The sequence below is a fragment of the Puia sp. P3 genome (assembly GCF_050632245.1).
Classification (GTDB): Bacteria; Bacteroidota; Bacteroidia; order Chitinophagales; family Chitinophagaceae; genus Puia.
Map to the genome: position 1 here is coordinate 6,294,382 of NZ_CP192583.1, position 110,471 is coordinate 6,404,852.

The following is a 110,471-nucleotide window of genomic DNA, read 5'->3' on the forward strand; positions in this document are numbered from 1 at the left end:
AGACTGCAACCAGCTGGGGAACATTGCAAACAGGGCAAAAGGAAGGCCCAGTGCAAAGCCAAAACCCGCCAGCACCACCGTCAGCTGTATCGGACCTCCGTTGGGGCCGAGAGCGCTCACGACAAAGGTTCCCAGTATTGGTCCCGTGCAGGAGAAGCTGACGATCGCCAGGGTCAGCGCCATGAAAAAGATCCCGCCGACGCTGCTGATATTGGACTTGGTATCTACCGAATTTGAAAACCTACTCGGCAGCGTGATCTCGAAGAGACCAAAAAAGGACAGGGCGAAGGCCAGGGAACACCGCTGCAAAGAACAGATTGAGCCAGACGTTGGTGGCGATATTGTTCAGGATGTTTGCGTTGTTCGCTTTCAGAAAATAGAACGGGACGCTGATCAGGGTATAGATAAGGAAGATGAAGAATCCGTACAGGAAGGCGTTGGCAATACCTTTTGACCGGGTGGCCGAGCGCTTGGTAAAAAAGCTGACGGTCAGCGGGATCATCGGGAAGGTGCAGGGCATGATCAGGCCGACCAGGCCGCCGAGAATACCGAGAATGAAAAGACCGAAGAGGCCTTTGGACGCTGAATTTTCAGCGCCCGTACCGCCGCATTTGTTTACCGGATTATCGAGATCGATGGTGGACTTCTTTAGTTCGTTCGCGGCGCCTGCGGAGGCCTGCAGTTCGGCTGATTTTGCTATGAGTCCGCCGCCCGCCGCACGTGCGTAGCGGAAGGGGACTTCCTGAGGGCCTACTACGGAATCTTTATTGATTGCCATGAATACGACAGCACCTTTCAGATCGCCGGTTGGGGTGGCCGATGTCGGATCCAGGTGTATCAACCACTGTGTCCGACCGGTGTACGAGCCCGTTTTCGCGTTGTTGAACAGCGGCTCCGGCTGTGTTTTCAGCTGACCTTTCTCTTCGATCTTTCCGACCGTGGCGCCGGCGGTGCTGTCCAGCGTAACGCGCGAGTTGGGCAGGCTGTCGGGCATCGTCGTGGAATAGAGCCTCCACCCTTCCTTAATATGTCCGTTCAGGACCAGGACCGGCTTGCCGTCGGCACCCTGCTGAACGCTGAAATCCCAGGTGACGGCGCTATGCGCGGTGTCGGACTGGGCGAGGCCGCGGTGCGCCATGAGCAAAAATAAAAAGGCGAAAGTCAGCAGACGAAGCCGACGGCCTGAGTAGAACGTAGAGTTAGGTAACATGCTGCTGGGTCTTAACTAAAAAACGAGTTCCTGCAAAGAACCCGTTTTTAATGTATTGTTTTCGTCAGATAGACGACGGAACCATTTTTATCCTCCTATATTGACTTTGATGTCCACGTCGGCCGGAGGAAGACACTGCTGGTCGTTGCAAACCATGAATTCGACCTTGCCTGCCAGACTGGTTTTAACATTCGTCTTGAGTTTGACAACCTGGACGAAGTCAACCGTCTTCTCGTAGTATTTTACGTCGTGTCCCCAGGCAGCCTCGTTCTTCTTTACCATCTGACCTTTTTCCTTTACAGGTCCGTCCAGTGTCAGAAGGGGGCTTTTGGTGAACGTGAACGTCGTTGGAATGGGTCCTTCGCCGCCGGCGTCCTGTGCATAGAGATGGTAGTTGCCGCCGATGGTGGCCGTCATGTGCACTTCGTAGGTCTTGTCTGCGATCTTCTTCGCCGAATATGACCAGGAAACTTCCTTGCTCGACTGGGCCATGACTAGACCGCCGGTGAGAAGGGACAAACAAAACAGGAGTGATTTTTTCATATTTTTTTTAGAGGTATAAAGAACCCTAAAGTTCAGTTTCCAAATGTTACAGAAAACTAAAAATTTACCAATCCCGCTTTCTTAGCTGCGGGTTTCTCTTTGGCGTTGATAAATAACGCTTCCAGGATGGTTTTTCCGTCGATATTTCCGAGGGCTTCGGAGCAGGCGCGCTCGGGATGCGGCATCATTCCGAATACGTTGCGCGTCGCGTTACAGATGCCAGCGATATTTCTCAGGGAACCGTTGGGGTTGGCGGCCGCGGTAATATTTCCGTCCTCGTCGGTATACCTATAGATGATCTGTCCGTTGGCCTCCAGCTGGTCCAGGGTCAGGTCGTCTGCATAATAGCGGCCTTCGCCGTGGGCGATGGGCACTTTCAGCGCGCAGCCCTGGTCCCCGACGCCGCGCAGATAGACGTTTTTGGAAATGAACTGCTGGTTGGCATTGCGTAGCAGCGCGCCGGGCAGCAGGTGCGATTCGCAGAGTACCTGAAAGCCGTTGCAGACGCCGAAGACCTTACCGCCTTCGCCTGCGAATTTGGTAACGCTCTGCATAATAGGGCTGAAACGCGCGATGGCGCCGCAGCGGAGGTAGTCCCCATAGGAGAAACCGCCCGGCAGAACGATGCAGTCCTCCGTGGTGAAGGCGCTCAGGTCGGTGTCCTTATGCCAGAGCATAACTACTTCCTGGCCAAGGTCCTGTAGCAGACTGTCATACATATCACGATCACAATTCGACCCGGGAAAAACGACTACGCCAAATTTCATATCCTTAGTAGGTTTGAAGGGCAAAGGTACGGCTTTTTGGGAGTTTGGAGAACCCGAGGTCGTTGGTTCCTGGGTGGGAGGAGGTACAAGGGGGTGGCAACGGTACCTGCCCGCTGGTGAAGGTGGTGGGGGCGGCCGGGTTTCAGATAAAATAGTTCATGGCGACGATATAGGCCACGATCATCCAGTGCAGGATATTGGGGCCGAGGGTTTTGGTAGGATAGTAGTAGGCGGCGGCGTGGAAGGCGGCGAAGGGGACGGCCATGATGACCCAGTTCTCATACGAGTTGACCCGGTTGATGAGGATGACGAGCACGGCGACCAGGAGGAAAAGGAGCAAAAGGCTCCAGCTCTTGCGGATCTGGATCAGGAATTTGGAAAGGTTCTTTTGAACAAAATACCCGCCGACCATAAAGGGAACGATCAGCCAGACAATGCCGAGGGTGACCCAGATGGAAGAGGGGCGGGCGGGAACGGTAAAAACGATCTTCGGTATGATATTCGACCAGCTCCAGTGCCCGGAGAGGTAGAGGTAGATAAAGAGGAAATAATAGGGGAAGGTAAATCCCAGCAGCCCGACGAACCACTCGCGGATCCGAAAGGGCCGCATGGCCAGCAGCCCCATCAGCACCAGCAGCAGAAAGGCCATCGCAGGTATATATAGCAGTGATACGATACCCGTCCAGATGCCGATACCGAAAATGGCGGTGCCGGGCCTGTGGCTGTTATACAGCTCCATCATTCTGTACCAGACCCAGATCATAATGGTATTGATCAGCAGGGGGGCAGAAAAATGCCCCCAGTCGGGAAGCAGGGACGTGATGAGGATATAGGACATCCCCGGCAGGAAATTGGGTTTTGGCAATACTTTATTGTGATTGAAGATACGGTCGAACAGGGTCGCCTGGACGATCAGCAGCACAAAGGCCAGCACGGAATAGAAGACCGGGACGCCGCGAAATATGGTATCGAGGCCGTTCAGAATTATCTTATACAGATAGTTATCTTCCGGATGAAGGACCGGGACGACGGGGTGTAAGAATAGCGGAAATTTTAATACAAACGCATAGAAGACCAGCAACAGGGCATTAGTCGGGGTTTTCTGTCTAAAAATACCGATCATGCGCAAAGCTAATTAAAATCAACTTTGGCAAAGCACAGATAATTTTTGAAAAGACAGGGAATAATGGTCTCCCAGCTGCTGACCTGTTTGCCGTAGCGGGGCATGAAGTCGTAGCCCCTGTCCAGGTTCCGCAACGTAGGATACCGGGTAACCTTACCCTCGGGGGAAACACTCTGGTCGTTGAGCAGCATATTCCGACGTTCGTAGAGATTAAAGAGGAAGTGCAGCTCTCCGCCGGTATTGACCAGCTCGTGGGAGATCAGGTTCTCCGTCTCGTCATCGAACTGGCTTTTGGGTATGATAGCGCTCCACTGCAGATTGCTCTGGGCATCGAAAGAAAGGACCATGATATTCTCGGCGTGAAACCGGGTAGCATAGTTGCCGTAGTTCCTGCTCCAGGGATTGTAATACGGACTATAATAATACGGGGAGTAAAAGCCTCCCGGCCCGAAAGCGGGGTTGTACATATAGTCCCAGCGGTTGAACATATTCCCGCGGGAGGTGGTATACAGGGACTCCGTCACCAGCAGATAGCCGCCGTCCCGCTTCGTGATGATGTGCTTGACAAAGAAATCGTTGAAGGCCATCCGCAGATTGGCGTCGGAGCTCTTGGCCTGGGCTCTCAGCTCGTCGTTGAATACGGTCAGCTTCTCTTCTACCCTGCTGTTGGTCGCCTTGTCCCAGATGACCGAATAGAGTCCTTCGATATTTCCCCGCCGCTGTTTGTAGTAGAAGCCGCAGAGGATATAGCGTTTATTGGTGTTGTCGACCTTCAGCTTGATCTCGTCGAGGATGCGGTCGCCGGCGCCGATGTCCTTTACGGAGAAGCTGTCGGCCGTCGGCCCCTTGGTGACAAGGGCGACCCGTGATACGTAATCGTTGCTGCCGCTGCGCAGGTATTTGCCGAATACCAGCTGTCCGTCGTTGTCGACCTGAAAGTCGGTAAACAGCTCGTTCCGCTCTTCCATCGGGATATATATACGGTGACGGTCGAGCAGCTGCAGGCTGGCGTCAAAAAGAAAGGTGGTGAACAGGAAATTGCGGGGGTTCTTGCTGTTGATCTTAAAGACCATGATCTTTTGTTTGTCCTCGCTGACCACGGTCGTATAGATCTTGTTGCTGGCGGCGAAACCGATCTGGGTCGTGTCGAGGTCGATGGGCTCCCCTATCTTGCGGGCCTGACCGTCGAGCTTGACCGCTGCGCAGTGGACGATGCTTTTTTCTGGTATTCGTAGATGAGGTAGCAGAACTCCGGGTAGGCGACAAAATCGACGTTGATGTATTTGTCCGGCAGAAAGGACAGCGGCACCCTCTGCTGCAGCTTCATATCGCTGTCGTAGATGCTGATGGCGTTTGTGGAATTATTATTCTTGAATACCAGGAAGTTATCGTTGATCTTCCCGATAATCTCGAAATTGGTCCGGCGTCCGTCCTCCCGCTCAGGCTCGGTGTAGGTGATCTGCTGAACCTGGGCTTTTACCTGGACAGCAACCGTTAGGGTGAGTGCGAACAGCAGGAATGACAGAGGTCTGCTCATAGTTACCGCTACATTTTAAGTCCTAAGATAGGTAAAAGTTTAACTATTAGTTGTTACGAGGGATTTAAACTTGGGGTTGCCGGGAGGGCCGGATTGGGGGGTTCCCGAGCGTAGCGTAGGGAGTGAACGAGAAGGAGGGAGGGAAGATCCTCCGGCGAAGTTCGAAGGGGGAGAAGGGGGCCGGCAGCGGTGCGGGGAGGAGGTCATTTAAAAATAGCTTGCCTTTCCATCTTTTTACATATAACTTTGCCTATTTATTAACAGAAGACTCGTTTGTGAGCAATCAGATCAACAAAGTCAGTTTAGCAAATCTAATCATTGCACTGGGCATCATCTACGGCGACATCGGGACCTCCCCCTCTACGTTCTCAACGCCATAATCCACGGAAGAGTAATCAGAGAAGACCTGATCCTGGGTTCCCTTTCCTGTATTATCTGGACCCTGACGCTCCAGACCACAGTGAAATATGTCTGGCTGACCCTTAAAGCCGACAACAATGGGGAAGGCGGGATCTTTTCCCTTTACGCCCTCGTGCGCCGGCAGCGGCGGTGGCTGGTGCTTCCCGGCCATGATCGGCGGCGCTGCGCTGCTCGCAGACGGCATGATCACCCCGCCGATCTCCGTCACTTCGGCGATCGAAGGTCTGCGGCAGATGCCAGCTTTCCGGTATATCGACCAGTCGACGATCGTCTACCTGGTGCTGGGCATTCTGGTCATCCTTTTCTTCCTGCAACAATTCGGCACGGAGTCCATTGGCAAGCTGTTCGGCCCCATCATGTTCATCTGGTTCAGTATGCTGGCCGTGCTGGGAAGCAGCCATCTCCTGGACGATCTGGGGATCTTCAAGGCCCTCAGCCCCCACTATGCCATCCAGCTGCTGACCTATTATCCCAAGGGCTTCTGGATACTGGGGGCGGTATTCCTTTGTACCACGGGTGCGGAGGCCCTCTATTCCGACCTCGGCCACTGCGGCAAGGGCAATATCCGTATCTCGTGGATCTATGTCAAGCTCTGCCTTATCCTCAACTATCTGGGACAGGGCGCACTGGCTACTTGCCCAGTACAGGGGACGCATATTCGACACTTCCGTGGGCAATCCTTTTTACAATATCATGCCGACCTGGTTTGTCATACCGGGTATCATCATCGCCACGGCTGCTGCCATCATCGCGAGCCAGGCGCTGATCACCGGCTCGTTCACCCTGATCAGCGAGAGTATGCGGCTCAATCTCTGGCCCAAGCTGCGGATCAGCTATCCCACCGAAGAAAGGGGACAGTCCTATATACCCGCTATCAACTTCATGCTGTTCATCGGCTGCTGCGGCATCACCCTCTATTTTCAGAGCTCGGCCCATATGGAAGCGGCCTACGGACTGGCTATCACGCTGTGTATGCTGGCGACGTCCATCCTTTTCGCCAACTATCTTATCTCCCGGCGGACCAATTCCGCGCTGATCTATCTGTATCTGTGCGTCTATCTGAGTATCGAAATCAGCTTCCTGTCCGCTAATCTGGAGAAATTTCCGCATGGTGGCTTTGTCACGCTGATCGTAGGCGGGGCACTTTTCGCGGTCATGTACGTCTGGTTTCGCGCGCGCAAGATCAAGAACCGCTATGTGGAGTTCGTCCGTATGGAGCACTATATCCCGCAGATACAGGAGCTCAGCAACGACCGGACGGTTGCCAAATCGGCCACGCATCTGGTCTATATGACCAGCGCCAACAACCCGAAGGAAATCGAGCACAAGATCATCTACTCCATTCTGAATAAGAAGCCGAAACGGGCCGATATCTACTGGTTCGTCCACGTCGACACCCTCGACGATCCCTACACGGCTGAATATTCCGTAGAACATATCATTCCCAACGATATTATCCGGGTCGAGTTCCGCCTTGGTTTCCGGATCGAACCAAAGATCAATCTGATGTTCCGCAAGGTCGTGGAAGACCTTGTCAACAACCGGGAAGTGAATATTACCAGCCGGTACGAATCGCTGGAGCGTAACAATGTCGTGGGAGATTTCCAGTTCATCGTCATGGAAAAATATCTCAGCCAGGACAACGAACTTCCCTTCTTCGAGCGGGTGGTCATGAAATTGTATTTTTGGCTGAAGGAACTGAGCCTCTCTGAAGAAAGGGGGTTTGGTCTGGATCCCTCCAACGTTACGATCGAGAAGTTCCCGCTGATCGTATCGCCGGTGCCCAATTTCAATCTGAAAAGGACGGGGATGGAATAGTTGAAGAAGTAATCAGCGGTTAGTTATGAAGAAATCCTTTACGCGCTGGGCCAAGGTGCTGGTCCTGCTATATTGTGTTGTCGGAATTGCCTGGTTTTATGGACAGGAGCGGCTGATCTTTCATCCCACGACGGTGGATAGGAAGGCGAAGTGGAATATTGCCGGACCATTCAGAGAGTTGAATATCCCGTATGATGCGACGACAAATATTAATGTATTGCAACTTGAAGCGGATAGTCCGGCCAGGGGTGTGGTGTTGTATTTTCACGACAGCAGGGGGAACAACGGGGATTATGTCGGAGTCGCTCCTGAATTTACTGCGAAAGGATACCAGCTATGGCTGATCGACTATCCCGGGTATGGAAAGAGCACCGGGACGCTCAGCGAAAAGAGACTATACGAGCAGGCCCTCATCTTTTACAAGCTCGCGCGCAGCCGGTGGCAGCCGGGACAGATCGTCATCTATGGTCAGGGATTGGGGACGGGTATCGCGGCACAGCTGGCGGCCGTCAGGGACTGCCGGCGACTGATCCTCGAATCGCCTTATTCCAGTATGACATCCGTTATGCGGCGTTATTTCTTTCTATATCCCGTGAAGCAGATGCTGCACTACCATTTGCCTACCAACGAATACCTAAAGGAGGTGACAGCGCCGGTGACTGTTTTGGAGCCGGGGTCAGCGGCGTTCAGGCAGAAGCTGGACTCGGTGATAAGCCTTTGACAGAGGGGGCCGGGTGAAGGGGTAGCGCCGGGGCTATCCTTTGAAGAAGGGACGGAGCCTTTCCTCGCGCTGTGGTGGTACAAAATAATTATTTTGGGAGACGACGGGTCCTTCGGCGTAGACATCAAGGGGCACCAACTTGCCCTGTTCGAGGGCATAGGGTTTATAGCCGAGGGGACTCAGCAGCTCGAAGAATTTGATGCGCTGTTCTCTTTCGAAGAACTCGCCGAGCAGGATGGGATGGTGTTTCTGCAGTGTCTGCAGCATAGTGGCGAAGACCTGGTATTCCAGACCCTCGACGTCGCATTTGATATAGTCCAGACGGGGCAGTTCGCTGAAGAGGCGATCCCCGGACTCATTCTTTACTCTTTCGGACTCGAAGAATTCGAGGTGCGGGTTGGCCTCTTTGACGCGGGCATGGAGCAAATTTCTTCATGGCTCCGATGCGGGGCACGCCCATTTCCACATACTCACCGCTGCCGCCCAGTGCGACCTGGTAGAGGGTGACATTGGCGGCATTCTTCTTTTGAATGAGGCGGCGAAGGGTATTGTGGAAGGCGCTCATCGGCTCGATCGCAAAAACTTTTCCCGAATCGCCGACCAGACGGCTCAGCTCGATGGTGAAATAGCCCAGGTGTGCGCCTATATCGGCGCAGTAGTCACCCGGGCGGATAATATGTTTGAGAAAATAGACGTCGTTATACTCAGCCCCCAGCAGACCGGTACGGTAGAGGCGCTGGAAGGAACCGGCCAGAAAAACTCAGGTATTTTTTTCACCTAAGACATTGAGTAGTATCTTTTTGATCGCCATACGCGTGCAAGCTAATTAATTATATCGGTACCACGTTCTGGTTCTTATTCAATCTTATTTTCTCGGGAATCGACGCCAGGATCTCCTGATGAAGTGCCTGTACCAGCCGCTGCTTGACAAAATCCCGATGGACGACGAGACTGACCTCGCGCATGGGCGCCGGCCTTTTGAAATGCCGGATCAGCTGCTGCTGTTTGCCCGTCAGGTCCATGGCGGCCGAGCTCGGGCAGGATAGTGATCCCGTCGTTGAGTTCCACCATGCGGCGCAGGGTCTCCAGGCTGCCGGCCTCGTAGTCGAAATGACTTCCCTCGCGGCTGGCCTTCCGCAACTCGCAGAGCTTGACTATCTGCGACCGGAAGCAGTGCCCTTCTTCGAGCAGCCAAAGTTTCGACGGGTCGATGTCCTGGGCGAGCATATAGGTCTTCTTATAAGCCGCGTTCCTGCGGGAGACATATACGAGCAGCTCTTCATAGAAGAGGACCTGTTCGCGGATACCGTTCTCCTGCAGAGGCGTCACGAGGACCCCTACGTCGATACGGCCCTCGCGGAGGCGGGTCACTAACACTTCGGTAGTCATTTCGTTGACTACCAGTTTGATTTGCGGATATTTCGTCGTAAAGGACTGTATGAACAGGGGCAGGAGATAGGGCGCGAGTGTCGGGATGATGCCGATGCGGATCTCGCCGGTGAGCACGCCTTTTTTCTCCTGGACGATCTCGCCGATGATATGTTTTTCTCCGAGGATCTTTCTGGCCTGTTCGATGATAGCTCTGCCGGCTTCGGTGGGAATGACGGGCTGTTTGCTGCGGTCGAAGATCTTGAGGCCCAGTTCTTCCTCCAGTTTTTGGACCTGCATGGAAAGCGTGGGCTGTGTGACGAAGCAATGCCCCGCCGCGGTGGCGAAATGACGGTAGGTGTCTACCGCTACGATATATTCCAGCTGAACGAAGGTCATATTGACCCAAAGTTAATAGATTCTACCTATCTGATGATAAAATTAATCGATGACGTCAATCGGAAAAAAGTTATGACCTTTATGTTGGGAAGAAAGCAAGAGCAAGGATTTATCTCAGATAAGACAGGTTGAGTTCGAGTCGATGCCTACATACACATGAGCAAGGGCCGCCTTCGGGCGACCCCTTCTCTATTTTATTCCTTCAGTGTTATTTTTTCGGGAGTTATGTCTAGCGTGTGCTGCACTCCTATCTTCAGTGTATAGTTCTCCCGGTCATGGCTCACCGGAAATCCGAAACAAACCGGATAGTCGTATTCGCTGATCACGTCGCGGATGATCTCTTCGACGGTGGCGCCGAACGGCCGCGTCGTATCCTTCGAGTCGGTGAAGCCGCCGATGACGAGTCCTTCGAGGCGGTCCAGCTTGCCGCTGCGCTTCAGCTGATGGAGCATTCTGTCGATATTGTAGCGGTATTCGCCGACGTCTTCGAGGAAGAGGATCTTTCCTTTGGTACGCATATCGGAGACCGTGCCTGTCAGATGAGCGATCAGTGAGAGGTTGCCGCCCACGAGACGGCCGGTCGCTGTGCCGGTGCGGTTGAAGGGATGGGGCGCGCATTCGTAGGCTGCTTTTTCGCCATTTAGCGCCTTACGCAGCGAACGGACATAGACGTCGTCTGCGCCGCCGTCGTTGAAGGCCCCGGCCATGGGTGAGTGCAGGGTCACTATCTTGTAGTTGGACCAGATATGTGTATGAAGAATGGTAATGTCGCTGAAGCCGGCGATCCATTTCGGGGCCTTCGCGAAGGTCGAGAAATCGATGCGGTCGATGATCCTGGTGAGGCCATAACCGCCGCGTCCGCAGAGGATGGCGGTTATATCAGGATCGTCGAGCATCTGCTGGAATTCTGCCAGGCGTTGGTCGTCGGTACCGGAGAAATAGTTGTCCGAGGGTCCGCCGACTGTATGGCCGACGCGGACCTTGTAACCCCAGGTCTGCAGGGTCTCAATACAGATGGCCGCTCTTTCGGCCGGCATATAGCCCGCTGGACAGACGATGGCGATGGTGTCTCCGGGTTTCAGGCAGGGAGGGATTTTCATGGCAGGGGTGCTAGGTTGACGGATTTTTCGGACAGCCTGGCCTGGCCGTCGCGCGTATCGAGAATATGCGGGATGCCGTACTTGAGTGCGTAGTTCTCTTTCTGGTGGCCCACGGGAAAATCAAAACATACCGGATAGGAATACTGCCTTACCCTTTCGGTGACGATGTCGACGACCGTGCGGACAAACTCCTCGCCGGGATCGTCGGGCTTTACTTTAAATCCTCCGACGACGAGGCCTGCAAGACGATTCAGCCGACCCGTTCGCTCCAGGTGCCAGAACATGCGATCGATGCTGTACAGGTATTCGCCGGTGTCTTCCACGAAGAGGATCTTGCCGGTCGTGTCGATATCGGATGGTGTTCCGGCCAGGGTCTCGATGGTCTTCAGATTGCCGCCTACGAGCATCCCTTCGGCGAGACCCGCGCGGTTTTGCGGATGGGGCGTGGCCGAATATTCCATTCTTTCTCCGGCGAGTGCCTGGCGGATCGAAAGGATGGATTTCGCCTGGGCGGGCTCAGCTTTTGACCAGTCGTCGGGAAAGCTGTTGCACATTTTGGAATGGACCGAAGCCATATTGAAATTGGTATGAATATGGCATAGAAGGACGGTGATATCACTGAAACCTATGATCCATTTGGGGTGCTGGATCAGGCCGACAAAATCCAGCCGGTCGATGATGTGTACGACGCCGTATCCGCCGCGGGCGCAGAGGATCGCTGCGATCCCGGGGTCATTGATCATTTTCTGAAAATCCGCCGCCCTTTCATCGTCAGTTCCGCCAAAGATCGCGTCTTTTTTCCCGACTGTATCGCCGACCCTTATTCTGAAACCCCAGCTTTCGATCAGCTGGGTGGCAGGCTGGATCTCTTTCAGCGTGATATTCCCGGCGGGACAGGTAATGCCGATGGTGTCGCCTGGTTTGAGGTAGGGAGGAGTGATAAGGGGAAAAGGCGCCCTCGTTGTTGCCGGTGCGGTGGGTAGTTGTGCGGCGGCGCCCCGTGGTTGTGCGCCGAGTGCAGGTCCCGCGGCGCCCAGCGTCAGCAACGAAGAGAGAAAGTTTTTCGATTCATCTTAACTTTTGGATTAATATTGTTGCGGCAAAAAATGGTCGAAACTTATTTTTTGCCGCAAATCATTTAATGTCGGGAACTGGACGCTGTCCAGTTCGGGTGGCCACAATCGCGGCCGCTTAAAATTACTACTTTTAGTACATGCGTTCTTTATTGGCATTCTTATTCTTGTTATTGTCATTAGGGATAGGACAGAGGTTGAATGGACAGGATCTCACCGGACAATGGACGGGGACTGCCACCGACAGCAAGTCGGAAAGTCAACAAAAATTAGTCTTATCTATCACGGAGGGTGACTCTTCCATTGGCGGGGTACTCCACTGGTACTCGCCGGAATACCAATATATACGTCATATCGTCATCAGCGGACGCTTCTACGGGAAGGATTCGATCCTTACGATCCGCGAGGACAGTTCCATCACCAGTGCAGTGGAAGGCGGTGATCCTTTCCGGAATTCTGAGGTGAAAGCGGGTCCCTCGCCCGGTTTTTATATTCTGTTTTACCGGCGGTCGGCGGGGAGGAAGGATATTCTCGAGGGTCACTGGGGGTTTACCAACCAGCAGACCGGAAAGTCGGGCAAGATGGAGATCCGTCTCGAGAAAAAAGCTCCTCCCTTTATCCCGATCATGTTGCCGCCCCATCCAAAGAAAGACTCTACCGAGTCCAGGCAACTGCTGGACAGAGAAACCAAAGTAGCAGCGACTATCCCTGCCCGGGGGACGGATACCATCCGGGTCGCGCTGTATGACAACGGGGAGATCGACGGAGACTCGGTCAGCCTGTTTGTCAACGGCCAGCTGCTGGTGCAGCACGTCAAGCTGACGGCGGATGCCAAGGTCCTGCTGATACCCATCGACAAGAGCCTGCCCGTGAACCGGGTGGTGCTGTTCGCGGAGAATCTGGGGAAGCTGCCGCCGAATACCGCGCTGATGGAGGTGACGATACACGGGAAGACGTATAATCTGTTCCTTTCGACGGACTACAGGAAGAACGCGTCGGTGGAGTTTAATTTACAAGAGTAGGGGGACGGGGAGCGTTGGGGACGGGGAGCGTTGGGGACGGGAGCGCCGGGGACGGGGAGCGTTGGGGACGCATGGCTTGTGGAGGCCATCGGAGCGGGGACTACGGGCGACCGGCGAGCCGGACTTCTGCCGTGGCCGCGACGCCGCCGCCGTCTTTGCAGCATCCCGCAAAGGGCGTAACTTTGCACCCACTAAATTTAGCTCCGCCGGTGGCGGAAGGAATTACTCATATGACGAATCAACCTAAAAGATATCTCATCACGGCAGCACTGCCCTACGCCAACGGCCTGAAACACGTCGGTCATCTGGCGGGCGCCTATCTGCCGGCAGACATATATGTACGCTATCTCCGGGCGCAGCATCGCGACGTCGCCTTTATTTGCGGCAGCGACGAACACGGAACGGCCATCCCTATCCAGGCGATGAAAGAAGGTACGACTCCCCGGGCGATCATCGATAAATACCACGAGCTGATCAAGCAAAATTTTGCCGACCTGGGCATTTCCTTCGACATCTATCACCGCACGAGCGAGCCTATCCACCACGAGACCAGCCGCGAATTCTTTACCAATCTCAACGACCGCGGCGAACTGATCGTGAAGGAAACCGAACAATACTACGACGAGGAAGCCAAGACCTTTCTGGCAGACCGGTATATCGTGGGGACCTGTCCGGTATGCGGAAATAAACGCGCCTATGGCGACCAGTGCGAGAACTGCGGCAGTTCACTGAGCCCCGAGCGCTGATCGACCCACACAGCACGCTGAGCGGTACGCCACCGGTGAAGAAAAGTACCAAACACTGGTACCTGCCCCTCGACAAGCACGAAGACTTCCTTCGGGAATGGATACTGAAAGAACACAAGGACGACTGGCGCGCCAGTGTCGTCGGCCAGTGCAAGAGCTGGATCGACGGCGGTCTCCAGCCCCGTGCCGTAACGCGCGACCTGGACTGGGGTGTAAAAGTCCCGCTGCCCGAAGCGGAAGGAAAGGTATTGTATGTCTGGTTCGACGCGCCTATCGGCTATATCAGCGCCACCCGCCAGTGGGCCATCGATAACGGCAAAGACTGGAAACCCTACTGGTACGACAAGGACACCAAACTGGTCCATTTCATCGGAAAGGACAATATCGTTTTCCACTGCATCATCTTCCCGATCATGCTCAGGCTGCACGGGAATATCCTCCCGGACAACGTCCCGGCAAACGAGTTCCTCAATCTGGAAGGAGACAAGATGAGCACCAGCCGCAACTGGAAACTGGAAATGCAGGATTTTATCGACGATTTCATCAATAAAGAAAACGGCGGCCCGCAGATGGCCGACAGTCTTCGCTATTATCTGACGACCATCGCTCCCGAATCCAAAGACAGTGATTTCACCTGGAAGGGCTACCAGGATGCTTACAAGAGCGGACTCGTGGATAACCTCGGCAATTTCGTCAACCGGACTTTCGTGCTGATGCACAAGCTGTGTAAGGGTAAGGTTCCGCCGCTGCACTCCGGCACGTTCGATGATACGGACAGGGCTATGTTCGCTGCAGTCGCGGCGACAAAGACGAAGGTCGGGCAGCTTCATCGAAGAGTACCGTTTTCGCGAGGCGCAGTTCGAAGTGATCATGCTCGCCGACCAGGCCAATAAATACATGCAGAAGAAAGAGCCCTGGATCGTCGCCCGGACGCTGGAAACGACGCCGGAGAACCAGCAGCTCATCGACAACTGCATCCATGTGTGCCTCCAGGTAACTGCCAACCTGGCCATCCTGATCAATCCGTTCCTGCCTTTTACGGCGAAAAAGATGCTGCATATGATGAAGGTGGTGGAAAAAATGCTCGACTGGGAGAATGCAGGAAAGACGAATCTGCTGAGTGTAGGGTATAGCCTGCGGCCGCCGGAGCTGTTGTTCCGGAAGCTGGAGGATGACGAGATCAAGGCGCAGGTGGCCAAGCTGCAGACGGCTTCCGCAGCCAAAGCGGCAGAGACGGCAGCGGCTAAGGCGGCAGAGGCCGGGGGAAGGCTGGTAGCGTACCCGAGGTGACCGCAGGCATGGTAGTGCCGGCCGAACCAAAGGCAACCATTGTCTATGACGATTTTGCCGAAGCTAGACCTGCGGGTGGGCACCATCGTTGCCGCAGAAAAAGTGGAAAAGGCAGACAAGCTGCTGAAGCTCGCGGTAGACACTGGGCACCGGGACGAGGACTATCGTGTCCGGCATCGCCATGCACTTCAGGCCGGAGGAGATCATCGGCAGGCAGGTCGTTGTGGTCGCCAACCTCGCGCCCCGGAAGATGAGGGGAATTGAAAGCAACGGAATGATACTGATGGCCGAGGACAAGGCGGGGAAGCTGCATTTTGTGAATCCGTCCGAGGCAGTGGAACCGGGATCGGGTGTGAGTTGAGGGGACCCTCCGGGGGTAACCGGGTCTTTCCGGTGAGGGGCGAGCGGTGCCTTTCGCGGGTTTTGCGGATCAAATCCTTTGGTCGCATTTTTTCGTATATGAGGTTTGACATGCCGAAACGCCCTAAATACGTTATAAGTATTCTTCTCCTCGCTGTGTTGGTGTCGGGATCGATGATCCGAGGGTCTGGCCTGTCGTTCCCGTTCTGCGGGGTCCGCGATGAGGGGCGATGGATCTTCGGTGAAAGCCGCCGACCTGTCCTCTTCCTTCGATAGCAACGAGGCCTTGTCGGACAGCCGCTACCTCTACAAAATCCTCTCGGTGAGGGGGCGGTGCAAAAGATCGTCCGGCGAGAATCGGGCAACTATGTCATTACCCTGGAAGGCCGGGCGCCGGGCCGGGCGCTGGTCGACTGCCATCTCGACTCCGTTTATAATGGCCGGTACCTATCGCTGCGCAATGGCGATAGCGTCACCCTCCGGGGCACCTGCGCGGGCAGGCTGCTCAATGTAATTCTTATGCAATGCATAATAGAGAAGTAGCAATTGTCGTTAACTAAACGACCGAAAAATAAGTGCTACCCCTTAGTTATCCACCTCCCGATACTTAGAGACACTTATTATCGTTTTATTAAGTGCAGGGCCCCGAAAGGCCCGACAACGTTGACTATCCTTGCTTATTGCCCATTGGTATAGGGACCCTTAATATATCCTATGTGGGCAGTAATGCAAAAAAAACAGCGATTCCCGATTGGTCGGATGTTCTACATTCACTGCGGTTACGCTGTGTATTTTAAAAAATCTAATATCTAAACGACCTGTCGTGCTATGAAACAGACCCTCCAGTACAAGATCCTGCCGTATAACCGATATAGTTCGTTCTACCAGGAGAAGGAAAGTTTTTACAGAAGTTTCATCAACCAGTACTATCTGGACTTTGCACACCACCAGTTGTCCCAGGAGCATTACGACGCCTACCTGAGTAAGACACTTATCGCACCACACGACATACAGTTCGGGTCCAATCCCCGGAAAGTGATCTGGAAGATCGGGATGCCCTCGTTCCAGATAAAAGATATCAACGACTTTAAGGACCACAAGATACTTTTCTACCGGACGAAGCTGCTCCGCCAGAAAGTGCTGATACAGTTTCATTTCATCAACGGGTTCTTCTACTATTCCCAGCTGAGCTTCCTGTCTTTTACGGAAAAGACCAACAGCATTCTATTCAACTCGATCAAAAATAAATATGAATGTCCCAATTCTTTTGAAGACAAGGACAGGCTTTTAATGACGGATATCTGCGGTAATAAGATGATCATCGAAAAAGGTGTATACCTGACGGTGAGCTATATGACCGGAGACAGCTATCCGAGGCAGCTGATGGAAGTGCAGATCAGGGAGCGCTACGAACAGCTGAACAAGGCGGACAATTACGAAATCGACAAACTCTCGAAAATCCTTTAACACGACTCGGTTTATTGATTTAGATTCTGGCCGGTGGCTTGTCCATCGGCCTTTTTTCTTCAGGGGAGGGTGGAGAGGCAGGTCGGGGTACCGAAATTTTTCCTATCTTCGGTATCAATAGTTGTTTAACTAACTAATTTCAACCATATGAACCGGATCATTAAGAAAGTGGCTGTATTGGGCAGCGGCGTCAGTGGGGTCCAGGATCGCCTGTCATTTTGCGGGCATCGGCCTGCAAACCCTGTTACTGGACATGGCGCCTACCGCGCTGACGGAAGCCGAAACGGCCAAAAAGCTCACACTGGAGCACCCCGCAGTCCGCAACCGGATAGTACACGACTCGCTGGCGGCAGCGCTGAAATCCAATCCTTCTCCGGTATATACAAAAGAGGTCGCAAGCAGGATAAAGACGGGAAATTTTACGGATAACCTGAAGGATATCGCTGACTGCGACTGGGTGATCGAGGTGGTGGTTGAACGACTGGACATCAAGCAGCAGTTATTCACGGAAGTAGAAAAATACCGGAAGCCGGGCACGCTGATCACTTCCAATACCTCCGGCATTCCCATCCACCTCATGGCGGAGGGACGGAGCGACGACTTCAAAAAGCATTTCTGCGGCACCCACTTCTTTAACCCGCCCCGCTATCTGCGGCTGCTCGAGATCATCCCCACCCCGCACACCAGTCCGGAGGTAACGGATTTCCTCCTGCACTACGGGGACCTCTATCTAGGCAAGACGACGGTGCTCTGCAAGGACACGCCGGCCTTTATCGCCAACCGCATCGGAGTGTTCAGCATCATGGCCATCTTCCGACTGCAGGAACAGCTGGGTCTGACGATCGACGAAGTGGAATCGCTGGCGGGCCCGCTGATCGGCCGGCCCAAATCGGCTATCTTCCGCACGGCAGACGTAGTGGGTATCGATACGCTGGTCAAAGTGGCAAAAGGCATCGCCGCCAACTGCCCCGACGACGAACAGAAAGACGTCTTTACCATTCCCGGCTGGCTCGACAAGATGGTAGCCAACAACTGGCTGGGTGACAAGACTGGTCAGGGCTTCTTTAAAAAGACAAAAGGGAAGGGCGGAGAGAAAGAGATCCTTACGCTCGACCTGAAGACGATGGAATATGGCCCGCGCCAGCGACCGAAATTCGCCAGCGTGGAAGCTGCGAAGGCAGTGGACGATCTGAAGACGAGACTGAAGATGCTGGCCCAGGGGGCGGACAAAGCGGGAGAATTTTTCCGGCTCTTTCACTGCACGCTGTTCTCCTATGTCTCGCTTCGCATTCCGGAGATCTCCGACGAGCTCTACAGGATAGACGATGCCATGATGGCCGGATTCGGCTGGGAGATCGGCGTATTCGAAAGCTGGGATGTTCTTGGTGTGGAGGCAATGGTCAGGAAAATAAAGGAGGCCGGTTTTAAAGTAGCTCCCTGGGTCGAAGAGATGCTGGCCGCGGGAATAAAGACCTTCTATAAGGTAGACAGCGGCAAGCGCCTGTGTTATGATGTCGCCAGCAAATCGTATAAGCCGCTGCCCGGCGGCGCCGCGTTCCTGGTGATGAAGAATTTCGAGGGACAAACGGTATGGAAGAACAGCGCCTGTCACCTGTATCATCTTGGAGACGAAGTGCTGGGTCTGGAGTGGAATACCAAGATGGGGACCATCGGGGAGAAGTGCTGGAAGGCATCCAGCGATCGATCGGTACAGCGGAAGAAAAATACAAAGGACTGGTCATCGCCAATGACGCGCAAAATTTCAGCGCCGGCGCCAATGTCGGACTGATCTTTATGCTGGCGATCGAACAGGACTATGACGAACTGGATATGGCGATCCGCCAGTTCCAGAATACGATGATGCGCGCGCGCTATTCCGCAGTGCCCGTAGTGGTGGCCCCACACGGTCTGACGCTGGGGGCGCCTGCGAGCTGAGTCTGCACGCAGACCGCGTTGTCCCGGCGGCGGAGTCTTATATCGGACTGGTCGAGCTTGGGGTGGGTCTGATCCCCGGCGGAGGCGGGACGAAGGAGTTCGCGCTCAGGGCGGGGGACGAAATGCATGACGGCGAGCCGGAAACGATAACGCTCAAGAACCGCTTCTTCACCGTTGCCACGGCGAAGGTTTCGACTTCGGCCGCCGAGGCTTTCGATCTGGGCATCCTGAAAAAGGACAGGGATATCGTCAGCATCAACCAGGGCCGGCGTATCGCGGAAGCCAAGAGCTCGGTGATCGAAATATACAATGACGGTTATACGATGCCCGTACCCCGCAAGGACGTAAAAGTGCTGGGGCGGTCCGCCCTTGGGGCGCTCTACTCTGGCATTCACGCGATGTGGCGGGGACAGTATGCTACCGACCATGACGTCGTAGTCGCCAAAAAACTGGCTTTCGTCATGTGCGGCGGCGACCTCAGCGAGCCGGCTCTTGTCAGCGAGCAGTACCTGCTCGACCTGGAAAGGGAGGCGTTCCTCAGCCTCTGCGGGGAAAAGAAAACGCTCGAGCGGATACAGAGCGTCCTGAAAGGCGGGAAACCGGTGAGAAATTGATTAAATTACAGCATGAATTGCTTATCCTTTTTGGCGCGGCTGCGCTGTCGCTGACGCTGGTAAGCGCGACGGCCGGCCGGATCCAACGCCCCGAAACTGATTCCACATACACCCTGACCGGCACGATCGACGGGCTGAAGAATGGGTGGGTCTATCTGCGGCACGGCCAAACCGAGAAGATCGATTCCGTAAAAGCGGCCTCCGGCAAATTCTCCTTCTCGGGAACCATCGGCGATCCGGAATTCTGCAGGCTGGCCATCATCGGTGCTTCCGGCACAAGAGAGTACCGGACCGAATTCTTCCTCGAGAAAGGGAACCTGCAGGTAAAGGCGAATAAAGGATCGATGGAGAAAGCCGTCATCGGCGGAACACCTGTACAGGACGAGTTCCGGCAATACCAGGAAAAGAGAGGGCGGCGGGCCCGTGGCCAAAGCCGCGACAGTTCGCTATCGATTATATAAAAGCGCACCTGTCCTCCTATTCGTCGGTCATCGCGCTGGATACTTATTTTACTTATGACCCCGACGATATGACCCGACTGGATACGCTATTTCACGGTCTCGCGCCTGGCATTCAGAACTGTTGGAACGGCCAAAAGGTGAGGGAGACCCTGGAAGCGCAGATGAAGACGAGCGTCGGCAGGACCGCGCCAGCCTTCGACCAGCCTGACGCCGACGGCCATTCCATAAGTCTCTCTTCTTTCAAAGGTAAATATGTCCTCATCGACTTCTGGGCCAGCTGGTGCGGGCCCTGCCGCGCCGAGAATCCCGCCGTATTAAAAGCTTATAAGAACTATCACGACAAAGGCCTGTTCATCCTCGCCGTTTCGCTGGACGACAAAAAAGAAGACTGGCTGGCGGCGGTAAAAAGACGGACTGCCGTGGACGCAGGTCTCCGATCTTCATGGCTGGAAGAACAGCGTCGCCGTCGATTATGGCATCAGGGGTATTCCGATGAACTTTCTCCTTGACAAGGATGGCAAGATCATCGCCAAAGGACTGCGCGGCGAAGACCTGGAAAAGAAATTATCAGAACTACTCCACTGATCATGGGCGAAGCGGAATTAAATATCTCTTCTCATCAGCTGGTGATCCGGTCGGTGCTCTATTTCTACGGCGGAGCCGCCGATCAGACACTGGCCCTGCAAATCGCGGAGGAAATCGCCATGGCGTGGAACGAGCCGCTGGGCAAGGTGAGGATCAGGGGGAGATATACGATGTACGATTTGAGATCGAAGGTGCCTGGAAACCGGACCTGCAGCCCGCCAATGTCTGGCACAATACGGACCCTCGGCTCAATTTCTTTCGTATAGAAGAGTTTTCCCTGCATGATATTTCTTCGGTTGACGGACTGGGCTGCAATACCGGCTATTTCAAATTGGGAAACCTCCTCAACCATTCCACCACCGCCGCTCACGAATATGGGCATACGCTGGGACTGGACCATCCGAAGGACCTGGACATCAGGGGGAAGGGTCAGCCAGGGATCATGTATCCGCGCGGGACGCTCTGTGACCCGCCGTACCAGTATGACCCCGCGGCAACGCCGGGGGGACCGGGAGGAACGCTGAATCCTGTTACCAGGAAGGTGCTCGCCTCGGACATTGCCGGGTTGAGGCTATCGCGGTTATCATTCGACCGGCGCTCGATGTCTATTCTCGGGGAATTCTCTTCGTTTTATCATCAGAAGCACGAGCGGGTGCTATAGCAGCGCGTCGAGCGCGCTGCCGATCGAGGGATAGAGGAACTGGAAGCCCGCGGTTCGTGTTTTCGCGGCGCTTACGGTGGTACTCTTGAGCACTTCTATGCTCATCTCGCCCAGCAACAATTTCAGGAAAAAAGAAGGAATATAGATCGGTACGAGGTACCGGCCTTTGAGGCGGCGACCGAGCGTGAGCACGAGCTCGCGGTTGCTGACGGGCTGCGGCGCTACGCCGTTGAAGACGCCCGACCATTCTTTTTGTTCGATGGCCGCAAGGTACAGGCGGCAGAGGTCGTCGACGTGGATCCAGCTTGACGACCTGTTTGCCACTACCGAGGATAGCCGCGACGCCGAGCCGAACAGGTTTGCGGAATTCCGCCAGGGCTCCGCCTTTGTCGCTGAGGACGATGCCTGTCCGGATAATGACCAGCCGTTTGCCGGCTTCTGTGACGGGCTGGATCGCGTCCTCCCAGAGGCGGCAGGTCTCGCCGAGGAAGTCGTCGTCGGCAGGGGCGGCTCTTCGAACGGCTGAGGATTTGGAATGACGGGGTCGGGACCATACCAGCCGATGGCCGAGGCGCTAATAACGGCGGCTACTTTATTGGGGATCTCTTTCAGCGCCGTTGCGATGAGGGCGCTGGTTTTTGTGCGGCTTTCGACGATGACTTTTTTCTCGCGGCGCTCCACCGGTGGTCGGCGACTCCCGCGCCCGCGAGGTGGATGATGTAGTCCGCGGACTGGATGGCCGCGGGGTCGATGTACCCGGTGTCGGGATCCCAGCGGGCCTGGGTGGGGATGTTAGTGCGGGCGGGTGATGGAGCGCCCGCGGGCGAGGAGCCATCCTTTTTTCTCGACAGGACGATAACCCGATAGCCGCGTTCTGTCAGCAGGCGGGTCAGCGCCGTGCCGATGAGTCCTGTTCCACCAGTGATAAGGATTGTAGACATAGGAGATGTATTGATACAAAAATAAAGAAAATCCCCCGGAGAACCGGGGGAATAAAACAACTAAAAACAAACTATCTTTTGGGATGACCCCGGTGGGTGGTGTGGACCGCGTCAGTCCGGTCGTTTGCCATCCAAAAATGTATTGATCGTGCTGATCTCCGTGTTGTTGTTTTCGTCCGTCTTGACTTCGTAGTTGCTGTAGAAGTTCTCGACGTTGGAGATCGTGTTGTACAATTCCAAATTACGGCGGATGTAGGCCGGCACAGTTTCAAACTCATTGTTCGGATCGGCGGCATTAACGTTGAAGGACAAGTTGCGTAACTTGTTGATACGTTCTGCTGCGCGGCGTTTGAGATCATCCGCATCGTCCTGCGCTGCAGGCTCCTCTACGGGTGAGTTCGGCACCGACATTGGTTGGGTTTGATGGGCCCCAGAGCTCATCCGCCGTCGAATCCGAAGTCCTGAATACAAGCTGCATATCGGGCGAAGTTTCATCTTCCATCGACGGATTTAAGGCAGTCGTGTTCGGGGTCGGCTCCTTGACAGGATTTTTGTGTTCTGGGCTGGATTGCTTGTCATTCCATGGGTCTTCCGCATAGATATTAGAAGGCCTTGCAAGGTATCCCCCTGACGCTGCAGACGCAGGAGAATTTTTGGGGCGGCAGGCGCCTGATTTTTTTGAATTGGTTTGGGTTCCGGGTCCGGAGACAGCACCCATTCTACGCGTTTTGGCTGTTCGTCGTCATAGCGATTGCCCGGGGTGTCGGAGTGGAAAGGGGTCGCCTGCCGGGGTTCTTCGGCCCGCTGAGTGTCCCTTGTACGCGGGTCGTCGACGAATATGCGCGGCTGCTCGTCGGATACAAACGGTGAATCGGAGAACAGCGTCAGCGGCTCGGGTGGGGCTACGGGCGCGGTGGTGTCAACCAGCTTTGGCTGAAGGGCATCCGGTAATGGAGCAGACGATGGTTCCTGATCCATTACCGGTGATGAACCTTGTGAATTCCGCGATACGGTGCCAAGGGTCGGTTCCTTCTTACTTGGGGCTTCCTTTGCTGCGTCTACAGAGGGTTGAACAGGCCGATTGTCCTTCGGATACTCCTGGTTTAATGGCAATAGTATCTTTTCCTCCTTCTTAGGCGCCGGTGCCGCATCGGCAGTCTTGACGATGAACGGGTCCCTGTGCTCGAATCCGGTAGCGATCAGGGTGATGCCCAGGCTGGCTCCCAATGTATTGTCGTAACCCAGACCGAGGATGACATCGGTGTGTTCACCGGCCTGGCTTAATAAATAGTTCTGGATAATGTCCACTTCGTCCATCGTGAACTCGAACTCGCCCTCGCTGGAGTTGATATTGATCAGGATCCATTTGGCCCCGCTGATATCATTGTCGTTGAGGAGGGGCGAGTTCATCGCTCTTCGATAGCCTTCTGCGCCCTGTTGTCGCCCTTGGCCGTCGCGCTGCCGAGGATGGCCACGCCGCCGTTGCGCATGACCGTGCAGACGTCGGCAAAGTCGACGTTGATCTGACCGGTGCTATTGATGACGTCGGTAATACATTTTGCGGCAGTTGCCAGCACATTGTCGGCCTTGGCGAAAGCCTCTTTCATTTTCAGGTTGCCGAACTGGTGGCGCAGCTTGTCGTTGCTGATGACCAGGAGGGTGTCCACGTACTGTTTCATCACGCGTATGCCCTCTTCGGCCTGGATCTGCCTTTTCTTCCCCTCGTAGGAGAACGGCGTCGTGATGATGCCCACGGTAAGAATGCCAAGGTCCTTACAGATCTTGGAGATGATAGGCGCGCCGCCGGTGCCGGTGCCGCCACCCATGCCGGCCGTGATGAAAGCCATCTTCGTGTTTACCTCGAGGATCTGTTTGATCTCCTCCAGACTCTCTTCACACGCCTGCCTGCCGATGTCGGGATTGGCTCCCGCCCCAAGTCCCTGCGTCAGGTGGGGCCCAAGCTGGATCTTGTTGGGCACACGGCTCTGCGCGATAGCCTGGGCATCGGTATTACAAATGATAAAATTCACTCCTTCTATGTTCTGGCTGAACATATGATTCACTGCGTTGCTTCCTCCACCACCCACACCAATTACTTTGATGATGGATGATTTCTCTTTCGGTAGATCAAAATGGATCATAACAAAAAAAATTTAAAACAAATAAATAGGACTGGCCTTACGGCCGGCCTTTGGCACACGGTTCTCTCATTGGGTATGTATGATCTTAAAATAGGGTATGATCTCTTATAGGACTTTTACAGTTTATGGTCTTCTTCCTCCTTGAACAGGTCGATGATGCCGTCCTTGAATTTCCCCCAGAAATCCTTCATCCCCTTCCTGTTGCGGACTCTTTCCTGCTGGAGCATCTCCTGGCTGAGCGCCTCTTCCTGCTGGGCTTCCATTTTCCTCAGATTCTCGGGCACGTCCACCCTTTTGAATTCTCTTTCGAATTCCTTCCGGTTGTGTTCGTAGTCGCTGTATCCCTTCAGGATAAGTCCGATACAGGTGGAATAGGTAGGCTTGGCGAGCTCTTCGATATGACCTCCTGCCAGGTGTTCCGTCGGAAAGCCGATGCGCGCGTTCAGTCCGGTAATGTATTCCGTCAGCTGTATAAGATGTCTCAGCTGCGAGCCTCCGCCCGTCAGGACGATACCTCCATTGAGCGCCCTGTTGTCCAGGCCTACCTGCTTGAGGTGATAGGATACAAAATCCATGATCTCGCTCATGCGGGCCTGTATGATATTGGCCAGGTTCTTCACGCTGATCTCCTTCGCGGGCATACCCCTCAGACCGGGTATCGTGATATAGGCGTTGGCTTTTGCTTCGTTGGAGAGGGCGGATCCGAACTGCACCTTCATCTGTTCGGCTTGTGTCTTTAGTACGCCCAGCCCCGTCTTGATGTCGTTGGTGATATTCTCGCCGCCGAACGGGATCACGGCCGTATGCTTCAGGATGCCTTCATAGAACACCGCCAGGTCGGTCGTACCACCACCAATGTCCACGATGGCCACGCCTGCCTCCAGGTCTTCCTGCCCCATGACAGCGGCGGCCGAAGCCAGCGGCTGGAGTACGAGGTCCTTGGTGTGAAGGTTGCTCTTCTCCACTGCCCGGTTGATATTGCGAATGGCGTTCTTGTCACCGGTAATGATATGGAAGTTCGCGCCGACCTTCACGCCACCGTAGCCGATCGGGTTGGGGATGTTCTGGAAATTATCCACGGTGAACTCCTGCGGGATGACGTCGATGATCTGGTCGCCGGCGGGTATATAGGTCTTGTACTGATCGGCGATCAGCTGGTCGATCTCCCTGCGCGTGATCTCTTCATCGGTGTTCTGACGGACGATATCTCCGCGGGTCTGGAGGCTTTTGATATGGTGTCCCGCAATACCAACGTAGACTTCGCCGATCTCCAGATTGGGGTTGGAAGAATAGCAGTTGTCCAGGGCCATCTGGATGGCCTTGATCGTCTCGTCGATATTCAGCACCTGACCGTGCTTGACCCCGTTGGAATTGGCACGTCCGAACCCCAATATTTCGAGTTTGCCGTACTCGTTCTTACGACCTGCGATGGCAGCAATCTTTGTCGTTCCGATATCGAGTCCGACGATTATAGGCTGTTCGTGATTCATAGTTTAGTTTATTATATTATAGTTGTTTTTTACGGTTGTCTTCTCATCACTGCCCGGGGTTTGCGGGTTGGGATGACGGGTTTGTGTTGTGTCGCGGGTTTTTCATGGGTAGGGGGTTGTGGTGAATCCGCTGCGGCCGGATGATCGGCGCCCGGTGAATCGGGTACCAGGTCGTAGGTCGTGAGGCTCTGTTCGGTGATGGTGCTGCGTTCGAGCGGCTTCACGTTCTGCTTAAGGGTATCCTGTTGCAACTGCTGTGCCGACTGTATCAGCCGGCGAATATTATTCATGCCCTGGACGGAATCATAACGGCTCTGCTCACTGCCTTTTTTTATGCCGATGACCTGTCCGGCATAGGATACGTCGATGCGGCTGTATTTGTCGAAGCCCGTGCGGCTGAGTACTTCTTTATAAAAGACATAGAGCCGGTGAAACTTCATGGCGATATCGCTGCCGTCGCCAAAGCTTACGCGGTGGCTTCCGACTTCGGGCAGCAGCTCGAAAGTCTTGTCTGCCGTGATATTCACCTGTGCGACCTGGGCCGACCAGAATGAATCCTGCCGGATAAAATCGCTCAGGCTGAGGATCTCCCTGGTCAGTAAGCTGTCCCGTCCCTGCAGACGGACTTTTGCGCCGGGATAGCCCGTGAACACCGGAAGCCGCGCCTGCATTTTCTCCTGCAGCGGAAGCTGAATGCCCGCGCTGTCGATATAGCAGCTGCCGCCGTCGCTGGTGAAGACCCGGGCCGTGGGTTCCCTTTCGACTACGTTCACCCGGAGGATGCCATTGTTATCAAAGAACAGCTGTGCTTTTTCTATCCAGACGTTCTTTTCGAGCGCCGACTCGAGTCGCCTCAGATTGAAAGACGTGATCGGCCGGTTGTCCCCTTTCCCACCCCGTTGCCGGCCAGCAGGTCCGAAATGCTTTTTTATCGACGAACTGATTCGCCGACGGGCTGCTGATCTCGATGTGGAAGCCTTTACAGACGTTGTTGTTTCTGTAACGGACAGCCGCAACCAGCAGCACCAGAACACCGGTGCCTACCACGCCCCAGACGATGGCGCCTGCGACCTTCCTCATATTTATTTTTACGGCCATTGTTTTTTGAGACCCGCCCGATGGTCCAGCGGGCCATCAGACGGGTACAACTAGTGCCCGGGTTTTTGAAATTCCCGTTCACAATATTTTGGTTCACGCAACAGCGGGGATCGGTACATTTTGTCCCCGCCATTGACGGATCGGTTCATTTTGTGTCCAGCAATTGCCGGATAGGTTCGACCAGTGTATCGATGTCTCCTGCGCCGGCTGTGATCACCACTTCCCAGTCGTGACGTCCCTTTATGACCTCCGGCATTTCGGCCTTGTCGCGGACCATTGCCTTGCCTCCGGGGATCTTGCCGGCGATCATTTCGCTGGTCACCCCTTCGATGGGCAGTTCGCGAGCGGGATAGACCGGCAGCAGGTACACCTCATCCGCGAGGTCGAGACTGGCAGCGAAGCCGTCGGCGAAATCGCGGGTCCTGCTGAAGAGGTGCGGCTGAAAGATGACGGTCAGCTTCATCTTTCCGAACAGTTCTTTCGCCCCGCTGATGAGCGCCCTCAGCTCTTCCGGATGGTGGGCGTAGTCGTCGATGAACACCCGGTTCGGTTTCTTGATGACGTACTCAAAGCGACGTTTGACACCCCTGAATGCTGCGACTGCTGCCACTATCTTATCGCCCGCAATCCCGAGGCTGTGAGCGACTGCAATGGCGGCGGTGGCGTTTTCAACGTTGTGGCGTCCGCCCATCGGCAGCGCGATCCTTTCGAGGCTCCAGTCGGCCGTTTTTACGCTGAACAGGTAGTCGCCCTGGTCGATGGTGACGTCCGTCGCGAAAACATCAGGACCGGCGCCGATACCATAGGTCAGGTGTTTGTCGCCCCCGAGCCCGTCCAGTCCCTTCTTACTGAGAAGGAGTCCTCCGGGTTTCAGCCGTCCCGAAAAATCGATGAACGCCTGTCTGACCGCCTCCGCCGTACCATAGATATCGAGATGGTCGGCGTCCATGGCCGTGACGACTGCTACGTCGGGGCTCAGCTTCAGGAAGCTGCGGTCATATTCGTCGGCCTCTATCACACAGACATTCCGCGGATCGCTCCAGAAATTGCTGTTGTAGTTGACCGCGATCCCGCCGAGAAAGGCGTTACAGCCATACCCACTATGCCGCAGGATATGCGCGATCATCGTCGTGATCGTCGTCTTGCCGTGCGTTCCTGCCACACATATATTGAAAGAGCTTGCGGTGATCAGACCCAGCACCTCGCTTCTCTTCATGAGGGTATAGGAATGCTGCTGATACCATACCAGTTCCTTGTGAGCAGCCGGCACCGCCGGCGTATAGACGACCAGATCGACGTCCTTCGGGATCACCGCGACGTCTTCCGAATAGTGGATCTCTATACCTTCTTCCGAAAGCTGCCTCGTCAAGGGCGTCTCCGTCCTGTCGTATCCGCTGACCTCCCGGCCGTGAAACCGGAAGTACCGCGCAAGCGCACTCATGCCTATCCCGCCGATGCCAATAAAATAGAGCCGCTTTATATCTTTTAGTTCGATCATTTCGGTCCAATATCTTTTAAGATCTCTCCGGCTATTCTGTTGGCCGCGTCGACGACGGCCAGCCGGCCGATATTTTCTTTCAGTTGTTGCTGCCGCGCTTTGTCGCCGCAGAGTTCCACGACCAGCCGCACCAGTTGGTCTCTTGCCTCGCTGTCCCTTACCATCAGTCCCGCCCCTTTGCTCACCAAATGTTGGGCATTGGCCGTCTGGTGGTCCTCCGCCGCGAATGGAAACGGTACAAAGACCACCGGCTTGCGCGCCACGCAGAGCTCGGCGATCGACATGGCCCCCGACCTGGATATCACTACGTCCGCGGCGGCAAAAGCATATTCCATCTGCGGAATAAAATCGTTGGTCCACACATTCTCCCGGCCCTTGCTGACCGCGGCCGCTTCCGCGGCGAACGGCTTGCCGGTCTGCCAGACCAGCTGGATGTCCCCGAACTCCGCGATATGCGCGGCGACGGCTTCGTTGATCCCTTTTGCGCCGAGGCTACCCCCGTCGACAGCACGACGGGTCTGGCGGGGTCGAGCCCAAAGTGACGGACGGCCTCGTCGCGGCTCACTGTACTATTCACGATCGCGCTTCTTACAGGATTCCCCGTGACCATTATACGGTCCGCGGGAAAGAACTTCTGCATCCCGTCACTCGCCACAAAGACTTTCACCGCCTTCTTCCCTAATAAAATATTACTCTTACCCGCAAAAGAATTGCTCTCGTGGATAAAGTGGGAATGCCTTTGGCCTGCGCCGCGCGCAGCACCGGGAAGCTGGAGTAGCCGCCCACGCCGATCACCGCGTCCGGCATAAAACTGCTGAAGATGGAACTGACCCGGAAGAAACTCCTGATCAGCTTCATCGGCAGTCCGATATTCTTTATCAAAGAACTTCTGTTGAATCCGGCGATGTCTATCCCTTCGATCCGATAGCCCGCCTCGGGGCACTTTTTCCATCTCCATCTTTCCCTTCGCCCCGACAAAGAGAAATTCGATCGTCGGATCCTGCTGTTTCAGCGCCCCGGCAATGGCGATGGCCGGGAAAATATGGCCTCCCGTGCCGCCGCCCGCTATGATGATTCGTTTATTGCTCATGCGGCCGGCTCCTCCATATCTTTTGTTTCATCGTTTTCATTTTGTTCCGCGTTCCGCGCCACGCTGAGAATGATCCCGATCGCCAGACAGGTGAACAGGAAGGAGCTGCCTCCCATGCTGACCAGCGGCAGGGTCACCCCGGTGACCGGAAACAAATTGACGTTCACCGCCATATTCGCCAGCGCCTGGATGACGAGGGTGAAGCTCAGCCCCAGTGCCAGAAACGCCCCGAATGCAAACGGACAACGCCGGAAGATGCGGATGCTCCGCAGCAGGAACACCAGATAGATCAATACTATAAACAAGCCTCCGACAATCCCGTATTCTTCGATGATGATCGCGAAGATGAAATCGGAATAGGGATGGGGGAGGAAATTTCTTTGCTGGCTGTTGCCGGGTCCGAGCCCGAGTATGCCTCCTTTGGCGATGGCTATCTTGGCCTGGTTGGTCTGGTAGTTCTTGTCGTCGTTGGTCGACTTGTCTCCATAAACAAAGGTCTCGACCCGGCTGATCCAGGTGTCCACCCGGACAGACAGGCGCGATCGTCCTTCCACCCTCGGCTTCTCGGTGACGCCGCCGTTGGACTTGTGGCGGATGACGGCTGCCGATACCAGGATCGCGAGCGGTATCGCTGCGATGAGGACGGTCAGCAGCAGGTGCTTTGCGCTGACGCGGCCTATGAACAGCAGCATCAGGCTGGTGGCTCCTATCAGCAGGGCAGCGGACAGATTGGCCGGGGCTATCAGTATACAAATGATGGCGACGGGAGTGATCACCGGCAGGAAGCCCGTCCGAAAATCTTTTATCGTGTCCTGTTTCTTGCTCAACAGGCGGCTCAGGTACATGAACAGCGCCAGCTTCGCAAGGTCCGAGGTCTGGAAGGTCATGTTGATGATCGGCAGGCGGATCCATCGGCTTCCCTCGTTGAGTTTGACGCCGAAGAACAGCGTATAGAACAGCAGCGGTATGGAAACCAAAAATAAGATCCTCGCCACTTTCGAATACATCGTATAGTTGACCTGGTGGGCAAAATAGATGATCAGCACGCCCACCATGATAAAGGCGAACTGTTTAAAGAGATAGACTTCCGTATTCCCCTTGTACATTTTATAGGCCAGCAGGCCGGTACTGCTGTAAACGACCAGCAGGGATACAACGGCCAAAAGGACCACTGCGGTCCAGATAACCTTGTCACCCTGGTACGCGACCGAAGGCTGCGAAACGGTGATTTTTCTATCGTAGCCGAATTACTCATAGATCACGGACAGCCTCCTTGAACTGCCGTCCTCTGTCTTCATAGTTTTTGAACAGGTCGAAGCTGGCGCAGGCGGGGCTCAGCAGTACCGAGTCTCCTTTGGTAGCGAAATGGAATGCGGCTTTCACGGCTTCTTCTGCGCTAAGGGTGTTCACCATCAGCGGAACGTCGTGCTGGAATGCGTCGTGGATCTTGCGGTTGTCTACTCCCATGCAAACGATGGCCTTCACTTTCTCCTTGACGAGGTCCCGGATAAGGCCGTAGTCGTTGCCCTTGTCTACTCCACCCAATATCAGAATAGTCGGTTTATCCATGCTTTCCAGAGCATACCAGGTGCTGTTGACGTTGGTTGCCTTGGAGTCGTTGATAAACTCCACCCCACGTACCGTGCTGACATATTCCATTCGGTGTTCCAGCGCTTCAAAACTCTGGATGGCTTCCCGGATCTTCTCCTTTCGGATGCCGACGGTTGCGGATGCAATGCCTGCTGCCATGGTGTTATATTGATTGTGAATGCCTTTCAAGGCAAAATCGTAAATGCTCATTTGAAGTTTCTCGCTGCCTGTATTGATATTCATCTGTCCGTTCTTCATAAATGCTCCTTTGCCGGGTTCCTGTTGCATAGTAAATGGTAGGTGGTTAGAGTGAATCGAAAATTGGCTTATATACTTGGTTATCACAGGATCGTCTTCATTATATATAAAGCTGGTCGTCAGCGGTCTGATTCATGGTTATCCGAAACTTGCTGGCGATATAGTTCTCAAATTTGTACTCATAGCGGTCCAGGTGATCCTCCGTGATATTGGTCAGAATAGCCACATCCGACCGAAAATTCAGGATATCGTCCAGCTGGAAGCTGGAAATTTCCACCACATACCATTCCTTCGGGTCTTCGGCGACCTGTCGCGCGAAGGAATAACCGATATTACCGACGAGCGCGCAGTCCAGCTCTCCGTGGCGGCAGATATGATAGGTCAGCGCCGTGGTGGTGCTCTTTCCATTGCTGCCGGTAATACCGATGATCCTGCTGTCGCCCTTGTACCGGTAGGCAAGCTCGATCTCGCTGATGACGGGAATGTTTTTTCCCCTGATCTGTTTGACGAGCTCGTTCTTATCCGGTATGCCCGGGCTTTTCATTACTTCGTCTGCTGAAAGGATACGATCAACCGAATGTCCGCCTTCCTCGAAGGCGATATTATGGGTTTGGAGGTCTTTCCGGTAGTTGTCTTTCAGAGGGCTGCCGTCGGATACGAACACGTCATACCCTCGCTGCGCAGCCAGTATCGCTGCGCCGACGCCGCTTTCACCACCACCGAGTATGACCATTTTCTTAGACATAGTTATTCAGTTCCTCCGGTCCACGGATTATGGGGTTCTTCAAAAGCATAGATATTACTGCACCACAATTTCTTTTCCTCTACGTATGGGTCAACGGTGGCCCCTGCATACTTGCCATACAGGGTTGGTTTTTCATACATGAATTTATAGCGGGCCGCCGTGGAAGCCGGTGGCTATCTTATCTTGAGCGTTGCGATGGCAAAAGCCACGCAAAGAATAGTTACGATCCAGAACCTTGTCACGATCTTGCTCTCATGGTAGCCGAGTTTCTGATAGTGGTGATGCAGAGGGCTCATGAGAAAAACCCTTTTGCCTTCTCCGTATTTCTTCTTCGTATATCTGAAATAGGTCACCTGTATGGTCACGCTCAGCACTTCTACGAGGAACACGCCGCAGAAGATGGGGATCAGCAGTTCTTTGCGGACGATGATGGCCAGCGCCGCAATGATGCCGCCGAGGGTCAGGCTGCCGGTATCTCCCATGAATACCTGCGCCGGATAGGCGTTGTACCAGAGGAAGCCCACGCAGGCCCCGACGAGCGCGCCTATAAAGATGGACAGCTCGCCGAGATTTGGGATATACATGACATTCAGGTACTCCGCAAACCGGATATTGCCGCTGGCATAGGCAAAGATCCCCAGACAGGCCCCGATGACGGCGCTGGTCCCTGTCGCCAGACCGTCAAGTCCGTCCGTGAGATTGGCTCCGTTGGACACCGCCGTAATGATAAAGATCACGATGACGATGTACAGGATCCAGGTCAGTCCCCTCAGCGCCTGCGGCAGGAGCTTCGAATAGTTGAACTCGTGGTTCTTTACAAACGGGATCGTCGTGATCGGTTCTTTCGCGGGTGCAAACAGCTTCTTCTCCTTTCCCAGCGTAATGGTCTTCCAGCCTGTTGTATCGGCGGGAGGCGTCTGACCTACGTATTCCCGGTAGACCATCGTATTGGTATTAAAATAGAGCGTCGAGCCTACCACGAGTCCGAGTACGACCTGGCCCAGTACCTTGAACCAGCCGGCCAGCCCGTCCTTGTCGCCTTTCTTATATGGGACGCCCTGTTCTTTGGCGATCCGCTTGGCGCGCATCTTCAGGTAGTCGTCGATAAAACCGATGAGACCCAGCCAGATGGTGCTGAAGATCATCAGCCGGATATAGGCTTTGTGCAAGTCAGCCAGCAGGAAGGTCGGGATCAGGATGGCGAGGATGATGATAAAGCCGCCCATGGTCGGGGTACCTTTCTTCTGCTGTTCGCCGGCCAGACCGAGGTCGCGTACGGTCTCGCCGATCTGTTTCTTCACCAGGTAGCGGATCAGCCTTTTCCCGAAGATCATGCTGACGATCAGGGAAAACAGGACAGCCAGCAGTACCCGGAAGGTAATGAACTGGAACAGGGCGCTTCCCGGCACCTTGATGCTATTCTGTTTAAACCATTCAAATAAGTAATACAGCATGGTTATTTATCTAACAATTCAAAAAATTCCAATAAGATCTGTCTGTCGTCGAAAGGATATTTCACTCCTTTTATCTCCTGATATTTCTCGTGTCCTTTCCCTGCAATGAGCACGATGTCTTCCGGCCCCGCGAGGTTCAGCGCGGTACGGATCGCTTCTTTGCGGTCGACGATCGAGATATATTTTCTCTTAGAGGCAGTATTGAGGCCCTCTTCCATATCGCGGATGATCTGTTCGGGATCTTGCTCCGCGGATTGTCCGAGGTCAGGATCGCCTTGTCGCTGTATTCCGTGGCCGCCGCGGCCATCAGGGGACGCTTGGTCTTGTCTCTATCGCCGCCGCATCCGACGACGGTGATGATCTTTTCGTGTCCTTTTCTCAGTTTTTGGATCGTGGCGAGTACGTTGATGAGGGCGTCGGGTGTGTGGGCATAGTCCACGATGCCGATGATCTTGTCCTTTGGCGACAGCACGTAGTCGAACCGGCCTTCGGCGCCGCTGAGCGTACTGAGGCAGCGAAGCACCTCGTTCCTGTCCTCTCCCATGCAGATGGCGGCGCCGTATACCGCCAACAGATTGTAGGCGTTGAACTCGCCGATCAGGCGGAAATGCACTTCCTGGTCGTTGATCGTCATGACCAGGCCGGTAAGGTTGTTCTCGAGGATCTTGCCTTTGAAGTCGGCGAGCGTCTTCAGGCTGTAGAAGTATTTTTTTGCGCTTGTATTCTGCAGCATGACGGCTCCGCGCTTGTCGTCGGCGTTGGAGATGGCGAATGCTTCGGAAGGCAGTCCATCGAAAAAGGACTTCTTTACCTTAATATATTCTTCAAAGGTCTTGTGGTAGTCGAGGTGGTCGTGGGTAATATTGCTGAACAGGCCGCCGGCGTATCTCAACCCTGCGATCCGGTGCTGGTGGATGGCGTGGGAACTCGTCTCCATGAAGACATGGGTGCAGTTTTCCCCGACCATTTCGCTGAGGAGGGCGTTGAGGTGCAGGGCGTCGGGCGTGGTATGCGTGGCGGGGACGATGCGCTCGCCGATGTGGTTCTCGACGGTGCTGAGCAGGCCGCATTTATATCCGAGTGCGCTGAAAAGTTTGTACAGGAGGGTGGCAATGGTAGTTTTACCGTTCGTACCGGTGACGCCTACCAGCTGGATATGTTCGGAGGGTTGACCATAGAAGTTGTGGGCGATGATACCCGCTGCCGCGGAAGTATCTTCGACCTGGATATAGGTCACGCCGTCCTGGAGTGTTGCGGGCAGGTCTTCGAGCACGATGGTGGTCGTGCCTGCGTTGATCACAGCGGGGATGAAACGGTGGCCGTCGACGTGGGTCCCCTTCATGGCAATGAACAGTGATCCAGGTCCCGCCTGACGCGAGTCGGTCTGCAGGTTGTCCACCTGTCTGTCGCGGTCGCCGTGTATCGACCGGATGCTGACCTTGTACAATATGTCCTGTAAGTTTGCCATATCCCCTTCGGGTATTTCTAGTTCAGTTGAATCAATATTGTTTCCTTTTTTGTCAGCGCCGATCCGGCTTCCGGATTCTGACTCCTGACCCTCCCGCTGCCGCTGACCGAGACTCTCATGTCCATGCTTTCCAGCAGGTAGAGTGCGTCTTTGAGTCCCATTCCCTTTACGTTGGGCACCACGTGGCGGGCTACGATCTCGCGGCCTAGTGTCGGGAGGCTTTCCGCCGCGGACCGGCTTTCCGCAGCAGACCTGCTCCCCGCCGTGGACGAATAGAGACGTGACCATTCGTTCTTTCCCGCGGAGTCCATATAATTCATATTCAATATGTCCTCGACCTTTTTCAGGTCGCGGGTGAGACCGGCGTAGTAGAATTTTCCGCTGTCTTTGCTGATCTCCGGTGTTGTCGGGGTCCCCGGCTCGAGGCTCATGAGGCGGTCGGCGACTTCTTTAAATACCGGACCTGCAACGGCCGCTCCATAATAGACTTTTGCGAATGGCTTGTTTTTGATCACCACGATGCAGGTATATTTCGGTGCGCCCGCCGGGAAATACCCGACGAAGGAGGACTGATAGATATGGTCTGCGTATCCGCGCGAGCCGTTGGCAACGAGTGCTGTCCCGGTCTTGCCGGCGACCTTGTAAAATGCGTTTTTGAAGAGCCTGGCGCCTGTCGCCCCTTCGTCGGTGCTGTTGCAGACGGCATAGAGACAGTCCTGCAGTTTGTGCAGCGTGCTTTCGCTGCAGATGTTGTCTATCACTACGGTCGGCTGGTTTTCCTTTACGGTAATGCCCGATTCCTGAACGGCGCTGACCAGCCAGGGTTTCATCATCTTGCCGTTGTTGGCTACTGCGTTGTACAGGGTCAGGGTCTGAAGCGGGGTGACGAGGACTTCGTAACCGAAGGCCATCCAGGGAGGCTGGTGTTGCTCCATGTCCGCGACTTCGGCGTCTTGACGATGGGCATGCCCTCGCCGAGCAGGTCGATGCCGGTCGGCTGGTTCAGCCGCAGTCGTTTCAGATGATCGACGAACTGGGTGGGGTTGTTGCTATAGTGAGCCACGGCCAGCTTGGCCATGGCGACGTTCGAGCTGATCTCAAAGGCCTGTTTGACGCTAAACATCTTGTTCTCGTGCGGTTCCGAGTCATAGACCGTACGACCCGATACCTTCCAGGAGCCGCCCTCCAGATTGAGTTCGTCGTTGAGGCTAACCTTCTTGTCTTCGAGGAGGGAGAGCAGCGTAGCCAGTTTGAAGGTCGAGCCGGGTTCGGTAGCACGGATGGCGTAGTTGAGGTCTTCCCAGTAGCTGCCGTCGGACTGGCGGCCGAGATTGGCGATGGCCCTGATCTTTCCGGTGGCTACTTCCATGACGATACAGGTGCCGTGCTCGGCGTCGTTGGCGGTCAGCTCTTTGAGCAATGCGTTCTCGGCGATGTCCTGGATATTGACGTCGAGGGTCGTGATGATATCCTTTCCGTTCTCCGACTCGATCTCGTAGCCTTCGACCGGGATGTAGGTGCCGCCGGCGATATAGCGAACGAGTCTCCGGCCGACCTCGCCCTTGAGTACGGTATCATAGGTACGTTCGAGACCGACGTTCTGTGCGTTGGCTCTTGCCAGGCCAATGGTACGATTGGCCAGCAAGCCGAACGGGTTGAGCCTTTTATTATTTACTTCCGAAATAAAACCGCTCTTGTTGCGTCCCTGACGGACGAGGGGGAAATTGCGGAGCTGCTGGTATTTTTCGAATGAGACGTTTGACTGCAGCAGATAGTAGCGATCGACGCTGCGGTATCCGCTGAGGAGGTCCTTCCTGTAGGCCTGGGCAGACTGGTCTTTGAAGAGGGTTGCCAGTGCAGAGGGAGAGGGAATCGAGGTTTTCGGTAAAGCGTTTGCCATTCTTTTCTCTCAGGCCGTCCGCTCCGAAATCGATATAGATATTGAAGTACGGGATGGAGGTGCTGAGCATGCTGCTGTCTTCGGAGTAGATGGTACCGCGCTCAGCGTCGAGTTCGATGAATTTTTGGTGGAGGCTGTCGCTGAGTCCGCGCCAGTAGGCGCCCTGGGCGTGCTGGATGTAAAACGCCTTCCCGAGCACCACGAGGCTAATCGCCACGATGCCGAGAAAACAGAGGTAGACCCTCCATAGTATGTCGCGTTTTACTTCCAAATTTTAGTTTTTAGTTTTTTCTGTGGTGTCGGGGAGGATATAGGGGGCTGGGTGAGTTGTTTGAGGCCGAAAGGCTCTACAGCTCGTGCCAGCTCGCTCTGTTTGCTCCTGAACATCACTTCGCTCTTCAGCGTTTTGTATTCGTATTGCAATTCCTTTAGTTCTTTTCCGGTCCGGTTGATGTCCCGGGAGACTTTGTCGGCATAGTGGCCGTTATAGATATAGACCACTGCGAGGGATGCGAGGAACAGGAAGAAGCCGATGTTCTTCATGATCCAGCGGTAGCTCGTATTTAATGGTTTTTTTTCATGGGACTTCATTTTTACGCGGTTTGCGCGGTTCACGGTTTTGTGAGGTTTGCGGTTTCGCGGTTCACGGTATCACGGTTCACGATTTTGCGCGGTTCACGGTATCACGGTTCACAGCCGCTCGGCGACGCGCAGTTTGGCGCTACGGCTTCGCGGGTTTTTGCGTAATTCATTTTCGGTGGCTGTCACCGGCTTTTTTGTGATCACTTTTAACAGGGGGGCTGTCGCACGTTGTCCAAAGGGGTCTGGCACTTCTTCGTCTTCGAAAGAGCCTTTCTTGAGGAAGTTCTTAACGAGCCTGTCTTCCAGAGAATGGAAGGTGATGATGGCGATGCGGCCGCCGGGGACCAGAAGGCCGGGTGTCTGCTGCAGCATTTCTTTCAAAGCGCCCAATTCATCGTTCACCTCGATCCGTAACGCCTGGAAAACCTGGGAAAAATATTTGTTGGGGTTTCCTTTCACCAGACCATTCAGGGCTGCTTTAAAATTGGAGATAGTCTTCAGCGACACGGCCCGCCGCAGCTGGACGATGGTACGGGCGAGGGTCTTTGAATTGGTAACCTCTCCGTACTGCTCGAACATTTTGTGCAGCTGCTGTTCGGAATACGTGTTGACGATGTCGAAGGCCGTGGTCGTTTGCCGCTGATCCATGCGCATGTCGAGATCGCCCTCGAAGCGAAAGGAAAATCCTCTTTCGGCTTCGTCGAACTGATGGCTGCTGACGCCGAGGTCAGCGAGAATGCCGTTGACAGCAGCGGCATCGTGAAGGCGGAGGAACCGGCCCAGATGCCGGAAATTGTGCGGCAGGAAGGTGATGCGCTTGTCGTCCGGCAGGTTGCGGCGGGCGTCGCTGTCCTGGTCGAAGACGAACAGCTTGCCTTTCGGCCCGAGTTTGCCAAGGATCCCCCTCGAATGTCCGCCGCCGCCAAAAGTACAGTCGACGTATATGCCATCCGGCTGGATGTTCAATCCGTCGAGCGTCTCTTCAAAAAGCACGGGCAGGTGGTACGCCTCGTGGTCATTGTTGTCGGGGGCCGTCATAACTGCAACCCTCCCGGGTTCATCACCTGCTTAGCCAGGCTGCTGAATGCTTCCGGTGAAAAAGATTCAAAGAACTGTTGGTACTTACTTTTATCCCAGATTTCGATCTTGTCTACTGCCGCGACGAGCACTATGTCTTTTTCGAGACCTGCGTGCTCTTTCAGATTTTGGGGAACGAGAAGCCGACCAGCCGAGTCCAGCTCTGCCATCGTTGCGCCGTTCAGGAAATATCTCCTGAATTGACGAACTTCGGGGTCAAAATCATTCAATTGGCTAATTCGGGCGAAAATCGGTTCCCAGCTTTTCATCGGATAGAGACTAAGGCATTTTTCGAACCCTCGGTTGATGACGAACTGGGCTGCCCCGTCTTCCGGCAGCTGCTTTTTAAAGCCGACCGGCAAGAGGAAGCGACCTTTCGAGTCCAGCGTAGCTTCGTATTCGCCCAGAAAACCAATCATTTATGAGGAGTTGAATCAACCTTAACTAAAACTAACACAAAATAACACATTTTCCCACTCTTACACGGGAAATTGAAAAATTTAATTTTTCCACAGACGTGTATTGCCCAAGGGATTACATATCCGCAGAATTTGGGTTTCTTAGACCGGGGATAGGATGTGAATTGAGGTGGATTACCTGTGGAAAAGCTGGAGGTTATTAAGACTGAAGGTGGGTGGACCGGGGAATGGGGGTGGTTTGAGGGGGCCTATCGGGCCAGCTCGTATACGATCGCCTCGTAGGGTCGCAGGGCACGGCCCGCGGCGGACGGCTCCGGGGAGTTTGACGTGGCTTTTGACCCTGTCCCGGCGCGGTCACTGCCAGTGGCGAAAGAGGGGTAGTTCGAGAGGACGGGCTTTGCGCCGGACAGACTGATATCGGGAGGAAGGAGAAAGGAGCCCGGCGTACTTTTGAAATTGAGGAGGATCAGGAATTTTTTTGCCCGTCTTCGCGGGTATAGGCATAGACCAATGGGTTGTTCCTGTCAATGATCGTATATTTTCCATATACCAGCGTTGGATTGGACTTCCGCAGTTGGACAGCCTTCCTGAAATAGGCAAGGACCGAAGCCGAATCTTTCTCTTCCGCCGCGGCATTTACCGTAACATAGTCTGGATTCACCTTCAGCCAGGGGTGCCCTGCGTAAAGCCGGCATTTCGACTGCCATCCCACTGAAAAGGTGTACGGCCATTGTCCCGCGAGCTCCTTTTCTGTTCCTGGAGAAAGGCGGTCGTATCCCCACCGATCTGTTTCAGGTGCATGAACTTATTGATCGTCGCGATATCCCTGTAGTCGTTGATCCCGTCGAATTTGATATTGCTCATCCCCAGCTCGTCCCCATAGTAGCAATAGGGCGTGCCGCGCATCGTCATCAGAAAGGTGGTGAGCATCATCGCCGAGACATTCCGATATTGAGGATCGTCGTTGCCCCAGTGGGATAGCATCCGGGGCTGGTCGTGATTCCCCAGATAGACAGATACCCAACCCTTATCCTCGAACGCACTGTCCCACTTGGTATAGACCTTCTTAAAATCCAGCAGGTTGTAGTCGGGATCGAAATTGCCCACGTCCATTCCCTCGAAATGGTAGGCCATATTCAGCTCGTTGCGAGCTGGATCGACAAGGGCCATCGCGTCATCAAGGGTCGAGCCGGCGCCCTCGGCGACTGTCATGATATCGTATTTGGTGATCACTTCCCTGTTCATTTCCTGCAGGTAGTCGTGCAGGTGGGGGCCCATGCCGTAGTATTGAATGATATGCTTGTCGTATCCGGGTGGAAGAACTGGCCAGGTAGTGTCCTTGGCCACGAACTGGAAGGCGTCCATCCGGAATCCGTCGATGCCCTTGTCGAGCCAGAACTTCATGACGTCATATACCTCTTTCCGAACCTGCGGGTTCTCCCAGTTGAGGTCGGGTTGCTTGCGCGAAAAATAGTGCAGGTAGTACGCTCTGGTCGCCGAATCATATCTCCATGCGTCGCTGTTGACGTCAAAAACTCCATCGGGGCGTGGGCTTGCCCTCTCTTCGTTCCACCAGTGATAGTAGTTGCGATACGGGTTGTCCCGCGAGCTGCGCGACTGCCGGAACCAGGCGTGCTCGTCGCTGGTATGATTCACCACCAAATCCATTACCAGGCGGATATGGCGTTCGTGCATCCCCTTCAGCAGACTGTCGAAATCGGCCATCGTGCCGAAGTCTTTCATTATGTTGCGGTAGTCGCTAATGTCGTATCCGTTGTCGTCGTTGGGAGAAGAGTAGATCGGATTCAGCCAGACGACGTCGACGCCGAGACTTTTTATATAGTCAAGTCTGGAGATGATTCCCTTCAGGTCTCCTACCCCGTCTCCATCGCTGTCTTTAAAACTCCGGGGATAGATCTGGTAGACGATGGATTCTTTCCACCATTTATGGTCGTCCGTGGATATGTTTTTATTGCTGATGCAGGAAGCGAGCAGCAGGGGTGTAAATAGCAGTAGTCGGGGTAGACGCGCAAGCATTACTCTAATATACTATGTTTTTCTTTGACGGATGGCGGAGGTTTTCGCCGGCGGCGCCTGGAGATCCCATAGCCTGCCAGCCCGGTGGCCGCCGGAAAAGCGAGAATGTACATCCACGGGAAGGGCCCTCCGGACTTCGGCAGCAGCGTCGCCTGGCCGGTGACGACGGACGCCGCCCAGTAATAGGGCAGCCGCTGCTCGCCTGAACCGCTGGTGAAAAACTCCTTCTTCGCCTTCTGCAGGGCAATATCCGCGGGCTCCCCCTGCGACAGGTATTGATAGAACAGCTCCGTCAACTTGTATGTAGCCTTGTTGTCCACCGACCAACAGTTGACGACAGCGGTGGGGATCCCGAGAGCGGCAAACTCCCTGTTAAAACTAAATACGCCTTCCCCCTGATAAAATTCTCCGTTGGCGGTTTCACAGGCCGACAAAACGATGATCCGCGTCAGCGGTTTTTTTTCGGGGATCAGTTCGGAAAGCGCTAGTGCGGAGTCCGAAAAATAGATCAGCGGCTCTTTGCCCGGATTGTTCCCGACCGCGTGGGTATACAGCTGGATAAGCCTGTAGCCGGAATAGTTGGCTAAAAACTGGCTTTGGACGCTTTCGCATCCGTGAACTTGTCGGGACTGCTGAACCATGAAGCGATCTGGTCGAGCGAACCATTGCTGCCGGGAAGATCGGGCAGACGCAGATAAGACGCGTATTGCACGGGGGCCAGCCCCAGGAATTCCTTCCCGGCGGGCGCCGCCGTGTTGTCGATGGTCGTATCGAGAAAATAGCGGGCCGAGTAGGTATAGCAGACGGGATGGTCGTCGAGAAAATAGACCGGATGTCTTATGGTGCCGTCCGTAACGAGCGCCTCGAAAGGAAAATAGCTGCCGTCGGGTGAGACCACCATCCTGCCGCCGGGCGCCTTTCGCCCCTGAAACAGCAGCTGGTACAGCGCTTCAGCGGTGCGCAAAAAACCCGGCATGTCCCGGTTCAGTCGTTCGACATCGGAAATATAGGTCATATAAAGGCGGGCCAGGCTGTCGAACCGGGCCTTACCTATAACTCCTAGGACAGTCGTCCGGCCGCTGACCAGCAGTGAATAGACGGCGCTGTCTCCGGCATAGAGTTCGAAAAAGACTGCCGGCCCTTTTCCAGCCGCGCCCGAAGAACCTGCAGCGTACTGAATGAAAAATTCTTCCCGGAGCTGACCTGTTTGCGAACGGCCTGATCATACCGATCGAGCTGCTGTTTTATAGCAAACAGCTCGGTCTGGCGTTCGGCATAGGCCTCCGCACCGGGCGACATTCCCTCCATATCTTTTTCCAGCCGGAGGATCCTCTTTTTTATTTCCGCTCTTTCGGCAAGTGCCTTGTCGTCCAGATTCGCCTGTTGCTGCAGCTGGTCGTTCAGCAGTATCGCCCGCGACCGCTCGAAGAAATAAAAGGCGTCGTCGGGCGAAGCCGCGGCTACCGAAGCCCTGATGGCGTGCTCATACAGGTCGCGGGCGTTCTTCCGGAATGCCAGCTGAGACCGGATCTCGGACTGATCGCCGATCGCCTTTTTCAGGAACAGGTCGGACAGTTTGTAGATGCGGATCGATTCGTCGAGGCTTTTCCTGTCGTGGGTCAGCAAGTAGTGACTATAATAAGCGTCGGCCTTGTGTACGGTCAGAAGGGACTGGTACTGGATGCGTCTTCTTTCGTATGCCTGGTTCGGACTCTGTTGCAGCAATACGGTCTCGTTCATCCCCGGCTGCAGCTGGTCGAAGGCCAGCTGAAACCAGGCCAGCGCGCTATCGGGGTAACCCTTTGCGGAATAAGCGCTTGCAATATTGTCGTAAATGGCCAGGGCCTCCAGCGATTCGAAAGAGCCCCGCTCCCTTTTCTCCGGCAGCGTCGCCAGCGCCCTGCGGCACCAGATGAGGGCGCTGTTATAGTCGTGAAGACTGTGCAGATAAAGATAGCCGGTATTGTTCAGCGCCTGGACAGATGCCAGCTGGTAGTGCGTACTCACGCTATAGGCGTACGACTTCTGCAAACATTCCAGCGCTCCATTGTAGTCGTGCTTAGTCGTATAGACGAGGGCCAGCAGGTCCATCAGAGGCCCCAGTGTCACTGCGTCCGCGGTCTTCACAGATTCCTCGGATCTTTTGTCTGAGCAGGTCTTCCAACTGGTCGTACCTGCCCATCAGGTAGAGTGAATTCAACCCCACGCTGGAAAAGTTACGGACAAACGCCATGCTGTCAATTCCGGGAGAATACCGCTGGGTAAGCGTCTCCCCCAGCAATCCGGTCTTATAACAACGGTCGTAGTCGCCGACGTCATAGTAGTACTCGGCTTTTTCCCAAAGCGCCCTCAGCGTCCTGTTGTCCACCGCCCCGGTCCGCAGCGAAATGGAAGTGCAGCTATCGATAGCCGCCAGGTATTCATTCCGAAGGTGCAGCGAATCATAAAAGATCAGGAGGTTGAAATAACACCTGACCAGGAACGGAGGCTTGGTGGGAGAAGGAGGGCATTTCTCCTCCAGCATTACGACTGCACGGCGGGTGTAGTTGACGGCCGAAGGAAAGTCGCCCTTTAGGTAGTACAACAACCCCAGCCGCTGCAGCAGAAAGGCAAAGACGGAGTCGGCGGACCGGGGACAGCCCTCGAGCCGGTGAACACTGGGAAGCAGTTCCTTCAACTGAAGGTCCGTGGCGAGGCCGGCGGCCTTCAGCGAGTCGATCTGCTTTAACAGCAAAAGCCTGTCCGGACATTGTCCGGACAGGTTCTTAAAAATAAGCAGACTTATCGCTATGGTCAGTAAGTAATGTATTGCCCGTCCCATGTGACTAACCCAGTTGGGGTCTTTTGCGGTTGAAGCAGTTGCATATAGGCGGTGGTATTGGCGCGGGGTCCGTCCTTCAGGATCTTATACCCCAGCTGCCCGCTGATCACCGGAGTCGCGAAGGACGATCCGTCCAGCACGTAGCTGCTGTTGATAAAAGGAAGGGAGAATCCGCAGCAGCTGTTGCTCTTATTCACCACGCCGATGCTCACATACCGGGAGGAGAAATTCTGGTACCTGCAAGGCAGGATGGGATTGCTAAGCCCGGTGACGCTGATGATACAGTACTGCGGGTCGATGCTCTGGCACGCGGGAAAGAACATATTGCCCGGCCTGAGAAGATTGTGGGCGTCTATCGCCACGCCGCAAACGCTCGGCGTGTGATTCCTTGGATCATTACCCGCGGCGGCCACGACGGGGATGCCGGACTTCGCGCTCTGCTGAAGATAGTGGTCAATTACGGCGTTGCGGGCGTTCCAGTAGCCGAGGCTCGCGTTGATAAGGCTTACTTTGTGGCGGATGGCGTAGCTCAGGGCACAGCTCACGGAGAGGGTGCTTCCCATGCCGTGGTCGTCCAGCGCCCTGATCACCAGCAGTCGCGGCAGCTCCTGCCGCCCGTCGGCCTGGGCCTGGGTATAGAATGCGTTCAGCGCAATAGCGGCAACGGCGCTGCCGTGGCGTACGGGGTCGCCGTCCTGGTAGGCAGCCGCCGAAGCACCCTGCACAAAATTTATTTTTCCGCTGCCGTCCGGTGCGAACAGCTTCTGGAAAATGTTCTTGTCGAAAAGGGTCGAGTCGATACCCGAGTCGATGATGCCAAGCACTACCTTGCCTGAGACTTCCGGACTCCCGTTGAATCCGACGAGGCCGGTCCCGAGTACGGGTGGTACCGCCGAAGGCGAAGATACGCTGCCATTGCTGTCTACTACCGCAACGGACCCACCGGATGCTCCCGGGCTGGGGGGCGGAGGAGGAGCCGGTGTCGACTGTCCCGATCCGCCGATATTGAGGTCCGCGGTCACATTCCATAAAAGTGTATCATGGCAGGAGCAAAAATGGACCTGGGTGTTGTCGAGTGCGTAGCCGTTGCTGGCGCGGATCACACGGCCGAGATAGGTCGACAGATAGCTCGTCAGCGGGTGGATCGCAATTTGTCTTGTGGCGCCGGCTACGCCGCCGTTGGGATTGGCAGAATCTGCGGATTTGGCCGATCGCACGTTGCTGATCGCTCCGGTGATCTGGGCGATGGTCGCCTGTCTTGTCGCCGAATCGGTACCTTCCTTAAATATATAATTCCAGTTCAGCCAGGTACTGGCGTGATGGGTCGGGGGACCGCCGTGGATCTTTGGGTGGCAGGAGGTCTGCGCCAAAGCCGTAAAAACGATAAAAAGCAAAAGCAGGGTCTTTCCCCTGAGTCCAGACAGGAAATTTTTCATAATAGAAGGTATATGGTCAAATAATTTGTTACCAGCTCTTCAACAAGAGCCGTTGTGCGTCTTCTTTCTTGTCCAGGTCGCGATCAACAACCAGCTGCAGTAATTGCCTGGCTTTCTGGCTGTCCCCGGGGTGGTTTCGCTTCATCAGGGTGAGGGATTGGTAGAACAGGGCGGGGTTATTATATAGTGTGGTATCGGCCTGCAGCTGCCGGAAATGGTCGAGCGCCTCGTCGTATTTCTCCAGTCGAAGGCAGACGATACCGGAATATACCCTTGCCTGCGCCCGCGCCGAATCCCGCTGCAGCAATTGTTCAAACCGGGCGAGGGCTTCCGGCAGGCTGTCGGCGTTGTACAGGGCGATCGCTTTTTGCAGGCTGTCCTGAACGCTGCTCATTTTGACCGGTAGGTTTTGCAGCTGCCCTTTTATATATTGGTCAGCCAGTCTGTCGGGGCCGGAACTGGTGCCAAACAGCAGCCAGGCTGCTACTACCAGGACAAGGACGGAAAGCTGCCGCGAGATAGGGCCATAGTTTTCCCGTCGGCCTGAGGGGTTTTAGTTTGGCTGGCTCCTCCCCTGTATCGGCGGGCTCGTTCTGGCTATAGAGCGTTCTGAATCGGGCTTTCTTTTCCTCTTCCAGTTCGTCCTTCAGCAGGGCCTGTGCGTTGAGATAAAATGCCAGCTCTTCCGCAAAGGATGGGTCTGAGAGGATGCGCTGTTCAAATTCTTTTTCTGGTCGGCGGAAAGTAAGCCCTTAAAATAATCATCGATGTATTCCAGGCTATCCATATTAGTGCTTTAGAAGATTATAAGACTGCCGTAGCCTTTCGAGGCATCTGAGCCTGCTCGTCTTAACTACTTCTGCTGTTTTATAGTCCATAGCGACGGCAATTTCCTTATCTGAATATCCATCCGCAAACAGCGCGAGCATTTTCCGGCAGTTGTCTCCAAGATCGTTGAGTCTGGTCCTCAGGACGTCGAAATCCGACCGCTCGGCCATTCGCTGGACGATGGACTTTGCGGAGTCCGAGAGACTGGATAACAGCTGGTCCGCCAGTGCGGCTGTTCTGTGGATCTTGTTCTTATTAGTCGTCAATTGCCGGATACGGTCAACACATTTATTATGAAAAATCCGGAATAAGTAGGTTTTCAGCGAAGACCGGCCTTCAAAGAACCCGGTGGTGATCTTTTCGATGGCTGAGATGATCGTATCTGAGTATACGTCCAGGGCGTCCTCCTCGGCGAGGGAGTATTTTCGGATGCCTTCCTTTACAAAATAGCTGTAGCCGTTGAATAGCTGGTCCTCTGCTTTTCTTCTATCGTTACCATTCCGGGTAAGGTTGTCAATTATGTCGGCGTCGGTAATGGTATTATCAGGCCTCATTGAGCTCCGCTTTGCTGAGAAAATTAGGTTAAAAAAAATAATAACAAAATCCCCGGATACTGTTTCCCTGCGACTTATCAACACGACAAAGGTAATAGAATATTTCCGGGCAACTGATGTATTCCAGACCAATACGGTGAAGAGTAACCGGTTGCCCGACGGAACAATAAACCCCTGCCGTTTCTCTGAAAGGTCTCCCGGGTGAAGCAGTAAACCCCACTGCGACAACGAACGGGCACCCGGGGCCTTTTCTTCTAAAAACTGCAAAACACGTGTGTATGCAACTTATCACCGGCGCGACCCGCAAGCTGGCCGTGGTCACCGCTTCAGCGGAGGCTCCCGCATCGGCAGAGGTCATCAATGCCCCATCAACACTTGCCCAGCTGGTCAGCTGCGGGTCCGCACCCGCTGTTCACCTGCTGTCGCAGGACCTTTTCTATTCCCTCGAGATGATCAACGGGGAGAAATGCTGGTTTAAAGAGATCTCCGAAAAAGAGATCCACCGTAACAGGAGAGGGCGGTTCAGTCTTTCGGTCAACGGCAATATGGCGTCCCAGGCAGAGCTGCCCGATACGGCGGTCTACGCCTCACAGGACTACTGGATGCCCGTTTTCTCTTATCTCGTCGGCCGCGTCAGGCTGACGGAACTGAATCCCGGCGAAGTCCCGGGCATCCTCTTCAATTATCTGCAGACGATGCTGCTGATCCTGCGGGTCCGGCTGGTATTCGTCGACCAGGAGGGTTATTATAGCTCGGCCTCGCTGTTTGACCAGCTGCCCATGATCCTCGACAAGCTGATCCCGGAATACCGGACTCTCTTTACCAAACTGCTGACAAATGAAGATAAGACCCCCAGACCATCGGACCTGCGACAGATAAAGAAGCTCTTTTTTGAACGAGTAGTTGTACCGCCGGCGGGTGCGGACCTGATGCTGCCGGCAGCTCAGAGGGAGGCCGGAGCTCCGGCGTGGGGGAGAATGGTGGTCCGGTCTTGCGGGAGAACGGTGTTGCGGGGTGCAAGGAGAGCAGGCCAGTGACACAGCGGGAGACGATCCCGAAGAACCGGCCAAATGCCGAACCGAAGGACCGGCCGAATGCCGAACCGATGGCGGGGCCGGGCTCGTGGACCAGGTTCTCTTCTCTTACCACGGGATATTCCTCCGCCAATATCCAGAACGGGGATTTTCTCGTCGCGGTTATTCTGGCCGTGGCGCTGACTTTTTCCGCGTGGCTATGGGCGGGGCACTGACCGTCCGGGGTTTCCCCTGGCGGCCCGCGGGGAAGGTCAATGAGACATTAACCCTGTTTTCGTAGCTTTGGGGCAAAACCGGCGGCAGTTGGCCGCCACCCAACAATGGATCCCAAAAATATCTCCATAGCGGACTACAGCTATGACCTACCACAGGAAAATATTGCCTTCTACCCGCTGGAAGAACGCGACGCCAGCAAACTGCTGATCTACCGGGACGGCACGATCACCGAATCGACTTACCGCAATATCGGAGACTGGCTTCCGGAAAACAGCCTTCTTGTATTTAATAATACGAGGGTCGTGGAAGCGCGCATCCTCTTCCAGAAACCGACGGGCGGACAGATCGAGATCTTCTGCCTCGAACCGCCTTCCGACTATGGAAGCGTTGCGATGGCCATGGCGCAGACGGGAAAGGTAAAATGGAGGTGTCTGATCGGCGGAGCCTCGAAATGGAAACCTGGACAGGTGCTGCACAAAGAGCTCGACACGCCCTCCTCCCCACTTACCCTCGAAGCAAGATTCATCAGCAAGGAGGCCGACACCTTCCTCATCGAACTCTCCCGGTCTCCGGCGGGGCTCAACTTCGCGGAGGTCCTGCACCAGACGGGGCTGATCCCGCTGCCGCCCTATATCCGCCGGTCGGCAGAAGCGATGGACAGCCAGCGTTACCAGACCATCTATGCCCGTCATGACGGCTCGGTGGCGGCGCCGACGGCGGGGCTGCATTTCACGGAGACTGTTTTTGCGGGTCTGGCGCAGCGAAATATACGGCGAAGCTGGGTTACCTTGCACGTAGGTGCGGGCACTTTTCTGCCGGTGAAGACGACGACGCTGGGCGACCACCCCATGCACGTCGAGTTCATAACTGTGGAGATAGCAACGATCCGGATGCTGAGGCAGACCCTCGAGGATGAACAACCTATCGTCCCCGTCGGCACTACTTCGGCAAGAACCATCGAAAGCCTGTACTGGCTGGGGATAAAAGCACAGCAGCATCCGCGTCTGGCAGAGCCGGAACTGGTGGTCCGGCAGTGGGACGCCTACGAATTGTCTGGACAAACCGACCCGAAAATTGCGCTGGACGCCCTGCTGGAATGGATGAAAGCCCGGGAGATGACGGAACTGGTCACGACGACGCAGCTGCTGATCACGCCGGGCTACGAATGGAAAATAGGCAGCGGACTGATCACGAATTTCCATCAGCCGGAGTCTACCCTGCTGCTGCTGATCGCGTCGCTGGTGGGAGAGGAATGGAAACGGATCTATGACTACGCGCTGGGACGCGGATTCAGATTTCTCAGCTATGGGGACGGATGTTTGTTGTGGCGGCGGTCCAATCACTGACATGTATCGTTCACGACCGATATTGACATTTTTTCTTGCTGATGCTGGCCGGCTCTGCCGGGGCGGCGGGCATGGGGGACGCGGCCCTGCTGCGGGACACTATTCCACGGCCAATTGGGTACGTCAATGATTTCGAACACCTCTTCACGCCCGTGCAGGTCGACGCGCTCGACAGCATGATCAACGAATACGAACGACGGACGACCATCGAGATCGCCGTCCTGACGGTCGACACTTCTCTGACCCTTCCGGGGAATTTCGATTTCTTTACGCAGCAGACGATGAGCGCATGGGGGATGGGGAAGAAAGGAAGGAACAACGGCGTGCTGATCGGGATATCCCGGTCCTTCCGAAAGATCAGGATCCAGAACGGCGCAGGAATAGAAAAGATTTTGCCCAATGCCGACACCAAAAAGATCATCGACGAAGCCTTTATCCCGTATTTTCGGAAAGGACAATATTATGAAGGAGTGGTCAGCGGCCTGAGGACTTTGATGCAGCGGCTGGAATAGGAACGATCACTCGGACTTCAGCGGCAGTTCGAGTGTGAACGTCGTCCCTTTTCCGACGATGCTGTCTACCTTGATCTTGCCCTGATGGGCCTCCACGATGGTCTTCACGTAGCTGAGGCCGAGCCCAAATCCCTTTACATTATGCAGGTTGCCGGTGTGTGCCCGGTAGAATTTCTCGAAGATGCGGCGCTGTGTTTCCTTACTCATCCCAATCCCGTTGTCCTCGATCCGGATGACGAGGCTCTTCGTGGTGCTGTGGGTGGTGATCCTGATCGCCAGATTATCTTTGGAATACTTTACCGCGTTGTCGATGAGGTTGGTGATGATATTCATGAAGTGGACCTCATCCGCCTCGAGCAGGTCGTTCTTTGCATTTAGCTGAAGCTCGGCGCGGCCACCCTTGCCTTCCAGCTGCAGGTGGAAGTTCTCCATGGCCTCCTGAATGATGGTATGCGCGTGCAGCGGTTTGAGGTTCAGCTGCTGCTCCTGTCTGTCCAGCAGGGATGCCTGGAGGATGGTTTCGACCTGCTTGTTCATCCGCCTGTTCTCTTCCTTTATAATACCTGTAAAGTATTCCGACTTCTCACGATCCTGTACTACCTTTTCGTTTCGCAGCGCGTCGACGGCGAGAGAGATGGTGGCAAGAGGAGTTTTGAATTCGTGGGTCATGTTATTGATGAAGTCGTTCTTGATCTCGCTCAGTTTCTTTTGTCTCAGCAGGGCGGCGACCGTAACGTAAAATGCGGATACGATGATCAGCGTAAAAAGTATCGCTCCGAAGATCATGATTCGCATCTCCCCCAGAACGATATTATTGATATCGGGGACCACGACCACCAGCAGCTCGTCCGGCAACATCCCACCGCCATAGTCTTCGGGCGCCTGCAGCGGATAGAACGCGGCGCGGTTATGCAAAGTATCCTGTATCTCCTGCTGAAAATTCCGCGAATGCAGCTCGGGCGTCCGGAAGCTAAATGAAGAAGAGGATTCCATATTGGACGATACCGAGAATTCGAAATGCAGATTCCTCAGGTTCAGATTGTCAAAGGCCTTCCGCAGCCTGTCATTGATCTCGTCCTGTGTAAATCGCTCGGCGATGGGGAGGGGTCGCATCATCTCCATCCTGAAGGGGTCGGAGGGACGCCATGGAGTGCCGGGCTTCAGCCGGAGGACCTTGGTCGCGCTTCCCCGTTGCTCCACAAGATCACGGCCGACCTGTGCTACCGCATCGATCATCTTGTGATGAAGCTCTTCCCGCTTGTTATCGACCATAGTCAATATCCAGTTGATCTGGATGTAGATGATCCCGATGAGGGATAGTGTGATCAATACAAGGATAACAGGGAAAATTTTTTTCAAACCCATACTTTTTAATTTCTGCGCTTTCGCGCAAACCGGACTCCGTCCGTTTTCGGTCCAAATGCAAATTTATAAAAGGATGACAGGGTGGCCTTTCAAAACCCTTTTGGTAAAAGGTATTTAACGAAGGTTTCACAAAGAAAGGGTTTTTCAGGCTAAAAAGCGCTATATTTAAAGGAAGCCTTCTTCCAAAAAAAGCCATTTTTGGACGGGACATTTTGTTATCCCGCAGGATTACTTAATTTAGATGATATGGAGAGCCCGGCACCTGGCATATTACTGATCGCTGATCCCTTTTTGAAAGATCCTAACTTCATGCGAACCGTCGTCTTCCTTTGCGAGCATCAGGACGAAGGCAGTTTCGGGTTTGTCCTCAATAAAAACTATGAATATTCGCTGGACGAGCTGGTCAGTGGGCTGGAAGACCTGAAGAAAATACCCGTCTACCTGGGCGGACCGGTCCAGATGGATACTATACACTTTCTCCACCAGTATCCCGAAAAGATCACCGGCGGGTACGAGATCATCGACGGCGTCTTCTGGGGCGGCAGCTTCGAGACGGCGATCGAGCTCATCAGGCAGGGCGAGATCGATATGGCCAAGATCAGATTTTATATCGGTTACTCGGGCTGGGGCAGCGGACAGCTGGCGGACGAAATGAAAGAAAAATCTTGGCTGACAGTACCAGCCAGCCGCCGCACTGGTGTTTCATAAAAAACCCTCCGAAATATGGAAGGATGCCCTTCGCCACCTCGGAGGAGAATATGAGATGATGGTAAATTTCCCGATCGATCCCCAGCTGAATTAGATCATCCCACTACCTTATCGGTATACTGACCCCGGCGTGTATACCCCAGTTATCCAGATTGCTTATTCCATCTTTGTTATACGGCGCATAATTATAGCTGCCGCCGATGCGGATCGCGGTCGCTGAATAAGAACTCAGCGGTATCAGCACACCGGCTTCTCCTCTCACCGCAAAATGAGTGCTGGACCGCGGGTTGTCAAACTCCCCAAGATACTGGTCCAGGCTGACGAAGTTGACGCCCGCGCCCGCGCCGACATAGGGCCGGATAACTCCTTTCTTCAACAGCGTATAGTCCACGGTCGCCAGCAGGGGTATTTGCTGCACGGAATTGCTCAGCACAGCAGAGACATCCGTACCCGCCCCCTCGGAATAGACCTGCCGCGGATACTTCTGGTAATAGTCATTATATCCAAGGCTGAGTCCGACGCGCAGCTGGCTGGTGATCGGATAGGCCAGGCCCGCGGTAAATCCCTTGTAGGCCGGCTTGTCGACAAAATCCCTGAAAGGGCCGGATGGGATATTGACATTGTAGTCGATATTGAATTGCAGATCGTTGCGCGACTGTGCCTGTGCGGAAGCGCCCAGGGTCAGCAGTAGAAGGGCGATGACGCCATATCGTTGAATAATAGCTTTCATGATGGTTTACTTTTTAAGGTATGCAGATTGTTCGAAAAGGGAGGTCACCTCGTTGGATACATTGGCGGTGTTAAACACCTGTTCCCCCTCGCCATGCCGGTCCAGATGGCCTTCAGCTTGTTGCCGTTCGCGGCAGCATTTTTCAGATCGAGCAGGTCGATCTCCAGGGCCCCCGACTGAATAGTGTATACTCCCACGGCAAAGGGATCATAGTACCCATAGCCCGGATACCCCCAATAATAGGGGTCCCAGTAGCCGCCGTAGTAGTCCCAATAGTCGCCATAGCTGAATACGCCTGTGGAGGTGTTGTAAATTCGGGAGACGTCGATCGCCAGATGCGGGCTGTCCTTGGTACCCACTTTCTGATAGCCGCGCTGCTGCATCAGCTGGGTAACGGCATTGATAGCGAGACTGTCGAATCCGTTCTTCTGCCGGCCCGCGAATTGGTTGTCCTGTATCACGGCCACGGAATCAGCGATACTAAAAGTGGAGTAAGAAGAGAAGTTCGCGGTCGTGTCATAGTTGGTAATGTAGATCCGCGATTCGTCGTTGGTGAGGTTGTTGAGCGGGTCTTTCTTACAGCCGCCAAGCAGCACGACGCCTAGCAGTGATCCGAACGTCAACCGGATTATTGTTCTGTTCATATAGGAGTGATTTTATTATAATAAAATTATGCAAAAGAGGGGCCGCCGGATTTTAATGAAATGTGTTTTAACGGTGTTGTAACAGAGATGAAAATTAGATTAATGGAGACTTTGATGACCGGGTCTGACGACCCTCCGAACCGGCTAATTATTTTTTTGTGCATTCTGACCTGGGGGTTCGGGAGAGGGCGGAGCGGGTATGCGGCCTGAATGCAAAAGACCCCAGCACGAGGCTGGGGTCGAACTAACATTTTGTTCCGTGGGGAATGGACCGTAAGGTGTTGCTCAGTTAGGCTTTTGTTTCCCACTTGGTACAGCACCTTCTACTAATACAGTAACCTTATTGTGGATCACTTCCACAAAGCCACTCTGGATCGTAAAATATGCCAGATGATTACTTTTGTCCTTCAGCACTTTCAGACGGCCGGCTTTCAGGGCACTGACGAGGGGGGCATGTTTGTCCAATACCTCGAACAGGCCGTCAACGCCGGGCAGTTGGACGCCATATACGTCTGCGCTGAACAATTTCTTCTCGGGAGTTAATATTTCCAGGTTCATAAGTTGCTTGATTAACCACGGGCCTGGGCCAATAATTTCTTGCCTTTCTCAATTGCGTCGTCGATCGTTCCTACCAGGTTGAAAGCGGCTTCAGGATACTCATCCACTTCGCCGTCCATGATCATATTGAAACCACGGATCGTCTCGTCGATGGGAACGAGCACACCTTTCAGACCGGTGAACTGTTCTGCCACGTGGAAGGGCTGGGACAGGAAACGCTGAACCTTACGTGCGCGCGCGCTACGGTCATCTTGTCCTCGTCGCTCAACTCATCCAGACCAAGGATGGCGATGATGTCCTGCAGTTCTTTATAGCGCTGGAGGATCAGTTTCACCCTGTCGGCGGTTTTGTAGTGAGCTTCACCCACGATCGCGGGTGTCAGGATACGGGACGTGGAGTCCAGCGGGTCAACCGCGGGATAGATACCAAGGTCGGCGATCTTACGGCTAAGTACCGTGGTCGCGTCCGGGTGGGCAAATGTCGTTGCGGGAGCCGGATCGGTAAGGTCATCCGCAGGTACGTAAACGGCCTGTACGGAGGTGATCGAACCGTTCTTGGTCGAGGTGATCCTCTCCTGCATCAGCCCCATCTCCGTGGCCAGCGTGGGCTGATATCCCACCGCGGAAGGCATACGACCGAGCAGTGCCGATACTTCGGAACCAGCCTGGGTGAAACGGAAGATATTGTCTACGAAGAACAGGATATCACGACCCTGACCCTGTCCGTCGCCATCGCGATAGTATTCGGCGATGGTCAGACCGCTGAGGGCCACACGCGCACGTGCACCGGGGGGCTCGTTCATCTGTCCGAACACGAAGGTCGCCTTGGAATCGGAGAGTTCTTTCATGTTGACCTTGTTCAGGTCCCACCCGCCGTGTTCCATGCTGTGTTTGAACTCTTCGCCGTATTTCATGATACCGGCTTCGATCATTTCACGCATCAGGTCGTTCCCTTCGCGGGTACGCTCACCTACGCCGGCAAAAACGGACAGACCGGAATAGGCTTTTGCGATATTGTTGATCAGCTCCTGAATCAATACTGTTTTTCCTACACCCGCACCACCGAACAGGCCGATCTTACCACCCTTTGCATAGGGCTCGATCAGGTCGATAACCTTGATACCGGTAAAAAGCACTTCTGTGCTGGTGCTCAGGTTTTCGAAAGCCGGGGGCTTGCTGTGGATGGGACGGCCGTTGGCCTTGCTGACGGCAGGCAGACCATCGATAGGATCGCCGGTTACGTTGAATAGGCGGCCTTTGATGCCTTCGCCCGTAGGCATGGCAATAGCACTTCCGGTATCGGTAACGGGCAGTCCGCGAACCAGACCTTCGGTACCGTCCATGGCGATACAACGAACACTGTCTTCACCGAGGTGCTGCTGAACTTCCAAAACAAGGGTTTCACCACTGGACTTTTTCAGTTCCAATGCATTGTAAATCTCGGGAGTTTACCTTCAAACTGCACATCGATAACGGCGCCGATGATTTGCTTGATTTTTCCGGTGCTTGCCATAATAATATTAAGATGTTTTAAATTCGGCTGCAAAGGTAAGGGGACAAGGGGAAAGCCCAAAATAGTTTGGGGTTTTTGCTACATTTGATGCTCATTTTCCAATATGCAATTGATAGAAGTTACCAATCCCGCCCAGGCCAGGGAGTTTATTCAGGTAAATGTTGATCTCCATCTAAAGGTGCCCGGTTATATCCGGCCCATCGACAGAGAAATTGATGAAGTATTTGATCCTGAACACAATAAGGCATTCCGTCAGGGAGAGGCCGCCCGCTGGATCCTAAAGGACGGAGAGGGCCGGCTGATCGGTCGTATAGCGGCGTTTGTCAATAAAAAGTACAAGAATAAGGGCGACGACGTCCCCGTCGGCGGTATGGGATTTTTTGACTGTATCAATAGTCAGGAGGCGGCCGATATGCTCCTGGACGTCGCCCGGCACTGGCTCGGCCAGCGCGGAATGGAGGCCATGGACGGTCCAATCAATTTTGGCGAACGGGATAAATGGTGGGGACTGCTGGTCGAGGGCTTTTATGAGCCCCTCTGGTCCATGAATTTCAACCCACCTTATTATAAAGACCTGCTCGAAAACTACGGTTTCAGGCCCTTCTTTCACCAGCTGTGTTTTGGCCTCGACCCCGGGAAGCCGCTGAATGACAAGATCTTAGCCCGACACGCGGCCCTTGCCGGCGACCCGGCCTATTCCGCCGCCCATATCGAGAAGAAAAGACTGGAAAAATACGCCGAAGACTTTCTGGCCATCTACAACGGCGCCTTTGCCGGCCATGGCGGCATCAAGTCGATGCGGAAAGAGCAGGTCATGCAGCTGTTCAAAAAAATGAAACCACTGATGGACGAGAACATCGTCTGGTTTGCCTACCACAACGGCAAACCTATCTCGATGTTCATCAATATACCTGAACTGAACCAGTACTACAAACACTTCAACGGGAAATTCGGCCTGCTCCAAAAACTGCAGTTCCTGTGGCTGCGCAGCAGGGGCGCCTGCCGGCATTTCACCGGAATAGTTTTTGCCGTCGTCCCCGAATTCCAGGGCAAAGGCGTCGACGCCTATATTATCACGGAAATAGCGAGAGTTGTTCAGCCCGCGAAATTTTATAAACACTATGAGATGCAGTGGATCGGCGACTTCAACCCGAAAATGGTGAATGTTGCGCGAACGCTGGGGGATACGTATGTAAGCCGCAAGTTGACGACGTACCGGTATTTGTTTGACAGGAGTAAGGAGTTTAAGAGGCATCCAATGATATCGGCATAAGCCGTATAAAAAAGGCCGGACTAGCGTCCGGCTTTTTTATGTTATAACGGGTGCCGCTCCAATTTGAGGTTTCGGATCGCGACCTCTAGATCTACCCCACGACCGGCACTGGTCCGACGGGGTCGGTCCCGGCAACGGGGTCCAATTCGATCTTTGGTGCCAGCAGCTTGTACAATACCGGTGTTACCACCCGGGTCAGGATGGTGGAACTCAGCAGGCCGCCGATGATGACCAGCGCGAGGGGGAATACAGCGGGTTGTTTTCGGCAACCAGCGGGATCAGGCCGCCTATCGCGGTCAGAGTGGTCAGGATGATCGGGACGAAGCGGGTCTCGCCCGCCTCCTGTATCGCCTCGTCGAGTCCCATGCCGCCCCTGCGCAGCTGGTCTGTGTAGTCGACCAGCAGGATCGAATTTTTACCTCGATGCCGATAAGGGCAATTATGCCGATGACCGCGACGAAAGAAAATGTATTGCCCGTGGCCAGGAGCATCAGGACCGCCCCGATGATGCCCAGCGGCACGACGGACAGGACGATCAGCGTCCCGCGGAACGTTTTGAACTCGAGGATCAGAATACCGAGTATGCCAAAAACTGTTACCAGGATTATGGACCCCAGCCCCCAAAACTCTCGTTCTTGCTTTCCACCTCACCGGCCGCCATATAGGTCGCCCCTTTTGGAAAGTGCATCTTGTCCAGCTCCTGCAGAACTCCCTGGGTGACGCGGGTAGTATTGAAGCCGCTCCGGACAAACGCCGTGACAGTGGTATACCGGTCTTTGTCGTAGTGGTGAATGCTCGTGGGAGAGCTTTGAAAACGGATATCTGCAACCTGGTTCAGCGGCACCGACGCCCCTGTATAGGAATTGACATACACTTTATTCAGGGCATCGAGGGACTGCCGCTGTCCGCGTGGAAGGCATACATTGATATTGTAGTCGTCGTCCTTTTCGTTGTCCTTCCGGAATTTACCAATGTCGAGCCCGGCCACGGCCAGCCTGACCGTACGGTCGATGTCATTGACGGGAACCCCGAGCATCCCGGCTTTTTCCTTGTTGACGCTGACCTTAATATCGGTCTTCAGGGTAGTCAGCTCGTTGTTGACGTACATGGTCCCATCCGTCCTTTTCAGGAGGTCCTCCACGCGGAAAGCCAGGCTGCGCAAGGTATCCAGGTCTTCCGAAAATAGCCGGATCGCGATCGGCGCCTCTATCGGCGGCCCCTGTTCGAAATCCTTTACCTCGATCTTTGCGCCCGGGTAGTCCGCAAAACAGCGGCGCAGGGAGTCTATCATAAGTCTCTTCCTGTAGGGTGGCGTCTCATTCAGCTGTACAAAGATCTGCGCATAGTTGCTCTGCTCGTTCTGGGGTATCACGTTGTAGTAGATACGCGGATTGCCGTGCCCTACGTTCGTGGCATAGTTCTTCAGGTCGGGCAGGTGGTCGACACGGCGCTCGACCCAGTGGGCGATGGTATCCGTAGCGGCCAGACTGGTGCCCAGCGGCGTCTGGATATTGATGAGGAACATCGGCTTCTCCGACGCGGGAAAGACGCTGAAGCCTACGCGCGGGATCAGCGCCAGACAGCCCACGAAAATGCCCAGCGCCACGACCAGCGTAAGAGCGGGCCGGCCAATCGCGGCGTGCAGCAGTCTGCGGTAGGAACCATTGATAAAACGTTTTAGTCCGCGCAGGAATAGATTGCCCTCCGGGTGTTCGTGGCCGCTGAGTATGCGGCTGGATAAGAAGGGAACTATTGTAAGCGAAACGAACAGCGAGGCCAGCACTGTAGTGACCACTGCCGCGGGGAGACTGCGGATGAAGTCGCCGGCCGCCTCGGGCAGAAACATCAGCGGCAGAAACGCAAATATCAGCGTAGCGGTACAGCCCAGCACCGCCAGTCCGATCTGTCGTGTAGCGGCGATGGCCGCGTCCACCCGCGAATAGCCCATTCGGAGATAGCGCTCGATGTTCTCGACCACGACGATGCTGTCGTCTACCAGCAGCCCCAGCGCGACGACCATGCCCACGATGCTTAGCTGGTTGATCGTAAAATGAAACAGGTTCAGCAGGACAAGACCTATCAGCAGGGACAGCGGTATGGAGACCATGACGACAATGGACGCGCGCGGGCCCAGTGGCAGCAGCGTGAGCAACACCAGAAAAATGGCGATGGCGAAGTCCCGGGTAAAATGCCCCAGGCGCGTCCGCACGCTCTGTGCGTTGTTGAAGCTCTTTTCAAATTTGATGTTGGGAGGCAGGTCCTTCCGGAATTTGTCCATCACGGGCTCCATTTCCTTTTCAACGGCAAAAATATTGGTCCCTGCCTTGCGGCTCGCGGTAACGAATACTCCTCTCCTGCCGTTGAGGCGACCGATGTAGTTCTGTTCCTCGTAGTTGAAACCCACCTCGGCAATGTCCCTGACATAGATGATCTTTCCGTTCACGCTGCTGACGATGGTATTTTTTATCTCGTCGATATTCTTGTAGTCGCCGCTGGTCTTAATATTGAACTTCCTCGAGCCCATATCGACGCTGCCCCCCGGAATATTTACGTTCTCGCGTTGAATGGCCTGCAGAACGGCGTTCAGGGGAATGTGGTTTTGTGAAAGCTTCTCGAGGTCCAGCGCAACGCGGACCTGCTGCTGGGGAAACGCCCAGTTGTCGACATTTTTTAGCGTCTTGATCTTCTCCAGTCTCTCCTTTAGCTGTTTGCTCCATTCCCTGAGGTCCTTATACGGCGCGGACTCGCTGAGCAGCGCCACCTGCAGGATGTTGACGTCCGATGGCGTAAAGCGCTGGATGTCGATGCTCAGAATGTCCTGGGGAAGCTCGCTCCGTACCGCGTTGAGCTCGCGGATCACGTCCTGATATTTCTTGTCGGGGTCTGTTTCATACTTGAATTCCAGCTGTATGACGGCCAGTCCGTCGTCGATGGTGGAACGGATGCGCTTGACGTCGTCCATCGCGTTGAATCTTTTTTCGATGGGATTGACGACCAGTTCCTCAACGTCTTTGGGACTGGTTCCGGGATAGATGACGATCGCGGAAAAGCTGGGGGCTTCCGTGTCCGGGTCTTCCCCACGGGGCATCGTTACCAGGGCATTTACTCCGATGAGCGCCAGCATCACAAATACAATGAGCGTGAACTGGTAGTTGCGGACCGCAAATTCGGTGAGGCCGCGGCGCTTCCCGGGTGTGCCTGCCGTGCCGTTGTTGTTGTTCGTTTTCATTGTAATTCTATTTGCTGTGAATGCTGGTGTCGGTACTGAGTTTGACGACGGAATTCTCCGTGAGATATCCTACTCCTTCGGTGATCACTTGCTGCACGTTGTCGAGGCCGCTGCTGATCGCGATGAGGTCGCCCTGCAGGTAGGCAATGCGGACGGGTATTTTTTTAACGGACCTCCCGTCGTCATTCAGCGTATATACAAATCCGGTATTTCCGTCGCCTTCGGCGAGCGCCGACGCCGGAACGAATACGAAATTCCTGGCATATGGCGACGGGGGTTGCAGCTGGAGCGTACAGAACAGGCCGGGTGCCAGCCGGTGGCCGCCGGGAGCGACGGTCACTTCGACGGCGTAGGTACCGCCGTTGGGGTCGGAGCCTTCGGCCAGTTTGCTAACGGCGCCTGTGAACGATTCGCCGGGATAGGCGTCCATGGCTATCGTCGCCTTGTCGCCTTTTTTAAGGACGGCCCAGTCCTTGTCCGACACACCAAACCTGACGACCCAGTCGCCCAGGCCTGTACCGTTGAAGACGAGGACGGCGGTGCCGGCAGTGGCGTACTCCCCTTCATTCATTAGTTTTTGCAGGATGGTACCGGAAGAAACGGCGCGGATCTGCGCGTACTGTCTGTTAAATTTTGCTATGCGCAGTGCTTCCGAAGCCACGGTCGACTGCGTGTGCGCATTCTGCAGTTGCTCGAGAGACGCCACCGTATCGCGGTATAGATTTGTCATCCGCGCCTCGTCGCGTTGTGACTTGTCGACGTTTTGCGTTGCCTGCTGCACCTGGGCGTCGATCTCTGTGAGGTCCAGCGTAGCCAGCAGTTGTCCGGCTGCAACGTGGTCGCCTTCCTTTACGTAGATCCGGGAGATGATGCCCCCGATCTTAAAGGAGAGTCTGGCTTCGGAATTGGAAGCGATGAGTCCGGAATACTGCAGGATCCGGGGGTGGCCGCCGATGGTCACCGGCTGCTGTCTTACGGGGATAGGATCGTCCTTTTGAGGGGTGACCGCGGCGACATTCTGACCGCAGCGCACGAGGCTGAAGGCCAGCAGCGCTGCAAGGGGCAGACGAATGGTGTTGATCAATTTCGTATTCATATGCTTGTTATTTGGAATTGAGTGATTGGTGAGTCGAGACTGGTGAATGGTGTTTGGTTGCCCGGGTTTCGTGATTTAGAATTTGTAGGCTGCGTTGACGCGTTCGAGGTCGGCGGCTCTGTTGAGGAGCGAAAGACGGCCCAGCGAATAGCGGATCTCGGAATTGGTCAGCTGTGTGCGGGCGTCGATCAGTTCGATCTGCAGCGCCTGACCTTCGTTGAACCGCCTTTCGGCAAGGCGGTAGGCTTCGCGTGCGCTGTTAACGCCGTCGGACAGCGAGCGCAGGGCTTCCTGCGCGGACCGGTAGTTATTGGTAGCCGTCTCCTGTTCGAGGCTCACCTGCCGGGTGAGCTGTTTGTATTCTTCGTCGAGTGCGGCCTTGTCTATCTCGGCCTGACGGATCTTTAGCCTGTTGTCGCCGGCTTTGAAAAGCGGCCATACCAGCGAGATGCCTGCCAGTTGGTAGAACTGCGAGCCGTCGGGGTGGAAGCCGTAGCCCTGGAAGCCGACGTCGTAAAAGGCGTTGAGTTTGGGGACGAGATAGGCGCGGTCCCATTTGAGATTGGAAGCGGTTATTTTCTGATAGCTGCGGAGGCGGTTGAATTCCTCGCGGCGGGCGAGCAGGTCGGGGCCTGCGGGGAAGGTGTTGGCGGCGGGCGAACTGCCGGAGCCCGCGTCATAGGTGGCGGTGGTCATCAATGAGGAATCGGTCAGTACTTCGGTGTCGGTAGAGCGGTTCAGGAGAAAATTAAAATAGGCCGCGGCGTTTTTGCGTTGATTTTCCGCCTCGATAAGGGAGGCTTCTACTTCGCTGACCTGCGCCTGGGCGCGGAGGACGATCTCGCGGGTAGCCATGTGGTTCTCTACAAATTTTCCGCTGACCCGCCGGTTCTCTTTGACGAGGCCGAGGGCGGTGTTGTAGATCTCGACAGCTTTGCCGGTCTGGAGGTACTGGTAATAAGCCTGACGAATGTTTCGGACAAGGTCGCGCCGGTAAACTTCGAGGTCCGCCTGACGGGCGCCGATGGTCTCGTTGCTGATCTCTTTGTTGTGCTGTAGTTCCGTATTGAGAATCGGAAGGGTGACCTCCATTTTAGTATCGTGGTAGTTGTTGGGGAGGAATTGAACGGACTGGTTGGTTACCTGGGGAATTTCTTTGAATTGGTCAGCTGGTTAAGGGTAGAATAGGCGCCGTTCAGCAGGTCCCCGATGGGGATGTCGATCGTACGGCCGCCGTTGGCGAGTGTGTACTGTGAGCTGAGGCCCGCCTGGGGATAAAAAAGGGACCGGGCGCGTTTGAGGTCGAGGCGGGAGCGCTGGAGGTCGAAATTGCGCTGGTGCAGGGCGAGATTGCTGTCGAGACCGAGGCGGATATATTGGTCGAGGATGGTGCCGCCTGCGGGTGGTTGGGTGAAGACTGCGGGTGGCTGGGCGAGGGACATGGGGGGCTGGGCGGAGGCCGTGGGTGACTGGGCGGAGGCCGTGGATGGCTGGGCGAGGGGCCCCCGAACCCAATAAAAGTATCAGGGGCAGACAGGCTAATTTTGGCATAACGTTCGGTTTATTAATTATATAAATTAAGTTAACAATGTTCATTTTGACGGCGAAAATATGCCCTGTGGATTACCCACAGGGCAGTTCAATTATTTGCCGGCCGGTCTGGTCTCTAAATTATTCACGAACCAGTGGAGTGATTGCTTCATTACGGGCAGGACCATTTCTTTTTCCGGGACGAATTTCTCCATACGCTCACGGATAGCAAGGGAAACGAGGCCGTGTACGAAACTCCAGACGCAAAGGCTTACCAGGTGCGGATCCCCCTTGGCTATATAATCGCTTTCCATGCAATCGGTGACCGTAGCCTTCAGGCGGGAGATCGCGCTGTCGCCCCTTACCCAGTCGCAGCCGAGCTCGGTCAGCTTCTTCATCGGCTCTTCCTGGATGAACATGAGGTTGTAGAATTCCGGGTTCGTCAGGCCAAACTCCGATGTAGTTCTCCCCCATTTTGTGCAAACGCAGCAGGGGATTATTAATCGTGGCCAGGTCCTTGTTCATCTCTTCCATCTTCTGAAAGCCGATCTCGTGGAGGCTATAGAAAATCTCGTCCTTATCTTTGAAATAGAGGTATACGGTTGTGGGGCTGTACTCGATGATCTCCGCGATCCTGCGGATGGTGACGTTGCTAAATCCTTCTTCCACAAAAAGTTTCATGGACGCGTCCAGGATCAGTTTGCGAATCTCCAGTTTTTTGCTTCTCTTTGCGCTCCTGAATACCCATAGAATTTAATTAACGATACAAATTTACTTAACACTGTAAATATTCCAAGTTTTTCAGGATATTTTTCTAAAAATTGTTTGGTAAAGGTACGACGACGGTCTGGACGGAGGGAAGTTAAGGTGAATTTGCCACAGGAGGTTTGGAGGGGGAAGGTCTGGAGGGGGAAGTTAAGGCGGGGGAAGGGTTGGCGGGAGAACGTTTGGCGGGGGAAGGGTTTGGCGGGGAAGGGTTGACGGGGGAAGGGTTGGCGGGGAACGTCAAGGTGGGGGAAGTCAAGGTGGGGGAAGTCAGGCAGGCAGCGTACTCCGTGACGGTCTGAGGGGAGGTGATTAACTCCCTGACGGTTGGGATTGGGGGTGATTTGGGGATGGGTTACCGTCTGACGGTCTGACGGGTAAGAAATTATGGCCCGTTCATTGCCTAATATAGGATTTGCTGTACGTTTGCTACAGGAGTAATCTAATGGATAAATTTATCGTTTCAGCACGAAAGTACCGGCCCCAGGATTTTTCGACGGTTGTAGGACAGTCGCATATCACGACTACCCTGAAAAATGCCATCAGGAATGGACAACTGGCACATGCTTTTTTGTTTTGCGGGCCCCGGGGAGTCGGTAAGACGACCTGCGCGAGAATATTAGCAAAAACGATCAACTGTGAAAATGTCACCCCGGAGGGGGAGGCCTGTAATAAATGTCATTCCTGTGTCTCGTTCAACGAAGGCACTTCCCTGAATATCCACGAACTGGACGCCGCGAGTAATAACTCGGTGGACGATATCCGGACGCTGGTGGAGCAGGTGCGTTTTGCGCCGCAGGCAGGGAAATACAAGGTATACATCATAGATGAGGTGCACATGCTGAGTACCTCGGCCTTCAATGCGTTCTTGAAAACGCTGGAAGAGCCGCCCCCCTATGCCATTTTTATCCTGGCGACCACGGAGAAACACAAGATCCTGCCTACTATCCTATCCCGCTGTCAGATATTTGATTTTAAGCGGATCACGTCGGCCGACACGGTCGAACACCTCGAAGATATCTGCGGTAAGGAAGATATTACCGCGGAAAAGCCGGCCCTGCAGGTCATCGCGCAAAAGAGCGAGGGCTGTATGCGCGACGCCCTCAGCATACTCGACAAGATAGTCAGCTTTACCAACGGAGAACTCAGCTACAGAAATACGCTGGAGCACCTGAATATTCTTGATGCAGACTACTATTTCCGCATTTTAGACGCGATGCAGCAGCAAAATCTGGCAGACGCGCTGCTCATCTACGACGATATCAACCGGAAGGGATTCGAGGGCGATCTAGTGCTGAACGGACTGGCGGAGTTTGTCCGGAACCTCCTTGTCTGCAAGGATGAAAAAGTGGCGTCGCTGCTCGAAGTCGTGGAAAGTTTTAAAGACCGGTATGTAGCGGCGGGAAAAAGTGCGGATACGCTCTACCTCATCAGTATGCTGAACGTGCTCAACGAGGCGGAGATCAACTATAAGGCGGCGCGCAACAAACGCCTGCACGTCGAGCTCGCTTTGATAAAACTCTGTTACCTGGCGCAGGCATTGCAGGTAGCAGGAGGAGAAGCCGGAAAAAAAGTCTGATCAGCTGAGGCCGGTATCTTTCCGGAATATTCCGGCGATGGAGCCGGTGAGGCGGGAAGGCTCAGGGGGAGCGAGACTGATGGTGGAAGAAGGTGTCGCGGCGCCGAAGATGGAGGCGGTAAAGACGGAAGCGGTGAAGGCAGAGGCGGTGAAGGCAGAAGCGGTGAAGACGGAAGCGGTGAAGACGGCGGCGGTTCAGACGAGTGCAGCGCAGACGGCAACGGCGCAGGCGGCGGCTAACGCTGCGGAAACGCGGGCCGGTAATCCGTCAGGACTGGGTTCTTTGTCCAAATTAAGACAGCAGATCGCTCGTAGTCAGGGCGGAAGCGAGGAAACCGCGATCATTCCGCTCGAGCCGGAGCTGCTCCACAGATCGTGGCAGCAATACGCCGACTTCCTCCGGGAGAACCGCAACCCGGCGGTGCAGAGCCTGGAGCTGGCTACCCCTGCGGATCATCGATGCCAATACATTCGAGGCTGTAACCGCCAATCCCCTCGAACAGAAATTCATCGAAAACGAAAAACGTACGCTGTCGGACCATCTCCAGAAAGCGTTTGGGAATAAAGCCGTCACTTTTACGGTGATCGTAGAGGAAAAGGCCCATGCAGAGGAAGAGCCCACCGAAAAACCGATGAACCGGCGGGAGCAGTTCATCCGGATCATCGAACAGTATCCGCTGGTCAAGGAATTGAAAGACAGGCTGAAGCTGGAATTGGATTATTGACCGGCCTTTTCGGGAAACCAGAAAATTGACCGGCTGCGGTGGATCTGGATTATTGAGCGGCTGCGGTGGATCTGGATTATTGAGCGACTGGGGTGGGCCTGGATTACTGACCGGCTGCGGTGGGCCTCGATTACTGACCGGCCGCGGCTGAATTGGATGATCGAAGATGGGCGCCTTCCTTGGGGTCGCCATAAAATCCAGTTAAAACGAACCGGTGATTGTTGACATATCCCTTATTGGCGGGAATTTTGCCAATTTGCATCTATGACAGGTAACTCGACACAGGCTCCTTCTTCAAAACGGCAGATTTTTCAGACCAACTCGCCAGGGCGCTGGCAGAGGTTCAAATGGGGTGGCCGGATCGTATTCCTCATCCTGGTGCTGGGGGTAGTTATCTTTTATGTCGCTATTTCCCGCAACTATACCCCTGCCCTGCCCAGGCTGAATGAGCAGAGTCAGCTGTACAAAAAGGTGCTGGATACCAATAAATCATTTCTGTTCAAAAACACGCTCATTGAGCAATACGGGGGCTTCCGGAAATACATCAACGAAAAGGTACCCTATAAGGCTGGCGCCTTTCCCGGCCAGGCACGGCGGGATTCGCTGGCCGCGCTTCGCGCCAAAAATGTCGATACCAATTTCCGTTCGTTCAACAAATTCCCCGCCGGCATACGCGCGGGGTTCTATGTGGACTGGGACGCCCAGTCCTTTCTCTCGCTGCAGCAGTACATCGACAAGATGAACCTGGTGATCCCCGAATGGATCTTTATCGACCCCAACGCCGATACTGTGTTCACGGATATCGATGCCAGGGCGTGGAACGTGATGAAGAAATCCGGCGTAAAGGTCCTCCCTATCCTCTCCAACAATTTCAAGGAAGTATTCAGGGGTGACGCCGTCCACCGCATCATCAATGACCCCGTAAAGAAACAGCGGCTGATCGACGACGTGACCCGTATTCTGGAAAAGAACAATTTCGTCGGCGTGAACGTCGACTTCGAGGAGCTGGAAGAAAAGAACAACGAAAAGCTGGTTTCTTTCCAGAAAGACCTGTATGAGCACCTGCACCAGCGGCATTTGCTGGTCACCCAGGACGTCATTCCCTTCAACGAGGACTATGACTTCAAGCAGCTGTCGAAATACAACGACTATATCTTTCTGATGGCCTATGACCAGTTCTCGGACGCTTCGGGTCCCGGTCCTATCGCCCACCAGAAATGGATAGAGGGGCGGTCGACGACGCCGTAAAGAATATCCCCCTGCAAAAGCTGATCCTCTGTCTCGCGGGTTATGGCTATGACTGGCGACTGGGTAAGGAGATGTCTTCGCGAACGGTGAGTTATCAGCAGGCCCTGTACACGGCCAAGGACCAGGAGGCGAAGATCGATTTCGACGACGACTCGTACAATCTTCACTACGACTATGACGACGACGACGGCGTCCGCCACCAGGTGCAGTTCACCGACGCCGCAACGACCTTCAATGCGCTGCGTTTCGCCACCGAATACGGACTTGCCGGAACGGCGCTCTGGCGACTGGGTGACGAAGACCCCAGAATGTGGTACTTCTATGACGAGGACATGCAGAAGTCAAAGATGGGTCATTTCAATTTCGCCGAGTTCAGCAAGGTGGACGCCATGACCAATGCCGACTTCGTGGACTACGAGGGCTCGGGCGAGGTGCTCGACGTCATCGCCACGCCCACCAACGGACGGATCACGCCGGAGGTCAATACGGGGGAGATGCTCATCAGCGAAGAGAGCTATGACAGTCTCCCATCCCGATTCGTAGCCCGGAAATATGGTACCGCGGACTCGACTAAGATGATCCTGACCTTTGACGACGGCCCCGACCCCAGCTATACGCCCAAAATACTGGACATTCTCAGCAAGTACCATGTCCCCGCCACCTTCTTCGTGGTCGGCATCAACGCCGAGAATAATATACCCATCGTCAAACGGGAGTTCAAGGAAGGTCACGAGATAGGCAATCATACTTTCACGCATCCCAATATTGCGAAGGTCAGCCAGCGGCGGGCCATCCTCGAGATGGAGTCGACGAGACTGCTGATCGAGTGTATCACCGGCAGGTCGACGATCATGTTCCGTGCGCCCTACAACGCGGACTTCGAGCCGGAGAAATGGGAAGAACTGATACCCGTGGCCATCGCCCGGAAAAAGAACTACCTCGATATCGGGGAATCCATCGACCCGCTGGACTGGGAACCCGGCACACCGGCTGACAGTATCGTCGACCGCGTAATCCGGCGCAAGGACGAGATGACAAAAGCTGGTCTCGGCGGCAATATCATTCTCCTTCACGATGCAGGCGGAGAGGACCGGTCGGCTACCGTAGAAGCCCTGCCCCGGATCATCGAATATTTTCAGAAGCGGGGGTTCCAGTTCACTACTGTAGCAGACTATCTGGGCAAGACAAAGGACGATATCATGCCGCCGGTACCCAAGGGCAGCGGGTACTATCTGCTGCAGATCAACTACTATTTTGCCGAACTCGGCTACTGGAGTGGTCATATTCTGTTCTCGATGTTCGTCGTATTCATGGTGCTGTCTGTGAGCCGGGTGCTGTTTATCGCCGTTATCGCTACCAAAGAGCATTTCCGGGAGAAGAAATATGCGCTGACGCCTTTCTGGCTGCCGGACGGAAGCGACGCGCCGCTGGTGAGCATCATCGTACCGGCCTATAACGAAGAGGTCAACGCCGTCAGCTCGGTGGAGAGTCTGCTGAACGGAGACTATCCCAATTACGAGATCATCTTCATCAATGACGGCAGCGTCGACCAGACCTATGAAAGGGTAAGCAGGGCATTCGCCGGCAATCCCAAGGTAAAGGTGCTGACGAAACCCAATGGCGGCAAGGCCTCTGCCCTGAATTTCGGCATCAGTCATTCGGACGCGGAGTTCGTGATCTGTATCGACGCGGATACGAAACTGAAACCGGACGCCGTCAGCCTGCTGATGGAACATTTCAACGAAAACCGCGCCGACGGAAAGAAAGGACAGCCTGCTGCAAAAGTGGGAGCCGTCGCCGGCAATGTAAAGGTCGGCAACCAGGTGAACCTGATGACCCGCTGGCAGGCCATAGAATATATCAGCAGCCAGAACTTCGACCGCAAGGCTTTTGCCTGGCTGAATGCCATCACTGTGGTGCCCGGGGCTATCGGCGCCTTCCGCAAAAAGGCGATCGGGGAAGCGGGCGGATTTACCACGGATACGCTGGCGGAAGACTGCGATCTCACGATCCGGATACTCCGGTGCGGATATAGCATCGAGAACGACAACCGCGCGATTGCGATGACGGAGGCTCCGGAGACGCTGAAACAGTTCTTCAAACAACGTTTCCGGTGGAGCTACGGTGTGATGCAGACGTTCTGGAAGAACCGGGACGCCCTGATGAACTGGAAATACCGCTGGCTGGGCTGGGCCGCGCTGCCAAACGTCCTGATCTTTCAATATATCATACCTTTTGTCATCCCTCTGGCCGACTTTTTCATGATCGTGGGCCTTCTCACGGGGAATGCGTCGAAGATCGGGGGTTACTATCTCGTTTTCATGCTGGTGGATCTTGCGGTAGGTCTGCTGGCCTTCAGTTTCGAAAAGGAGAAGATGAGCCGGCTGGTCTGGCTGATCCCCCAACGACTGATCTGGCGCTGGCTTACCTGGCTGGTGCTCTTCAGGGCTGTGCGCCGGGCTTTCAAAGGCGAATTGCAACACTGGGGTGTGCTGAAGCGGACCGGCAACGTAAAAACGGTTTAATTCCTCATTTTGTATTAATTTCACGGCTCAATTTCATTTGACCTAAATAAGATAACGCGCTATGGCTGAAATTATAAAAATGCCCCGGTTGAGCGATACGATGACAGAAGGAGTGATCGCCGCATGGCATAAGAAGGTGGGGGATACCGTCAAAAAAGGGGAGTTGCTGGCAGAAGTAGAAACGGATAAGGCTACGATGGACCTCGAAAGTTATAAAGACGGCACCTTATTATATACGGGTACTGAAAAAGGCGGCAAGATCCAGGTGGATGAGCTGCTGGCGATAATCGGCGCACCCGGGGAAGATATTTCTGCTCTGGTCAAGGGCGGCGCACCGGCCGCAGCACCTGCGGCAGCCCCGGCACCCGCAGCAGCAGCTCCGTCACCGGCGGCAGCGTCACCGGCGCCCGCGGCAGCGGCTGCCCCAGCGGCGGGGGGCTTGACCTCTCCAAAATGGAAGAAGTGATCCTCATGCCCCGTCTCAGTGATACCATGACCGAAGGCGTCATTGCCGACTGGCATAAAAAGGTCGGAGACATGGTAAAAAAAGGAGATATCCTGGCTGACATCGAGACCGACAAGGCGACGATGGAGCTGGAAAGCTATAAGGAAGGCAAACTGTTATATGCAGGCGCTCAGAAGGGCGAGAAGATTGCCGTCAACTCTTTGCTGGCGGTGATCGGGGACGAGAAAAAGGTCGACCTTGAAAAGATAAAAGCTGCGGCGAGTCAGGGCGTAGCATTGGGCGGTCCGGCAGCCTCCGCAGCAACGGCCGCGCCTGCAGCAGCCAGCAGGCAGCCTGCCCAGGCGGCAGCGGCCGAGCCCGTTCATTCCGGGCTTTCGGTCAGTGCGGACGGTCGTATCAAGGCTTCCCCGCTGGCAAAAAAGCTGGCGGCTGAAAAAGGCATCGATATCACCCAGGTACCGGGCAGCGGAGACAATGGCCGTATCATAAAGAAAGACGTGGATAGTTATGTTCCCGGCAAGGCGGCGCCAGCGGCTGCGGCCCAGCCGGCGACGGGCGGGAAACCTGCGGCTATACCTGCCAGTATCGGACAGGTCAGCTATGACGAAGTACCGGTCTCGCAGATGCGGAAGGTTATCGCCAAGAGGCTGGCCGAAAGTAAGTTTACGGCCCCTCATTTTTATGTGACGATGGCGATCGATATGGACAAGGCCGTGGAAAGCAGGGCAAGAATGAATGAAGTATCTCCTGTAAAAATATCCTTCAACGATATCGTGCTGAAGGCTGTGGCCATCTCCCTGAAGCAGCATCCTGCTATCAATAGCAGCTGGCTAGGGGACAAGATCCGGATCAACCACCATGTAAACATCGGCGTTGCCGTTGCTATCGAGGATGGTCTGCTGGTGCCGGTGGTGAGGTTTGCGGACCTCAAGAGTCTTTCGCAGATCGCTACGGAGGTAAAAGATCTGGCGCAGAGGGCGAAGGCGAAGAAATTGCAGCCTGCCGACTGGGAAGGAAGCACGTTCACTATTTCCAATATGGGGATGTTCGGTGTGGATGAGTTCACGGCGATCATCAATCCGCCTGACGCCTGTATCCTTGCCGTCAGTGCGATCCAGCAGGTGCCGGTGGTGAAGAATGGCGCTATTGTTCCCGGCAATGTGATGAAGCTGACTCTCAGCTGTGACCACCGTGTTGTAGACGGGGCTTCGGGTTCTGCGTTCCTTCAGACGGTGAAGGGCTATCTGGAAGAGCCTCTCCGTATGATGATCTAAGAATTGATCTCCTGCATAATAGAAGTACGAAGGCCCGGTATGAGTGTTATCTCTTACCGGGCTTAAGTTTTATTGGGCCAGTTATCGGACTGCTGTATTTTTAGCTGTCATCATATTTAGTCACCAAATCACCTGACGGGGCCATCCCCGCGGCTAACTGTTAAGGCTTCTGGCGTAGCGATTAATATACCGTTATGAAGCAGTATCTCAACCTTCTCCTCCGCCTGGACCAGTTGATTCGTTCAAAGGGTACAGGTTCTCCGCCCGAATTTGCCCGAAAACTGGGAATTTCAGAACGAAGCCTCTATGAATACCTGAAGGTGTTGAAGGAATTGGGGGCGCCGATCAGGTTTTCCCGGCAGGACCATTCCTACTATTATGAGGTCGACGGACAGTTCCATATCAGCTTCCAATAGGACAGTTACTCTACAGGCAAAAATAAGCCCCCTCATAGAAATGAGGGGGCCCTTTAAACCTTATCCTTTTAGATCCTCTATAGAAATAGAAGTCCTTCAAGAACTGTGTCCTTGCTGTTCCAACCAAACTTGAAACTAAAAAGACGTATTGGAAAGCCCCGAAGGGCGCCAGATTACAATTAAATAGATCAGGATAAAATCAGTCGGTTGCGGCTACTCGTCCCGGCTGTCGCAGGCTTGAATCACCTGCTGGTCTTTTTCGTACATCATCATCGTTGACAGAACAAATATAAGATGCTTTTTGATTGCGGCCTAATTAAACCGCAAATATTTTTAAAAAATATTTTCTATTGCGCAACTCATTGACTATCAACAATCTTGTCCGCAACTATTATTTAAACAAAATTTTCCTACCTTTGCATCTGTTATATATTCCTTTCTAATCACTTTCGTGACAACCTTCTGTATAACGCCCGAAGGATATTGTTGAGTAGATGGGCCTTTTTCAAATTAAATAGTTATCACTTTGTCATTTCAACATCTCAATCTAATTGAGCCTTTGTTAAAAGCATTGGACAATGAGGGATATACCACCCCTACACCCATACAACAACAGGCTATACCTCTTTTACTCGAAAGAAAAGATCTTCTGGGCTGCGCCCAGACAGGAACAGGGAAGACCGCGGCATTCGCTCTTCCTATTCTTCAGCTGCTGTGCGAAGACGCGGCGGGCATTACGGCGGAGACCAGGCAGGGGGCACACGTCCTATCAGTGCGCTGGTACTTACCCCTACCCGTGAGCTGGCCATTCAGATCGGCGACTCGTCTCGCTGCCTACGGCAGATTCACCGGTATGAAGCATCTGGTCATCTTCGGCGGCGTACCCCAACAGCCACAGGTACACGCTCTTCAGCGCGGCACCGATATACTCGTAGCGACCCTGGCCGGCTGCTCGACCTTATCGACCAAAAATATATCAGCCTTCGCGATATCAAGTACTTCGTACTGGATGAAGCGGACCGGATGCTGGACATGGGTTTTATCCATGACGTCCGCAAGGTCCTGACCAAGCTGCCTCCGAAGAGGCACTCGCTGTTCTTCTCCGCGACCATGCCTCCGGAGATACAAAAACTGGCGGATTCGATCCTGGTCAACCCGTCCAAGGTGGAAGTTACGCCCGTATCCTCCACTGCCGAGACGATACAGCAGTCCATTTATTTCGTCGAAAAGAAGGATAAAAAATCCCTTCTTCTGCATATTCTGAAAACGACGGCCATCCCAACGGCTCTGGTCTTTACGCGCACCAAGCACGGCGCCGACAAGGTCGCCCAGGGGCTGGTAAGGGCCGGGATCCGCGCCGAAGCGATTCATGGCAACAAGTCGCAGAACGCCCGTCAGCGCGCGCTACTCAACTTCAAGAGCAGGCAGACGAGGATCCTCGTTGCAACGGATATCGCCGCGCGCGGCATCGACATCGACGAAGCTGACGCATGTCATCAACTTCGAGCTCCCCAACGTACCGGAGACCTATGTTCATCGTATAGGCCGCACCGGCAGGGCAGGCGCTAACGGCACCGCGCTGTCCTTCTGCGACGAAGAAGAAAGAGAATTTCTCCGCGATATCCAGAAGCTCATCGCGAAGCCGATACCGGTGGTGGAAGACCATCCCCATGCTATGCAGGGTTCCCTGTCCGGCGCACCGGTCATGGCTGCGGGCTCGGGCAATGCGGCGGCCTTCAGCGGTAACGCGGGTGGCTCCGGCGGCAATGGCGGCAGGTCTGGAGACAGAGGACGTCAGAACGACCGGAACAACAACAACAGAGGAAGGAATCAGCAGAACCAGGGCAGGGGCCGCGAACCGCGGAGCAATCAGCAGCAGCAGGGCCAGGGAGCAGGAGTACCACGTAAGAAAGAGGAGAGACAGAACAATGCGGAGAGACAGAATAATACCGTTAACCAGAACGAAGGCGGTGGTCAGGAAGCGAAAAAGCCGATGCCCGAGAGGAAACGCCCGGATCAACCCCAGCGGGTTAGACCGAATCCAGGAATGATGCCCTCTCCCGCACCGAAAAAGATCGAAAAACCCAGCGACGACGGAAGTTTACCGTTCCAGGTCAACCAGAGCGCGGGTGACGAAAAATGGTAAAGTGGACCGGGAAGAAGGGTGAGGCAGACCGGTGAAAAACGGTAAGGCTGCCGGCCGGGGGATCGTCCATGTGGTAGAATTTACCTAGATTAGCAGTAAATCGACGGATGAAAATTTACCTCCTACTGCTTATCGGATGGCTTTCGGCGGGGCGGACCACGGCCCAGACCGAACGGACGGATATATCGGCTCTTCTTTCGAGGGAGTTATATGAACAGTTCTTTCCGCACCATCACCCATTATACAGCTACGACGCATTTATAAAGGCGGCTGCCAGCTTCCCCCTTTTCGCCGGTGAAGGCGATCCGACGACACGCCGGAGGGAGCTGGCGGCTTTTTTGCGCACGCCGCACACGAGACGACCAACGGCGGGGTCGGCGCAAAAGGAGGTCCCTATGCCTGGGGGCTCTATTATACGGATGAGCAGGCCTGTCTCACGGGCCGGTGTACAGTTTACAATACGGGGGGAACCAGCGCCTATAAACCGGCTCCGGGCAAATCCTACCATGGCCGCGGACCGCTGCAGCTGAGCTACGCCTATAATTACGGCCTTGCCGGCGACGAGCTCCACCTACCCCTTCTTGCAAAACCCGAACTGGTAAGCCACGACGGCAGTATCGCCTTCCGCACGGCCATCTGGTTCTGGATGAGGGCGCAAAAGCCAAAGCCTTCGTGTCACGATGTGGTATGCGGCAAGTGGCAGCCCGACGCCGAAGACGCCAGACTGGGCCGGAAGGCCGGCTTTGGAATGACGATCAACGTCATCAACGGAGGCGTCGAATGCAGAAGTCAGAACCCGGAAATAAAAGCGAACCGCGAAGACCGCATCGGCTTCTACAAATATTTTTCCGGACTTCTTCAGGTGCCTGTCGAAAAAGACTGTGACTGCACCGGTATGGCTCCTTATGGCAACTAACAATTATGAACATTTTCACCTCCAAGCCCGGTCAGTCCCGGCGCTCCAAAAACGTTCCGATCGTCCTGATCGCATATATCCTGATCGCCGTAATAGCAACGGCACAGGATATCTTCGGCGGACTAAAAACTTTTCTGCCGGAAGGCCCCGCCTATCTCCGCTACAATAATTTCCGCATCTTCAAACTTTCGTTCTACCATCTCGTTCAGGGAAAGGATATCTATCAACTTTTCCCGGCCGAACACTGGGACCTTTATAAATACAGTCCGGCGTTCGCACTTTGTTTTGGAATCCTTTCCTGGATGCCCGACTCCATCGGCCTGCTGCTGTGGAACCTGATCAACTCCCTTTGTCTTTTCTTCGGCATCCGCCTCCTGCCGAACCTCAGCGACGAAAGGAAAAGCTGGATACTGTTGTTCTCTCTGCTGGAGATGCTGCTCTCCATCCAGAATACCCAGAGCAACGGACTGATGGCCGGACTGATCGTGCTGGCGTTTGCGTTTGCCGAACGATCGAAATATGCCTGGTCAACCCTTTGTATAGTTTTCTCGTTCTATATAAAAATCTACGGCATTCTGGCACTCGTTTTTTATCTTTTTTATCCCGGCAAACTCAGGCTGGCGGCGTGGACGATCTTCTGGATGGTCTTCTTTGCCCTGCTGCCCCTTGCAGCGGTCAGTACGCACCAGCTGGGCTTTCTCTATAACAGCTGGCTCTCCGCTGCTGCTGAACGACCGGTCGGCGTCGATAGGCGTATCGCTGATGGGGATCATGGACACCTGGTTCCACCTGTCTTCCCTGAAGAATGTGGTCACCGTCGCCGGCGTGGTATTGTTCGTGCTGCCGCTGGTGCATATCCGCCAGTACAAAGGACTATACATTCCGCCTCCTGTACCTCGCCTCCGTCCTCATCTGGATGGTAATATTCAACCACAAGGCCGAGTCGCCGACCTTTGTCATCGTCACTGCGGGTATCGGCATCTGGTATTTCTCGCAGCGACGGGACAGGGTCAACCTGATTTTATTGATCGTTTCGTTCTTCCTGATATCGATGTCCGTTTCCGATCTGGTGCCTGCTCCGGTGCGAAATGATTTTGTCCGTCCTTACAGCATCAAGGCCGTGATGGGGATCGTGATCTGGTTCAAGATCCTGTACGAGCAGCTTACGCTGCGGTACCGGCCGTTGGGGGTTGCCGACCCTAGCGGGGCGACCCTTGCAAAAAGCACATCCGCGAGTATATGAAAAGACTGGAAGCCCCGACCATACAGCTGCTGCGAATGCATTTCTCCTTCTTCCTGATGCCTGTATACTGGTTTGCGCTGGGGCAGGTGGTGCATCGCGACTGGAGCCGGGCGCTGCTGATCTTCGTCATTCTGCACGTGTTGGTATATCCGGCGAGTAACGGTTACAACAGCCTGATGGACAGGAGACACGACACCGATCGGCGGGCTCCGGGAGCCGTTGCAGCCAACCCGGCAGCTATTTTGGGTGACGCTTGGAATGGACGTACTGGCGCTGGTGCTGGGTGCGCTGATCGGCGTGTATTTCGTTGCAGGACTCGCCTTATACATTCTCGCCTCCCGGGCTTACAGCTATCGGGGGATCCGTCTCAAAAAATATCCGATCATCGGCTTTATCACCGTCGTCAGCTGTCAGGGTGCACTGGTTTTCTTTATGGTCTATCAGGGTTGCCATGTGGCGGCCGCTATCCAGGAAAGTCTTCAGGCTCCGGCGGAAGCGATGATCGCCTGCTCTTTATTGCTGGGCGGTTTCTACCCGCTGACGCAGATATATCAGCACGAGGCCGACCGAAAGGACGGAGTGAGGACGTTGAGCCTGCTGCTTGGGTATCGGGGTACGTTCGTTTTCACGGGTGTGGTGTATACTATCGCTTTTATGCTGCTGGCCCACTATTTTCTCCTGACGCTGCAGATAAGAGAATTTCAGGTGCTGGCAACCTGCATGCTCCCTGTGGTCGTTTACTTTCTGATATGGGCCGTGAAGGTCTGGAAGGATCCCCGGGAAGCGAGCTATTCCAACACAATGCGTATGAATCTGATCGCGTCGGCCTGCACGAATGCGGGGTTTATCGCTGTGCTGGTGATGGGGGCCGTCTAGTGGGGGATGTGGGTGACGGGCAGGCGGTGGGTTTGTGAGTGCGGCGGAGGCGGTGGGTTGGTGAGTGGCGTGGGGGTTGCCGGAAGCCGCGGGTTGCCGGGAGGCGTGGGGTAGCTGGTCTCATCTTTGCAGCAATCAATTACGTATATAACTCAACCGCTTTATTTTGAGCAAGATCATTTCAATAGGAACGGCTGTTCCCGCCAATGAGCACCGGCAGGAACATATCCTGCCCTTTATGCAGCGGATCTACGCGCCGGATAAGGAAAAGAACAGGATGTTGAAGTTCCTTTACCAGCATAGCGGTATACATACCAGGTATTCCGTCCTACCGGACTATTCCCGTCCCGCCAGTGAATGGGAGTTCTACCCTCCGACGGAGAACACTGGAACCTTTCCCCACCCTCGAAGACCGCATGCAGGTCTACAGGAAGCACGCGGGTCCGCTCTCGCTGGAGGCCGTATATCGCTGTCTGGAAGAGGCCCAGGTCCCGGCCGAATCGGTTACGCACCTGATCACGGTCAGCTGTACGGGAATGAGCGCACCGGGTCTGGACCTCGAGCTGGTGGAACTCCTGGGTCTCCCTCCGACGATATTCCGGACCTCGATAAATTTTATGGGCTGTTACGCGGCGGTACACGCGCTCAAGTTAGCGGATGCCCTTGTCCGTGGGGCTGCAGGCGCCAGAGTCCTGATCGTGTGTACCGAGCTGTGTACGCTGCATTTTCAGCAGCAGGCAACGCTCGACAATATGCTGTCCAGTCTCCTGTTCGCCGACGGATCGGCTGCGGCGCTGGTCGTCGGCGACGACGATGGCGCAGGAGGGCTGCAGCTGCAGCATTTTTATTCGGAGATCATCACGGAGGGAAAGAGGGAGATGACCTGGGACCTGTCCTCGACCGGATTTCAGATGACGCTGACAGGATATGTGGCGGGGCTGATCCAGGCCGATTTTGGGGTCCTGGTGGAAAACGCCCTGCGCAGCAGCGGGATGCAGCGGGAATCGGTCAGCCACTGGTGCATACACCCAGGTGGTAAAAAGATACTGGAGGCCATTTACAAAAGCCTTTCCTTTACCAACGGCCACCTCGACGACAGCTATTCAGTGCTGGATCAGTACGGGAACATGTCCTCCCCTACCATTCTGTTCGTGCTCAAACGCATGATTACCAAGCTGGACTATCGCCGGCCAAATTGTATATTCGGGGCGGCATTCGGTCCGGGACTGACGATGGAAACCTTTCTGGGGAAAACCAACTAACGTAAAGGACTATGGCTGGTAAACCCGATTTTTCTCACCGAAGTTATGAAAAGGAATTGCTGGACCGGGATGATATCCCGTTCGAAGATATCCGTCGGAACATGCTGGAGCTGGACACTATCAATACCCTGCTCGGGGGGCATGCGATAACTGTCAAAGGAATGAGGGAGTTGATAACGGGGATGCAGCGCGGGCCACGACGTATAAGCGTCTGTGAGATAGGGTGCGGAGGAGGGGACAATCTGCGGGTGCTCAGCCGGCGGTGCCGGCGCTGGGGCATAACCGTCGACGCTATCGGTATCGACAGCAACGAGCACTGTGTCAGTGTCGCGCAGCAGCAATGGAAAGAAGGAGAGGCCCGGTGGATACACTCGGACTACCAGGATGTTGAATTCGGGGACGACAGGCCCGATATCATTTTTCGTCCCTGTTCTGCCACCATTTCAGTGACGAACAACTGGCCGGCATGCTCCGGTGGATGGACCGCAACGCTGGGACGGGGTGGTTCATAAACGACCTGCACCGCCATCCGCTGGCCTGGGGTTCTATCCGGCTGTTGACGCGGCTGTTCTCGGGGAGTTATCTGGTCAAAAATGACGCTCCGCTATCTGTATTGCGCGGTTTCAGCCGAAGCGAATGGCAGCGTATATTGCAGGCGGCAGGCATCGGAGGGTACACGCTGCGGTGGAAATGGGCGTTCCGGTGGCTGGTCGTGAGAAAGAAAGGACCGCACAACTGATCAACTATGTACGACGTCACCATAACAGGCGGTGGGCTCGCGGGTCTGGCGCTTTCCATTCAGCTCGCGAAAGCCGGCTATCGCGTAGCGCTGTTTGAGAAAGAGACCTATCCCTGGCATAAGGTCTGCGGAGAGTATATCAGCCTCGAGAGCTGGAACTTTCTGGAGGATCTGGGCCTACCCCTCAGTGACTGGAACCTTCCCATCATCCGCCGGCTGCTGATGTCTTCGCCCAATGGCAAGACGCTGGAGCACGAGCTTCCGCTGGGCGGTTTTGGAATCAGCAGATACAAGGTAGATGCGGCCCTCGCGGATATCGCCCGGTCGTCGGGTGTGGACCTTTTCGAGGGCGTAAAAGTGACGGATATCGTCTTTCAGCAGTCCCAGTTCGAGACCCAGACAAGTGCCGGTACCTTTTATTCGGCCGTCGCCTGCGGAACTTTTGGTAAGCGAAGCAACCTGGACATACGGTGGCAACGTAGTTTCATCCGGAAAAGGTCCGAGCGGCTGAACAATTATGTGGGTGTCAAATATCATGTAAAGGGAGATTTCCCGGCCGACCTCATCGGGTTGCACCATTTCCCCAACGGCTATTGCGGCATTTCGAATATCGAGGATGGAAAATGTTGTCTGTGCTACATGACGACGACGGAGAACCTGCGCATAAGCAACAATTCCATCCCGGAAATGGAAAAGAGGATACTGAGCCAAAATCCACATCTGGAGCAGCTGTTCTCGTCCGTGCAGCCCATTTTTGCGCAGCCGGTGACGATCTCGCAGATCAGTTTTGAAAAAAGGACGCAGGTAGAGGGACATATTTTGCTGATCGGAGATGCAGCCGGAATGATCCCTCCCTTGTCAGGCAATGGAATGAGCATGGCCTTACATGGTAGCAAAATCGCTTTTCACTGCATCGGCGCCTTTCTCCAGGGGCAGCTTCGCCCGGTATGAGCTCGAACAGGAATATACGGATCGGTGGCGTAGACAATTCGGAAGGCGGCTTTGGATGGGAAGGGTATTGCAACAGTGGTTTGTGAGCGAGTCACGTACTAATCTTTTATTATCTTCGTTAAAGTCATACCCGAGGCTGGTTTCTTTTTTGATCAGGCAGACGCACGGCCAACCCTTTTAAACTCCTTTTCCTACCCTGTATCCCACCGGAAAGCCCACCAAAATCCATTGACTGTCAATTGTATTTAATATTTGCCGCTGAATAATGACCCTACGGCAGAAAGAAAAAAATTATCCGGATGCGCAACTGCATGACAGCGGTATTACTGTTTTTTTCGTTGGGGACCCTTGCACAGGACTATCATGCTATTGAAGGATCCCCGTTTGCGGGATCCCCTGGGGGTGGCCAACAATCCGGCTTCGATCCTGAGCACGCCATATCCGTGGGATATAACCGTGTTCTCCACCCAGATAAAGAACAGCACCAATGCGGTCCGATTCACCAACTATTCCTATTTGTCCCACCCCGACACCATCGGATTCGAGTGGACCAGGGGCAACCTGAAGCGCTTTGCGGCGCTCAACTACAATATACATCTGCTGAACGTCCGGCTTTCCCTGAGTCGTACGCAGGCCATATCCTTCGGCGCCAATATCCGCGGGTATTTATCGGCGAGAACTGGCTCCGTCAACTATACCGACTCGCTGCAGAACATGAACCAGTTCTTCCTCATCAACCCGGACGCCACCTATAAAGCCAATATGGTCACGAGCAGCTGGCTCGAACTATACGGTACTTACAGCAGGACCATTCTGGACGACGCCTACGGCGAACTGAATGCCGGTGTTACGCTCAGGGTCATGCGCGGAATTTCCGGCGCCTACCTGCAGCTGACGGGTGGCTCGGTCACCCAGTCGATACGGCAGGATACGCCCGTCTTCAATCTGGCTTCGGCGACTGCGCATTATGGGTATTCGTCGAACTACGATTTCTGGCACGACGACCAGGGCACGGGGACGAATATCAAAAACTTTATCGACCACACGCAGGCCGGGGCGGCCTTCGACTTCGGGGTCGAATACCTGGTGAAATCACAGGCCATACATAACTATGACGACCAGGACGACTATTTTGACTACGATTGGAAGATCGGCGTCAGCCTGCTCGACGTCGGAGCGAACAGATATACCTATGGAACACAAAGCAGGTTTCTCGCCAACCCGAAAATAACCACGACGGATGCCGACCTCAACAACAAATTCGACAGCCCCGGAAGTTTTACCAACTTCAACGATAGCCTGGGCACCATCGCCGGAACATTCAACCGGCTCATGGGAACATTCACGGTATTCAATCCGGCAAGGCTGGTGATCAATATCGACCGGCCTCTTCAGAACAATTTCTCGATCAACGGGGACCTCACCCTCAATCTGGGCGGCTCCAACTATGGAAAGCGGTTGTTTACCAAAGAGATGACGCTGCTGGCGCTGACGCCGCGGTGGGAGACGAAGAGGTGGGGTGCGTATATGCCGCTGACCGTGACGACCGACGGAAAGGTTTGGCTTGGGGCCGCTGCGAAGGCGGGGCCTTTGCTTATTGGGGTGCATAATCTGGGGACGGTTTTCTCCAAGGCCAAATCTTCGAATGGTGGTTTCTATCTTGCTCTGGTGATACGGCCGGGCAAGAAAAAAGATGGTTTCAGGCAGAAGGAGGATAAGATGTATAGTTGTCCGAAATATTAGAAGGATGTCGCGATGGCAAAAATAAACTTTCAATTTTTTCTGAAAATTCAGAAAACCTTTATACCTTTGGATCAGCAACCGGAAAAAAGACATGCAACTAGCAGAAGCAAAGGCTCAATTCATCGCTAACTGGGGACGATTCGGCACCAACTGGGGCATCAACAGGACTATGGCGCAAATACACGCGCTGCTGCTCGTAAGCCCCGATCATCTGAGTGCCGACGAAGTCATGGAGCAACTGAATATCAGCCGCGGCAATGCGAATATGAACCTCCGGGAATTGATAGACTGGGGGCTGGTGCAGAAAGTTATCGTGCCCGGTGAGCGAAAGGAGTTCTTTACGGCGGAAAAGGATATCTGGAAGGTTGCAAGGCAGATCGTAAAAGAAAGGAAGAAGCGCGAGCTGGACCTTATGATCCCTGTTCTGAAGGACCTGAGTGACGTAGAGGGCGACCGGCGCGACAAGGCTGTCAAAACGTTTACGGATACGATACAAAATATCCGGAAGTTCAGCGAGCAGGCCGACAGGACGCTCGATACGATGATCAAGGCCGACGAGCATTGGTTCTGGAGTAGCCTGATGAAGCTATTCGGTGCGAAGCACTAGACTGGGGGACAGCGATCGGGTGGCCAGTGACCGGAGGGTTGGGTGGGACCAGGATTGGGCCGCAGGACAGGGAAGCCGTTAACGCGGCTTTTATTTGATCGCATTGTTTCAGTATTTTCTGAAAGTTCAATAAACAATATACCGCTTCTAAAATTTACAGCTATGACTTACATTCTGGTCTGCTACAGCGCTTATCTTGTGATCATAGTCCTTCTCACCGTCTGGGTCGCGCGCACGCTATTCCGCAACGGCAAGGTCTTCCTTATCGATATCTTCCACGGCAATGAAGAGCTGGCGAGGGCCGTCAACAATCTCCTGCTGGTCGGCTTTTATCTGATCAATAAAGGCATTTATTGATCTTTAAAACCGGATAACATGAAAAACAAAAAGATCATCATCGCCGGCGGCACCGGCTCCATCGGTCAGGCGCTGGCCGCCGCTGGGGAAAGGACAACCAGATCGTCATCCTCAGCCGCCAGTCCACCAACAGCCACAATAACAACTACAGACAAAAGCTGCTCTCTCCGAAGGACGGCTACCATATCACCTACTGGCGCTGGGACGGGCGCTCGGTGGAGAAACACTGGGCGCGGGAACTGGAAGGCGCCGATCTGGTCATCAATCTTGCGGGGCGCAGCGTCAGCTGCCGCTACACTCCCCGTAACCGGTGCGAGATCTTCGAGAGCCGAATGGATGCGACAAAGGCGCTGGGCCGGAGCCATCCGCGAGGCCGTCGTTCCACCACGCGTATGGGTGAATGCAGCCAGCGCCACCATCTACCGCCACGCGCAGGACAGGCCACAGGATGAGGACACTGGGGAATACCATGACGATTTTTCGGTACAGGTGTGCAAGCGCTGGGAAGCAAGTTTTGCGGAGCAACGCACTCCCTTCACCCGGAAGATAGCCTTGCGACTGGCGATCACGCTCGTCGAAGGCGGCGTTATCGTCCCCTATCTTCGCCTTATAAAGCTCGGTCTCGGCGGCCGTCAGGGCAGCGGGCGGCAAATGTACAGCTGGGTGCATATCGACGATGTCCGCCGCGCACTGGAATGGTTTCTTGACCACACCGATCTGGAAGGGACCTATAATCTCTCGTCCCCCGGCCCGGTCACCAACTCCTATTTCATGTCGACCCTGCGTAGACTCGCCGGCGTACGACTCGGTCTGCCTACGCCCGCGTGGTTGCTCAAGCTGGGAGCGGTCCTGGTCGGTACAGAGACCGAGCTCGTGCTGAAAAGCCGGTGGGTGCTGCCCAGCAGGCTGCTGGCGACGGGGTTTGACTTTCAGTATCCGCGCATCGATGGCGCGCTACGTTCGATCATCCGGCTGCAGCGCAGGAATGGACGGAAGATGAAAATAAAAGACGTATTTTAACGGTATACTGTATGATGCGCACAATTCAATCCTGGCTGATCGCGATAACGATCCCTGTCCTTTACGCCGTACTGCTCCGATGGCTCTTCGACAACGACCTCATGGGCGCGTTCCCCATCGCGCTGATGTCCATCAGTTTTCTGGGAGGAGTTCCTTTCGGCGTGGGCTATCTTACCATCTACCTCTCCGACATAGAGAAGGTGCAAAATAAAAAATACTGTGCTATGGCGCCGTGGGTGCCGATGGTAGTTTTTATGATCATCACGCTTGTCTGGCAGGTAGAGGGGCTTGCCTGCTGGCTCATGATCCTTCCGATCTGGTTTGGGGTCTCGACTATTGGAGGCCTTATCGCGGGCGCCCGCAGACGCCGGAAGCACAACGATTCCCAAAAGCTGCTGAGCAGCTGGGTGGTCCTGCTGCCACTTGCTGTGTGCTCCACTGGAAAGGCTGATCCCGCACCACACCGTCCGCTACGAAGCCTATACTTATAAGGATATACAAGCCGCGCCCGCCACGATCTGGAGCAATGTTGTCCGGGTCAGACCGATCGGCGAAGCAGAAGACCGGGGCTGGCTGACGCGAATGCTCGGGTTTCCACGGCCGATACGGGCAGAGCTGGACTATGCGGGTGTCGGCGGCAGCCGTCAGGCTATCTTCAGCAAGGGGCTGGTGTTTATGGAGACGGTCACCGAATATGCAGAACAGCAGAAGATGCATTTCAGCATCAAGGCCGACCCAAGCGCCATCCCACCTACAGCCATGGACAAACACGTTGTCATCGGCGGAGAGTATTTCGACGTGCTCGACGGGACCTATCGTCTCGAGAGGCTGGGAAATGGCGTCTGCCGGTTGCATTTGTACAGCCACTTTGTGCTTAAGACAGATTTTAACTTTTACTCGAGTCTTTGGGCGGGATGGATCATGAAGGATATACAGAACAATATTTTGCGGGTAATTCAAACAAGATGCCAGCGGAATTTGTAATTTAAGGGTACCATGGCCACGACCACAAAAAAGACACTGGTGCTCGGCGCTTCCGACAATCCGACACGATACAGCAACCTGGCAATGAAAAGGTTGCATAGCCATGGTCACCCTGTGATCGCCATCGGTCGGAAGCGGGTAAAAGACGGCGACATTGCTATAGAGACCGAGAAGATCGACTACAGCGATATAGACACGGTGACGCTGTATCTGAATCCAACTCACCAAAAGGAATACTACGACTATATTCTCTCTCTTCATCCGAAACGGATCATCTTCAATCCTGGTGCAGAGAATCCCGAGTTGGAGCAACTCGCGGAGGCCAACGGCATACAGCCGTTGGAAGCGTGCACTCTTGTGTTGTTGAGTACGGGGCAGTTTTGATGTTTGGGTTTTCGTGGGTTGGCACGGCGAATTGCATGGAATGAGTATCCCGGCCTTGGGTAACGACTTTTCAGCGTGTGTTTTTTCATATGTAAAATATAATAATACGACAAATCTCTTATCCCGCGCGGGGTTGACAACGCAGTTGTTCCTCTGTTAATAAAACTATAATCCTCATGCGATTTTGCGAATAAGACGTTTTTCGGTAAATTCGAAAAATCCTTTACAATATGCTATGGCGTAAATTTAATGGCGATCTGATCGATCTACCCATCATTGAAGCCGTTGAGAATGCTATCCGTCGGGAGACGGAGACAGGCTACCGGCTGAAAGTATGCATCGGCACTGATTCCCAGGTGAAAGGTTTGGAAACTGAATTTGCTACGGTAATCGTTTTTTTACGTGAAGGACATGGCGGGTTCATGTTCATTCACAACGAAAAGACAAGGCACCAGTATTCGATCAAGGAACGTATGCTGGTGGAAGTAGCCAAGAGCATCGAAATTGCCTACGAGTTGTGCAATCTCTTTAGTAAGTATAATGTCGACATGGAGGTCCACGCAGACATTAATACGAATCCGCACTTCAAGAGCAATGATGCGCTGAAGGAAGCGATGGGTTACATACTCGGTATGGGCTTCGCTTTCAAGGCCAAGCCCGAAGCGTTTGCCAGCAGCAGCTGCGCGAACAAGGTGGTCAACTGATCCGCTGACCCAACCGTAGCGCCTGCTACTGGTATCAAGGCCGTGTCTGGCACGGTCCAAGGGGTTGTCTCCCCCAAAATTTTCCCGCTCAGGCACCGCCGACTTCGTCCCCGAACTCCTTGTTCATCTCTGAGATCACGCCGAGGATCTTATCCCGTGCCATCCGCTTGACTGCGCTCGAGACAAAATGCTGCGGGAGGAATTGCCAGGTCTTGCGCATCTTTTCCAGAAAGTCCCTGACATTTGCCGCGACGATGCGTTGGTTCTCTTTATCCGCTTTGGTGAATACGAGTGTGAAGGGTACCTGCCATTCCCTCAATTTATTGAGAAACTCCAGGTCGATCTTTTGCGGGGAATGACGGCTGTCGATCAGCACGAATACGTTGACAAGGTTCTCCCGCTTGCGGAGATAGTCCTCGATCATCTTCTCCCATTTCTTCCGCTGCGACTGCGAGACCTTCGCGAAACCATAGCCCGGAAGGTCGACGATATACCATTCGTCGTTGATATTAAAATGATTGATCAGCTGGGTCTTTCCGGGGGTTCCGGAAGTTTTGGCCAGCTTCTCGTTGCCGGTGAGCATGTTGATCAGCGAGGATTTGCCGACGTTGCTGCGGCCGATGAACGCATACTCGGGCCTGTCCGGGCTGGGACATTTGGTATGATCCGGACTGCTGACGACGTAGATGGAGGAATGTATATCCATATTATTAAGGATGTAAGATACATATCCCGCAGGAAACCGGGGCTTTTTACCCGGACTCGCGTACCTTTGCAGCCGCTATGGCCAACTATTCACACGACAGGATCGTCCCATTCAAAGATTCGCAAGCTGGGCAAGAAGCAGCAGGTCGCTGCCATGTTCGACAAAATAGCCTTCCGCTACGACTTCCTGAACAGGTTTCTCTCCGGGGGCATCGACGTCTACTGGCGCAGAAGGGCCATCCGCGAACTGACGGCCGGAAAATCCAAAGGAGGCGGTACAGCCCAGGGCAGTGGCTCCGGCTATGTCCATCCTCGACGTGGCTACGGGCACGGGAGACATGGCCATATGATGACCCGCCATATCCCTTCCAGCCATATCACGGGTATTGATATCTCTACGGGAATGCTGGACATCGGCCGTCAAAAGATAAACCGGCTGGGGCTACAGGAAAGGATCGATCTGCAAACGGGTGATAGCGAAGCCATTCGCTTCCCTGACAACCATTTCGACGCCGTCACCGTCGCCTTTGGCGTACGCAATTTTGAAAATCTGGAACAGGGCTTGCATGAGATGCTGAGGGTTCTGAAACCGGGAGGCAGACTTGTGGTTCTGGAGTTCTCACAGCCAAAAACACCCGGAATACGCCAGATCTATGATCTCTACCTCCGGCTCGTTGCACCTAATATCGGTAAAATGGTGTCCCGCAGCCGCGAGGCCTATCAATATCTCAACGATTCGGTCAAGGCCTTCCCCGAGGGCAATGACTTTAGCCGGATCATGGACGGCTGCGGCTACAAAAACATCCGTCTGCGCCGCCTGAGCCTTTGTATCTGTTCTCTTTACATTGGTGAAAAATGAGGGCGGAAATTTGGCGAAAAATGAGGCTGGGAATGCCAAAATACTGTTATAAAGACCGGACAACTGCAATTATTTTTTCCCATTTGCCGTTATTTTTACACCCCAAGTCAGGCCTATAGAGATTATTTACCCTCAACAAACCCGGACTAAATCCGGTTCCGTTATTATAAAAGTTAGCCAATGCCCATAAGGGATTGAATGCCAGCAACATGACATCTATGAAACTATTTGGGTCAATCAAAAGAAGGGGAGTTATTTTCGCGATCGTATTTTGCGGAATAGTACTGGCAGGGAAGCAGGCATCGGCCCAGCTGAGGGACTACCTCAACCTGCCGGACCACGACAGCAAACGCTATTATCTGGGCATAGGCTTTATGTACCTCAATACACACCTGCAGGTCAGCGCTCACCCAAAATTCCTTCAGGACGACAGCATCCTCTACGTTAACCCAGGCAATTCCGGCGGTTTTGGCGTTTCAGGCATGTTCACTTTCCGCCTGGCGGAACATTTCGAGTTCCGGTTCGCCTTCCCCGAATTCCTGTTCGCCTCCAATACCATTTCTTACCACGTTACCAATCCGCCGCAGGGCGAAGCAGCCCCGGCGACCAAACAGATACAGTCCCTTTTGCTGGGCTTCCCCGCGCAGGTGAAATTCCTTTCCGACCGCATCAACAATTTCAGGGTATATATGCTTGGGGGTATCAACTACCGCTATGATCTCGCGTCGAACTCCTCCGCCCGTAAGGCAGAAAATCTGGTGAAGCTATCGCCTTCCGACCTGAGCATCGAGGCGGGGGTGGGGTTCCAGTTCTATTTCCCAGTGTTTATTCTGTCACCGGAGCTGAAGATCAGCGAGGGGATAAAAAATATTCATAGCCGGGACCCCAATCTCCAGTACTCCAACGTGATCGATAAGATCAAATCGCGGATGGTTGTTTTCTCCCTTATTTTTGAAGGTTAGGCAGTGATGGCCGGCCACTGATTGCCGCGGCGCGCCAGGCCGGCTGCATGGTCCGACAGTTGCATAAATCTATTTTGTCCCTTCAACTAAAAGAGTTGCCGAAAGGTTATGCATTTAGTGGAGACCTACACCCGTCATCAGGAAATGGTCAACGGACTTACGCACGCAGCCGGCGTATTGTTCGGACTTGCGGCGCTGCCGGTTCTCCCCGGGATCGCAACCCTCCATGGCAATAATCAGGGTCTTATCGGTTCGTGTGTCTACGGCTGCAGTTTTCTTCTGGCTTTTGTCTCCAGCACGCTGTATCACCTCGCAAACAGACTACGCGTCAAAAGAAGGCGCTGAAAATATTCGACCATATCAGCATCTACTTTTTTATCGCGGGCACGTATACGCCATTCCTGCTGGTGTATGTCAACAACAGTTGGGGGATGACACTTTTGGCGATCCTCTGGGCGCTGACGGCGGCGGGAGTGATATTCAAAATACTGTTTACGGGCAGGTTCGAAGTGGTCTCGACCATCATCTATCTGGCGATGGGCTGGATCATGATTGCGGGGGACGGAGATTTTTCGATCATCTCCCCAACGAAGTGACGACGCTCGTCTGCATTGGCGCAGGACTTTATTCTGTCGGCGTTTTCTTTTATTTATGGGACAAATACCGCTACACGCATGCGGTGTGGCATGTGTTTGTGCTGGCCGCGGCCATGTGTCATTATGTAGCTGTGCTGCTCGCGATGTGAATCTAATAGTCATACTGCCGTCTGAACATATTGATCCTTACGCCGGCCGTAAACACCGCGGAGTGCGAGCTATGGTAGGTGTCGGTCGGATCGTTCACGGAGTAGTGCCTGTACATCGCCGACAGCTCGAGGAAAAGGTTCTCTTTCCACTGGTAGGATACGAGGCCGTAGAGGTTGACGCAGGTGGCGGGCGTCCCACCGCCAATGCTGAAGTGCAGGTCGCGGGGACGGGTCATGTAGTTCTCGAAAATATTCCCTCCCATATTGACCCCGGCCGAATCGAGCCCCTTCTTGTAGTAGATGGCCCTCCCCTCCACATTCCATTTGTAGGCCGGCTGATAGCGGACTATACCGATAACTTCGTAGAAATTGGAGCCCAGCGGATGAGCCAGGGGCTGGTTGTAGTGACTGTAGTTGGACACGGAGTCGTTATGGGAATACGTGAATGGCCGGACGATATTGGTCTCGAACTGCAGGTCAGAGATTTTTTACCGCGAACGCGTCGACATACTTGACGCCCAGCTGCAAGCCCTGCTTGTTGACCCAGCTGCCACTGGCCGTAGTGCAGGATCTGGTGCAGGACGAATTCATTGAACAGCAGCTGTCCGTAGACCTGCGTCGCGTGGCCAATATTAGCCTTGAAATCGATGCCCGTGGTCGTCTTGTCGGGGCTGCCGTTCTGCTGCTGTGCAGAGACGAGGAAGATGACGGGGTTGAGATAAGAGAAATCGTAGTGATCGGCGCGGCTGAAGACGACGTTCTCGTACACACCCACGTTGAGCCAGGGCGTGGCGTTGATGTTGAGATGATGGACAACGGCGTATTTCTTGGGGTACTGATAGTCGGTAGGCGTGGCGTGCTGACTGATCAGTTCCATATAGATCGTCTGATAGTTGAGTTTCCATACGCGGGTATTGAACTTCAGGAACAGGTAAGGGGCGCTAAAGTCGCTGAGAAAAAGGCTCCTGTAGCCATTGCCGATGAAATTCTTGTCATACCCGAACTGCATATCGAAATACTTCCATACGTTGAAGTAAATGGAAGCCCGGTTGTCGAAATAGTCAAAACCCGGTGGTCTTGAAATGTTTGTAGTATCCGGCTCCGGGAACGGCGTCGAGCTGCGCCACCGGTCCTGGAACCAGGACGGTCCCCGCTCCTGATTATCGGTAAGATAGGCGGAGAAACCCAGTTTGCCGGCGATCATCCCCCTCAGGGGGTAAGGCCTTTGGCATTGAGAAAGGGGCGGGTTTTGAACTTTCCTCCTGTCTCATAGGACTGGGTCTGCTGGATCACCGGGTTGACGGCGAGAAAAAGTCCTTTTCGTTGACCGTATAGAAGTTCGCCGGGTCTTTATAGAAGGTCTCAAGCCAGGGTCTTTTGCTGACAAATGTATCGGGGCGGCCTGTTACCCATTCCACGTTATTCATCAGCAGGGAAGACAGGGTCTGCCGGTCGATAGCGGAAAGATGGTAAAAATCGTCGTAGGGATAGAACTTGTGCAGCGAGTCGGAGATTTCGGCCACGCGTACGGCCAGCTTTCGACTGATGGGTTTGGCCGTACTGATGTTCAGGTCCGGGTTTGTCTGGAGAAGGATCTCCATTCTATCCAGAAAATGGTCAAATTTCGAATCCTGGGGAAGATAGCTGGACTGGGAAAAGCCAGCATTGGGCAGAAATATGGGCGACATCACCACCCCCATTGCAATTCTTAAAATTATCCGGCTGCTTAGAAGGGTTTTAATAAATTGCGTCATAATGTATATCAAATAAGGGACGATCCAATTTTCTTTATGCGTAATTACTTGATCAAGAACATCTCCATTGTCAACGAAGGTAAGATTTGTACAACAGATTTACTAGTCAAAAACGGTCGGATAGAAAAAATCGGAACTGCCATCCGGCCGGACTTCGCTGTCACCGAGATCAACGGAGAAGGAAAACATTTATTGCCGGGTGCTATAGATGACCAGGTACATTTCCGGGAACCCGGACTAACACACAAGGCCAGTATCTATACCGAGGCCAAAGCGGCGGTAGCCGGCGGCGTTACTTCCTTTATGGAAATGCCCAATACGGTGCCGCCGGCATTCACCCGAGGACCTGCTGGAGGAAAAATATGCCATCGGGGCGCGGAGCGCGCTGGCCAACTATTCCTTCTATATGGGGACGTCCAATGACAATGCGGAAGAAGCTCTTCGGACCAACGACAAGAAAAAGGACGTCTGCGGGATCAAGATATTTATGGGTTCCTCCACGGGCAATCTGCTGGTCGATAACTATCTTACCCTGGACCGTCTCTTTAGGGAAAGTGAGGTTCTCATCGCCACGCACTGCGAGGACGAGAAGATCATCAAACAAAATCTCGAACGCCTTCGTGCGGAGGGCCGGCCCCTCGTCGCGTCGGACCATCCTATCATCCGGGACGCCGAAGCCTGCTTCGAGTCGTCGCTGACGGCGATCCAGTTTGCCCAAAAGCACAATAGCCGTCTCCACGTATTTCATCTTACCACAGAAAAAGAAATGCAGCTGTTTGGCAACCTCATTCCCCTCGTGGACAAGCGGATCACGGCCGAGGTCTGTGTCCACCATCTCCATTTCACCAGCGACGACTATGCGACGCTGGGCAACCGTATCAAGTGCAACCCCGCCATCAAAGCGCCCCACAACCGGGAGGCGCTCTGGGCCGCCTTACTCGACGACCGGCTCGACCTGATCGCAACGGACCATGCCCCGCACACGATAGAGGAAAAGAGCGGCGGCTATGAGCAGGCCCACGCCGGCCTGCCGCTGGTGCAACACTCGCTGCTGCTGATGCTGCACTACGTGAAAGAGGGCAGGATCAGCCTCGAAAGGTGGTGGAGAAGATGAGCCATGCCGTCGCCACCTGTTTTAAGGTCGCTGAAAGGGGATTTATCCGGGAGGGGTATTTTGCGGATCTGGTCATCGTGGACCTCAGGAGCCCGTCGGTCGCCACCCGTGAAAGCATTCTCTACAAATGCGGCTGGAGCCCGCTGGAGGGATTCGAATTCCCGGCGACGGTGACCCATACTTTTGTAAACGGGCATCTGGTTTATGGAAATGGGAGCTTTGATGAATCTCAATGGGGTCAGCGCCTGCGTTTTAATCTCTAGCGCCGTTATTGACGGCCCTGGCGTGCAGCGGCCAAAAAATAAATGACCATGGAAATCGACAAAACTACGTATGAGGACCTTTCCCTTTTCAGCCACGAGGAGGAGTATTCCATTTTCCACAAGCTGGACTTTACCCGGACTACCGGCGGAAAGGACCTGCTGCTCGAGTACTTTAACCACCCCTTCAGTAAACTGGAACCCATCCTCGAGACCCAGCGCGTACTCACGCTGATCGGTGAGAAAATGGACTCGTGGCCGACTTCCATCAGCAACGGGACGATAATGGTCATGGAAAGATTTTATGAGACCGGGGTGGACGACATCCCCGAAGCCCATAACCTGCCCGCGGCGCTCAGCTACAAGATCTTTCACGGTCCGGACTATGCCATGGTCCGGTATTCGGTAGGTCATTTCGCAGATTTTGCGAGGGGAATGAACCAGTTGGTTGCCCTGCTGGATCAGCCGGGCTGTCCCCGTCTTCTGAGCGACATGTTGCAGAAAGCGCGTAAACAGCTGGACCATGACATACTCCAGGGGCTGGCTAAGCTGGAGCCCGGAACCAAACTGAACCCGATACAGGTGATCTATTATGGCAATTTCGTGAGGAACCGGTTCAAGGGCTCGATGCAGACGCTGATCGAGATCCACAGCCGGCTGGACGCCTGGTACTCGATGGCTCAGGCAATAAGGCGGTATCGCCTGAGTTTCCCGGTCTTTGTGGAACAGGAAGATCCGTATTTTGAAGCGAGCTCGCTTTATCACCTTTTGCTACCGGCGCCCGTAGCGTATGATATCCGACTTGACCAGACTACAAACTTTCTTTTTTTGACGGGCGCGAATATGGCTGGCAAGAGCACTTTCATCCGGAGTGTGGGAGTCGTCGTGTTTTTGGCCCATCTCGGAATGGGTGTGCCGGCCACGTCCCTTCGTCTGAGTCTTTTCGACGGGATCCTCAGCAATATCAACGTAGTCGATAACCTCGCCAAGGGCGAAAGTTTCTTCTTCAACGAAGTGCAGCGCATCCGCAATACGCTCGAAAAGATCAGGGGCAGCAAGAAATGGCTCGTGCTGATTGACGAGCTGTTCAAGGGCACCAATGTGCAGGACGCGATGAAGTGTTCGCTGACCGTTATTAAGGGCCTGATCCGGATCAGGCGATCGCTGTTCGTCCTGAGTACCCATCTTTATGAGATCGGGGACGAATTGAAGCAGTATCCGAATATTCTATTCAATTATTTCGAGACTTCGGTAAAGAATGACCAGCTGGAGTTCAGCTATCAGTTGAAAGAGGGGGTTAGCAATGACCGGATCGGGTATCTTATTTTGAAGAGGGAGAAGGTGGTGGAGATGCTGGAGGGACTTTGATCGCCGTGGAACGGCGCTCGTGGAACTATACCCGGATTTTTCAAAGCTGCATTTATTTAAATTCTAGCTTCACCGACCAAACCTTAGGGATATGTTGGTGAAAACATTTGGAAGCGCGGTGTATGGAGTGGAGGCGATCACCATCACCGTCGAAGTCAACGTTACGGAGGGCCTTCATACCTTTGTGGTCGGTCTGGCCGACAGCGCCGTCAAAGAGAGCATTCAGCGTATCGAAAGCGCGATCAAGAGCAACGGCTATTACATGCCGCGCACGAAACTGATCGTCAATCTCGCGCCGGCGGGTATCCGAAAATCTGGCGCCGCTTTCGACCTGCCGATCGCGGTAGGCGTGCTTGCGGCAAGCGAACAGATACCGAACCCGGACATCCTCAGGGACTATGTGATCATGGGTGAGCTGGGCCTGGACGGCAATATTCACTCCATCAAGGGTGCGCTGCCCATCGCCATTCAGGCGCGGAAAGAACAGTTCAGGGGACTCATTGTGCCACAGTCCAACGCCACGGAGGCAGCGACGGTCAATCAGCTGCAGGTATTTGGTTTCAGCCACCTGAAAGAGGTCATCGACTTTCTCCGGGATACCAGCCAGGCGCAGCCTGTTGTCGTCAATACCAGGAGTATCTTCAACGCGGCTCAACCGCTGACGGACGTCGATTTCAACGAAGTCAGAGGACAGGAAAGTATAAAAAGGGCTCTGGAGATTGCAGCGGCGGGAGGGCACAATGCCATACTGGTCGGGCCGCCCGGAGCGGGTAAGACGATGCTCGCCAAACGCCTTCCAACGATCCTGCCTCCCCTAAGCCTCCAGGAAGCACTGGAGACGACAAAGATCCATAGCGTGGCGGGCAGGCTGGGCGGCAACACGACGCTGATCTCCCAGCGCCCTTTCCGGAGTCCGCACCACACCATCTCCGGCAATGCGCTGGTTGGAGGAGGCAGTATTCCTCAGCCGGGAGAAATTTCACTCGCTCATAACGGCGTTCTGTTCCTCGACGAACTGCCGGAATTTACCAGGAGTACGCTGGAAGTGATGCGGCAGCCCATGGAAGACCGGCGCGTAACGATCAGCCGGGCAAGGATGTCGGTGGAATTCCCTTCCTCTTTTATCCTGCTGGCGTCCATGAATCCCTGCCCCTGCGGCTATTATAATCACCCGGACAGGGAATGCAGCTGTCCGCCGGGCGCGGTGTCAAAATATCTCAATAAGATCTCCGGTCCTCTGCTGGACCGCATCGACCTGCACGTGGAAGCTGGTGCCGGTGCCCTATGACCAGCTGGGACAGCAGCGACGCGGCGAGAGCTCGCTGCAGATACGGCAGAGGGTGATGGCTGCGCGGGAGATACAACGAATACGGTATGGGAGATCGGGTCATGGCGCCCGCAAGGCGGCGGGCATCTATTGTAACGCGCAGATCAGCAGCCGGCTGGTGAATAGTTGCTGCCGCATCGATCCGGCCGGCGAGCGACTGTTGTATGACGCCATGCGGAAGCTGAAGCTTTCGGCCCGCGCGCAGGACCATATCCTCAAGATCAGCCGGACCATTGCCGACCTGGCGGCGAGCGAGAATATTACCAACGATCATCTTTCGGAGGCTATAAATTTCAGGAGCCTCGACAGGGAGGGGTGGGCTGGGTAGCGCGCTAGCCGGGCGTGAGGGCCGCAGCAGGGGCGTGAGGAAACAAGAGGTAGTGTCAGATCTCCTTTGCGAGGGGGAAGTCGATGGGAATCTTTGTCAGGCGGAAGATGTAGTTGGTAAAGCTCATCACGTTGATAAGAATGAAGAGGTCCATCAGCGCCGCCTCCTTATAACCCAGCCCATAAAACTCCCGGATCAGCGCGTCGCCGACCTCTCCCTTATTGTCGATAGCCGAACGCACAATACCATAGATGACCTGCCATTTCCTGTCGGGGTGGGAGCCGGCGCGGATGGCCAATGTGTCTTCTTCCTTCCAGCCGGCCTTGATCGCGGACTGGGTGTGCGACGCGAGACAGTATTCGCAGCGGTTGATCTGCGAAACGATCAGATAGATCGCCTCCCGCTCGCGCGCGTGAAACGTATTCTTTGCCTGCGCCCGGACATACTGCGTATAAGAGCTGAGCGCATTGCCGGAATACCCAATGGTTGCATAGAGGTTGGGCATCATTCCGATCGACTGTTTGAACTGATCGAAGATGGTTTTCGTCTCATCGGATACCTGCTCATAGGCTGGTACTACAAAAGATGACATATGGGAAAGTTTAAAATTTAGGTTGTGGTGGCGGTGGGGCAATCGAGCCATGGGGTTGTGGTGCGGTGGGGCGATCGAGCCATGGGGTCGTGGTGCCCTGTGGCGGTCATATTCATTTACCAGTCATTTTTTAGTGAAAGATTGGTTCTCTCGGGCGACTTCGCCTCCACTTCCTTCCAGTTGGGGTCATACCATACAAAGAAGTTCAGCCAGATGGTTCTCGACAAGCGCATGAGCAGCGGCTGCATCAGAACCAGCAGAACGCCATTGATACCCATCCACCAGAATATGCGGTTGTCGTGCAGCGACATCCCTATAAGCACTTTCCATGCGACAAAAGTGGCGACGCAGAGCGCAACCGAAAGAGCATAGCTGACAAAACCAGTGCCGTAGAAAAAGCCGACTTCGATCTCGAACTGCTGGCCGCAGACAGGACAGTTGTCGTTCATTTCCATGAAATGCTTCAGCCGGTAAGGATTGCTGTATTTATACAGATTTCCTCTACGGCAGCGGGAACATTTATTGCGCAATATGCTTCCAATAAGACTGGGCTTATGGTCGTGGTCAACTTTTGCAGCACACATATAAAAGATTTTCCACAAAGTTAAAAAGACGGCCCGGTCCCCTATTGTGCTTTTAATGACTTAAATGGTACTTTTCGTTGTTTCCCGTGGGGCCGGGGAGACTCATTTTTTCCGGTTCTTTTTTCTGGAGCTGCCGGCCGACGAATCGTCTTTTTTGCGCCGGTGCCCGATCCGCGTGCCGGAGGTGTTCCCGCGGTGCCACTGGTAGCCGCGCCGCGTGATGGCGGGCCCCCTGCTGACTTGAGTCGCGCGGTCGCCGGGGCGACCTTCGGGGATATTGCGCCTCTGGCCACGGCGGGGGCCACCGCCGCCTTGCCGCCTCCTGTGACCTCCCAGCGGGCCAGCCATCGTGAAAGCCGCAGCAACAGCTCGTTATTGGCCAAATAAAAGACGAACAGCGGCATGATCTTGAAAAGCGAGCGTTTAGTGGTTTCCGTTAGGTTGAACAAGGGAAAAACAAACCCCAGAAGACCCAGCGCAAGATAGGTGACCGCGATCGCGTACAGCCAGAACCGAGCCTCCCGGCTGAAACGACGGACGAAGACCAGTTCAGCGACAAAAAGGGCGCAGGTAATATAGAAGAGATACCCCCACAGGTGAATGGCGAAAGTACCGAGCAGCAGCTGGTTGACGATATCACCGTATCGCTTCAGCAACGGGGACCAGTCGCTCAGGTGGTTGTTGACCAGTCCGCCGACGTCGTAGTGTACCGGCAGGTAATGACCGACATATAGCTGCACCGGAAGGTAATATCCCACCAATGATGGCAGCAAAAAGAAAAGCCCGGCCAGCGCCGTCTTTTTCAGGACAGCCCCGGAGACCCTTATCCCGGCATCCCCCGAAACCTTCGCTCTGCCGCCTGCCGACCGCCGCCACCTGGACCAAAAGATCAGGGGAAGGAAAAGTACCACCAGGATCAGGGTTTCGGAACGGACATAGGTTGCGATCCCCAGCAGCAGCCCCGCGAAGGAGATCGTTGCGGGTGAACCGGACACGCGGCGTGGCAGCCTATCTGTCCCATGTGTACTGCCGACGGATGATCCATCGGGCCCAGGGGGGCAGCGGGATCCGAGGACGCGTTGGATGGAGAACCTGATCCGCCGGCGCTCAGGCCTATCCATAAGAAATAGAGACCGAGACAAAAGAAGACCATATTGCTATAGTCGTAGAGGATCATAAACGTATACGCGAAAATCTCCGGTGTCATCAGGAACAGCAACAGCAGCAGCCCCGCCAGCACGGGATGCAGCCTCTCGCGGAGGAAATGGTATAAAAACACGGTAAATGAAATAAAGACGACGCTCAGCCAGACCTGGCCAAAGGGAAAGCCGGCCAGTTTGTAGATGACCTGAAGGCTGATGAGGAAGGGAGACTTGAACTGATTGTTCGTCGACGAGAGGTCGAGGCCAAAGAATGAATTGATCATCGACTGCTCGCGGATCGCATATTCGGCGATAGTTTCAGGGCCGGAGAGCACGTCGCGCGAGGTGGGGGCAGATAGTAGCAGCGCCAGACGCTGACAAAGATCATGAATCCGATGATAAGCCAGTAGGGCACCTCATAGGGCCGGACCCGGAACCGCACCGGACCGAAGGGCTGCGTGAACACGGAGATGCCCGATCCGCGCATCCTCAGAAAAGAAGGGATGTTCAGCAACAGCGTCACCGCCACCAGCGCGCCGAATACCGTCGGGCCGGTGATAACGATGTATAGCAGCTGCAGCAGAAAGGGCACGATGGAAGCGACGGCGACCCCCAGCAGCAACGTCAGCGTAACCATATAGGCCGGCTTTAGCCGGATCCTGAAAAGCGTAAGTATCCCAAACCCCGAAAGCCAATAACAAACCAGTAAGAACAGATAGATGAGTATCGGCATAGCTTACAGTATTGGTGGGTATTTTTTGAAGCCGTCCAGGATCTGCTGCAACTGTTGCGGCGACTTGATCTCGTCGAGAGTGACGCCCTTGTTCTTCGTTATCCGGACAATAAAATTTGCCTTCTTCACGTCCGGGGAATTTGTCCAGACACCCTCCAGACCGGTATAGTAATAGAATACGGCAGGCTCAGGGGCCCGGATATTGCCATAGATCTTCAGCGAGTCCCGGTAGTAGCTGTTCGGTTCGAACAGGATGACCGCATGTGGCATATTCTTTTTTCGACTACCTCCTTTACCCGCATGGAGATCGTATAGACGATGCCATATCTCGTCTTCTTTATCGCCATCTCATCCCCAGGCTCGTCTTTCTCTTTCAGAAAATCGAACCAGTACTGGCTGGGTTTGGCGTTGAACCATTCCCGGTAATACCCCACGTTGAGTACGATCAGGACCAGGCCGCAGGAGATCAGCGTCAGTATAAAAACTTTCATGGTTATCCTTTTTTAATACGGAAACGGCATGGTCCACCGCACGGGCCGTCATCGCCATATAGGTCAGTGAAGGATTTTGAGTCGAAGTCGAGGTCATGCAGGCTCCATCGGTGATGTATACGTTGTCGCAGCCGTGGAAGCTGGTGCCACCGGTTCAAAAGAGAGGTCCGGGGATCCTTTCCCATGCGGACCCCACCCATCTCGTGTATATCCAGACCCGGTGCCTGCCCCGAGTCGCCTGTCTTTATATTGGTAAACCCGGCGGCCGAATACATTTCGGTCATCTGTGCGAAGAAGTCCTTCAGCATCTTTTCGTCGTTGGCGTCGTAGGCGATATCGATCTTTAGCTGCGGAATGCCCCACTGGTCCTTCAGATTGCCGTCGAGACTCACCTGATTGGTCTCTTTGGGAATGGTCTCGCCCATCATATGCGAGCCCACCCGCCAGGGTCCCGGCTCTGCCAGCGCGAGGCCTCGTTTTAGCTCAGCGCCGAATCCATGAGCCGAATCCTTAACGCCGCGAAAGGCGGAAAAGCCCGCGGCATAGCCCCTGAGAAAATCGGCGTCCCTGTCCTGGCTGACGACATTCCTGAAACGGGGGATATAGGCCCCGGTCGGGCGACGGCCATCCGTCGTGTTCTCCCTGAACCCGTCGTATTCGGCGGAGATATGTCCCCGGTAGTTGTGAAAGGCGACGTATTTCCCGAGCAGCCCGTTGTCGTTGCCGAGGCCGTGCGGGAAGCGGGATGAACGGGAGTTGAGCAAAATAAGATTGGTATTCAGCGCGCCGGCATTAACGAAGATGACCGGAGCGAAATATTCGGACAATTCCTTTGTATTGGCGTCGATCACCCGCACGCCGGATGCCTTACTCTTTTTTCGTCGTACAGGATCGACTCGACGATGGAAAAAGGACGCAGGGTCATATTACCCGTGCGTTCGGCCCAGGGGATGGTGGTGGAATTGGAATTGTAGTAGCCCCCGAACGGACAGCCGCGCTGGCACAGTGTCCTCTTCTGACACTGCCCCCTGCCCTGCTGCAGGTGCAGTGCCGTTGGTTCCGTGAGGTGGCGCAGCGGCCATAGATAACGTGACGATCCTTATATTTTTTTGCGACGGTCTCTTTGAAATAGTTTTCTACGCAGGTGAGGTCGAGTGCGGGAAGAAATTCTCCGTCCGGCAGATTGGGAAGGCCGTCCCTGTTGCCGGATATTCCCACGAATTTTTCGACATAGCTGTACCAGGGCGCGAGGTCTTTGTATCTGATGGGCCAGTCGACGGCAAAGCCGTCCCTTGCCGGCCCTTCAAAATCAAAATCGCTCCAGCGCTGGGTCTGACGGGCCCACATGATCGATTTGCCACCCACCTGATAGCCCCGGATCCAGTCGAAAGGCTTTTCCCTGGACATAGGGGTGCTCGGTGTCTTTGACGAAGAAATGCATGGCGTCTTCCCGGTAGGCATAGCACCGGCTGACGACGGGATTGGCCTGCCGGACGGCGTAGGGTACGTCGCCGCGGTGCTCAAATTCCCAGGGCATCATATTGGTGGTGGGGTAGTCCTTCATATGCCGGACCTCCCGCCCTCTTTCCAGTACGAGGGTTTTGAAGCCCTTCTCTGTAAATTCTTTGGCAGCCCAGCCCCCGCTCATTCCTGAGCCGATGACGATGGCGTCAAACCGTTGGTTTCTGATCGGATCTCCCATATCGAAAAAATAGCCGTTTGAATGTTTAAGCCGCAGCAGGCTGTCCCTTGACCGGTACACAGCCATGAAAACGACCGGGGACCAGTTCATAGATCCGGACCCTTGTAAGATAGAATTGTGAAGAAGTGTAGGCCTGGATGGTCAGCTTTTTTACTGTGGAATAAAAGAAGATGGCCTCCGGAGAAATGGTGGTGGCGCCGGATGCGGATGAACCGCCGGATGCGGACGAACCGCCGGATGCGGATGAACCGCCGGATGCGGATGAATCGCCCGGCGCAGCGACGGCGCCTTCGAATGCCGACAGTAACGACGCCCTTTGCGTGGCGGAGGCGTCGGCAAACCCCTACCTGAAGAAGCCTTCGAGGCCGCTTCGAAGGCGGTCAGTCCCTTCATGAACTTTTCCTGGTCTGCGGTTGACGAGCAGTCGTCGAGCATCTTCAGTACAAATAAATGAGCGGAGATTTCGCGGGCACCGGGGGTGTCATCCGATGGGATCAGGGCAGCCGTCAGTTGTTCCAGCAGCTGTACCTGGCCGGTATCGACTGTCAGGTTCTTCAGTGCTACAGCCGGCCTGGCGGCGTGGTGCAAACAGGAAGGCAGTAAGGCTGCGCCTGCCGATAAGATCGCTAGTCGCCGGATAGCGACCCTTCTGTTAATGGTCATCCGGATAGTGTTGTCGTTCGGCTACAATTTAAGCAATTTTTTTAACAGAGGCCGGAGAGGGGGAAGAAGACTGGTCAAGGACGGTGCCGTCCATGGGAATCGGCTTGTCTTTATTAAAAAGGGAAGTGAGCATGAGGAAACCGGTCTCGATCATGATCCGGATGTCCAGCATCAGGCTGATATTCCTTACGTAGTAGGCGTCCCACTTGATAGCGGCGGAAGATGCTTGCGAACGTAGTTGCGGGACCGCGGCAGCCACGGACCTGAGACATACCGGTGATGCCGGGCCGAACAAGGTTGCGGAACCGGTAGTTGGTAACGACCTCTGAAAAATCGCGCGAGTCCTTGAGCATGTGCGGGCGGGGGCCGACGATGCTCATATGTCCGAGCAGCACGTTGACAAACTGGGGCAGCTCATCGATCCCTGTATTGCGGAGAAACTGTCCGACGCGCGTCACGCGGGGATCGTTGCGGACCGCCTGGCGGGTATCGGCGGTGTCATTGACGTACATGGTCCTGAACTTATAGCACCAGAACGTCCGGCCGAGGAAACCAATCCTTTTTTGTCTGAAGAAGATGGGGCCCTTCGAGTCCAGTCTGATAAGGACCATGATGACGGGGAACAGCCAGGGGAATATTAAAAGAATGACGAGTGAGGCCGTAAATATGTCAAAAACCCTTTTCAGGACGAGATAGCCCTTGCGCTCCTCCAGGTACTGACGAATCGAATACGCCTTTTCATCTTCCCATTTGTGCTGGTGATAAATAGTTGTTTCGAGGCTTGTGGTCTTGCGCATGCTTATAGGATGATTAAATTTCTTCCGGCCGTGCGATAACGAATAAATAAGAATTCTAGTCTATTCGTAAGCAAAGAGCCTTAAAAAACTTGCAAAAAAAGCGATTTATCTTCAATTACTCCATACCACTAAGTGGTAATTTTTGCAGGTTTCATGTCCTGGACTTAGGACATTGTTACTATCGCGATCGTTGCACTACCAAGAAACAAAATTTTTCATAATTTGTTTTAAACCAAATTATTAACTGCTCGTTAACGTTTTAAACGGAGGCTCATGGGGCCGTCGCGCAGCGGGGGGTGAGCAGATCGGGGGCCCTGTGGGGTCAGGAGCCGATGAGGACTCCGGAGCCCCGGGATCGCGGGAGCTAGTGGGGTTTTGGGGAAGCCACCGGGGGTTATGAACCGGACTATGGCCGGCGGGGTTATCGGATGGAGCAGTTTCAGCCGCCCGTTTCAAAATAAATTCGGCCGCATGGCAAAATAATGCAATGTTAAAAACAGGTCAGGCGATGGGATGGCTAGGGTGGGTGTCCATTTTTAATTACCTTTGTAAATCAATAAGCTAAACCTAATCAATGGAAGAAAGGAAGAAACCTGCCTATGATTTCTGCCTCTTAATTCCTTATTATAATAACCTCCCCGGCCTGATCAGCTCGCTAAAGAGCGTGATTTATGACTCATTGGCATATGCCTTGCTTATAGTAGATGATGGAAGTAAACAACCATTACTGAAAGAAGATATCCTTCCTTATCTACCTCAGCCTTTATCCCTAACAATTCTGCGGCTTGGAGAAAACCAGGGAATCACCGGGGCCCTCAACACGGGACTCAGGTGGATCGAAGAACAGCAGTGCTGCCGGTATATAGCCCGGCTCGACTGCGGGGATCTCTGTGCGCCCGAGCGATTCGCGCGGCAGGTGCGGTATCTTGACGCACACCCGAAAGTCGCTCTGCTTGGCAGCTGGTGTGTCTTCAAAAATTTTCGGACGGGCGAGTCCTACAGGTATATAACCCCTACGGAATATGGTGACATCCTGAAAGAAATGCATTTCAGAAATGTCTTTATCCATCCGACCGTGATGTGGCGTGCTGGTATTACACGGGAAGTAGGGGTTTACCCTGAAGACTTCCCTCATGCGGAAGACTATGGTTATTTTTATGAAATAATTTCCAAAGCCGAAGCCACGGTTTTGCCCGCAGAGCTTGTCATATGTGAAATCAACCCGCAGGGAATATCCCTGCATTATCGTAAAGAGCAGCTCAGAAGCCGTATCAGGGTGATCCGGCGGTATGGAAAAAACAGGTTATTTCGTCTTATCGGGGTATTAAAACTTAGGATTTTACTTGCCATTCCATATAAAATGATACTGGAAACAAAAAAGCTGGCATACGGAATTAAACGCAATAGCGTTAGATAGGTCAGATTGCTCTGAAATAACATAAAAGTTACTAAATACGAACGCTTGCCGTAGGAAATCAATGTAAGGGAATCGTATTTAATGACACCTTATCAGAAAAACCGATGAAAATAGTACATGTTGTCGAACCTTTTGCCTCTGGAATTGCCACGTTCGTGAGATCACTGGTAGAGAATCTACAGGACGATCTGCATATTATCGTACACGGCGAACGGGAGAATCTCATCACTTCAGCCGAGGTCAAACAGCGTTTTCCCAAGGGGAACGTACGTTTTATACGTTGGAAATCAGCCCAAAGGGAGATCAATTTCCGGAAAGACACCGCTGCCTTTATGGAATTGTATACCATTCTCAAGAGGCTGAAGAGACAGGTACATATCGACGCGGTACATCTCCATTCTTCAAAAGTGGATTTCTCGGAAGGGTAGCCTGTCGCATGGCCGGCATCGACACCGTTATCTATACCCCCAATGGCGCGCCCTTTTTCGTCGGCAACAATTCATTCAGCAATTTCCTCTATAAACAACTCGAAAGACTCGGTACCATATTCGGCGGACGGGTCGTCTGCTGCAGCCCTTCCGAACTGAAAGCATATAATGCCATAGGAATTAAGGCCTTAAATATCAACAACGGCGTGGATATAGAAGAGCGGCCGCTCGAACCTCTTCCCCGTCTCAGCAATACGGGTATAAAGACCCGTTATCCCGGACTCCGGTCGGGCAAATTCCGCATCGTCACCAGCGGCCGGATCGAAGACCAAAAAAATCCTACGCTTTTCAATACTATTGCCAAATACTTTGAAGAATTTCACGACTTCGAATTTCTATGGATCGGTGAGGGCGCCGACAGAGAGATGCTGACGTCCAAAAATATTGTTATTACCGGCTGGTTATCAACCGAAGATACCAAGGATCTTATCGCCGCAAGCCAGGTCTATCTGTCCACTTCCACCTTCGAAGGCCTGCCTTTTGCTGTACTCGAAGCCCTGGCACTTAAGAAACCGGTGCTGCTTACCGACTGCGTCGGCAACCGCGACATCGTCAACAAACGGCTGAACGGGGACCTTTTTACCTCTGAGGACGAGGCGATTATAAAGATCCTCCAATACCATAACAACCGGGATATGCTGCAGATCATGGGAGAATACTCCCAGCAGCACTGCGAACAGGAGTTCGATGTCTATTCGACATTTACTTCCTACAGAAGCCTGTATAAAAGTTAATCAACCGTTACGGTAACCATTTTATTTGATGTTATTGACCGTTTGATCTGGAAACCCAATAAATTTGCCGGAAATGTATTCTGTGATCGAAAACAATGAAGACAAGGAAACTGAATTGAACGCCATCCAGGAAAGCCTCGGCAAGATCCGGGCCTACATGGAGAAGGAGATTGCGTTCAAACAGGGGCTTATTGAAAGACAGGAAGCACAAATACACCAGTTCAGGACCCGCCTCGAAGAAAAGGAAGTGGTCATTCAGCGCCTCGAAGGCCAGTTGACGGAGTGCCGTCAGACGAATGAAGGTACGAGACAACTAATCAACAAACTTCTCAGCGATATCAGCAACTATCAGAAAGACCTCGAATGGTATAAGAGAACATTTGAGAAGAGAAGCCTGCTTGGGACGATCCGGCAGAAGCTGCTCAAACGCTGATACGCGGCTGCTCAGCCGGAATTAACCGATACCGCCCTGGTATAAGCGATACGCATATAATTGAAAGTTATAGTGCCCGAAGTCAGCGTGGCCGGCTATTTGCCCACCCCTCCCAATTATCTTTTTCCTGGTCTATAACATTTCTTTCTCAAAATTGTATATTGCGGCCAGCTAAGGTTTTTGCCTTAACTTTGCCCACCATTTACCTATATAAAGCCTGACTATGTCTGCATTTCACACGATCAACCCATCTGATTTCCTCACTTCAAAAACTTCCCCAATTCATTTATGAAAGCCGTTTTGCTCGCCGGAGGGCTTGGAACACGTATTTCCGAAGAGACCTCTGTTAAGCCCAAACCTATGATAGAGATCGGACACAAGCCAATCCTATGGCATATTATGAAGATGTATTCCGCGCACGGGATCACGGACTTCATCGTCTGCCTGGGCTATAAAGGATACGTTATCAAAGAATTCTTTTCCAACTATTTCCTTCATACCTCCGACATAACGATCGACCTAAGGAATAACAGTACGCACATTCATCAAAGTAAGACCGAACCCTGGACCATAACGCTGGTAGATACGGGTGAAGAGACGATGATCGGCGGAAGAATTAAAAGGATCATTCCCTATGTTGAAAAAGACGAATACTTTTTCGTCACCTACGGCGACGGAGTCAGCGACATCGACATCAAGGCTACCGTGGCGCTTCACCAAAAAGAAAAAGGCTCGCTACAGTGAGCGCAGTACAGCCTCCCGGCCGTTTTGGCGCGCTGAAATACGAGGGCAACAAGGTCACCGGCTTTATGGAAAAGCCCCAGGGCGACGGCGGTTGGATCAACGGTGGTTTTTTTGTATTGTCTCCTAAAGTAAAAGACTATATTGAAGGGGACAGCACCGTCTGGGAAAGAGAGCCCATGGAAAACCTGGCGAAAGACAATCAGCTGTCCGTCTATTTTCATAACGGCTTCTGGCACCCGATGGACACGCTCCGGGACAAGAGGTACCTCGAGGAGTTGTGGGAAAAGGAAAAGGCGCCCTGGAAGAGCTGGTAGCCATGAAGAGTTGGCGGCTTTGGAAGAGCTGGTAATCAAGTACAAACTAAATTCTAGTCAACAAAATGAAAATACTAATTACGGGAAACCTGGGATATATCGGACCGATAGTCGGCAGGTATCTCAAGCACCGCAACCCGTCCGATTTTGTAGCAGGCCTCGACAGCGGCTTTTTTGCGCACTGCCTGACGGCGGTATCGTATTCTCCGGAAGTTTGCATCGACGCGCAGTTCTTCGGGGACGTACGCACCATCGAAGAGTCTTTTCTGAAAGGCTATGACGGCATCGTACATCTGGCAGCCGTTTCCAATGACCCAATGGGCAATAAATTCGAAGCGGTGACCGACGAGATCAATCACAAAGCAAGTGTAGAACTGGCCCGAAAGGCGGCGGCCGCCGGAGTAAAGAGCTTTGTCTTTGCTTCCAGCTGCAGCATTTATGGGTTCGCCGATGGTGGTCCCCGGAAAGAGACCGACACGCTGAATCCTCTGACAGCCTATGCAAGATCGAAGGTGGCGACCGAACAGGGGCTTGAGCAGTTGTCGGCCTCCACGAATATGACCATCACGTCCCTGCGGTTTTCCACGGCGTGCGGCATGTCAGACCGGATACGCCTCGACCTGGTGTTGAACGATTTTGTAGCGGGCGCCATTACCACCGGTAAGATCACGGTGCTCAGCGACGGCAGCCCCTGGCGTCCCCTCATCGACGTCAAGGACATGGCCCGCGCCATAGACTGGGCGCTCACCCGCCCCGCCGGCAACGGCGGCAAATACCTGGCCGTCAATATTGGAAGGAACGACTTCAACTACCAGGTAAAAGACATTGCACAGGTAGTCGCGGACGTATTGCCGGGCACGGAGATCAGCATTAACGTCAATGCGCAGCCGGATAAACGCAGTTACAAGGTAGATTTTCTCTTTTCAGCCAGCTGGCGCCGCAGCCATCAACCCGTGGTCAACCTTTACCAGTCCGCAACGGAGATCAGGGAAGGGCTGACCCGCATGCAGTTCACGGATAAGAACTTCCGCGAATCCGACCTTATCCGGCTGAAGGTCCTCGAAAAGCATATGGCTGGCAACAGGATCAACAGCAACCTTGAATGGATCAATAAAACAACTACTCTCTGATCGTATATGAAATTCACTCAGACACCATTAGCCGGATCCTATCTTATCGACCTGGAAAAAAGGGGCGATAACAGGGGGTTCTTTGCCCGATTTTTTGCGAAAACGAATTTGGCGCCCAGGGGCTGGTCACGCGTTTTCTACAGATCAATAACTCGCTAACCGGAAAGAAGGGAACGCTCCGGGGAATGCACTACCAGCTGCAGCCATCCGCGGAAGTAAAGGTCGTTCGCTGCATCCGGGGATCCCTGTATGATGTTATCCTAGATCTCCGGCCTGACTCTCCTACCTTCGGCAAGTCCTTCGGCGCCGAACTCAGCGCAGAAAATCGGACGATGATGTATGTACCCCAGGGCTTCGCCCATGGGTTCGTCACGCTCCAGGACGATACCGAAGCCCTTTACCTTGTGAGCTCACTCTATGCTCCGGCCCTCGAAAGAGGCATCCGGTACAATGACCCTACGTTCAACATACAGTGGCCGGTCGCTCCCACAGAGGTCTCCGAAAAAGACGCCGGCTGGCCGGACTTCGACCGGGAATTTCATGGAGTAGATCTTTTAAAGGGACTGATATGAAAATAGTTTTCACAGGAGGCAGTTCCTTCACCGGCTACTGGTTCATAAAGGAGCTGGCGGCACAGGGCCATGCCGTCACTGCCGTAGTAAGGGGCAATAGCGACCAGTATACAGGACTGCGAAAAAGAGCGACTCGACGGTATCGCCAAATGGGCGACCATCGTCTGGAACTGCAGCTTTGGCGACCCGACCTTCCTCGGTCTGCTGGATCAGGGTTTTGATGTGGTCTGCCACCACGGAGCCCAGGTCGAGAATTATAAGAGCCCGGATTTCGACATCGCAGCCGCGGTCGAGGGCAATACGCTGAATTGCCGGCTGGTCATGGAGAAGCTGAAAGACAAGGGCAGGCTCGTGGTAACGGGCAGCGTCTTCGAGGCGAATGAAGGTATCGGCAACGAGCCATTGGTTGCGTTCTCACCCTATGGCCTCTCAAAAACCGCCTCCTGGGAAGTATTCCGCCACTGGGGCTGGAAATTATCCGTCCCACTGACCAAATTCGTGATACCCAATCCATTCGGCCCGTACGAAGACCCCTGATTCTGTAACTACCTGGTCCAGACCTGGAAGAAGGGTGAGATTCCGGCGATCAACACGCCGGATTATATCCGCGACAATATCCACGTGGACCTGCTTGCTAAACATTATGCGGCTGCCCTCGGGGGCCCGTAAAAGAAAAAATCAGACCTTCGGGTTATATCGAATCCCAGGGTTCCTTCGGAATAAGGTTTGCCCGCGAAATGGCCGCGCGCCTTCCGCTGCGATGCGAGGTCCGTCTCGGGAAGCAAACATCCTTTGACGAGCCCCTGATCCGTACCAACGACCAGCCGGCCGGTGGCCCGGCCATCCACCCTTCCATCGCAGCATGGGACGAAAAAAGGCATGGGACGAGCTCGCAGCATATTATTCGAAATAGAAAATACCTAAACTAGTCACCCTCTTATGAAATTCACGGGCGAATTCTTTGTACCATCGGATGCAGAAGACAGCCACACCAGCAACCCCGAACTGGAGGTAGAACACAAACAGCGTTACCAGAGCATTTTGTCACTGGCACAAGGAAAAAACGTCCTGGATATCGCCAGCGGAGAAGGGTACGGCACATTCATGCTGTCATCCGTCGCCGGTCAGGTCTGGGGAGTCGACATCAATCCGGAGCTCGTCGCATACGCCAGTCAGAAATACGGCAGGGAAAATAACCGGTTCCTCCACGGCTCGGCCACTTCCATCCCACTGGAAGCAGGCCTGGTCGACCTTGTCGTCAGCTTTGAGACGCTTGAACATATATCCGCAGAGGACCAGGTGCAATTTTTCAAAGAGGTACGACGGGTGCTCAAGCCCGGCGGAACGTTTATTGTCTCGACCCCAAATAAGAAGAACTATACCGACAGATACGATCATCATAACGAATTTCACGTCCATGAACTCGAACGGGAAGGATTTGAAGGTTTGCTGAAAAGCAGCTTCCAGCACGTCCGGGTATATGAACAGGGCATGGAAATCGTCAGTGTTATCCTCAACAAAGAGGAATTCCTGCTCAAAAAACCGGTTCTGCCTGTATCGGTCAATCCCGAGAACTACCACTTCGAAGGGAAATACCTGATCGGCATAGGCAGCGACCAGCCCGGCTCCATCGAGCAGTCGCTCGCGAGTTTCGTTCCTGAAAGCGAACGCTCATATTTCCAGATGATCGACCGCATTCTGGAGCTACAGGACCAGGTCGAAAAGCTGGGAGCCTGGGGAGACGGTCCACCGCCGAGCTGGAGGCCGCCGATGAGAAGATCGCGGCCCTTTCCCGAGAAGTGGAAAAGCTGGGGGCCTGGGGCACGCGGTCCAGCGCCGAACTTGCAGCCGCCGAAGAAAAGCTCGCCTCCATTTCCCCGGAACTAGAAAGGCTCGGAGCCTCCGGCCGCTCACTGGAGAGCGAGCTCCAACAGGCAAAGAATGACTATGCAGCATTGCAGGCCCGATTCGAAGAGCAGTTGGTTTCCAGTACTCATCTCACCGAACAGGCCGAAGTGCTCCAAAGACGGATCGACACCCTTACAAGAGAAAAAGAAATACAGGACAGAAGCATACAGCAATATTACAGGTCCAACTACGACCTGAAACGGCAGCTGCAAAAACTCCAGGACGAACAGGGCGCCAGGAAGGAGACCGAATCGCATCGCCTGTACAAGCTGGAAGCCGAAAAAAGAGCTCGAGACAAGGCTCCAGGATATCTATTCATCCGACGGCTACCGGCTTCTTTCCATCTACTACAGGTTCAAGGGAAAATATCTGCCGGATGACTCGCCAGGACTACTAAGGCTAAAGAAGATCGGCAGGTTCCTTAAATCCAATAAGGTCGTATCCAAACTGCGCAACAAGGGCAAAATTCCATCCGTAAAGATCAGTGAGGCAAAGCTTGCGAAGGACCATAATATTGTTCCGGAAGTGCCGGCCGGCGTCGTTTTCCCGATCGTTTTTCCAGTAGCCGAAAACCCCGTCGTGTCCATCGTCATCCCGGCGTATAACAACTGGGCCTATACGCGCAATTGCCTGATCTCCATTTACCAGCTGACCGACGATGTTTCCTATGAAGTGATCGTTGGAGACAATGTATCCACCGATGAGACCGTCAACCTTGAAAAGTATTTTACGAACGTCGTCTATCTTCGCAATCCGGAGAACCTGGGGTATATCAAAAACGTCAACAACGCCGCCAGTCACGCGAGGGGCAGGTTCATCCTCACCCTGAATAATGATACAACGGTCACCAGGGGTTGGCTCAGCAGTCTGGTCGACGTCATGGACAGGGACCCTAAAGCCGGCCTTGTTGGATCCAAGCTCGTCTACCCCAACGGTCTGATGCAGGAAGCCGGCGGAATTATCTGGCGCGACGCATCGGGGTGGAACTATGGACGGGAAGGCAACCCTGAAGCACCCGAATATAATTACCTGAAGGAGGTAGACTATGTCAGCGGCGCCAGCAATCTGATCCGCAAGGAGATCTGGGACCGGCTGAAAGGCCTGGACGAAAGATATGTCCCTGCGTATTTCGACGATTCCGACCTCGCATTCAGTATTCGCGGTCTCGGGTACAAGACGGTCTACCAGCCTCTGTCCGTGGTGATCCATTACGAAGGCATGGCCCATGGTACCGATACGAGTTCCGGCACCAAAAAATACCAGGTCGTCAACCGG

132 protein-coding genes and 13 pseudogenes (2 of these 145 only partly in view) are annotated in these 110,471 nt (G+C 54.1%); 74 read left to right on the forward strand and 71 right to left on the reverse strand.

The annotated features are described in order from the left end of the window. The 7 genes from ACQ86N_RS39615 to ACQ86N_RS39645 form a co-directional block, all read right to left on the reverse strand. A protein-coding gene (locus ACQ86N_RS39615) for a hypothetical protein (protein ID WP_431211843.1) crosses the window boundary here: on the reverse strand, positions 1–309 show its beginning. 348 nt of this gene lie to the left of the window's left edge; the window shows 309 of its 657 coding nt (coding positions 1–309); it begins with the start codon at positions 307–309; its stop codon lies off the left edge, out of view. Continuing rightward, on the reverse strand, positions 242–1,210 hold the full coding sequence (locus tag ACQ86N_RS39620) for a hypothetical protein (RefSeq protein WP_431211844.1): 969 nt from the start codon (positions 1,208–1,210) through the stop codon (positions 242–244). Before ACQ86N_RS39620 ends, ACQ86N_RS39615 begins: the two co-directional genes overlap by 68 nt. Positions 1,211–1,297: 87 nt before the next feature. After that, positions 1,298–1,753: a protein-disulfide reductase DsbD domain-containing protein gene (locus ACQ86N_RS39625; RefSeq protein WP_431211845.1), complete on the reverse strand. Its 456-nt coding sequence runs from the start codon at positions 1,751–1,753 to the stop codon at positions 1,298–1,300. Between the two features lie 56 nt (positions 1,754–1,809). Then, positions 1,810–2,520, reverse strand: coding sequence for a phosphoribosylformylglycinamidine synthase subunit PurQ (purQ, locus tag ACQ86N_RS39630; RefSeq protein WP_431211846.1), 711 nt, complete (start codon positions 2,518–2,520; stop codon positions 1,810–1,812). Between the two features lie 142 nt (positions 2,521–2,662). After that, positions 2,663–3,643 (reverse strand): DUF6427 family protein, encoded by a 981-nt coding sequence (locus tag ACQ86N_RS39635; RefSeq protein ID WP_431211847.1) that lies wholly within the window; start codon positions 3,641–3,643, stop codon positions 2,663–2,665. Positions 3,644–3,651: 8 nt separating this feature from the next. After that, positions 3,652–4,743 (reverse strand): hypothetical protein, encoded by a 1,092-nt coding sequence (locus ACQ86N_RS39640; RefSeq protein WP_431211848.1) that lies wholly within the window; start codon positions 4,741–4,743, stop codon positions 3,652–3,654. A gap of 65 nt (positions 4,744–4,808) precedes the next feature. After that, on the reverse strand, positions 4,809–5,180 hold the full coding sequence (locus ACQ86N_RS39645; protein ID WP_431211849.1) for a hypothetical protein: 372 nt from the start codon (positions 5,178–5,180) through the stop codon (positions 4,809–4,811). A 122-nt stretch (positions 5,181–5,302) separates the two neighbouring features. Here ACQ86N_RS39645 and ACQ86N_RS39650 point away from each other — a divergent pair, with 122 nt between their 5' ends. The 5 genes and pseudogenes from ACQ86N_RS39650 (at position 5,303) to ACQ86N_RS39670 (ending at position 8,139) form a co-directional block, all read left to right on the forward strand. Beyond that, the gene (locus ACQ86N_RS39650) at positions 5,303–5,560 is read left to right on the forward strand and encodes a hypothetical protein (protein ID WP_431211850.1); all 258 of its coding nucleotides are present in this window, start codon (positions 5,303–5,305) and stop codon (positions 5,558–5,560) included. A gap of 32 nt (positions 5,561–5,592) precedes the next feature. Next, positions 5,593–5,664, forward strand: a pseudogene (locus ACQ86N_RS39655) (hypothetical protein); the annotation flags it as partial. A 118-nt stretch (positions 5,665–5,782) separates the two neighbouring features. Beyond that, positions 5,783–6,172, forward strand: a pseudogene (locus ACQ86N_RS39660) (KUP/HAK/KT family potassium transporter); the annotation flags it as partial. Positions 6,173–6,182: 10 nt separating this feature from the next. Continuing rightward, positions 6,183–7,418: a KUP/HAK/KT family potassium transporter gene (locus tag ACQ86N_RS39665; protein ID WP_431211851.1), complete on the forward strand. Its 1,236-nt coding sequence runs from the start codon at positions 6,183–6,185 to the stop codon at positions 7,416–7,418. A gap of 25 nt (positions 7,419–7,443) precedes the next feature. After that, positions 7,444–8,139, forward strand: coding sequence for an alpha/beta hydrolase (locus tag ACQ86N_RS39670; RefSeq protein WP_431211852.1), 696 nt, complete (start codon positions 7,444–7,446; stop codon positions 8,137–8,139). A 33-nt stretch (positions 8,140–8,172) separates the two neighbouring features. Here ACQ86N_RS39670 and ACQ86N_RS39675 read toward each other — a convergent pair whose 3' ends face one another. The 5 genes from ACQ86N_RS39675 to ACQ86N_RS39695 all read right to left on the reverse strand — a co-directional run bounded on the left by ACQ86N_RS39675 (position 8,173) and on the right by ACQ86N_RS39695 (position 12,052). After that, positions 8,173–8,565 carry an FkbM family methyltransferase gene (locus tag ACQ86N_RS39675; protein WP_431211853.1) on the reverse strand — a complete coding sequence of 131 codons (393 nt, stop codon included), beginning with the start codon at positions 8,563–8,565 and terminating at the stop codon, positions 8,173–8,175. Beyond that, the gene (locus ACQ86N_RS39680) at positions 8,495–8,893 is read right to left on the reverse strand and encodes an FkbM family methyltransferase (RefSeq protein ID WP_431217781.1); all 399 of its coding nucleotides are present in this window, start codon (positions 8,891–8,893) and stop codon (positions 8,495–8,497) included. The genes ACQ86N_RS39675 and ACQ86N_RS39680 overlap by 71 nt, the downstream gene beginning before the upstream one ends. Positions 8,894–8,994: 101 nt before the next feature. Next, positions 8,995–9,906, reverse strand: coding sequence for a LysR substrate-binding domain-containing protein (locus ACQ86N_RS39685; RefSeq protein WP_431211854.1), 912 nt, complete (start codon positions 9,904–9,906; stop codon positions 8,995–8,997). A 194-nt stretch (positions 9,907–10,100) separates the two neighbouring features. Further along, a complete protein-coding gene (locus tag ACQ86N_RS39690) occupies positions 10,101–11,006 on the reverse strand; it encodes a S66 peptidase family protein (protein WP_431211855.1) in 906 nt (301 codons plus the stop codon). Then, on the reverse strand, positions 11,003–12,052 hold the full coding sequence (locus ACQ86N_RS39695; protein WP_431211856.1) for a S66 peptidase family protein: 1,050 nt from the start codon (positions 12,050–12,052) through the stop codon (positions 11,003–11,005). Before ACQ86N_RS39695 ends, ACQ86N_RS39690 begins: the two co-directional genes overlap by 4 nt. Before the next feature lie 224 nt (positions 12,053–12,276). Between ACQ86N_RS39695 and ACQ86N_RS39700 the strand changes: the two genes are divergently transcribed. From ACQ86N_RS39700 to ACQ86N_RS39755, 12 genes and pseudogenes are all read left to right on the forward strand, one after another. Then, a complete protein-coding gene (locus tag ACQ86N_RS39700; RefSeq protein ID WP_431211857.1) occupies positions 12,277–13,101 on the forward strand; it encodes a hypothetical protein in 825 nt (274 codons plus the stop codon). Positions 13,102–13,331: 230 nt separating this feature from the next. Continuing rightward, positions 13,332–14,740, forward strand: a pseudogene (gene metG / locus ACQ86N_RS39705) (methionine--tRNA ligase). Beyond that, positions 14,718–15,137, forward strand: coding sequence for a hypothetical protein (locus tag ACQ86N_RS39710; protein ID WP_431217782.1), 420 nt, complete (start codon positions 14,718–14,720; stop codon positions 15,135–15,137). The pseudogene metG and the gene ACQ86N_RS39710 overlap by 23 nt, the downstream one beginning before the upstream one ends. A 166-nt stretch (positions 15,138–15,303) precedes the next feature. Next, entirely contained in the window at positions 15,304–15,498 is a 195-nt protein-coding gene (locus ACQ86N_RS39715; protein ID WP_431211858.1) for a hypothetical protein, read from the forward strand. Positions 15,499–15,830: 332 nt separating this feature from the next. Next, positions 15,831–16,040, forward strand: coding sequence for a hypothetical protein (locus tag ACQ86N_RS39720; RefSeq protein ID WP_431211859.1), 210 nt, complete (start codon positions 15,831–15,833; stop codon positions 16,038–16,040). A 285-nt stretch (positions 16,041–16,325) separates the two neighbouring features. Continuing rightward, positions 16,326–16,964, forward strand: coding sequence for a hypothetical protein (locus tag ACQ86N_RS39725; protein WP_431211860.1), 639 nt, complete (start codon positions 16,326–16,328; stop codon positions 16,962–16,964). A 193-nt stretch (positions 16,965–17,157) separates the two neighbouring features. Beyond that, complete coding sequence (locus ACQ86N_RS39730; RefSeq protein ID WP_431211861.1) at positions 17,158–18,753, forward strand: 3-hydroxyacyl-CoA dehydrogenase NAD-binding domain-containing protein; 1,596 nt, start codon at positions 17,158–17,160, stop codon at positions 18,751–18,753. Positions 18,754–18,758: 5 nt separating this feature from the next. After that, a complete protein-coding gene (locus ACQ86N_RS39735) occupies positions 18,759–18,899 on the forward strand; it encodes a hypothetical protein (protein ID WP_431211862.1) in 141 nt (46 codons plus the stop codon). 62 nt (positions 18,900–18,961) lie between these two features. After that, a complete protein-coding gene (locus ACQ86N_RS39740; protein WP_431211863.1) occupies positions 18,962–19,513 on the forward strand; it encodes a hypothetical protein in 552 nt (183 codons plus the stop codon). Between the two features lie 17 nt (positions 19,514–19,530). Further along, positions 19,531–19,974, forward strand: coding sequence for a DUF4369 domain-containing protein (locus ACQ86N_RS39745; RefSeq protein WP_431211864.1), 444 nt, complete (start codon positions 19,531–19,533; stop codon positions 19,972–19,974). A 68-nt stretch (positions 19,975–20,042) separates the two neighbouring features. Further along, on the forward strand, positions 20,043–20,483 hold the full coding sequence (locus ACQ86N_RS39750; protein ID WP_431211865.1) for a TlpA family protein disulfide reductase: 441 nt from the start codon (positions 20,043–20,045) through the stop codon (positions 20,481–20,483). Positions 20,484–20,683: 200 nt separating this feature from the next. After that, entirely contained in the window at positions 20,684–21,220 is a 537-nt protein-coding gene (locus ACQ86N_RS39755) for a peptidase M10 (protein WP_431211866.1), read from the forward strand. Here the strand turns inward: ACQ86N_RS39755 and ACQ86N_RS39760 are convergent. The 29 genes and pseudogenes from ACQ86N_RS39760 to ACQ86N_RS39900 all read right to left on the reverse strand — a co-directional run bounded on the left by ACQ86N_RS39760 (position 21,215) and on the right by ACQ86N_RS39900 (position 46,647). Continuing rightward, positions 21,215–21,901, reverse strand: a complete 687-nt coding sequence (locus tag ACQ86N_RS39760) for a DUF1731 domain-containing protein (protein ID WP_431211867.1) — start codon at positions 21,899–21,901, stop codon at positions 21,215–21,217. The genes ACQ86N_RS39755 and ACQ86N_RS39760 overlap by 6 nt on opposite strands. Then, positions 21,829–22,161 (reverse strand): NAD-dependent epimerase/dehydratase family protein, encoded by a 333-nt coding sequence (locus ACQ86N_RS39765; RefSeq protein WP_431211868.1) that lies wholly within the window; start codon positions 22,159–22,161, stop codon positions 21,829–21,831. The genes ACQ86N_RS39760 and ACQ86N_RS39765 overlap by 73 nt, the downstream gene beginning before the upstream one ends. 111 nt (positions 22,162–22,272) lie before the next feature. Then, on the reverse strand, positions 22,273–22,572 hold the full coding sequence (locus ACQ86N_RS39770; protein ID WP_431211869.1) for a hypothetical protein: 300 nt from the start codon (positions 22,570–22,572) through the stop codon (positions 22,273–22,275). A 99-nt stretch (positions 22,573–22,671) separates the two neighbouring features. Next, on the reverse strand, positions 22,672–23,571 hold the full coding sequence (locus ACQ86N_RS39775; protein WP_431211870.1) for a hypothetical protein: 900 nt from the start codon (positions 23,569–23,571) through the stop codon (positions 22,672–22,674). Continuing rightward, positions 23,568–24,302: a cell division protein FtsZ gene (gene ftsZ, locus ACQ86N_RS39780; RefSeq protein ID WP_431211871.1), complete on the reverse strand. Its 735-nt coding sequence runs from the start codon at positions 24,300–24,302 to the stop codon at positions 23,568–23,570. The genes ACQ86N_RS39775 and ftsZ overlap by 4 nt, the downstream gene beginning before the upstream one ends. Positions 24,303–24,418: 116 nt before the next feature. Beyond that, positions 24,419–25,792 (reverse strand): cell division protein FtsA, encoded by a 1,374-nt coding sequence (gene ftsA / locus ACQ86N_RS39785; RefSeq protein ID WP_431211872.1) that lies wholly within the window; start codon positions 25,790–25,792, stop codon positions 24,419–24,421. A 29-nt stretch (positions 25,793–25,821) separates the two neighbouring features. Beyond that, positions 25,822–26,826, reverse strand: a complete 1,005-nt coding sequence (locus ACQ86N_RS39790) for a cell division protein FtsQ/DivIB (RefSeq protein WP_431211873.1) — start codon at positions 26,824–26,826, stop codon at positions 25,822–25,824. Positions 26,827–27,035: 209 nt separating this feature from the next. Then, positions 27,036–28,388 carry a UDP-N-acetylmuramate--L-alanine ligase gene (gene murC / locus ACQ86N_RS39795; RefSeq protein ID WP_431211874.1) on the reverse strand — a complete coding sequence of 451 codons (1,353 nt, stop codon included), beginning with the start codon at positions 28,386–28,388 and terminating at the stop codon, positions 27,036–27,038. Further along, positions 28,385–28,864, reverse strand: a complete 480-nt coding sequence (locus ACQ86N_RS39800; RefSeq protein ID WP_431217783.1) for a UDP-N-acetylglucosamine--N-acetylmuramyl-(pentapeptide) pyrophosphoryl-undecaprenol N-acetylglucosamine transferase — start codon at positions 28,862–28,864, stop codon at positions 28,385–28,387. The genes murC and ACQ86N_RS39800 overlap by 4 nt, the downstream gene beginning before the upstream one ends. A gap of 239 nt (positions 28,865–29,103) precedes the next feature. Further along, positions 29,104–29,478, reverse strand: a pseudogene (locus tag ACQ86N_RS39805) (glycosyltransferase); the annotation flags it as partial. After that, entirely contained in the window at positions 29,475–30,650 is a 1,176-nt protein-coding gene (locus ACQ86N_RS39810) for an FtsW/RodA/SpoVE family cell cycle protein (protein ID WP_431211875.1), read from the reverse strand. The pseudogene ACQ86N_RS39805 and the gene ACQ86N_RS39810, both read right to left, overlap by 4 nt. Before the next feature lie 79 nt (positions 30,651–30,729). Next, positions 30,730–31,356: a Mur ligase family protein gene (locus ACQ86N_RS39815; RefSeq protein ID WP_431211876.1), complete on the reverse strand. Its 627-nt coding sequence runs from the start codon at positions 31,354–31,356 to the stop codon at positions 30,730–30,732. Positions 31,357–31,426: 70 nt separating this feature from the next. Then, a complete protein-coding gene (locus tag ACQ86N_RS39820; protein WP_431211877.1) occupies positions 31,427–32,071 on the reverse strand; it encodes a Mur ligase family protein in 645 nt (214 codons plus the stop codon). Between the two features lie 173 nt (positions 32,072–32,244). Further along, positions 32,245–33,525, reverse strand: a complete 1,281-nt coding sequence (mraY, locus tag ACQ86N_RS39825) for a phospho-N-acetylmuramoyl-pentapeptide-transferase (protein WP_431211878.1) — start codon at positions 33,523–33,525, stop codon at positions 32,245–32,247. A gap of 2 nt (positions 33,526–33,527) precedes the next feature. Next, positions 33,528–34,993: pseudogene (locus tag ACQ86N_RS39830) on the reverse strand (UDP-N-acetylmuramoyl-L-alanyl-D-glutamate--2,6-diaminopimelate ligase). Positions 34,994–35,010: 17 nt separating this feature from the next. Continuing rightward, positions 35,011–35,904 (reverse strand): penicillin-binding transpeptidase domain-containing protein, encoded by an 894-nt coding sequence (locus tag ACQ86N_RS39835; protein WP_431211879.1) that lies wholly within the window; start codon positions 35,902–35,904, stop codon positions 35,011–35,013. Continuing rightward, a complete protein-coding gene (locus tag ACQ86N_RS39840; protein ID WP_431211880.1) occupies positions 35,859–36,638 on the reverse strand; it encodes a penicillin-binding transpeptidase domain-containing protein in 780 nt (259 codons plus the stop codon). The genes ACQ86N_RS39835 and ACQ86N_RS39840 overlap by 46 nt, the downstream gene beginning before the upstream one ends. A gap of 22 nt (positions 36,639–36,660) precedes the next feature. After that, on the reverse strand, positions 36,661–37,164 hold the full coding sequence (locus tag ACQ86N_RS39845) for a hypothetical protein (RefSeq protein ID WP_431211881.1): 504 nt from the start codon (positions 37,162–37,164) through the stop codon (positions 36,661–36,663). Beyond that, entirely contained in the window at positions 37,155–37,484 is a 330-nt protein-coding gene (locus ACQ86N_RS39850) for an FtsL-like putative cell division protein (RefSeq protein ID WP_431211882.1), read from the reverse strand. Before ACQ86N_RS39850 ends, ACQ86N_RS39845 begins: the two co-directional genes overlap by 10 nt. A 99-nt stretch (positions 37,485–37,583) precedes the next feature. Continuing rightward, positions 37,584–38,513, reverse strand: a complete 930-nt coding sequence (rsmH, locus tag ACQ86N_RS39855; protein ID WP_431211883.1) for a 16S rRNA (cytosine(1402)-N(4))-methyltransferase RsmH — start codon at positions 38,511–38,513, stop codon at positions 37,584–37,586. Then, entirely contained in the window at positions 38,510–38,971 is a 462-nt protein-coding gene (gene mraZ, locus ACQ86N_RS39860; RefSeq protein WP_431211884.1) for a division/cell wall cluster transcriptional repressor MraZ, read from the reverse strand. The genes rsmH and mraZ overlap by 4 nt, the downstream gene beginning before the upstream one ends. 466 nt (positions 38,972–39,437) lie before the next feature. Then, positions 39,438–39,632, reverse strand: a complete 195-nt coding sequence (locus ACQ86N_RS39865; RefSeq protein ID WP_431211885.1) for a hypothetical protein — start codon at positions 39,630–39,632, stop codon at positions 39,438–39,440. Positions 39,633–39,634: 2 nt separating this feature from the next. Continuing rightward, complete coding sequence (locus ACQ86N_RS39870) at positions 39,635–41,008, reverse strand: alpha-glucosidase (RefSeq protein WP_431211886.1); 1,374 nt, start codon at positions 41,006–41,008, stop codon at positions 39,635–39,637. After that, positions 41,008–42,023, reverse strand: a pseudogene (locus ACQ86N_RS39875) (CHAT domain-containing protein). The gene ACQ86N_RS39870 and the pseudogene ACQ86N_RS39875 overlap by 1 nt, the downstream one beginning before the upstream one ends. A 44-nt stretch (positions 42,024–42,067) precedes the next feature. After that, a complete protein-coding gene (locus ACQ86N_RS39880) occupies positions 42,068–43,135 on the reverse strand; it encodes a hypothetical protein (protein ID WP_431211887.1) in 1,068 nt (355 codons plus the stop codon). Continuing rightward, the gene (locus tag ACQ86N_RS39885) at positions 43,068–43,742 is read right to left on the reverse strand and encodes a hypothetical protein (protein WP_431211888.1); all 675 of its coding nucleotides are present in this window, start codon (positions 43,740–43,742) and stop codon (positions 43,068–43,070) included. The genes ACQ86N_RS39880 and ACQ86N_RS39885 overlap by 68 nt, the downstream gene beginning before the upstream one ends. A gap of 59 nt (positions 43,743–43,801) precedes the next feature. Then, positions 43,802–45,265 carry a S8 family serine peptidase gene (locus ACQ86N_RS39890; protein ID WP_431211889.1) on the reverse strand — a complete coding sequence of 488 codons (1,464 nt, stop codon included), beginning with the start codon at positions 45,263–45,265 and terminating at the stop codon, positions 43,802–43,804. Positions 45,266–45,293: 28 nt separating this feature from the next. After that, positions 45,294–45,659 (reverse strand): tetratricopeptide repeat protein, encoded by a 366-nt coding sequence (locus tag ACQ86N_RS39895; protein WP_431211890.1) that lies wholly within the window; start codon positions 45,657–45,659, stop codon positions 45,294–45,296. A 394-nt stretch (positions 45,660–46,053) separates the two neighbouring features. Beyond that, the gene (locus tag ACQ86N_RS39900; RefSeq protein WP_431211891.1) at positions 46,054–46,647 is read right to left on the reverse strand and encodes an RNA polymerase sigma factor; all 594 of its coding nucleotides are present in this window, start codon (positions 46,645–46,647) and stop codon (positions 46,054–46,056) included. A gap of 278 nt (positions 46,648–46,925) precedes the next feature. Here ACQ86N_RS39900 and ACQ86N_RS39905 point away from each other — a divergent pair, with 278 nt between their 5' ends. The 4 genes from ACQ86N_RS39905 to ACQ86N_RS39920 all read left to right on the forward strand — a co-directional run bounded on the left by ACQ86N_RS39905 (position 46,926) and on the right by ACQ86N_RS39920 (position 49,755). Further along, complete coding sequence (locus ACQ86N_RS39905; protein ID WP_431211892.1) at positions 46,926–47,684, forward strand: hypothetical protein; 759 nt, start codon at positions 46,926–46,928, stop codon at positions 47,682–47,684. Beyond that, a complete protein-coding gene (locus ACQ86N_RS39910; protein WP_431211893.1) occupies positions 47,681–47,896 on the forward strand; it encodes a hypothetical protein in 216 nt (71 codons plus the stop codon). Before ACQ86N_RS39905 ends, ACQ86N_RS39910 begins: the two co-directional genes overlap by 4 nt. A 105-nt stretch (positions 47,897–48,001) precedes the next feature. Further along, positions 48,002–49,243 carry an S-adenosylmethionine:tRNA ribosyltransferase-isomerase gene (locus ACQ86N_RS39915; protein WP_431211894.1) on the forward strand — a complete coding sequence of 414 codons (1,242 nt, stop codon included), beginning with the start codon at positions 48,002–48,004 and terminating at the stop codon, positions 49,241–49,243. 41 nt (positions 49,244–49,284) lie between these two features. Continuing rightward, entirely contained in the window at positions 49,285–49,755 is a 471-nt protein-coding gene (locus ACQ86N_RS39920; RefSeq protein WP_431211895.1) for a TPM domain-containing protein, read from the forward strand. 6 nt (positions 49,756–49,761) lie between these two features. On the opposite strand, the gene ACQ86N_RS39925 is transcribed toward ACQ86N_RS39920, so the two are convergent. Next, positions 49,762–51,120: a sensor histidine kinase gene (locus ACQ86N_RS39925; protein ID WP_431211896.1), complete on the reverse strand. Its 1,359-nt coding sequence runs from the start codon at positions 51,118–51,120 to the stop codon at positions 49,762–49,764. A gap of 246 nt (positions 51,121–51,366) precedes the next feature. On the opposite strand from ACQ86N_RS39925, the gene ACQ86N_RS39930 reads away from it, so the two are divergent. Next, positions 51,367–51,828 (forward strand): YqgE/AlgH family protein, encoded by a 462-nt coding sequence (locus tag ACQ86N_RS39930; protein WP_431211897.1) that lies wholly within the window; start codon positions 51,367–51,369, stop codon positions 51,826–51,828. A 103-nt stretch (positions 51,829–51,931) separates the two neighbouring features. Here the strand turns inward: ACQ86N_RS39930 and ACQ86N_RS39935 are convergent, their stop codons facing one another. The 5 genes from ACQ86N_RS39935 to atpD all read right to left on the reverse strand — a co-directional run bounded on the left by ACQ86N_RS39935 (position 51,932) and on the right by atpD (position 55,150). Continuing rightward, positions 51,932–52,558 (reverse strand): outer membrane beta-barrel protein, encoded by a 627-nt coding sequence (locus ACQ86N_RS39935; protein WP_431211898.1) that lies wholly within the window; start codon positions 52,556–52,558, stop codon positions 51,932–51,934. Between the two features lie 44 nt (positions 52,559–52,602). Continuing rightward, the gene (locus tag ACQ86N_RS39940) at positions 52,603–53,202 is read right to left on the reverse strand and encodes a DUF4136 domain-containing protein (protein WP_431211899.1); all 600 of its coding nucleotides are present in this window, start codon (positions 53,200–53,202) and stop codon (positions 52,603–52,605) included. Positions 53,203–53,487: 285 nt separating this feature from the next. Further along, the gene (gene atpC, locus ACQ86N_RS39945) at positions 53,488–53,760 is read right to left on the reverse strand and encodes an ATP synthase F1 subunit epsilon (protein ID WP_431211900.1); all 273 of its coding nucleotides are present in this window, start codon (positions 53,758–53,760) and stop codon (positions 53,488–53,490) included. 11 nt (positions 53,761–53,771) lie between these two features. Next, a complete protein-coding gene (locus tag ACQ86N_RS39950; RefSeq protein WP_431211901.1) occupies positions 53,772–53,954 on the reverse strand; it encodes a hypothetical protein in 183 nt (60 codons plus the stop codon). Continuing rightward, positions 53,930–55,150 carry a F0F1 ATP synthase subunit beta gene (atpD, locus tag ACQ86N_RS39955; protein ID WP_431211902.1) on the reverse strand — a complete coding sequence of 407 codons (1,221 nt, stop codon included), beginning with the start codon at positions 55,148–55,150 and terminating at the stop codon, positions 53,930–53,932. The genes ACQ86N_RS39950 and atpD overlap by 25 nt, the downstream gene beginning before the upstream one ends. Before the next feature lie 225 nt (positions 55,151–55,375). Between atpD and ACQ86N_RS39960 the strand changes: the two genes are divergently transcribed. Further along, positions 55,376–56,545, forward strand: coding sequence for a hypothetical protein (locus ACQ86N_RS39960; RefSeq protein ID WP_431211903.1), 1,170 nt, complete (start codon positions 55,376–55,378; stop codon positions 56,543–56,545). A gap of 210 nt (positions 56,546–56,755) precedes the next feature. Here the strand turns inward: ACQ86N_RS39960 and ACQ86N_RS39965 are convergent. The 7 genes and pseudogenes from ACQ86N_RS39965 to ACQ86N_RS39995 all read right to left on the reverse strand — a co-directional run. Continuing rightward, positions 56,756–57,162 (reverse strand): annotated as a pseudogene (locus ACQ86N_RS39965) (efflux RND transporter permease subunit). Then, entirely contained in the window at positions 57,150–59,774 is a 2,625-nt protein-coding gene (locus ACQ86N_RS39970; RefSeq protein WP_431211904.1) for an efflux RND transporter permease subunit, read from the reverse strand. Before ACQ86N_RS39970 ends, ACQ86N_RS39965 begins: the two are co-directional and overlap by 13 nt. Positions 59,775–59,781: 7 nt before the next feature. Then, positions 59,782–60,870: an efflux RND transporter periplasmic adaptor subunit gene (locus tag ACQ86N_RS39975; protein ID WP_431211905.1), complete on the reverse strand. Its 1,089-nt coding sequence runs from the start codon at positions 60,868–60,870 to the stop codon at positions 59,782–59,784. 75 nt (positions 60,871–60,945) lie between these two features. Beyond that, on the reverse strand, positions 60,946–61,962 hold the full coding sequence (locus tag ACQ86N_RS39980) for a TolC family protein (protein ID WP_431211906.1): 1,017 nt from the start codon (positions 61,960–61,962) through the stop codon (positions 60,946–60,948). A 47-nt stretch (positions 61,963–62,009) separates the two neighbouring features. Next, positions 62,010–62,312: a hypothetical protein gene (locus ACQ86N_RS39985; protein WP_431211907.1), complete on the reverse strand. Its 303-nt coding sequence runs from the start codon at positions 62,310–62,312 to the stop codon at positions 62,010–62,012. Positions 62,313–62,513: 201 nt separating this feature from the next. After that, positions 62,514–62,819, reverse strand: a complete 306-nt coding sequence (locus ACQ86N_RS39990; RefSeq protein WP_431211908.1) for a hypothetical protein — start codon at positions 62,817–62,819, stop codon at positions 62,514–62,516. A 205-nt stretch (positions 62,820–63,024) separates the two neighbouring features. After that, a pseudogene (locus tag ACQ86N_RS39995) lies at positions 63,025–63,081 on the reverse strand (hypothetical protein); the annotation flags it as partial. A 206-nt stretch (positions 63,082–63,287) separates the two neighbouring features. Between ACQ86N_RS39995 and ACQ86N_RS40000 the strand changes: the two are divergent. The 27 genes and pseudogenes from ACQ86N_RS40000 to ACQ86N_RS40130 all read left to right on the forward strand — a co-directional run bounded on the left by ACQ86N_RS40000 (position 63,288) and on the right by ACQ86N_RS40130 (position 85,330). Next, the gene (locus ACQ86N_RS40000; RefSeq protein ID WP_431211909.1) at positions 63,288–63,467 is read left to right on the forward strand and encodes a hypothetical protein; all 180 of its coding nucleotides are present in this window, start codon (positions 63,288–63,290) and stop codon (positions 63,465–63,467) included. Between the two features lie 143 nt (positions 63,468–63,610). Then, positions 63,611–64,744 (forward strand): DNA polymerase III subunit gamma/tau, encoded by a 1,134-nt coding sequence (dnaX, locus tag ACQ86N_RS40005; protein WP_431211910.1) that lies wholly within the window; start codon positions 63,611–63,613, stop codon positions 64,742–64,744. Positions 64,745–64,823: 79 nt separating this feature from the next. Further along, positions 64,824–65,309, forward strand: a complete 486-nt coding sequence (locus ACQ86N_RS40010; RefSeq protein WP_431211911.1) for a hypothetical protein — start codon at positions 64,824–64,826, stop codon at positions 65,307–65,309. A gap of 16 nt (positions 65,310–65,325) precedes the next feature. Further along, positions 65,326–65,469, forward strand: coding sequence for a hypothetical protein (locus tag ACQ86N_RS40015; RefSeq protein WP_431211912.1), 144 nt, complete (start codon positions 65,326–65,328; stop codon positions 65,467–65,469). Between the two features lie 264 nt (positions 65,470–65,733). Beyond that, complete coding sequence (locus ACQ86N_RS40020) at positions 65,734–66,717, forward strand: glycosyl hydrolase family 18 protein (protein ID WP_431211913.1); 984 nt, start codon at positions 65,734–65,736, stop codon at positions 66,715–66,717. Further along, positions 66,687–69,242: a glycosyltransferase gene (locus ACQ86N_RS40025; protein ID WP_431211914.1), complete on the forward strand. Its 2,556-nt coding sequence runs from the start codon at positions 66,687–66,689 to the stop codon at positions 69,240–69,242. Before ACQ86N_RS40020 ends, ACQ86N_RS40025 begins: the two co-directional genes overlap by 31 nt. A 61-nt stretch (positions 69,243–69,303) precedes the next feature. After that, a complete protein-coding gene (locus tag ACQ86N_RS40030) occupies positions 69,304–69,708 on the forward strand; it encodes a biotin/lipoyl-containing protein (RefSeq protein ID WP_431211915.1) in 405 nt (134 codons plus the stop codon). Next, positions 69,696–70,982, forward strand: coding sequence for a pyruvate dehydrogenase complex dihydrolipoamide acetyltransferase (locus tag ACQ86N_RS40035; RefSeq protein WP_431211916.1), 1,287 nt, complete (start codon positions 69,696–69,698; stop codon positions 70,980–70,982). Before ACQ86N_RS40030 ends, ACQ86N_RS40035 begins: the two co-directional genes overlap by 13 nt. A 194-nt stretch (positions 70,983–71,176) precedes the next feature. Beyond that, the gene (locus tag ACQ86N_RS40040) at positions 71,177–71,398 is read left to right on the forward strand and encodes an HTH domain-containing protein (protein WP_431211917.1); all 222 of its coding nucleotides are present in this window, start codon (positions 71,177–71,179) and stop codon (positions 71,396–71,398) included. Between the two features lie 571 nt (positions 71,399–71,969). Next, positions 71,970–72,098, forward strand: a pseudogene (locus ACQ86N_RS40045) (DEAD/DEAH box helicase); the annotation flags it as partial. Positions 72,099–72,112: 14 nt separating this feature from the next. Next, positions 72,113–73,544 (forward strand): annotated as a pseudogene (locus ACQ86N_RS40050) (DEAD/DEAH box helicase). 107 nt (positions 73,545–73,651) lie between these two features. After that, positions 73,652–74,460 (forward strand): annotated as a pseudogene (locus ACQ86N_RS40055) (chitinase). Positions 74,461–74,465: 5 nt separating this feature from the next. Beyond that, positions 74,466–75,383 (forward strand): glycosyltransferase family 87 protein, encoded by a 918-nt coding sequence (locus ACQ86N_RS40060; RefSeq protein ID WP_431211918.1) that lies wholly within the window; start codon positions 74,466–74,468, stop codon positions 75,381–75,383. Beyond that, positions 75,377–75,703, forward strand: a complete 327-nt coding sequence (locus tag ACQ86N_RS40065; RefSeq protein ID WP_431211919.1) for a hypothetical protein — start codon at positions 75,377–75,379, stop codon at positions 75,701–75,703. Before ACQ86N_RS40060 ends, ACQ86N_RS40065 begins: the two co-directional genes overlap by 7 nt. Positions 75,704–75,949: 246 nt before the next feature. Further along, a complete protein-coding gene (locus ACQ86N_RS40070; protein WP_431211920.1) occupies positions 75,950–76,579 on the forward strand; it encodes a UbiA family prenyltransferase in 630 nt (209 codons plus the stop codon). Between the two features lie 353 nt (positions 76,580–76,932). Next, the gene (locus ACQ86N_RS40075; RefSeq protein WP_431211921.1) at positions 76,933–77,841 is read left to right on the forward strand and encodes a type III polyketide synthase; all 909 of its coding nucleotides are present in this window, start codon (positions 76,933–76,935) and stop codon (positions 77,839–77,841) included. Between the two features lie 11 nt (positions 77,842–77,852). Next, positions 77,853–78,353, forward strand: coding sequence for a class I SAM-dependent methyltransferase (locus ACQ86N_RS40080; protein ID WP_431211922.1), 501 nt, complete (start codon positions 77,853–77,855; stop codon positions 78,351–78,353). After that, positions 78,320–78,580, forward strand: a complete 261-nt coding sequence (locus tag ACQ86N_RS40085; RefSeq protein WP_431211923.1) for a hypothetical protein — start codon at positions 78,320–78,322, stop codon at positions 78,578–78,580. Before ACQ86N_RS40080 ends, ACQ86N_RS40085 begins: the two co-directional genes overlap by 34 nt. 6 nt (positions 78,581–78,586) lie before the next feature. Next, positions 78,587–79,531, forward strand: a complete 945-nt coding sequence (locus ACQ86N_RS40090; protein WP_431211924.1) for an NAD(P)/FAD-dependent oxidoreductase — start codon at positions 78,587–78,589, stop codon at positions 79,529–79,531. A gap of 384 nt (positions 79,532–79,915) precedes the next feature. Next, entirely contained in the window at positions 79,916–81,274 is a 1,359-nt protein-coding gene (locus ACQ86N_RS40095; RefSeq protein ID WP_431211925.1) for a hypothetical protein, read from the forward strand. A 91-nt stretch (positions 81,275–81,365) separates the two neighbouring features. Further along, complete coding sequence (locus tag ACQ86N_RS40100; RefSeq protein ID WP_431211926.1) at positions 81,366–81,881, forward strand: GbsR/MarR family transcriptional regulator; 516 nt, start codon at positions 81,366–81,368, stop codon at positions 81,879–81,881. A 162-nt stretch (positions 81,882–82,043) separates the two neighbouring features. After that, complete coding sequence (locus ACQ86N_RS40105; RefSeq protein WP_431211927.1) at positions 82,044–82,238, forward strand: hypothetical protein; 195 nt, start codon at positions 82,044–82,046, stop codon at positions 82,236–82,238. Positions 82,239–82,256: 18 nt separating this feature from the next. Continuing rightward, complete coding sequence (locus ACQ86N_RS40110) at positions 82,257–83,258, forward strand: DUF1731 domain-containing protein (protein WP_431211928.1); 1,002 nt, start codon at positions 82,257–82,259, stop codon at positions 83,256–83,258. A gap of 11 nt (positions 83,259–83,269) precedes the next feature. Further along, positions 83,270–83,749, forward strand: coding sequence for a hypothetical protein (locus tag ACQ86N_RS40115; protein WP_431211929.1), 480 nt, complete (start codon positions 83,270–83,272; stop codon positions 83,747–83,749). After that, positions 83,682–84,242, forward strand: a complete 561-nt coding sequence (locus tag ACQ86N_RS40120) for a hypothetical protein (RefSeq protein ID WP_431211930.1) — start codon at positions 83,682–83,684, stop codon at positions 84,240–84,242. The genes ACQ86N_RS40115 and ACQ86N_RS40120 overlap by 68 nt, the downstream gene beginning before the upstream one ends. Before the next feature lie 12 nt (positions 84,243–84,254). Beyond that, positions 84,255–84,626: a CoA-binding protein gene (locus ACQ86N_RS40125; RefSeq protein WP_431211931.1), complete on the forward strand. Its 372-nt coding sequence runs from the start codon at positions 84,255–84,257 to the stop codon at positions 84,624–84,626. Between the two features lie 230 nt (positions 84,627–84,856). Further along, positions 84,857–85,330 (forward strand): ribonuclease H-like YkuK family protein, encoded by a 474-nt coding sequence (locus ACQ86N_RS40130; protein WP_431211932.1) that lies wholly within the window; start codon positions 84,857–84,859, stop codon positions 85,328–85,330. Between the two features lie 88 nt (positions 85,331–85,418). On the opposite strand, the gene yihA is transcribed toward ACQ86N_RS40130, so the two are convergent. After that, complete coding sequence (gene yihA / locus ACQ86N_RS40135) at positions 85,419–86,036, reverse strand: ribosome biogenesis GTP-binding protein YihA/YsxC (protein ID WP_431211933.1); 618 nt, start codon at positions 86,034–86,036, stop codon at positions 85,419–85,421. A 66-nt stretch (positions 86,037–86,102) separates the two neighbouring features. Between yihA and ACQ86N_RS40140 the strand changes: the two genes are divergently transcribed. From ACQ86N_RS40140 to ACQ86N_RS40155, 4 genes and pseudogenes are all read left to right on the forward strand, one after another. Then, positions 86,103–86,894 (forward strand): ubiquinone/menaquinone biosynthesis methyltransferase, encoded by a 792-nt coding sequence (locus ACQ86N_RS40140; protein ID WP_431211934.1) that lies wholly within the window; start codon positions 86,103–86,105, stop codon positions 86,892–86,894. Positions 86,895–87,112: 218 nt separating this feature from the next. Then, positions 87,113–87,856 carry a PorT family protein gene (locus tag ACQ86N_RS40145; protein WP_431211935.1) on the forward strand — a complete coding sequence of 248 codons (744 nt, stop codon included), beginning with the start codon at positions 87,113–87,115 and terminating at the stop codon, positions 87,854–87,856. Between the two features lie 144 nt (positions 87,857–88,000). Beyond that, a pseudogene (gene trhA / locus ACQ86N_RS40150) lies at positions 88,001–88,452 on the forward strand (PAQR family membrane homeostasis protein TrhA). Continuing rightward, positions 88,449–88,601 (forward strand): hypothetical protein, encoded by a 153-nt coding sequence (locus tag ACQ86N_RS40155; protein WP_431211936.1) that lies wholly within the window; start codon positions 88,449–88,451, stop codon positions 88,599–88,601. Before trhA ends, ACQ86N_RS40155 begins: the two are co-directional and overlap by 4 nt. A 2-nt stretch (positions 88,602–88,603) precedes the next feature. Here ACQ86N_RS40155 and ACQ86N_RS40160 read toward each other — a convergent pair whose 3' ends face one another. The 3 genes from ACQ86N_RS40160 to ACQ86N_RS40170 form a co-directional block, all read right to left on the reverse strand. Beyond that, a complete protein-coding gene (locus tag ACQ86N_RS40160) occupies positions 88,604–89,023 on the reverse strand; it encodes a hypothetical protein (RefSeq protein WP_431211937.1) in 420 nt (139 codons plus the stop codon). Then, a complete protein-coding gene (locus tag ACQ86N_RS40165) occupies positions 88,948–89,805 on the reverse strand; it encodes a hypothetical protein (protein ID WP_431211938.1) in 858 nt (285 codons plus the stop codon). The genes ACQ86N_RS40160 and ACQ86N_RS40165 overlap by 76 nt, the downstream gene beginning before the upstream one ends. Before the next feature lie 85 nt (positions 89,806–89,890). Then, positions 89,891–90,289 (reverse strand): hypothetical protein, encoded by a 399-nt coding sequence (locus ACQ86N_RS40170; protein WP_431211939.1) that lies wholly within the window; start codon positions 90,287–90,289, stop codon positions 89,891–89,893. A 57-nt stretch (positions 90,290–90,346) separates the two neighbouring features. On the opposite strand from ACQ86N_RS40170, the gene ACQ86N_RS40175 reads away from it, so the two are divergent. The 6 genes from ACQ86N_RS40175 to ACQ86N_RS40200 all read left to right on the forward strand — a co-directional run bounded on the left by ACQ86N_RS40175 (position 90,347) and on the right by ACQ86N_RS40200 (position 94,752). Further along, entirely contained in the window at positions 90,347–90,778 is a 432-nt protein-coding gene (locus tag ACQ86N_RS40175; RefSeq protein ID WP_431211940.1) for a hypothetical protein, read from the forward strand. Further along, a complete protein-coding gene (locus tag ACQ86N_RS40180; RefSeq protein ID WP_431211941.1) occupies positions 90,762–91,469 on the forward strand; it encodes a hypothetical protein in 708 nt (235 codons plus the stop codon). The genes ACQ86N_RS40175 and ACQ86N_RS40180 overlap by 17 nt, the downstream gene beginning before the upstream one ends. Next, on the forward strand, positions 91,466–91,732 hold the full coding sequence (locus ACQ86N_RS40185) for a hypothetical protein (RefSeq protein WP_431211942.1): 267 nt from the start codon (positions 91,466–91,468) through the stop codon (positions 91,730–91,732). The genes ACQ86N_RS40180 and ACQ86N_RS40185 overlap by 4 nt, the downstream gene beginning before the upstream one ends. Positions 91,733–91,780: 48 nt before the next feature. After that, positions 91,781–93,097, forward strand: coding sequence for a MutS-related protein (locus tag ACQ86N_RS40190; RefSeq protein ID WP_431211943.1), 1,317 nt, complete (start codon positions 91,781–91,783; stop codon positions 93,095–93,097). A gap of 91 nt (positions 93,098–93,188) precedes the next feature. Continuing rightward, positions 93,189–94,385, forward strand: coding sequence for a YifB family Mg chelatase-like AAA ATPase (locus ACQ86N_RS40195; protein WP_431211944.1), 1,197 nt, complete (start codon positions 93,189–93,191; stop codon positions 94,383–94,385). Continuing rightward, the gene (locus tag ACQ86N_RS40200; protein WP_431211945.1) at positions 94,369–94,752 is read left to right on the forward strand and encodes a hypothetical protein; all 384 of its coding nucleotides are present in this window, start codon (positions 94,369–94,371) and stop codon (positions 94,750–94,752) included. Before ACQ86N_RS40195 ends, ACQ86N_RS40200 begins: the two co-directional genes overlap by 17 nt. A gap of 55 nt (positions 94,753–94,807) precedes the next feature. On the opposite strand, the gene ACQ86N_RS40205 is transcribed toward ACQ86N_RS40200, so the two are convergent. From ACQ86N_RS40205 to ACQ86N_RS40265, 13 genes and pseudogenes are all read right to left on the reverse strand, one after another. Continuing rightward, complete coding sequence (locus ACQ86N_RS40205; RefSeq protein ID WP_431211946.1) at positions 94,808–95,344, reverse strand: carboxymuconolactone decarboxylase family protein; 537 nt, start codon at positions 95,342–95,344, stop codon at positions 94,808–94,810. A 116-nt stretch (positions 95,345–95,460) separates the two neighbouring features. Beyond that, a complete protein-coding gene (locus ACQ86N_RS40210; RefSeq protein ID WP_431211947.1) occupies positions 95,461–95,928 on the reverse strand; it encodes a DUF983 domain-containing protein in 468 nt (155 codons plus the stop codon). Positions 95,929–95,969: 41 nt separating this feature from the next. Then, a complete protein-coding gene (locus ACQ86N_RS40215; RefSeq protein ID WP_431211948.1) occupies positions 95,970–96,923 on the reverse strand; it encodes a hypothetical protein in 954 nt (317 codons plus the stop codon). Then, positions 96,845–97,405 (reverse strand): hypothetical protein, encoded by a 561-nt coding sequence (locus ACQ86N_RS40220; RefSeq protein WP_431211949.1) that lies wholly within the window; start codon positions 97,403–97,405, stop codon positions 96,845–96,847. Before ACQ86N_RS40220 ends, ACQ86N_RS40215 begins: the two co-directional genes overlap by 79 nt. Further along, the gene (locus ACQ86N_RS40225) at positions 97,351–97,803 is read right to left on the reverse strand and encodes a hypothetical protein (protein WP_431211950.1); all 453 of its coding nucleotides are present in this window, start codon (positions 97,801–97,803) and stop codon (positions 97,351–97,353) included. Before ACQ86N_RS40225 ends, ACQ86N_RS40220 begins: the two co-directional genes overlap by 55 nt. Before the next feature lie 3 nt (positions 97,804–97,806). Next, entirely contained in the window at positions 97,807–98,073 is a 267-nt protein-coding gene (locus ACQ86N_RS40230; protein WP_431211951.1) for a hypothetical protein, read from the reverse strand. A gap of 78 nt (positions 98,074–98,151) precedes the next feature. After that, positions 98,152–98,391: a hypothetical protein gene (locus ACQ86N_RS40235; RefSeq protein WP_431211952.1), complete on the reverse strand. Its 240-nt coding sequence runs from the start codon at positions 98,389–98,391 to the stop codon at positions 98,152–98,154. After that, the gene (locus tag ACQ86N_RS40240; protein ID WP_431211953.1) at positions 98,297–99,151 is read right to left on the reverse strand and encodes a GMC oxidoreductase; all 855 of its coding nucleotides are present in this window, start codon (positions 99,149–99,151) and stop codon (positions 98,297–98,299) included. Before ACQ86N_RS40240 ends, ACQ86N_RS40235 begins: the two co-directional genes overlap by 95 nt. Positions 99,152–99,215: 64 nt before the next feature. After that, positions 99,216–99,701 (reverse strand): hypothetical protein, encoded by a 486-nt coding sequence (locus ACQ86N_RS40245; RefSeq protein ID WP_431211954.1) that lies wholly within the window; start codon positions 99,699–99,701, stop codon positions 99,216–99,218. Continuing rightward, on the reverse strand, positions 99,604–100,086 hold the full coding sequence (locus ACQ86N_RS40250; protein ID WP_431211955.1) for a hypothetical protein: 483 nt from the start codon (positions 100,084–100,086) through the stop codon (positions 99,604–99,606). The genes ACQ86N_RS40245 and ACQ86N_RS40250 overlap by 98 nt, the downstream gene beginning before the upstream one ends. Further along, a complete protein-coding gene (locus ACQ86N_RS40255) occupies positions 100,022–100,300 on the reverse strand; it encodes a hypothetical protein (RefSeq protein ID WP_431217784.1) in 279 nt (92 codons plus the stop codon). Before ACQ86N_RS40255 ends, ACQ86N_RS40250 begins: the two co-directional genes overlap by 65 nt. 50 nt (positions 100,301–100,350) lie before the next feature. Beyond that, a pseudogene (locus ACQ86N_RS40260) lies at positions 100,351–100,659 on the reverse strand (gluconate 2-dehydrogenase subunit 3 family protein); the annotation flags it as partial. A gap of 113 nt (positions 100,660–100,772) precedes the next feature. After that, positions 100,773–101,456, reverse strand: a complete 684-nt coding sequence (locus ACQ86N_RS40265; protein WP_431211956.1) for a sugar transferase — start codon at positions 101,454–101,456, stop codon at positions 100,773–100,775. A 574-nt stretch (positions 101,457–102,030) separates the two neighbouring features. On the opposite strand from ACQ86N_RS40265, the gene ACQ86N_RS40270 reads away from it, so the two are divergent. The 14 genes from ACQ86N_RS40270 to ACQ86N_RS40335 form a co-directional block, all read left to right on the forward strand. After that, the gene (locus tag ACQ86N_RS40270) at positions 102,031–102,873 is read left to right on the forward strand and encodes a glycosyltransferase (RefSeq protein WP_431211957.1); all 843 of its coding nucleotides are present in this window, start codon (positions 102,031–102,033) and stop codon (positions 102,871–102,873) included. A 155-nt stretch (positions 102,874–103,028) separates the two neighbouring features. Next, positions 103,029–103,301 (forward strand): hypothetical protein, encoded by a 273-nt coding sequence (locus tag ACQ86N_RS40275; RefSeq protein WP_431211958.1) that lies wholly within the window; start codon positions 103,029–103,031, stop codon positions 103,299–103,301. 8 nt (positions 103,302–103,309) lie between these two features. Then, on the forward strand, positions 103,310–104,095 hold the full coding sequence (locus ACQ86N_RS40280; RefSeq protein WP_431211959.1) for a glycosyltransferase: 786 nt from the start codon (positions 103,310–103,312) through the stop codon (positions 104,093–104,095). A 73-nt stretch (positions 104,096–104,168) separates the two neighbouring features. Further along, positions 104,169–104,528 (forward strand): hypothetical protein, encoded by a 360-nt coding sequence (locus ACQ86N_RS40285; RefSeq protein ID WP_431211960.1) that lies wholly within the window; start codon positions 104,169–104,171, stop codon positions 104,526–104,528. Positions 104,529–104,816: 288 nt separating this feature from the next. After that, positions 104,817–105,272, forward strand: coding sequence for a sugar phosphate nucleotidyltransferase (locus tag ACQ86N_RS40290; RefSeq protein ID WP_431211961.1), 456 nt, complete (start codon positions 104,817–104,819; stop codon positions 105,270–105,272). Then, a complete protein-coding gene (locus ACQ86N_RS40295; protein ID WP_431211962.1) occupies positions 105,269–105,586 on the forward strand; it encodes a hypothetical protein in 318 nt (105 codons plus the stop codon). The genes ACQ86N_RS40290 and ACQ86N_RS40295 overlap by 4 nt, the downstream gene beginning before the upstream one ends. Before the next feature lie 65 nt (positions 105,587–105,651). Continuing rightward, positions 105,652–106,716, forward strand: a complete 1,065-nt coding sequence (locus ACQ86N_RS40300; protein ID WP_431211963.1) for an NAD-dependent epimerase/dehydratase family protein — start codon at positions 105,652–105,654, stop codon at positions 106,714–106,716. A gap of 122 nt (positions 106,717–106,838) precedes the next feature. Then, positions 106,839–107,288, forward strand: a complete 450-nt coding sequence (locus ACQ86N_RS40305; protein WP_431217785.1) for a dTDP-4-dehydrorhamnose 3,5-epimerase family protein — start codon at positions 106,839–106,841, stop codon at positions 107,286–107,288. Further along, entirely contained in the window at positions 107,285–107,509 is a 225-nt protein-coding gene (locus ACQ86N_RS40310; RefSeq protein WP_431211964.1) for a hypothetical protein, read from the forward strand. Before ACQ86N_RS40305 ends, ACQ86N_RS40310 begins: the two co-directional genes overlap by 4 nt. 1 nt (position 107,510) lies before the next feature. Then, positions 107,511–107,825 carry a hypothetical protein gene (locus tag ACQ86N_RS40315; protein WP_431211965.1) on the forward strand — a complete coding sequence of 105 codons (315 nt, stop codon included), beginning with the start codon at positions 107,511–107,513 and terminating at the stop codon, positions 107,823–107,825. A gap of 200 nt (positions 107,826–108,025) precedes the next feature. After that, a complete protein-coding gene (locus ACQ86N_RS40320) occupies positions 108,026–108,217 on the forward strand; it encodes a hypothetical protein (RefSeq protein ID WP_431211966.1) in 192 nt (63 codons plus the stop codon). A 10-nt stretch (positions 108,218–108,227) separates the two neighbouring features. After that, positions 108,228–109,175, forward strand: coding sequence for a class I SAM-dependent methyltransferase (locus tag ACQ86N_RS40325; protein ID WP_431211967.1), 948 nt, complete (start codon positions 108,228–108,230; stop codon positions 109,173–109,175). Continuing rightward, complete coding sequence (locus ACQ86N_RS40330) at positions 109,088–109,576, forward strand: hypothetical protein (RefSeq protein ID WP_431211968.1); 489 nt, start codon at positions 109,088–109,090, stop codon at positions 109,574–109,576. The genes ACQ86N_RS40325 and ACQ86N_RS40330 overlap by 88 nt, the downstream gene beginning before the upstream one ends. Before the next feature lie 145 nt (positions 109,577–109,721). Beyond that, positions 109,722–110,471, forward strand: the 5' portion of a protein-coding gene (locus ACQ86N_RS40335) for a glycosyltransferase (RefSeq protein WP_431211969.1). The gene runs 822 nt beyond the window's last position; only the first 750 of its 1,572 coding nucleotides appear in the window; the start codon lies at positions 109,722–109,724; the stop codon falls past the right edge of the window.

What these genes read in the sequence shown, in the direction of transcription:
- ACQ86N_RS40185 (WP_431211942.1), top strand. Translation starts at nt 91,466, where the DNA reads ATGAGCCATGCCGTCGCCACCTGTTTTAAGGTCGCTGAAAGGGGATTT.
- ACQ86N_RS39690 (WP_431211855.1), bottom strand. Translation starts at nt 11,006, where the DNA reads ATGAAAATCCCTCCCTGCCTGAAACCCGGAGACACCATCGCCATCGTC.
- ACQ86N_RS39870 (WP_431211886.1), bottom strand. Translation starts at nt 41,008, where the DNA reads ATGCTTGCGCGTCTACCCCGACTACTGCTATTTACACCCCTGCTGCTC.
- ACQ86N_RS40010 (WP_431211911.1), top strand. Translation starts at nt 64,824, where the DNA reads ATGGTGGAAGAAGGTGTCGCGGCGCCGAAGATGGAGGCGGTAAAGACG.
- ACQ86N_RS39665 (WP_431211851.1), top strand. Translation starts at nt 6,183, where the DNA reads ATGTCAAGCTCTGCCTTATCCTCAACTATCTGGGACAGGGCGCACTGG.
- ACQ86N_RS39890 (WP_431211889.1), bottom strand. Translation starts at nt 45,265, where the DNA reads ATGAAAAATTTCCTGTCTGGACTCAGGGGAAAGACCCTGCTTTTGCTT.
- ACQ86N_RS39905 (WP_431211892.1), top strand. Translation starts at nt 46,926, where the DNA reads ATGCAACTTATCACCGGCGCGACCCGCAAGCTGGCCGTGGTCACCGCT.
- ACQ86N_RS40040 (WP_431211917.1), top strand. Translation starts at nt 71,177, where the DNA reads ATGAAGCAGTATCTCAACCTTCTCCTCCGCCTGGACCAGTTGATTCGT.
- ACQ86N_RS39850 (WP_431211882.1), bottom strand. Translation starts at nt 37,484, where the DNA reads ATGAAGTCCCATGAAAAAAAACCATTAAATACGAGCTACCGCTGGATC.
- ACQ86N_RS40320 (WP_431211966.1), top strand. Translation starts at nt 108,026, where the DNA reads ATGGCCGCGCGCCTTCCGCTGCGATGCGAGGTCCGTCTCGGGAAGCAA.
- ACQ86N_RS40225 (WP_431211950.1), bottom strand. Translation starts at nt 97,803, where the DNA reads ATGCCGATACTCATCTATCTGTTCTTACTGGTTTGTTATTGGCTTTCG.
- ACQ86N_RS40110 (WP_431211928.1), top strand. Translation starts at nt 82,257, where the DNA reads ATGAAAAACAAAAAGATCATCATCGCCGGCGGCACCGGCTCCATCGGT.
- ACQ86N_RS40195 (WP_431211944.1), top strand. Translation starts at nt 93,189, where the DNA reads ATGTTGGTGAAAACATTTGGAAGCGCGGTGTATGGAGTGGAGGCGATC.
- ACQ86N_RS39625 (WP_431211845.1), bottom strand. Translation starts at nt 1,753, where the DNA reads ATGAAAAAATCACTCCTGTTTTGTTTGTCCCTTCTCACCGGCGGTCTA.
- ACQ86N_RS40130 (WP_431211932.1), top strand. Translation starts at nt 84,857, where the DNA reads ATGCTATGGCGTAAATTTAATGGCGATCTGATCGATCTACCCATCATT.
- ACQ86N_RS39835 (WP_431211879.1), bottom strand. Translation starts at nt 35,904, where the DNA reads ATGGCCTTCGGTTACGAAGTCCTCGTCACCCCGCTTCAGACCCTGACC.
- ACQ86N_RS40210 (WP_431211947.1), bottom strand. Translation starts at nt 95,928, where the DNA reads ATGTGTGCTGCAAAAGTTGACCACGACCATAAGCCCAGTCTTATTGGA.
- ACQ86N_RS40035 (WP_431211916.1), top strand. Translation starts at nt 69,696, where the DNA reads ATGGAAGAAGTGATCCTCATGCCCCGTCTCAGTGATACCATGACCGAA.
- ACQ86N_RS40025 (WP_431211914.1), top strand. Translation starts at nt 66,687, where the DNA reads ATGGATAGAGGGGCGGTCGACGACGCCGTAAAGAATATCCCCCTGCAA.
- ACQ86N_RS39820 (WP_431211877.1), bottom strand. Translation starts at nt 32,071, where the DNA reads ATGTCTAAGAAAATGGTCATACTCGGTGGTGGTGAAAGCGGCGTCGGC.
- ACQ86N_RS40290 (WP_431211961.1), top strand. Translation starts at nt 104,817, where the DNA reads ATGAAAGCCGTTTTGCTCGCCGGAGGGCTTGGAACACGTATTTCCGAA.
- ACQ86N_RS40145 (WP_431211935.1), top strand. Translation starts at nt 87,113, where the DNA reads ATGAAACTATTTGGGTCAATCAAAAGAAGGGGAGTTATTTTCGCGATC.
- ftsA (WP_431211872.1), bottom strand. Translation starts at nt 25,792, where the DNA reads ATGAATCACGAACAGCCTATAATCGTCGGACTCGATATCGGAACGACA.
- ACQ86N_RS39725 (WP_431211860.1), top strand. Translation starts at nt 16,326, where the DNA reads ATGAAACAGACCCTCCAGTACAAGATCCTGCCGTATAACCGATATAGT.
- ACQ86N_RS39620 (WP_431211844.1), bottom strand. Translation starts at nt 1,210, where the DNA reads ATGTTACCTAACTCTACGTTCTACTCAGGCCGTCGGCTTCGTCTGCTG.
- ACQ86N_RS40125 (WP_431211931.1), top strand. Translation starts at nt 84,255, where the DNA reads ATGGCCACGACCACAAAAAAGACACTGGTGCTCGGCGCTTCCGACAAT.
- ACQ86N_RS39735 (WP_431211862.1), top strand. Translation starts at nt 18,759, where the DNA reads ATGCTGGCGATCGAACAGGACTATGACGAACTGGATATGGCGATCCGC.
- ACQ86N_RS39775 (WP_431211870.1), bottom strand. Translation starts at nt 23,571, where the DNA reads ATGAACTCGCCCCTCCTCAACGACAATGATATCAGCGGGGCCAAATGG.
- ACQ86N_RS39975 (WP_431211905.1), bottom strand. Translation starts at nt 60,870, where the DNA reads ATGAATACGAAATTGATCAACACCATTCGTCTGCCCCTTGCAGCGCTG.
- ACQ86N_RS39645 (WP_431211849.1), bottom strand. Translation starts at nt 5,180, where the DNA reads ATGAGCAGACCTCTGTCATTCCTGCTGTTCGCACTCACCCTAACGGTT.
- ACQ86N_RS40265 (WP_431211956.1), bottom strand. Translation starts at nt 101,456, where the DNA reads ATGCGCAAGACCACAAGCCTCGAAACAACTATTTATCACCAGCACAAA.
- ACQ86N_RS39925 (WP_431211896.1), bottom strand. Translation starts at nt 51,120, where the DNA reads ATGGGTTTGAAAAAAATTTTCCCTGTTATCCTTGTATTGATCACACTA.
- atpC (WP_431211900.1), bottom strand. Translation starts at nt 53,760, where the DNA reads ATGAACCTGGAAATATTAACTCCCGAGAAGAAATTGTTCAGCGCAGAC.
- ACQ86N_RS40310 (WP_431211964.1), top strand. Translation starts at nt 107,285, where the DNA reads ATGAAAATAGTTTTCACAGGAGGCAGTTCCTTCACCGGCTACTGGTTC.
- ACQ86N_RS39915 (WP_431211894.1), top strand. Translation starts at nt 48,002, where the DNA reads ATGGATCCCAAAAATATCTCCATAGCGGACTACAGCTATGACCTACCA.
- ACQ86N_RS40245 (WP_431211954.1), bottom strand. Translation starts at nt 99,701, where the DNA reads ATGTCCAGGGAAAAGCCTTTCGACTGGATCCGGGGCTATCAGGTGGGT.
- ACQ86N_RS40325 (WP_431211967.1), top strand. Translation starts at nt 108,228, where the DNA reads ATGAAATTCACGGGCGAATTCTTTGTACCATCGGATGCAGAAGACAGC.
- ACQ86N_RS39980 (WP_431211906.1), bottom strand. Translation starts at nt 61,962, where the DNA reads ATGGAGGTCACCCTTCCGATTCTCAATACGGAACTACAGCACAACAAA.
- mraY (WP_431211878.1), bottom strand. Translation starts at nt 33,525, where the DNA reads ATGCTGTATTACTTATTTGAATGGTTTAAACAGAATAGCATCAAGGTG.
- yihA (WP_431211933.1), bottom strand. Translation starts at nt 86,036, where the DNA reads ATGGATATACATTCCTCCATCTACGTCGTCAGCAGTCCGGATCATACC.
- ACQ86N_RS40030 (WP_431211915.1), top strand. Translation starts at nt 69,304, where the DNA reads ATGGCTGAAATTATAAAAATGCCCCGGTTGAGCGATACGATGACAGAA.
- ACQ86N_RS39765 (WP_431211868.1), bottom strand. Translation starts at nt 22,161, where the DNA reads ATGTCTACAATCCTTATCACTGGTGGAACAGGACTCATCGGCACGGCG.
- ACQ86N_RS40115 (WP_431211929.1), top strand. Translation starts at nt 83,270, where the DNA reads ATGATGCGCACAATTCAATCCTGGCTGATCGCGATAACGATCCCTGTC.
- ACQ86N_RS39815 (WP_431211876.1), bottom strand. Translation starts at nt 31,356, where the DNA reads ATGCAACAGGAACCCGGCAAAGGAGCATTTATGAAGAACGGACAGATG.
- ACQ86N_RS40235 (WP_431211952.1), bottom strand. Translation starts at nt 98,391, where the DNA reads ATGACCTCGACTTCGACTCAAAATCCTTCACTGACCTATATGGCGATG.
- ACQ86N_RS40100 (WP_431211926.1), top strand. Translation starts at nt 81,366, where the DNA reads ATGCAACTAGCAGAAGCAAAGGCTCAATTCATCGCTAACTGGGGACGA.
- murC (WP_431211874.1), bottom strand. Translation starts at nt 28,388, where the DNA reads ATGATCGAACTAAAAGATATAAAGCGGCTCTATTTTATTGGCATCGGC.
- ACQ86N_RS39970 (WP_431211904.1), bottom strand. Translation starts at nt 59,774, where the DNA reads ATGAAAACGAACAACAACAACGGCACGGCAGGCACACCCGGGAAGCGC.
- ACQ86N_RS39940 (WP_431211899.1), bottom strand. Translation starts at nt 53,202, where the DNA reads ATGAACAGAACAATAATCCGGTTGACGTTCGGATCACTGCTAGGCGTC.
- ACQ86N_RS40300 (WP_431211963.1), top strand. Translation starts at nt 105,652, where the DNA reads ATGAAAATACTAATTACGGGAAACCTGGGATATATCGGACCGATAGTC.
- ACQ86N_RS39900 (WP_431211891.1), bottom strand. Translation starts at nt 46,647, where the DNA reads ATGAGGCCTGATAATACCATTACCGACGCCGACATAATTGACAACCTT.
- ACQ86N_RS39935 (WP_431211898.1), bottom strand. Translation starts at nt 52,558, where the DNA reads ATGAAAGCTATTATTCAACGATATGGCGTCATCGCCCTTCTACTGCTG.
- ACQ86N_RS40065 (WP_431211919.1), top strand. Translation starts at nt 75,377, where the DNA reads ATGGTAATATTCAACCACAAGGCCGAGTCGCCGACCTTTGTCATCGTC.
- ACQ86N_RS40165 (WP_431211938.1), bottom strand. Translation starts at nt 89,805, where the DNA reads ATGATCGCCGGCAAACTGGGTTTCTCCGCCTATCTTACCGATAATCAG.
- ACQ86N_RS40020 (WP_431211913.1), top strand. Translation starts at nt 65,734, where the DNA reads ATGACAGGTAACTCGACACAGGCTCCTTCTTCAAAACGGCAGATTTTT.
- ACQ86N_RS40250 (WP_431211955.1), bottom strand. Translation starts at nt 100,086, where the DNA reads ATGAACTGGTCCCCGGTCGTTTTCATGGCTGTGTACCGGTCAAGGGAC.
- ACQ86N_RS40060 (WP_431211918.1), top strand. Translation starts at nt 74,466, where the DNA reads ATGAACATTTTCACCTCCAAGCCCGGTCAGTCCCGGCGCTCCAAAAAC.
- ACQ86N_RS40080 (WP_431211922.1), top strand. Translation starts at nt 77,853, where the DNA reads ATGGCTGGTAAACCCGATTTTTCTCACCGAAGTTATGAAAAGGAATTG.
- ACQ86N_RS40170 (WP_431211939.1), bottom strand. Translation starts at nt 90,289, where the DNA reads ATGTCGCCCATATTTCTGCCCAATGCTGGCTTTTCCCAGTCCAGCTAT.
- dnaX (WP_431211910.1), top strand. Translation starts at nt 63,611, where the DNA reads ATGGATAAATTTATCGTTTCAGCACGAAAGTACCGGCCCCAGGATTTT.
- ACQ86N_RS40230 (WP_431211951.1), bottom strand. Translation starts at nt 98,073, where the DNA reads ATGCCACATGCGGTCATCCTGTTCGAACCGAACAGCTACTACCGGGAC.
- ACQ86N_RS40105 (WP_431211927.1), top strand. Translation starts at nt 82,044, where the DNA reads ATGACTTACATTCTGGTCTGCTACAGCGCTTATCTTGTGATCATAGTC.
- ACQ86N_RS39670 (WP_431211852.1), top strand. Translation starts at nt 7,444, where the DNA reads ATGAAGAAATCCTTTACGCGCTGGGCCAAGGTGCTGGTCCTGCTATAT.
- ACQ86N_RS39895 (WP_431211890.1), bottom strand. Translation starts at nt 45,659, where the DNA reads ATGAGCAGCGTTCAGGACAGCCTGCAAAAAGCGATCGCCCTGTACAAC.
- ACQ86N_RS40285 (WP_431211960.1), top strand. Translation starts at nt 104,169, where the DNA reads ATGTATTCTGTGATCGAAAACAATGAAGACAAGGAAACTGAATTGAAC.
- ACQ86N_RS39920 (WP_431211895.1), top strand. Translation starts at nt 49,285, where the DNA reads ATGCTGGCCGGCTCTGCCGGGGCGGCGGGCATGGGGGACGCGGCCCTG.
- ACQ86N_RS40085 (WP_431211923.1), top strand. Translation starts at nt 78,320, where the DNA reads ATGGACCGCAACGCTGGGACGGGGTGGTTCATAAACGACCTGCACCGC.
- ACQ86N_RS40180 (WP_431211941.1), top strand. Translation starts at nt 90,762, where the DNA reads ATGGGGACGTCCAATGACAATGCGGAAGAAGCTCTTCGGACCAACGAC.
- mraZ (WP_431211884.1), bottom strand. Translation starts at nt 38,971, where the DNA reads ATGATTGGTTTTCTGGGCGAATACGAAGCTACGCTGGACTCGAAAGGT.
- ACQ86N_RS39685 (WP_431211854.1), bottom strand. Translation starts at nt 9,906, where the DNA reads ATGACCTTCGTTCAGCTGGAATATATCGTAGCGGTAGACACCTACCGT.
- ACQ86N_RS39635 (WP_431211847.1), bottom strand. Translation starts at nt 3,643, where the DNA reads ATGATCGGTATTTTTAGACAGAAAACCCCGACTAATGCCCTGTTGCTG.
- ACQ86N_RS39750 (WP_431211865.1), top strand. Translation starts at nt 20,043, where the DNA reads ATGACCCGACTGGATACGCTATTTCACGGTCTCGCGCCTGGCATTCAG.
- ACQ86N_RS40205 (WP_431211946.1), bottom strand. Translation starts at nt 95,344, where the DNA reads ATGTCATCTTTTGTAGTACCAGCCTATGAGCAGGTATCCGATGAGACG.
- purQ (WP_431211846.1), bottom strand. Translation starts at nt 2,520, where the DNA reads ATGAAATTTGGCGTAGTCGTTTTTCCCGGGTCGAATTGTGATCGTGAT.
- ACQ86N_RS39770 (WP_431211869.1), bottom strand. Translation starts at nt 22,572, where the DNA reads ATGTCGGTGCCGAACTCACCCGTAGAGGAGCCTGCAGCGCAGGACGAT.
- ftsZ (WP_431211871.1), bottom strand. Translation starts at nt 24,302, where the DNA reads ATGATCCATTTTGATCTACCGAAAGAGAAATCATCCATCATCAAAGTA.
- ACQ86N_RS39710 (WP_431217782.1), top strand. Translation starts at nt 14,718, where the DNA reads ATGCTCGCCGACCAGGCCAATAAATACATGCAGAAGAAAGAGCCCTGG.
- ACQ86N_RS40190 (WP_431211943.1), top strand. Translation starts at nt 91,781, where the DNA reads ATGGAAATCGACAAAACTACGTATGAGGACCTTTCCCTTTTCAGCCAC.
- ACQ86N_RS40090 (WP_431211924.1), top strand. Translation starts at nt 78,587, where the DNA reads ATGTACGACGTCACCATAACAGGCGGTGGGCTCGCGGGTCTGGCGCTT.
- ACQ86N_RS39930 (WP_431211897.1), top strand. Translation starts at nt 51,367, where the DNA reads ATGGAGAGCCCGGCACCTGGCATATTACTGATCGCTGATCCCTTTTTG.
- ACQ86N_RS39990 (WP_431211908.1), bottom strand. Translation starts at nt 62,819, where the DNA reads ATGTTCATCCAGGAAGAGCCGATGAAGAAGCTGACCGAGCTCGGCTGC.
- ACQ86N_RS40270 (WP_431211957.1), top strand. Translation starts at nt 102,031, where the DNA reads ATGGAAGAAAGGAAGAAACCTGCCTATGATTTCTGCCTCTTAATTCCT.
- ACQ86N_RS39960 (WP_431211903.1), top strand. Translation starts at nt 55,376, where the DNA reads ATGCAATTGATAGAAGTTACCAATCCCGCCCAGGCCAGGGAGTTTATT.
- ACQ86N_RS40280 (WP_431211959.1), top strand. Translation starts at nt 103,310, where the DNA reads ATGGCCGGCATCGACACCGTTATCTATACCCCCAATGGCGCGCCCTTT.
- ACQ86N_RS39985 (WP_431211907.1), bottom strand. Translation starts at nt 62,312, where the DNA reads ATGTCCCTCGCCCAGCCACCCGCAGTCTTCACCCAACCACCCGCAGGC.
- rsmH (WP_431211883.1), bottom strand. Translation starts at nt 38,513, where the DNA reads ATGACGGCCCCCGACAACAATGACCACGAGGCGTACCACCTGCCCGTG.